Annotated in this window: 103 protein-coding genes (2 of these 103 cut by a window edge); 56 read left to right on the top strand and 47 right to left on the bottom strand. The window is 56.1% G+C overall.

Annotated elements, in window-relative coordinates; translation table 11 throughout:
- The 5 genes from H7849_RS03080 to H7849_RS03060 all read left to right on the top strand — a co-directional run.
- A protein-coding gene (locus H7849_RS03080) for an SRPBCC family protein (RefSeq protein WP_186744055.1) crosses the window boundary here: on the top strand, positions 1-144 show its final stretch. The gene continues 318 nt to the left of window position 1, outside the view; only the last 144 of its 462 coding nucleotides appear in the window; the start codon falls outside the window, past its left edge; it ends in the stop codon at positions 142-144.
- Positions 145-168: 24 nt separating this feature from the next.
- Positions 169-645: an SRPBCC family protein gene (locus H7849_RS03075; protein WP_186744053.1), complete on the top strand. Its 477-nt coding sequence runs from the start codon at positions 169-171 to the stop codon at positions 643-645.
- A gap of 132 nt (positions 646-777) precedes the next feature.
- A complete protein-coding gene (locus H7849_RS03070) occupies positions 778-1,527 on the top strand; it encodes a DUF899 domain-containing protein (RefSeq protein WP_186744052.1) in 750 nt (249 codons plus the stop codon).
- A gap of 37 nt (positions 1,528-1,564) precedes the next feature.
- Positions 1,565-2,365, top strand: a complete 801-nt coding sequence (locus H7849_RS03065) for a DUF899 domain-containing protein (protein ID WP_222439758.1) — start codon at positions 1,565-1,567, stop codon at positions 2,363-2,365.
- The gene (locus H7849_RS03060; RefSeq protein WP_186744050.1) at positions 2,362-2,628 is read left to right on the top strand and encodes a hypothetical protein; all 267 of its coding nucleotides are present in this window, start codon (positions 2,362-2,364) and stop codon (positions 2,626-2,628) included. Before H7849_RS03065 ends, H7849_RS03060 begins: the two co-directional genes overlap by 4 nt.
- A gap of 105 nt (positions 2,629-2,733) precedes the next feature.
- Here H7849_RS03060 and H7849_RS03055 read toward each other — a convergent pair whose 3' ends face one another.
- Complete coding sequence (locus H7849_RS03055; RefSeq protein ID WP_186744048.1) at positions 2,734-5,385, bottom strand: ABC transporter permease; 2,652 nt, start codon at positions 5,383-5,385, stop codon at positions 2,734-2,736.
- Positions 5,386-5,667: 282 nt separating this feature from the next.
- On the opposite strand from H7849_RS03055, the gene H7849_RS03050 reads away from it, so the two are divergent.
- Positions 5,668-6,138: a hypothetical protein gene (locus H7849_RS03050; RefSeq protein ID WP_186744046.1), complete on the top strand. Its 471-nt coding sequence runs from the start codon at positions 5,668-5,670 to the stop codon at positions 6,136-6,138.
- A gap of 12 nt (positions 6,139-6,150) precedes the next feature.
- Here the strand turns inward: H7849_RS03050 and H7849_RS03045 are convergent, their stop codons facing one another.
- The 6 genes from H7849_RS03045 to H7849_RS03020 all read right to left on the bottom strand — a co-directional run bounded on the left by H7849_RS03045 (position 6,151) and on the right by H7849_RS03020 (position 13,207).
- Complete coding sequence (locus tag H7849_RS03045) at positions 6,151-6,573, bottom strand: hypothetical protein (RefSeq protein ID WP_186744044.1); 423 nt, start codon at positions 6,571-6,573, stop codon at positions 6,151-6,153.
- Positions 6,570-7,703, bottom strand: coding sequence for an adenosyl-hopene transferase HpnH (hpnH, locus tag H7849_RS03040; protein WP_186744042.1), 1,134 nt, complete (start codon positions 7,701-7,703; stop codon positions 6,570-6,572). Before hpnH ends, H7849_RS03045 begins: the two co-directional genes overlap by 4 nt.
- 191 nt (positions 7,704-7,894) lie before the next feature.
- On the bottom strand, positions 7,895-9,904 hold the full coding sequence (gene shc / locus H7849_RS03035) for a squalene--hopene cyclase (RefSeq protein ID WP_186744040.1): 2,010 nt from the start codon (positions 9,902-9,904) through the stop codon (positions 7,895-7,897).
- A 197-nt stretch (positions 9,905-10,101) separates the two neighbouring features.
- Positions 10,102-11,127 (bottom strand): 4-hydroxy-3-methylbut-2-enyl diphosphate reductase, encoded by a 1,026-nt coding sequence (locus H7849_RS03030; RefSeq protein WP_186747139.1) that lies wholly within the window; start codon positions 11,125-11,127, stop codon positions 10,102-10,104.
- Between the two features lie 84 nt (positions 11,128-11,211).
- Positions 11,212-12,771 carry an alpha/beta hydrolase gene (locus tag H7849_RS03025; protein WP_186744038.1) on the bottom strand — a complete coding sequence of 520 codons (1,560 nt, stop codon included), beginning with the start codon at positions 12,769-12,771 and terminating at the stop codon, positions 11,212-11,214.
- A gap of 97 nt (positions 12,772-12,868) precedes the next feature.
- On the bottom strand, positions 12,869-13,207 hold the full coding sequence (locus H7849_RS03020) for an ArsR/SmtB family transcription factor (protein WP_186744036.1): 339 nt from the start codon (positions 13,205-13,207) through the stop codon (positions 12,869-12,871).
- A 57-nt stretch (positions 13,208-13,264) separates the two neighbouring features.
- Here H7849_RS03020 and H7849_RS03015 point away from each other — a divergent pair, with 57 nt between their 5' ends.
- A complete protein-coding gene (locus H7849_RS03015) occupies positions 13,265-13,741 on the top strand; it encodes an SRPBCC family protein (protein WP_186744034.1) in 477 nt (158 codons plus the stop codon).
- Positions 13,742-13,746: 5 nt separating this feature from the next.
- Here H7849_RS03015 and recN read toward each other — a convergent pair whose 3' ends face one another.
- Both recN and H7849_RS03005 read right to left on the bottom strand, forming a co-directional pair.
- The gene (gene recN / locus H7849_RS03010) at positions 13,747-15,435 is read right to left on the bottom strand and encodes a DNA repair protein RecN (protein WP_186744032.1); all 1,689 of its coding nucleotides are present in this window, start codon (positions 15,433-15,435) and stop codon (positions 13,747-13,749) included.
- 64 nt (positions 15,436-15,499) lie between these two features.
- A complete protein-coding gene (locus tag H7849_RS03005; RefSeq protein ID WP_186744031.1) occupies positions 15,500-15,709 on the bottom strand; it encodes a hypothetical protein in 210 nt (69 codons plus the stop codon).
- Between the two features lie 284 nt (positions 15,710-15,993).
- Here H7849_RS03005 and H7849_RS03000 point away from each other — a divergent pair, with 284 nt between their 5' ends.
- From H7849_RS03000 to H7849_RS02970, 7 genes are all read left to right on the top strand, one after another.
- Positions 15,994-16,776 carry a MotA/TolQ/ExbB proton channel family protein gene (locus H7849_RS03000; protein ID WP_186744029.1) on the top strand — a complete coding sequence of 261 codons (783 nt, stop codon included), beginning with the start codon at positions 15,994-15,996 and terminating at the stop codon, positions 16,774-16,776.
- Entirely contained in the window at positions 16,760-17,188 is a 429-nt protein-coding gene (locus H7849_RS02995) for an ExbD/TolR family protein (protein WP_186744027.1), read from the top strand. The genes H7849_RS03000 and H7849_RS02995 overlap by 17 nt, the downstream gene beginning before the upstream one ends.
- A 4-nt stretch (positions 17,189-17,192) precedes the next feature.
- Positions 17,193-18,047, top strand: coding sequence for a TonB family protein (locus H7849_RS02990; RefSeq protein ID WP_186744025.1), 855 nt, complete (start codon positions 17,193-17,195; stop codon positions 18,045-18,047).
- Positions 18,044-19,447: a Tol-Pal system beta propeller repeat protein TolB gene (gene tolB, locus H7849_RS02985; RefSeq protein WP_251106579.1), complete on the top strand. Its 1,404-nt coding sequence runs from the start codon at positions 18,044-18,046 to the stop codon at positions 19,445-19,447. Before H7849_RS02990 ends, tolB begins: the two co-directional genes overlap by 4 nt.
- Before the next feature lie 113 nt (positions 19,448-19,560).
- Positions 19,561-20,304 (top strand): peptidoglycan-associated lipoprotein Pal, encoded by a 744-nt coding sequence (gene pal / locus H7849_RS02980; protein ID WP_251106578.1) that lies wholly within the window; start codon positions 19,561-19,563, stop codon positions 20,302-20,304.
- A gap of 98 nt (positions 20,305-20,402) precedes the next feature.
- Complete coding sequence (locus H7849_RS02975; protein ID WP_186744024.1) at positions 20,403-21,323, top strand: tetratricopeptide repeat protein; 921 nt, start codon at positions 20,403-20,405, stop codon at positions 21,321-21,323.
- A 49-nt stretch (positions 21,324-21,372) separates the two neighbouring features.
- Positions 21,373-21,585 carry a hypothetical protein gene (locus H7849_RS02970; protein ID WP_186744022.1) on the top strand — a complete coding sequence of 71 codons (213 nt, stop codon included), beginning with the start codon at positions 21,373-21,375 and terminating at the stop codon, positions 21,583-21,585.
- A gap of 73 nt (positions 21,586-21,658) precedes the next feature.
- On the opposite strand, the gene H7849_RS02965 is transcribed toward H7849_RS02970, so the two are convergent.
- From H7849_RS02965 to H7849_RS02940, 6 genes are all read right to left on the bottom strand, one after another.
- Positions 21,659-23,005: a nucleotide sugar dehydrogenase gene (locus H7849_RS02965; protein WP_186744020.1), complete on the bottom strand. Its 1,347-nt coding sequence runs from the start codon at positions 23,003-23,005 to the stop codon at positions 21,659-21,661.
- Between the two features lie 129 nt (positions 23,006-23,134).
- Positions 23,135-24,709 (bottom strand): S10 family peptidase, encoded by a 1,575-nt coding sequence (locus H7849_RS02960; protein WP_251106577.1) that lies wholly within the window; start codon positions 24,707-24,709, stop codon positions 23,135-23,137.
- Between the two features lie 79 nt (positions 24,710-24,788).
- A complete protein-coding gene (locus H7849_RS02955) occupies positions 24,789-25,766 on the bottom strand; it encodes a tetratricopeptide repeat protein (protein WP_186744018.1) in 978 nt (325 codons plus the stop codon).
- A 19-nt stretch (positions 25,767-25,785) separates the two neighbouring features.
- Positions 25,786-27,270 (bottom strand): tetratricopeptide repeat protein, encoded by a 1,485-nt coding sequence (locus H7849_RS02950; protein ID WP_186744016.1) that lies wholly within the window; start codon positions 27,268-27,270, stop codon positions 25,786-25,788.
- 161 nt (positions 27,271-27,431) lie between these two features.
- The gene (locus H7849_RS02945) at positions 27,432-29,195 is read right to left on the bottom strand and encodes a CRTAC1 family protein (RefSeq protein WP_251106576.1); all 1,764 of its coding nucleotides are present in this window, start codon (positions 29,193-29,195) and stop codon (positions 27,432-27,434) included.
- Positions 29,196-29,292: 97 nt separating this feature from the next.
- Positions 29,293-30,474 carry a tetratricopeptide repeat protein gene (locus H7849_RS02940; protein ID WP_186744012.1) on the bottom strand — a complete coding sequence of 394 codons (1,182 nt, stop codon included), beginning with the start codon at positions 30,472-30,474 and terminating at the stop codon, positions 29,293-29,295.
- Between the two features lie 43 nt (positions 30,475-30,517).
- On the opposite strand from H7849_RS02940, the gene H7849_RS27045 reads away from it, so the two are divergent.
- Complete coding sequence (locus tag H7849_RS27045) at positions 30,518-30,643, top strand: hypothetical protein (protein ID WP_285288928.1); 126 nt, start codon at positions 30,518-30,520, stop codon at positions 30,641-30,643.
- Here the strand turns inward: H7849_RS27045 and H7849_RS02935 are convergent.
- From H7849_RS02935 to H7849_RS02930, 3 genes are all read right to left on the bottom strand, one after another.
- On the bottom strand, positions 30,640-34,206 hold the full coding sequence (locus tag H7849_RS02935) for a TonB-dependent receptor (protein WP_186744010.1): 3,567 nt from the start codon (positions 34,204-34,206) through the stop codon (positions 30,640-30,642). The genes H7849_RS27045 and H7849_RS02935 overlap by 4 nt on opposite strands.
- A gap of 336 nt (positions 34,207-34,542) precedes the next feature.
- Entirely contained in the window at positions 34,543-34,950 is a 408-nt protein-coding gene (locus H7849_RS26645) for a molybdopterin cofactor-binding domain-containing protein (protein WP_251106575.1), read from the bottom strand.
- Entirely contained in the window at positions 34,947-36,767 is a 1,821-nt protein-coding gene (locus tag H7849_RS02930; RefSeq protein ID WP_251106574.1) for a xanthine dehydrogenase family protein molybdopterin-binding subunit, read from the bottom strand. Before H7849_RS02930 ends, H7849_RS26645 begins: the two co-directional genes overlap by 4 nt.
- Positions 36,768-36,922: 155 nt before the next feature.
- Here H7849_RS02930 and H7849_RS02925 point away from each other — a divergent pair, with 155 nt between their 5' ends.
- The 5 genes from H7849_RS02925 to H7849_RS02905 all read left to right on the top strand — a co-directional run bounded on the left by H7849_RS02925 (position 36,923) and on the right by H7849_RS02905 (position 42,886).
- Positions 36,923-37,960, top strand: a complete 1,038-nt coding sequence (locus H7849_RS02925; protein WP_251106573.1) for a YncE family protein — start codon at positions 36,923-36,925, stop codon at positions 37,958-37,960.
- Between the two features lie 161 nt (positions 37,961-38,121).
- Positions 38,122-38,754, top strand: a complete 633-nt coding sequence (locus tag H7849_RS02920) for an RNA polymerase sigma factor (protein ID WP_186744008.1) — start codon at positions 38,122-38,124, stop codon at positions 38,752-38,754.
- A 12-nt stretch (positions 38,755-38,766) separates the two neighbouring features.
- A complete protein-coding gene (locus tag H7849_RS02915) occupies positions 38,767-39,459 on the top strand; it encodes a zf-HC2 domain-containing protein (RefSeq protein ID WP_186744007.1) in 693 nt (230 codons plus the stop codon).
- A gap of 32 nt (positions 39,460-39,491) precedes the next feature.
- On the top strand, positions 39,492-40,391 hold the full coding sequence (locus tag H7849_RS02910; protein ID WP_186744005.1) for a hypothetical protein: 900 nt from the start codon (positions 39,492-39,494) through the stop codon (positions 40,389-40,391).
- An 83-nt stretch (positions 40,392-40,474) separates the two neighbouring features.
- Positions 40,475-42,886 carry a CHAT domain-containing protein gene (locus H7849_RS02905; protein ID WP_186744003.1) on the top strand — a complete coding sequence of 804 codons (2,412 nt, stop codon included), beginning with the start codon at positions 40,475-40,477 and terminating at the stop codon, positions 42,884-42,886.
- 453 nt (positions 42,887-43,339) lie between these two features.
- On the opposite strand, the gene H7849_RS02900 is transcribed toward H7849_RS02905, so the two are convergent.
- The 3 genes from H7849_RS02900 to H7849_RS02890 form a co-directional block, all read right to left on the bottom strand.
- Positions 43,340-43,507, bottom strand: a complete 168-nt coding sequence (locus H7849_RS02900) for a hypothetical protein (RefSeq protein ID WP_186744001.1) — start codon at positions 43,505-43,507, stop codon at positions 43,340-43,342.
- A 134-nt stretch (positions 43,508-43,641) separates the two neighbouring features.
- Positions 43,642-44,736: a substrate-binding domain-containing protein gene (locus tag H7849_RS02895; protein ID WP_186743999.1), complete on the bottom strand. Its 1,095-nt coding sequence runs from the start codon at positions 44,734-44,736 to the stop codon at positions 43,642-43,644.
- A gap of 50 nt (positions 44,737-44,786) precedes the next feature.
- The gene (locus H7849_RS02890) at positions 44,787-45,455 is read right to left on the bottom strand and encodes a phosphoribosyltransferase (RefSeq protein ID WP_186743997.1); all 669 of its coding nucleotides are present in this window, start codon (positions 45,453-45,455) and stop codon (positions 44,787-44,789) included.
- A 128-nt stretch (positions 45,456-45,583) separates the two neighbouring features.
- On the opposite strand from H7849_RS02890, the gene H7849_RS02885 reads away from it, so the two are divergent.
- Both H7849_RS02885 and H7849_RS02880 read left to right on the top strand, forming a co-directional pair.
- Entirely contained in the window at positions 45,584-46,273 is a 690-nt protein-coding gene (locus tag H7849_RS02885; protein WP_186743996.1) for a response regulator transcription factor, read from the top strand.
- Entirely contained in the window at positions 46,270-47,727 is a 1,458-nt protein-coding gene (locus H7849_RS02880) for a sensor histidine kinase (RefSeq protein WP_186743994.1), read from the top strand. The genes H7849_RS02885 and H7849_RS02880 overlap by 4 nt, the downstream gene beginning before the upstream one ends.
- A 9-nt stretch (positions 47,728-47,736) precedes the next feature.
- On the opposite strand, the gene H7849_RS02875 is transcribed toward H7849_RS02880, so the two are convergent.
- From H7849_RS02875 to H7849_RS02865, 3 genes are read right to left on the bottom strand one after another with little or no spacing between them, the layout of a single operon-like run.
- Complete coding sequence (locus H7849_RS02875) at positions 47,737-50,847, bottom strand: efflux RND transporter permease subunit (RefSeq protein WP_432756520.1); 3,111 nt, start codon at positions 50,845-50,847, stop codon at positions 47,737-47,739.
- The gene (locus tag H7849_RS02870; RefSeq protein ID WP_186743992.1) at positions 50,844-52,151 is read right to left on the bottom strand and encodes an efflux RND transporter periplasmic adaptor subunit; all 1,308 of its coding nucleotides are present in this window, start codon (positions 52,149-52,151) and stop codon (positions 50,844-50,846) included. Before H7849_RS02870 ends, H7849_RS02875 begins: the two co-directional genes overlap by 4 nt.
- Positions 52,152-52,156: 5 nt before the next feature.
- Positions 52,157-53,494 (bottom strand): TolC family protein, encoded by a 1,338-nt coding sequence (locus H7849_RS02865; RefSeq protein WP_186743990.1) that lies wholly within the window; start codon positions 53,492-53,494, stop codon positions 52,157-52,159.
- A 181-nt stretch (positions 53,495-53,675) separates the two neighbouring features.
- On the opposite strand from H7849_RS02865, the gene H7849_RS02860 reads away from it, so the two are divergent.
- From H7849_RS02860 to H7849_RS02850, 3 genes are read left to right on the top strand one after another with little or no spacing between them, the layout of a single operon-like run.
- The gene (locus H7849_RS02860; protein ID WP_186743988.1) at positions 53,676-54,884 is read left to right on the top strand and encodes a Re/Si-specific NAD(P)(+) transhydrogenase subunit alpha; all 1,209 of its coding nucleotides are present in this window, start codon (positions 53,676-53,678) and stop codon (positions 54,882-54,884) included.
- Positions 54,881-55,177 (top strand): NAD(P) transhydrogenase subunit alpha part 2, encoded by a 297-nt coding sequence (locus H7849_RS02855; RefSeq protein WP_186743986.1) that lies wholly within the window; start codon positions 54,881-54,883, stop codon positions 55,175-55,177. The genes H7849_RS02860 and H7849_RS02855 overlap by 4 nt, the downstream gene beginning before the upstream one ends.
- The gene (locus H7849_RS02850; RefSeq protein ID WP_222439757.1) at positions 55,174-56,553 is read left to right on the top strand and encodes an NAD(P)(+) transhydrogenase (Re/Si-specific) subunit beta; all 1,380 of its coding nucleotides are present in this window, start codon (positions 55,174-55,176) and stop codon (positions 56,551-56,553) included. Before H7849_RS02855 ends, H7849_RS02850 begins: the two co-directional genes overlap by 4 nt.
- Positions 56,554-56,576: 23 nt before the next feature.
- Here H7849_RS02850 and H7849_RS02845 read toward each other — a convergent pair whose 3' ends face one another.
- On the bottom strand, positions 56,577-57,536 hold the full coding sequence (locus H7849_RS02845) for a sugar phosphate isomerase/epimerase family protein (RefSeq protein ID WP_186743984.1): 960 nt from the start codon (positions 57,534-57,536) through the stop codon (positions 56,577-56,579).
- Positions 57,537-57,887: 351 nt separating this feature from the next.
- Between H7849_RS02845 and H7849_RS02840 the strand changes: the two genes are divergently transcribed.
- From H7849_RS02840 to H7849_RS02830, 3 genes are read left to right on the top strand one after another with little or no spacing between them, the layout of a single operon-like run.
- Entirely contained in the window at positions 57,888-59,834 is a 1,947-nt protein-coding gene (locus tag H7849_RS02840; protein ID WP_251106572.1) for a glycoside hydrolase family 88 protein, read from the top strand.
- A 39-nt stretch (positions 59,835-59,873) separates the two neighbouring features.
- Entirely contained in the window at positions 59,874-60,704 is an 831-nt protein-coding gene (gene kduI / locus H7849_RS02835) for a 5-dehydro-4-deoxy-D-glucuronate isomerase (protein ID WP_186743982.1), read from the top strand.
- 12 nt (positions 60,705-60,716) lie between these two features.
- Positions 60,717-61,190: a cupin domain-containing protein gene (locus H7849_RS02830; RefSeq protein ID WP_186743980.1), complete on the top strand. Its 474-nt coding sequence runs from the start codon at positions 60,717-60,719 to the stop codon at positions 61,188-61,190.
- A 26-nt stretch (positions 61,191-61,216) separates the two neighbouring features.
- Here the strand turns inward: H7849_RS02830 and H7849_RS02825 are convergent, their stop codons facing one another.
- The 7 genes from H7849_RS02825 to H7849_RS02795 all read right to left on the bottom strand — a co-directional run bounded on the left by H7849_RS02825 (position 61,217) and on the right by H7849_RS02795 (position 67,609).
- Positions 61,217-62,569, bottom strand: a complete 1,353-nt coding sequence (locus H7849_RS02825; protein ID WP_186743978.1) for an alpha-L-fucosidase — start codon at positions 62,567-62,569, stop codon at positions 61,217-61,219.
- Between the two features lie 24 nt (positions 62,570-62,593).
- Positions 62,594-63,451 carry an IclR family transcriptional regulator gene (locus tag H7849_RS02820; RefSeq protein ID WP_186743976.1) on the bottom strand — a complete coding sequence of 286 codons (858 nt, stop codon included), beginning with the start codon at positions 63,449-63,451 and terminating at the stop codon, positions 62,594-62,596.
- Positions 63,448-64,569 carry an alginate lyase family protein gene (locus H7849_RS02815; RefSeq protein WP_186743974.1) on the bottom strand — a complete coding sequence of 374 codons (1,122 nt, stop codon included), beginning with the start codon at positions 64,567-64,569 and terminating at the stop codon, positions 63,448-63,450. The genes H7849_RS02820 and H7849_RS02815 overlap by 4 nt, the downstream gene beginning before the upstream one ends.
- 7 nt (positions 64,570-64,576) lie before the next feature.
- A complete protein-coding gene (locus tag H7849_RS02810; RefSeq protein WP_186743972.1) occupies positions 64,577-64,927 on the bottom strand; it encodes a cupin domain-containing protein in 351 nt (116 codons plus the stop codon).
- An 8-nt stretch (positions 64,928-64,935) separates the two neighbouring features.
- Positions 64,936-65,724: a 2-dehydro-3-deoxy-D-gluconate 5-dehydrogenase KduD gene (gene kduD, locus H7849_RS02805; RefSeq protein ID WP_490337731.1), complete on the bottom strand. Its 789-nt coding sequence runs from the start codon at positions 65,722-65,724 to the stop codon at positions 64,936-64,938.
- A 130-nt stretch (positions 65,725-65,854) separates the two neighbouring features.
- Positions 65,855-66,499, bottom strand: a complete 645-nt coding sequence (locus H7849_RS02800; RefSeq protein WP_186743970.1) for a bifunctional 4-hydroxy-2-oxoglutarate aldolase/2-dehydro-3-deoxy-phosphogluconate aldolase — start codon at positions 66,497-66,499, stop codon at positions 65,855-65,857.
- Between the two features lie 12 nt (positions 66,500-66,511).
- On the bottom strand, positions 66,512-67,609 hold the full coding sequence (locus H7849_RS02795; protein ID WP_186743968.1) for a sugar kinase: 1,098 nt from the start codon (positions 67,607-67,609) through the stop codon (positions 66,512-66,514).
- Positions 67,610-67,866: 257 nt separating this feature from the next.
- On the opposite strand from H7849_RS02795, the gene H7849_RS02790 reads away from it, so the two are divergent.
- The 3 genes from H7849_RS02790 to H7849_RS02780 are packed head-to-tail and all read left to right on the top strand — an operon-like array spanning position 67,867 to position 70,725.
- A complete protein-coding gene (locus H7849_RS02790) occupies positions 67,867-70,143 on the top strand; it encodes a hypothetical protein (RefSeq protein ID WP_186743966.1) in 2,277 nt (758 codons plus the stop codon).
- A 7-nt stretch (positions 70,144-70,150) separates the two neighbouring features.
- A complete protein-coding gene (locus H7849_RS02785) occupies positions 70,151-70,465 on the top strand; it encodes a DUF1360 domain-containing protein (RefSeq protein ID WP_186743964.1) in 315 nt (104 codons plus the stop codon).
- 26 nt (positions 70,466-70,491) lie between these two features.
- Positions 70,492-70,725, top strand: a complete 234-nt coding sequence (locus H7849_RS02780; protein WP_186743962.1) for a hypothetical protein — start codon at positions 70,492-70,494, stop codon at positions 70,723-70,725.
- A gap of 10 nt (positions 70,726-70,735) precedes the next feature.
- Here the strand turns inward: H7849_RS02780 and H7849_RS02775 are convergent, their stop codons facing one another.
- Positions 70,736-72,943, bottom strand: a complete 2,208-nt coding sequence (locus H7849_RS02775; RefSeq protein WP_186743960.1) for a patatin-like phospholipase family protein — start codon at positions 72,941-72,943, stop codon at positions 70,736-70,738.
- Between the two features lie 202 nt (positions 72,944-73,145).
- On the opposite strand from H7849_RS02775, the gene rhaT reads away from it, so the two are divergent.
- Both rhaT and H7849_RS02765 read left to right on the top strand, forming a co-directional pair.
- The gene (gene rhaT, locus H7849_RS02770) at positions 73,146-74,345 is read left to right on the top strand and encodes an L-rhamnose/proton symporter RhaT (protein ID WP_186743958.1); all 1,200 of its coding nucleotides are present in this window, start codon (positions 73,146-73,148) and stop codon (positions 74,343-74,345) included.
- Positions 74,342-76,861 carry an alpha-L-rhamnosidase-related protein gene (locus H7849_RS02765; RefSeq protein WP_251106571.1) on the top strand — a complete coding sequence of 840 codons (2,520 nt, stop codon included), beginning with the start codon at positions 74,342-74,344 and terminating at the stop codon, positions 76,859-76,861. Before rhaT ends, H7849_RS02765 begins: the two co-directional genes overlap by 4 nt.
- Positions 76,862-76,865: 4 nt before the next feature.
- Here H7849_RS02765 and H7849_RS02760 read toward each other — a convergent pair whose 3' ends face one another.
- From H7849_RS02760 to H7849_RS02750, 3 genes are read right to left on the bottom strand one after another with little or no spacing between them, the layout of a single operon-like run.
- Positions 76,866-78,293, bottom strand: coding sequence for a rhamnulokinase (locus tag H7849_RS02760; RefSeq protein ID WP_186743956.1), 1,428 nt, complete (start codon positions 78,291-78,293; stop codon positions 76,866-76,868).
- 5 nt (positions 78,294-78,298) lie between these two features.
- On the bottom strand, positions 78,299-80,524 hold the full coding sequence (locus H7849_RS02755; RefSeq protein ID WP_186743954.1) for a bifunctional rhamnulose-1-phosphate aldolase/short-chain dehydrogenase: 2,226 nt from the start codon (positions 80,522-80,524) through the stop codon (positions 78,299-78,301).
- Between the two features lie 57 nt (positions 80,525-80,581).
- Positions 80,582-81,772, bottom strand: a complete 1,191-nt coding sequence (locus tag H7849_RS02750) for a sugar isomerase (protein ID WP_186743952.1) — start codon at positions 81,770-81,772, stop codon at positions 80,582-80,584.
- Between the two features lie 165 nt (positions 81,773-81,937).
- Here H7849_RS02750 and H7849_RS27040 point away from each other — a divergent pair, with 165 nt between their 5' ends.
- On the top strand, positions 81,938-82,063 hold the full coding sequence (locus H7849_RS27040; protein ID WP_285288927.1) for a hypothetical protein: 126 nt from the start codon (positions 81,938-81,940) through the stop codon (positions 82,061-82,063).
- 42 nt (positions 82,064-82,105) lie between these two features.
- Here H7849_RS27040 and H7849_RS02745 read toward each other — a convergent pair whose 3' ends face one another.
- The gene (locus H7849_RS02745) at positions 82,106-83,344 is read right to left on the bottom strand and encodes an acyltransferase family protein (protein WP_251106570.1); all 1,239 of its coding nucleotides are present in this window, start codon (positions 83,342-83,344) and stop codon (positions 82,106-82,108) included.
- Positions 83,345-83,566: 222 nt separating this feature from the next.
- Between H7849_RS02745 and H7849_RS02740 the strand changes: the two genes are divergently transcribed.
- From H7849_RS02740 to H7849_RS02690, 11 genes are all read left to right on the top strand, one after another.
- Complete coding sequence (locus H7849_RS02740) at positions 83,567-84,862, top strand: Gfo/Idh/MocA family protein (RefSeq protein WP_251106569.1); 1,296 nt, start codon at positions 83,567-83,569, stop codon at positions 84,860-84,862.
- Positions 84,863-85,066: 204 nt separating this feature from the next.
- Positions 85,067-86,413, top strand: a complete 1,347-nt coding sequence (locus tag H7849_RS02735; protein WP_186743948.1) for a serine hydrolase domain-containing protein — start codon at positions 85,067-85,069, stop codon at positions 86,411-86,413.
- 29 nt (positions 86,414-86,442) lie between these two features.
- Positions 86,443-87,621, top strand: a complete 1,179-nt coding sequence (locus H7849_RS02730; RefSeq protein WP_186743946.1) for a WD40/YVTN/BNR-like repeat-containing protein — start codon at positions 86,443-86,445, stop codon at positions 87,619-87,621.
- A complete protein-coding gene (locus H7849_RS02725; RefSeq protein ID WP_186743944.1) occupies positions 87,618-87,929 on the top strand; it encodes a MoaD/ThiS family protein in 312 nt (103 codons plus the stop codon). Before H7849_RS02730 ends, H7849_RS02725 begins: the two co-directional genes overlap by 4 nt.
- Before the next feature lie 104 nt (positions 87,930-88,033).
- Positions 88,034-88,834, top strand: coding sequence for a dolichyl-phosphate beta-glucosyltransferase (locus H7849_RS02720; RefSeq protein ID WP_251106568.1), 801 nt, complete (start codon positions 88,034-88,036; stop codon positions 88,832-88,834).
- A 597-nt stretch (positions 88,835-89,431) separates the two neighbouring features.
- A complete protein-coding gene (locus tag H7849_RS02715; RefSeq protein WP_186743942.1) occupies positions 89,432-90,361 on the top strand; it encodes a proline dehydrogenase family protein in 930 nt (309 codons plus the stop codon).
- A 51-nt stretch (positions 90,362-90,412) separates the two neighbouring features.
- Positions 90,413-90,739, top strand: a complete 327-nt coding sequence (locus H7849_RS02710) for a hypothetical protein (protein WP_186743941.1) — start codon at positions 90,413-90,415, stop codon at positions 90,737-90,739.
- The gene (locus tag H7849_RS02705; protein WP_186743939.1) at positions 90,739-91,869 is read left to right on the top strand and encodes a glutathionylspermidine synthase family protein; all 1,131 of its coding nucleotides are present in this window, start codon (positions 90,739-90,741) and stop codon (positions 91,867-91,869) included. Before H7849_RS02710 ends, H7849_RS02705 begins: the two co-directional genes overlap by 1 nt.
- 126 nt (positions 91,870-91,995) lie before the next feature.
- Positions 91,996-94,641 carry an ABC transporter permease gene (locus H7849_RS02700; RefSeq protein ID WP_186743937.1) on the top strand — a complete coding sequence of 882 codons (2,646 nt, stop codon included), beginning with the start codon at positions 91,996-91,998 and terminating at the stop codon, positions 94,639-94,641.
- 152 nt (positions 94,642-94,793) lie between these two features.
- Positions 94,794-95,585, top strand: coding sequence for a toll/interleukin-1 receptor domain-containing protein (locus tag H7849_RS02695; RefSeq protein ID WP_222439813.1), 792 nt, complete (start codon positions 94,794-94,796; stop codon positions 95,583-95,585).
- A 481-nt stretch (positions 95,586-96,066) separates the two neighbouring features.
- A complete protein-coding gene (locus tag H7849_RS02690; protein WP_186743935.1) occupies positions 96,067-96,843 on the top strand; it encodes a GvpL/GvpF family gas vesicle protein in 777 nt (258 codons plus the stop codon).
- Positions 96,844-96,969: 126 nt separating this feature from the next.
- Here the strand turns inward: H7849_RS02690 and H7849_RS02685 are convergent, their stop codons facing one another.
- From H7849_RS02685 to H7849_RS02675, 3 genes are all read right to left on the bottom strand, one after another.
- Positions 96,970-97,272: a hypothetical protein gene (locus H7849_RS02685; protein WP_186743933.1), complete on the bottom strand. Its 303-nt coding sequence runs from the start codon at positions 97,270-97,272 to the stop codon at positions 96,970-96,972.
- A 269-nt stretch (positions 97,273-97,541) separates the two neighbouring features.
- Entirely contained in the window at positions 97,542-98,192 is a 651-nt protein-coding gene (gene pgsA / locus H7849_RS02680; RefSeq protein ID WP_186743931.1) for a CDP-diacylglycerol--glycerol-3-phosphate 3-phosphatidyltransferase, read from the bottom strand.
- 87 nt (positions 98,193-98,279) lie between these two features.
- Positions 98,280-99,035: a hypothetical protein gene (locus tag H7849_RS02675; protein ID WP_186743929.1), complete on the bottom strand. Its 756-nt coding sequence runs from the start codon at positions 99,033-99,035 to the stop codon at positions 98,280-98,282.
- Positions 99,036-99,232: 197 nt separating this feature from the next.
- Here H7849_RS02675 and H7849_RS02670 point away from each other — a divergent pair, with 197 nt between their 5' ends.
- Genes H7849_RS02670 through H7849_RS02665 form a run of 3 tightly spaced genes read left to right on the top strand, consistent with a single transcriptional unit; the run spans position 99,233 to position 101,483 of the window.
- Positions 99,233-99,583 carry a PadR family transcriptional regulator gene (locus H7849_RS02670; RefSeq protein ID WP_251106566.1) on the top strand — a complete coding sequence of 117 codons (351 nt, stop codon included), beginning with the start codon at positions 99,233-99,235 and terminating at the stop codon, positions 99,581-99,583.
- Positions 99,584-99,595: 12 nt separating this feature from the next.
- Entirely contained in the window at positions 99,596-99,874 is a 279-nt protein-coding gene (locus H7849_RS26640; RefSeq protein ID WP_251106565.1) for a permease prefix domain 1-containing protein, read from the top strand.
- Positions 99,819-101,483 (top strand): FtsX-like permease family protein, encoded by a 1,665-nt coding sequence (locus H7849_RS02665; protein WP_251106564.1) that lies wholly within the window; start codon positions 99,819-99,821, stop codon positions 101,481-101,483. The genes H7849_RS26640 and H7849_RS02665 overlap by 56 nt, the downstream gene beginning before the upstream one ends.
- A gap of 126 nt (positions 101,484-101,609) precedes the next feature.
- Here H7849_RS02665 and H7849_RS02660 read toward each other — a convergent pair whose 3' ends face one another.
- The 3 genes from H7849_RS02660 to H7849_RS02650 all read right to left on the bottom strand — a co-directional run bounded on the left by H7849_RS02660 (position 101,610) and on the right by H7849_RS02650 (position 104,242).
- Positions 101,610-102,875, bottom strand: coding sequence for a Glu/Leu/Phe/Val family dehydrogenase (locus H7849_RS02660; RefSeq protein WP_186743925.1), 1,266 nt, complete (start codon positions 102,873-102,875; stop codon positions 101,610-101,612).
- Between the two features lie 416 nt (positions 102,876-103,291).
- Entirely contained in the window at positions 103,292-103,927 is a 636-nt protein-coding gene (locus H7849_RS02655) for a hypothetical protein (RefSeq protein WP_186743924.1), read from the bottom strand.
- A 3-nt stretch (positions 103,928-103,930) separates the two neighbouring features.
- Entirely contained in the window at positions 103,931-104,242 is a 312-nt protein-coding gene (locus H7849_RS02650) for a PadR family transcriptional regulator (RefSeq protein WP_186743922.1), read from the bottom strand.
- A gap of 110 nt (positions 104,243-104,352) precedes the next feature.
- On the opposite strand from H7849_RS02650, the gene trpE reads away from it, so the two are divergent.
- On the top strand, positions 104,353-105,846 hold the full coding sequence (gene trpE / locus H7849_RS02645) for an anthranilate synthase component I (RefSeq protein ID WP_186743920.1): 1,494 nt from the start codon (positions 104,353-104,355) through the stop codon (positions 105,844-105,846).
- A 168-nt stretch (positions 105,847-106,014) separates the two neighbouring features.
- Here trpE and H7849_RS02640 read toward each other — a convergent pair whose 3' ends face one another.
- Positions 106,015-106,359, bottom strand: a complete 345-nt coding sequence (locus tag H7849_RS02640; protein ID WP_186743918.1) for a hypothetical protein — start codon at positions 106,357-106,359, stop codon at positions 106,015-106,017.
- Positions 106,360-106,501: 142 nt separating this feature from the next.
- Complete coding sequence (locus H7849_RS26635; RefSeq protein WP_251106563.1) at positions 106,502-106,663, bottom strand: hypothetical protein; 162 nt, start codon at positions 106,661-106,663, stop codon at positions 106,502-106,504.
- Between the two features lie 272 nt (positions 106,664-106,935).
- Here H7849_RS26635 and H7849_RS02630 point away from each other — a divergent pair, with 272 nt between their 5' ends.
- The 5 genes from H7849_RS02630 (at position 106,936) to H7849_RS02610 (ending at position 111,817) form a co-directional block, all read left to right on the top strand.
- On the top strand, positions 106,936-107,823 hold the full coding sequence (locus tag H7849_RS02630; RefSeq protein ID WP_186743917.1) for an acyl-CoA desaturase: 888 nt from the start codon (positions 106,936-106,938) through the stop codon (positions 107,821-107,823).
- Between the two features lie 123 nt (positions 107,824-107,946).
- On the top strand, positions 107,947-109,458 hold the full coding sequence (locus H7849_RS02625; protein WP_186743916.1) for a cytochrome-c peroxidase: 1,512 nt from the start codon (positions 107,947-107,949) through the stop codon (positions 109,456-109,458).
- Between the two features lie 306 nt (positions 109,459-109,764).
- Positions 109,765-110,010 carry a PadR family transcriptional regulator gene (locus tag H7849_RS26630; RefSeq protein WP_285288955.1) on the top strand — a complete coding sequence of 82 codons (246 nt, stop codon included), beginning with the start codon at positions 109,765-109,767 and terminating at the stop codon, positions 110,008-110,010.
- A complete protein-coding gene (locus H7849_RS02615; RefSeq protein WP_186743915.1) occupies positions 110,007-110,732 on the top strand; it encodes a hypothetical protein in 726 nt (241 codons plus the stop codon). The genes H7849_RS26630 and H7849_RS02615 overlap by 4 nt, the downstream gene beginning before the upstream one ends.
- Positions 110,729-111,817 carry an alpha/beta hydrolase-fold protein gene (locus H7849_RS02610; RefSeq protein ID WP_186743914.1) on the top strand — a complete coding sequence of 363 codons (1,089 nt, stop codon included), beginning with the start codon at positions 110,729-110,731 and terminating at the stop codon, positions 111,815-111,817. The genes H7849_RS02615 and H7849_RS02610 overlap by 4 nt, the downstream gene beginning before the upstream one ends.
- Positions 111,818-112,035: 218 nt before the next feature.
- Here the strand turns inward: H7849_RS02610 and H7849_RS02605 are convergent, their stop codons facing one another.
- Positions 112,036-113,196 carry a glycoside hydrolase family 172 protein gene (locus H7849_RS02605; protein WP_186743913.1) on the bottom strand — a complete coding sequence of 387 codons (1,161 nt, stop codon included), beginning with the start codon at positions 113,194-113,196 and terminating at the stop codon, positions 112,036-112,038.
- A 131-nt stretch (positions 113,197-113,327) separates the two neighbouring features.
- Here H7849_RS02605 and trxA point away from each other — a divergent pair, with 131 nt between their 5' ends.
- Positions 113,328-113,774 (top strand): thioredoxin, encoded by a 447-nt coding sequence (gene trxA / locus H7849_RS02600; RefSeq protein ID WP_186743912.1) that lies wholly within the window; start codon positions 113,328-113,330, stop codon positions 113,772-113,774.
- A 190-nt stretch (positions 113,775-113,964) separates the two neighbouring features.
- On the top strand, positions 113,965-114,690 hold the full coding sequence (locus H7849_RS02595; protein WP_251106561.1) for a lipid-binding SYLF domain-containing protein: 726 nt from the start codon (positions 113,965-113,967) through the stop codon (positions 114,688-114,690).
- Between the two features lie 113 nt (positions 114,691-114,803).
- Here H7849_RS02595 and H7849_RS02590 read toward each other — a convergent pair whose 3' ends face one another.
- Positions 114,804-115,343 carry the 3' portion of a TMEM175 family protein gene (locus H7849_RS02590; RefSeq protein ID WP_251106560.1) on the bottom strand. The gene runs 93 nt beyond the window's last position, so the window shows 540 of its 633 coding nt (coding positions 94-633); its start codon lies beyond the right edge, outside the window; the stop codon is at positions 114,804-114,806.

Here is a 115,343-nt window from a genome sequence, read left to right as displayed (position 1 = left end):
AACGGGCTGACGCGCATCGACTTTGCACACCGCGCGGTGGGGCTGATTCCGCATCACCTGATGGATGGAGTGGATGTGAATAACGGCTGGGACAACTTTTTTGTGAATGTTCGTGCGGGCGTGGACGAACGCGCAAAACGTTAGACGAACTATCCAGGGAGATGAGTGATGGGGACAGCGACAGCGCCGAAGGCACAACAGAATCTGCAGGTGCTCGAAGTGGTGCGCGAGGTAGAGATTGCGGCCTCGATTGACATTGTTTTTGAGACGGTTCTGGAACAGCTTGGCCCGATGCTGAGCTGTGGCGAGGATGCACCACTGCTCGATATGAAGCTGGAGGCATGGCCGGGCGGACGCTGGTTCCGTGATCTGGGTAACGGCGCCGGACATTTGTGGGGTCATGTGCAGGCGATTCGGCCGCCAGAGTTGCTTGAGCTTCATGGGCCGATGTTCATGTCGGCTGCGGCGACCTCGCATGTGCAGTTTCGGTTGCAGGAAGTCGATGGTTTGACGCGCCTTGACTTTTCGCATCGGGCGATGGGGCTGATACCGCTGGAACTTCAGGATGGCGTCGACGTGAACCAAGGCTGGACAAACTATTTCGCGAAGCTCCGGGGCTGCGTGGACAAGCGCCTGAAGCCGTAACCTTCTTGACCGGGAATGCCCGGCGAGCGCGATAAACGACGACGGATATGCAGGACGGGTGGGATGCAACGAGCGGCGCGGCGCTGCTTGATTTGAAACCGTAGCAGTTACGATATCCAATGGAGAAATGGTATGAGCGCAGTTGTGCAGGATCACCCGGTTGTTTCACAGGAAGAATGGCTTGAGGCGAGGAAGGAATTGCTGACCGAGGAGAAAAAGCTTACACGGTTGCGGGATGAGTTGAGCCGCAAGCGTCGTGAGCTGCCGTGGGTGAAGATCGAGAAGAGCTATGTGTTTGATGGGCCAAACGGCAAGGAAACGCTGGCGGATCTGTTTGATGGGCGCAGCCAGTTGGTTGTATATCACTTCATGTTCGGACCGGCTTGGGAAGCAGGATGCCCGCGATGCTCGATGGGGGCGGATCATTTCGATCGAAGCGTGATTCATCTGGCGCAGCGCGATGTGACGCTGATCGCGATTTCCCGGGCTCCGTTCGCGAAGATTGACGCATTCAAGAAACGCATGGGATGGGGCTTCAAGTGGGTGTCGTCGTACGGCAGAGACTTCAACTATGACTATCGCGTGTCGTTCACCCCGGAGGAGATGGCGAGCCACAAGTTTGATTACAACTATGGTTTGAGCGGATTTCCGAGCGAGGAAGCAACGGGCACGAGCGTCTTCTACAAGGATAGCGATGGCAATGTCTTCCATACATATTCGTCGTACGCGCGAGGAGGCGAAGGGATGCTGCTTCCCTATCACTTCCTTGACATGGTGCCGAAGGGGCGGGATGAAGAGGAGTTGTTGCCAGACGGGATGGCGTGGGTTCGTCATCACGACCGCTACGACAATCAACAGTCGAAGGCACAGTGCCACGGGTGAGAACGAGCCTACGCTCGACATAAAAGGAGAATGAGAAATGGCAACAATGAGTGTGAGCCACAAGATCGTATCGCGGGCGGAGTGGCTGGCAGCGCGAAAGGCGCTGCTGGCGCGGGAGAAAGAATTAACGCGGCTGCGCGATGTTTTAAACCAGCAGCGGCGCGAATTGCCGTGGGTGCGGGTTGAGAAGAATTACGTTTTCGATGGACCCGATGGAAAAGTAACGCTGGCAAACCTCTTTGACGGGCGCAGCCAGCTGATTGTTCAGCACTTTATGTTCGGGCCAGGATGGAAGGAGGGTTGTGTCGGGTGTTCTTTCAAGTCCGATCACATTGATGGAACGCTGGCGCATCTGGAGCACCATGATGTTTCGTTCGTCTCAGTCTCGCGGGCGCCGCTCGAAGAGATTGAAACGTTCAAAGAGCGCATGGGATGGAAGTTCAAGTGGGTGTCTTCGTATGGCAGCGACTTCAACTACGACTTCCATGTGTCGTTCACGCTGGAAGAGATTGCGAGCGGCAAGGTTTTCTATAACTATGCCATGATCGATGCTTCGATCGAGGAGCTTTCCGGGGACAGCGTCTTCTATAAGGATTCAAGCGGCGACATTTACCACACCTATTCGACGCACGGGCGTGGCGATGAGCAGTTTGTCTCGACGTACATGTATCTCGACATTGCGCCTAAGGGCCGCAATGAGAATGGGCCTCGTTACAACCTGACGGACTGGGTTCGGCACCATGACCGCTACGAAGCTGACGGCTCGGTGAACGAGCATGGGCGATATGTTGCGGCCAAGAATGTCTCAGCGTGTGGTTGCGCGGAGAGTGAGTCGTGAGCGGGCATGTGTGCTGCGGTCGTAAGACCGCAGCGCTACGGCGCGGTTTCTGGAAGCGTACTTCGGGTGGCGTGGTTTCTGGTGCACTGTTGGTGTTGATGCCGAAGTGTCCGATGTGCATAGCTGCTTATGTCGCCCTTGCGACTGGCGTCGGAGTTTCTGTTTCGACTGCTGCATATTTGCGTGAAGGGATGGTGACCTTGTGTGTCGCTGCGCTCCTGTATCCTGCGCGGTCGGTGATATTGAACAAAGTGCGCTTCTAGCTCCGACAACGCGAAGAGTGCGTCATGGCGGCGAATCTCATCCTCGCTTTCGTCGCTGAGATTCTTCCTCCCTTCGGTCGTCAGAATGACGACTATCAGAATGCCCTATTCCGTCCGCAGGGCGTTGATGGGATCGATGGAGGCTGCTCGTCTTGCTGGTAGATAGGAAGCCAGAACGGCAACTGCTATCAGCACTGCGGCTGCCGACGAAAAGATCAGCGGATTCAATGGAGTTGTCTCGAAGAGCAGGCTCGTGAGCAGCCTAGTGGTTGCGAGCGCGCCCGCCAGTCCGATGATTACACCGGCGAGGATCAAACGGAAGCCAAAACCAAGGATCAGACGCAGCACGTCAGAGCGGCCTGCTCCTAACGCCATGCGCACGCCAATCTCCTGCGTGCGCTGTGTGACAGCATAGGCCATCACTCCGTAGATGCCGATGCAGGCGAGCACTAATGCCAGGATGGCAAAGCCTGAGATCAGCACAGAGCTTGCGCGTCGCAGGGCGAGCGATTGGTTGGCGAGTGAGTCCATGGGGATGGCTTTGAAGACGGGCAGGTCAGGATCGAGGCTCCACAAGGCTTGTTCAGCGGGCTTGATCATCGACGCGGGATCAGTGTCGGTGTGCAGCACGAATGCGACGAGTGGAAATGGGTCTTGATCAAACGGGCGGTAGATATCGGCGTGGGTGGGCTGGTCCTGGCCGAAGGATTTGACGTCGCCGCTGATGCCGACGATGCGCCACCAGTCAGGCTTGTCGACGGTACCGAGGTTCAATTCTTCGCCGATGGGATCTTTGTCCTTGAAGTATTGCCGCGCGAAAGTCTGGTTGATCATCGCTACGTGAGCGCTGTCGGAACGGTCGGCGTCGGTGAAGGCTCGTCCGCGAAGCAGCGGGATGCCCATGGTCTGCATGTAGCCCGGAGTCATGAGGCGGTTGTCGGCTTCGGGGAGCTGGCCGTCTTTGGGCGGGACCTGTCCATGAAACAGAAAATTGGTTGTGCCCCAGAAACCGATGAGCGGCAGGAAGTTTGTCGCTCCGGCTGATTTCACTCCGGGCACGGCGCTCATCCTGCTGATGGCTTCATTGACGAGTGCTCGTCTTTTTTCCTGATCGTTGCTTGGATAGCGGTCGAGCGGTAGAAAGACCTGGAGCGCGAGGACGTGATCGGACTGAAAGCCGAGATCGGAGTTCATGACCCGCTGAAAGCTTGCCACGACGAGTCCGGCGGCGGTGAGCAGGATGAGCGAGATCGCAACTTCCGAGACGACGATGGCGCTGCGGGAGCGATTCGAGCGGCGGCTGGCTGTTGCGCTGCGCGCTGATTCCTTCATCGCGTCACTGGCTTCAGCGCGTGTGGCTTTGAGCACCGGCAGCACTCCGAAAAGAAATGTCGAGAGCATCGTGATGACTAATGCGAAGAGGAGGACGCCGCCGTCGATGGGGATCTCTGTCACTTTCGGGATTTGCAGGTTCGCTACGTCGTTGGGGAAAAGCGGAAGCAGGAGGCGTGTTCCGGCGAGCGCGAGCAGTATGCCCGCGGCTCCGCCCATGATGGCGAGGAGCAGGTTTTCGGTAACGAACTGTCGCAGCAGGCGCAAGCGAGTTGCGCCTAGGGCGAGGCGCACGGAGATTTCCTTTTGCCGCTCGGCATTGCGCGCGAGCGCGAGGCCTGCGGTGTTGGCGCAGGCGATCAGCAGCACTAGACCGACAGCACCGAGGAGAATCAGCAGCGGCTTGCGGATGTCACCCACAAGCTGCTGGCGAATGGGGGCGAGGACGACGCGGTTGCCATTGTCAGTGGATGGATGTGCGAGAGCAGTCTGGGCTTCGAGCGCGTTGATTTCTTTTTGCGCTGCTTCAAGAGTGATTCCGGAGCGGAGGCGTCCGAGAATGCGGACGTAGGTGCGGTTGAAGTCGTCGAAGTCGGACGGGGCCATAGCGGCCGGGTTCCAGAGATCGACGGTTGGCGGGTAGTCGAATGTCGGCGGCATGACACCAAGAACGGTACAGGGCTTGCCGTCTAGAGTGATGGCTTTGCCGACGATGTTGGGGTCAGAATGAAAGGTTGCGCGCCAGAGATGATTGCTGAGCAGCGCTACTTTTGGGCCGCCGGGCTTGTCTTCTTCGTCGGTGTAGAGGCGGCCTAACTGCGGCTGGACGCCGAGGATGCGGAGGTAGTTTGCCGAGACAGCGTAGCCGATGAGGAATTGCGGCGAACCCTGCCCGGTCAGCGTTTTTTCGTCGTCATAGGAGGGTGCGAGATCTTCGAAGATGCCGCTCTTTTTCCAAATGGCGAAGTCGCCTGGAGAGTTGGGAAGAGGCTGATTTCCGCGTGCAGGGCTCGCTGTCCATACGGCGACGATGCGGCTCGGGTCCTTGTACGGAAGCGGGGCCATCAGGACGGCTTTGACTACGGAGAAGATGGCAGTGTTTGCGCCGATGCCGAGGGCGAGCGTTAAAACGGCTGTGACAGTGAAGCCGGGACTTTTCCAGAGCATGCGCAGGCCGAAGCGGATGTCCTGCCACAGGCTTTCGATCGGGGGCAGGCTTTGGCGCTCTCGGTAAGCCTGTCTTGTCTGCTCTATGCCTCCGAGTTTGATCAGAGCTTCGCGGCGGGCTTGTTCGGGCGTCATGCCTCGGCGGAGATTGTCCTCAATGTGGAGTTGGAGGTGGCTTTCGAGTTCGGCATTGAAATCCTCTGATTTGCGGCCGATGAGTCCGCGGAGCCGAATCCATAGTGCTCGCAACTTTGGCATGCTGCCCTCCTCTGGTTTAGCCATAGGAATGGTGGCATATCGCTCTATGGGAAGGCAATAGGAAAGGGTTGGTTGGCGAGCTGATCGTGTTACTTTGGCTGATTTAGAGCCACGTTATCCTATCCTTTGCTTTGCAAAGAATGGGTACCCCACCCCGATGACCTACTTCGCTATGCTTACCCGTTACGAAAGGACGGCACTTGGTGCAGATTACTCAGGTACACTGAACCTTCGTAACCTTGAACCCTATATTGCTTTGCGGGAAAATTTGACGCTTGCGAAATGGACTCTACTCTGGAAGGAAAAGAAAAGTATATGGAAGGTGGAGTTTGGGGAAAGATGCCGGCTGCTGTTAAGAAAAAAACAGAACCAGCCCCGACACTCGCGAAAAAGCCGGGAGTAAATCTATCAAATCTGCCCGACCACGTAACGATCAGAGACCGTGTATGGTGGCGAACCAGTAAGCTTTCGGAACATCGAACCTATTCATATGTCCTATGCCCGAAAAAGGAAATGGCCGACGACAATGTTTCAGGCTTTGATCACATCACGGTTTCGGGGGAGGACTGGGATCAGAATTCGCAACAAATTTTGAATGTCCATTTCACTCAGATTCATGACGGCTCGCACTTCACCTATTACCCCGATAGTGGCAAGTACGATATTGCCGATCCGCCCAGAGCTCTCGTGGATTTCGTCACTGCAATCTTTTTTCACGCAGTGGTCGTCAACATTTACAAGATTGACAAGTAGACCGCAAAGGAATTAATCGAGCTTTTCCGGTTCGATGGCGATGCCTTTTTCGCCGGCCGCTTTCTTTTCCCAGTATTTTTTGACCCAGGCTTCGAAGCTCTTCCCGGCTGCGGTGTCACGTCCAGTGAAGGCCAATGCGGCGATCTCTGAGTACGGGATGGTGAGCTTGGTGCGCTCTGTTGCCGGGATGATCCGAACGGCGGAGTCGGCTAGGGTTTTGCCGCTGCGGCGGTCGAAGACGTAGCCGCTGATCTGGCGGCCGTCTTTGAGGGTGAGGGTGACGTCGCCGCGGTAATCGAAAGCTTTCTCGAAGGCCTGATGAATCTCTTCATCGGTCGCGAGGGACGGGATCCAGCCTTCGAGCTGTTCGCGCTTAGCGCCTTCGGCTACTTCGAGCTCGTCGGGATTGGCGGTGTGTGCAGGCTGTGCTGTCATGCTGTGGTTCCCTGCTGCTCGACGACGTTGACCTTGGTTTCGATCTGGATGAGCGGGTTGAAGCTGTGCACGGGCTTGACCGGCTCGTTGAGCAGGTCGAGCGCACCGCGATCCTCGTATTTGTCGAAGAAGACGGCCATGGCAGTGTCGATGAGGCCGTGCAGCGAGCCGAAGGTGTAGTAGACGCCGGAGGCTTCGTAGCCGGAGTGGACCATGCAGTTGGCGCACTTCGGATTGCCGGATTCGGTGCCATAGTTGGACCAGTCGGTGGTGTCGATCAGTTCCTGGAAGGTGTCAGCGTAGCCGTCCTGCAGCAGGTAGCAGGGTTTTTGCCAGCCGAAGACGCTGTAGGCGGGCATGCCCCATGGGGTGCAGGCGAACTCACGCTTGCCCATGAGGAATTCCATGTACATGGGCGAGGCGTTGAACTTCCAGGTCTTCTTGCGGTTCGAGAGGATCGAACGAAAGAGTCGGCGCGAACGGGCGCGGCCGAGGAAGTGCTTCTGGTCGGGCGCCTTCTCGTAGGTGTAGCCCGGGGCAACCATCATGCCTTCGACACCGACTTCCATCAGCTCGTCGAAGAACGCGCGGACTGAATTCGGGTCGGCTCCGTCGAAGAGGGTCGTGTTGGTGGTGACGCGGAAGCCTGCGGCGATAGCTGCCTTGATGCCTTCAAGTGCGATGTCGTATCCGCCTTCGCGGCAGACAGAGAAGTCGTGGTGCTCGCGCTGGCCGTCGAGATGGACCGAAAACGACAGGTACTTGCTCGGCTTGAAAAGGTGAAGCTTCTCTTTAAGAAGCAGCGCGTTTGTGCACATGTAGACGTACTTCTTACGCGCAACGAGGCCTTCGACAATCTTATCGATCTGCGGGTGCAGTAGCGGTTCGCCTCCGGGGATCGAGACCATCGGCGTGCCGGATTCTTCGACGGCGCGGAAGCACTCTTCCGGCGACAGCTCCTGCTTGAGGATGTGCGCCGGGTATTGGATCTTGCCGCATCCGGCGCAGGCCAGATTGCAGCGGAAGAGCGGCTCGAGCATGGTGACGAGCGGAAAGCGCTTGCGTCCCTTGATCTTTTGCTTGAGGACGTAGGTTGCTACGGTCCATGCCTGGGAAACTGGTACAGCCATTTTCCTCCTTGAGGGGCTCGGCGAATGCCCGGGCCTGAAGGCCCTTCTTCTTGATCTTTGTTTCTCCGGGCTAAAGCCCGGAGCTTTTACCTAATTCTGTGCTGCGCTGCCGCGCCTGTCTTCAAACCAAAAAAGCAGATCCTTCCGTTTCACTTCGTTCAACGTCAGGATGACAGCATAAAACTAAGAGACTATGCGGCGCGTTCCATCGCGCGCTTGTAATTTGTGAGGGCCAGCAGCGGGAAATAATTCCGGTACTCGTGATAGGCGAGGTAAAAGACTCGCGGGAAGCCAGTGCCGGTGTAGATCGCCTGACGGGCACCCCCCTTGCCCACGCTCTCGTCCCAGTTCCCGTCTTTCTGCTGGTGCTCTATCAGCCAGCGCACGCCCTTGGCTACGCTATCGCTGCGGATGTCGCCGGCTGCGAGCAAACCAAGGATGGCCCATGCTGTCTGCGAGGGGGTGCTGACGCCTACGCCGCGCGTCGTCGGATCGTCGTAGCTGCCACAGCTTTCGCCCCAGCCTCCGTCGGAGTTCTGCACCATGCGAATCCACTCGGCTGCCTGCTGAATCTGCGGCTCGTGGTTCCACACGCCGATGGCTTCCAGGCCGCGCAAAACGAGGAAGGTTCCGTAGAGGTAGTTGACGCCCCAGCGGCCGAACCAGCTGCCGTCAGGCTCCTGCTCCTCGTAAATAAACTTGATAGCTTTTTCGACGCGCTTGTCTTTGCGCGTGTAGCCGTAGATCGCCAGCATCTCCAGGATGCGACCTGTGATGTCGACAGTCGGCGGGTCGAGCATCGCATTGTGGTCAGCAAAGGGGATGTGCTGGAAGATCATCTTCGTGTTGTCTTTGTCGAAGCTGGCCCAGCCGCCGTTCCTGCACTGCATGGCGAAGACCCAGTCGATGGCGCGGAGACAGACATCGTGCTGATATCGCTCGCGGGGATTATCGACCTTATTCAGTGCGAGCAGAACTTGTGCCGTATCATCAACATCCGGGTAAAACTCATTGTTGAACTCAAAGTACCAGCCACCTGGCTGAGTGTTGCGGACCTTTACTGCCCAGTCGCCTTTGTGACGGACTTCCTTTGAGAGCATCCAGTCGGCGGCCTTGAGCATGCGCGGATCATTACGATCCACTCCGGCCTCGCCAAGTGCATAGACGGCCTGTGCGGTATCCCACACCGGGGACATGCAGGGCTGCATGCGGAAGGTCGGCTCGGAGCAAGCAGCGGAGCCGTTAGGCTCGTCGATGCCCAGCTTTTCGAATTCGTCGATGGCGCGGATGACTTGCGGATCGTCGAGCGAATAACCGAGGCAGCGCAGAGCGACGATGGCGTTGAGCATGGCTGGATAGATGGCGCCCAGGCCATCGGACATCTCAAAGCGCTCAAGAAGCCACTTTTCCGCCTTCTTAAGCGCTATCGAGCGCAGCGGACGAATGTGGATGCGCTCGGCCCAGTGCGCAACGCGATCCCACATGAGGAAGAAATTACGCCAGCTGATCTTGTTCTTGCTATCCCATTTCAGGTGCAGATTGGCATTCTCGCGGCCGCCTACGAAAAGCTCGTCAATTCCCTGCTCATGCGGAATTTTCCTAAATGGCTTTTTCGCGTACGCGATCGACAGCGGCACCAGGATGGCGCGCGACCACGATGAAATTTCGTAAATATTGAAGTAGAACCACTTGGGAAAGAGCACGATCTCCGGCGGGACGGCCGGGACTGCGTCGTACTCGTACTGGCCAAGCGCGCAGAGGTAGATCTTTGTGAAGGTATTGCACCGAACAACGCCACCGTGCGCGAGGATCCATTCGCGGGCTTTTGCCAGGATCGGCTCGTCGGCACTCCAGCCCATCAGCTTGCAGGCGAAGTAGCACTTGACGGTGAGGCTGATATTACCGGGGCCGCCGGGATAGATGCTCCAGCTGCCATCGTCATTTTGGAAGCGCAGCATCTCGGTGAGGGCGCGCCGCAGCTTGGCTTCCTCGCCGGTACCGAGGAAACGGTGGACGAAGATGTAATCGGCTTCAAGCATGGCGTCGGCTTCGAGTTCGCCACACCAGTAGCCCTCTGAATCCTGGATGGAAAAGATGTAGTCGCGGGAACGCTTGATCGCGGCTTCTACGGACTCCAAGGCAGCATCGATTCTGCCGAATCTGGGTGTGCCGCGTTTTGCTGTTCCTGTACTTGTACTCATTCTGTGCTAAAAACTCTGGGGCATTTATGCAGCTGTTTTTACCTCTGCAACAAAACGATCATTCTGCCCTGCGAAAAAGTCTCAATCCGGGACCAAGCCCGTCTTTGTAATATTCACGTTCTGCGAGGGATTGAAATCCTCGCTCGCCGAACCCACTCTTACCCTGTACGAGTCGAACACTTAGACCCGCGCCCTACTTAAACAGATGCAGGTGCTGACACTGGAGCGGATGCGATTGCCTGAACGATCTCCGGTGGTAAACCAAATCTGACGTTTTCCGGCATGACTTCTACTTCTTCGACGCTACCAAAACCTTTTTGACGCAAATAATTTACGACGTCTTCGACGAGGATTTCGGGAGCAGATGCCCCCGCAGTAATTGCAACGGTCGAAACGGTTTCGAGCCACGCGGGGTCGATAGCTTCAGAGTTATCGATGAGGTAGCCGTTCGTTCCCAGATTGCGCGAAACCTCGACCAGACGATTCGAGTTGGAGCTGTTGTTCGAGCCTACGACGAGGACGAGGTCGGCGTTATGCGCCACGTTCTTGACCGCAGTCTGGCGGTTTTCTGTGGCGTAGCAGATGTCCTGCGAGTGCGGGCCGATGATGTTGGGAAATTTCTCCTTGAGCGCGTGGATAATGTCACGCGCCTCGTCGAGAGAAAGCGTGGTCTGCGTGAGGTAAGCGACCCGATTTGGATCGGGCACCTTGAGGTTCTCTACTTCTTTAGCGCTGGAGACAATCTGGGTCACGTCGGGTGCTTCGCCGAATGTGCCCTCGATCTCATCGTGGTCGCGATGACCGACGAGGACCAGCGAGTAGCCCTGCTTGGCAAACTTGACGGCTTCGACGTGGACCTTCGTGACGAGCGGGCAGGTGGCGTCAATGACCTTGAGGTTGAGGTCTTTGCTGTGCTGGCGGACGGCGGGCGAAACGCCATGGGCGCTATAGATAACGCGCATGCCTTCGGGGACCTGGTCAATCTCGTCGACGAAAATCGCGCCCTTTTCCGCTAATTCATTCACGACAAAGCGGTTGTGAACGATTTCTTTGCGCACGTAGATCGGTGCGCCGAAGGTTTCTAAGGCGATTTTTACGATATCGATGGCGCGAACGACACCTGCACAGAAGCCGCGGGGCTTGAGGAGGAGAACGCGCTTTTCAGAAGATTCGGAGCCATCGCGAGGCTCAACCGTAAGGGGGTCAATTGTCGTTGCTGTCACATCTACCAGTATACCGTGCCGGGGGGTATGGGGATAGGCCTGAACGAACCCGGGAGTGACCGGCTGGGTTCGCTCAGGCAGCACTCATTTCTTCTCCGGTCTGGCGACTGCGTACATTTCGGCGGCTATTTTGTCGAATAACGCCATACGGTCATCGCCCTCTTTGTAGAGGTCGAAGTGCGTGCGGTTGTCGAGGTAGGTGAAGTGCGGGTCGGCATCAAAACCTTTGAGCACGGCCTCGAATTTGTGGGCAGCTCCGTCGAGGTAGAAGGTGTCCGCGGTTCCGACGATGAGGTGTATTTTTCCCTTCAGGTCTTTGCCGCGTGCGGCCCAGTCGGTCGAGACGATGTTGGCGAGGTCGTAGTGATCGTGCCAGTAGGCAATGACGGATGGGTCAACGTCGCCAGTATCGCGATTGAACATTTTGAGTGGACGACCATCGGCCCCACGAGGCGAGAAGACCCACTCGAACGAAGCCAGTTGGCCGCCGTAAACGCCTAAGACACGCTCCTGCTTTGCCAGCTCTTCCATGGTTGCCATGATTTTTTCGTGGTCGCGAATGATGGGGAACGCGCTGCCGTCAGACCGATGATAGAGATTGGCGTGCGACGCGTAGAGATCGATCTGACTGAAGTTGTGGAAGTCGCTGGGATCGGGTGATGTGGACCAGGTGCCACCGAAGATCTTCGGATAGTTCACCTGGAGTTGAAGACTCGCCCAGCCGCCGGAAGAGTGTCCCTGCAGGAAGCGTCCGCTAGGCTTCGCATCCATGCGGTATTTCGATTCAATCCACGGGATGAATTCCGTTGTGAGCGCGGCGCCCCATGGACCGTTGTTAACCGAGTCGGCGAATTCGTGAGTGCCGGTGGCGAGCGACTCATCGAGCATGACCCAGATCATGGGTGGCATTTTGCCTTGCGCCATGCGCGCGTAGATCATCTGGCCCTGGGCCTTCGCGGAAATGAGATTGCCACCAAAACCGTGCGTCCAGTAAACGGTGGGAAATTTCTCCTCGGCTTTGTCGCTGTAGCCGGGCGGCAGAATAATCCAGGCGCGGATGCGAGTTTCGCGACCGGAAAACTTTGTTAGCGATGGACTGATGAAGTCGGCGGGCTGCGTGTGGTCGTCTGCAGCTTTCTGGACTTCCGGCGGTAACGGCAGCTTAGGGGTTTGCCGGGCTGGGGCTTTGCTGTTGAGGACCAGGGATGGTTGGCTTCCCTCACCCGGCGTCCACGATTGCAAGGCGATGACATCGCTGATGAGATCACCTTCACCACGGCCTCCGTAGGTATAGGTGTGATTCACGTCAAGCACGGCCTGCGCCTGGTAGTCGCCGGGCTTGAGGCTGGAGAAGGCTGCAGGAAAGGCTAGGTCGTCAGTGTCGATGTCTACTGCCTCACCCGGCTTGAGATACAGTATTTCCTTTGCCGCAACGTAGACTTCGCTTGGCTGGAACTGATTCATGTCTACTTCTTTCGTGCCGGTTCCAGGCGCGAGAAAGACGAGCAGGCGGCCGGATGCGGGCGCGCTGATTTCCGGGCCTATAGTGACGCGGAAGAAAAGATGCTGCGATTGCTGGGCGAGTGCGGTTGCGGCGAATAGGAGAGTGGCAAGGAAGTGAAGAGAAGGCTTGCGGACGCGCATTGCGTCGCAGTGTAACAGGTGCGGTCGTGAGGGGTCCTCATGCTTTTGGTGGAGGTGAACAAACCCAGGTTAGCTTCGCGAACCTGGGGCACCCCCGTTAGTGTGTTTCCAGGTCATGTTTCATGCGGGCGAGGATGTCGATGGCATAGGTGGCGTAGCGGCTGATCCAGCGGTCGTAGATTTCTTTGATCGGCAACGGGTTGATGTAGTTCCAGCGATGGCGGCCTTCGCGCTTTACGATGATCAGCTCTGCTTTCTCGAGTACTCCGAGGTGTTGCATTACGGTGCAGCGGTCGAGGTCTTTGAAGGTGTTGCAGATGTCTCCTGTGGTCTGCGGTTTGTCCCGGAGAAGGTCGAGCATTTCACGGCGGCGGTAGTCGGCTAATGCCTTGAAGATGGCCTCCTGCCGTTCGCGCTCCTTCTTTGTGGTTGACATGTTATAAAAACATAACATATATTCTGGCTGTCTTGGAAAACGAGATCAGGAGGAACCATGGATCTAAAGTTTCAGATTCAGACAAAGATTCAGAAACCGGTCGCGGAGGTCTTTGACGCGGTTTATAACCCGAAGAAGATCACACAGTACTTTGCTACCGAATCGGCGAGCGGGCCGCTGGATGATGGGGCGAAGGTGATCTGGCGGTTTGCGGATTATCCGGGCGATGTTCCATTGTCTGTGAAGAAGGTTGTTCCCAATGCGTTGATTGTTTTTGAATGGACGGCGATGGAAGGCGGCTATGACACGCATGTCGAAATGAAGTTTGAGCCGCTCGGCCCGGAAGAGACGCTGGTCAGCATTTCAGAAGGCAACTGGAAGGAAAATCAAAAGGGGCTGGATAGCTCGTACGGGAATTGCTACGGCTGGATGCAGATGAGCTGTTGCCTGAAGGCCTATCTAGAGTATGGGATCAATCTGCGAAAAGGCTTCTTTTACAACCCGAAGTTGGAGAACCATCCTAAAGGGAAATGATGCTATTACCTGCTGGTCTTAATCATTTGCTCGGCGTGTTTGAGCGACGTGTCAGTTACAGTGGCGCCGCTCAACATGCGAGCAACCTCTTCGGTGCGATCTGAAGCTTCGAGCAGGCGGACTGAGGTTTTGGTGCGTCCGCTGTGTTCCTTTTTCTCGATGAGGAAATGCTGGTCGGCAAAGGCAGCGATTTGCGGCAGATGCGTTACGCACAAAACCTGCTGCGCACGGGAGAGCGCTTTGAGTTTTTGACCGACGGCTTCGGCAGCACGGCCTCCGATGCCGATATCGATTTCGTCGAAGACAAGAGTGCGCGGGACCTGTGTTTTCTTTTTGCTTTGCGCTTTGCTTGCGCCTTCTTCCACGCTGACTTTGAGCGCAAGCAGGACGCGCGACATTTCGCCGCCGGAGGCGATTTCATCGAGCGGCTTTAGCGGTTCGCCCGCATTTGTGGCGATGCGGTATTCGACCGTGTCCCAGCCGTGGGTGGTCCAATGCGCGGGGTCTTCATTCGGAGCGACAGTCACAGCGAAACGGACTTTCATGGCGAGGTCATTGATCTGCGTCTCGGCTAATTTTTCGAGCTTCTTTGCTGCCGCTGCGCGATCGGCGGTAAGGGCCTGTGCGGCTTTGCGATAGGCGTCGGCTGCAATCTTCAGGTCACCACGCAGGGTTTTCAGAATTTCGTCGCGATTCTCGATTTCGTTGAGCTTTCCTGCTACTTCTTTGCCGTAGGCGATGACTTCGGCCAGAGTCTGCCCGTATTTGCGCTTCAGGCGGCTGAGAGCGGCGAGACGGTCTTCAATTTCGGCAAGCCGCTCTGGCGAAGCCTGAATGTTCTCGGCATAATCGCGGACGGTGGCGCTTACGTCCTCGACCGATGCGCGGGCAGACGCGATCTGCTGCGCGGCTTCCTGGAATTTTGGATCGTAGTGCGCCAGTTCCTCGATCTGTTTTTGCGCTGCGCGTAGAGCCGTCTCCGCGGAACTGGCTCCTTCGTAGAGCAGCTCATGGGTGTTCATCGCGGCGGCGTATAGTTTTTCGGCGTTGGATAAGACGCGGCGCTCGATTTCGAGAGACTCGTCTTCGCCTTCGGCAGGCTTGACGCTGTCGATCTCGTTGCGCTGGAAGCTCCAGAGGTCGACCATGCGGAGACGGTCCTGCTCGTCGCGTTCGAGGTCGTTGAGCTTCTGCTGAATGGCTCGCCAGCGCTCGTGAGCGGCGGTGGTGAATTCTTCGGAGATGTTGCCGAAGCGGTCGAGGAGGCTGCGCTGCTGTGGCTGATCGAAGGCTCCCAGCGTTTCACTCTGTGCGTGGACGAGGGCGAGTTCGGGCGCAAGCTGGCGGAGAACGGCTACCGTTGCCGGCTGATTGTTAATGAAAACGCGACCTTTTCCATTCGACAGGATTTCGCGTCGCAAGATGATTTCATGGCCTTCGCTATCGATGCCGTTGGTCTCGAGGATGGCCTCGGCTCCTTGCGTAGCTTCAAAGACGCAAGCGACGACAGCCTTGTCTGCTCCGTGGCGCACCACTTCAGACGAGGCTTTATCGCCCATCAGCAGGGCGAGCGCATCGACGAGAATCGACTTGCCTGCTCCGGTTTCTCCGGTAAGGAGATTGAGGCCGGCGCCGAAGACTGCGATGGCGTGATCAATGACCGCGTAATTTTCTGCGCGCAGCTCGAGCAGCATCTCGAACGCAGCATATCAAGGAAGAGCGTTCGGCGATACGTAACAGAGGAACCTGAATGTTTCGTTATGCGGAAGCAGCAGGCGTGAAGCCGTCGCAGCCGCTCATTGCGCTCACTTTCAAGTGAAGCGGAGCGTGCTTAGGATGGCCGCAGTCGTCCAAAAACGTCTCCGAGGCATCCTTGGAGCTGTGGATCCGGATGAGCGTGGGGGTGGCCGGGTGCGGCTCACCGAAGTGGGCACACAGTCCACATTGGCCTGAATGCAGTGCGATCATAGAAGGCTCCTTTCCAGGTTGGATGCCATGATACTCCATCGTCCTTGTACTCGGACACGAATCTGCCGCTGAGTGTTGTTTTAAAAGTCTTGTTACAGCAAACAGTTCGTCGGATGATCACGCTTGGCAGCAAGTGTGCGCCCAAACTCCTTGTGGAGAGTGGCGGCTGAGAGAATAAAGAGAGAACCCTTCTTACGAGAGGTTCTTCAGACAAAGATTTTCCTTCGTCACCTTCTGGCAACTTGGTTGCTCTAATTTGCGTCTGCTAACGTTAATACAAGGCGATGACACACATTTTTCTTGCAATTGCTTTAGTTTTATTTCAGGCGGAGCCCGACGCAGCCGCGCCGCCTGCTCCTCCGAGCGGTAGCGCGATTGTGGAGATGCTGCAAAACAGCGGACCGATTGCGCTGGCTGTTCTCGGGCTGCTGCTGATTGCCAGTCTTTATTCGTGGGCGATCATTCTCGGCAAGTGGGGCACGTTCAAGCGTGCGCGCGCGCAGAGCAATCGCTTCCTGCGTGCTTTTCGCAAGGCGAACCGTCTGCAGGAGATTGCCGCCGTCAGTGAGCAATTCAAGCCCAGTCCGCTGGTGAATGTATTTGACGAGGTTTACGAGACGTATCGGAGACAGACAGGTGGATATGGACCTCCGAAGAACATTACAGCTCTTGAACGGGCAGCACAGACGGCTTCGAGTGAAGCACTGACAGTTCTGGAGCAGCGGCTCACCTGGCTGGCAACCATTGGCGCGATTTCGCCTTTTATTGGCTTGTTCGGCACGATCATGGGTATTGTCGATGCCTTCCATGGATTGGGAACTGCGGGCGCGGCGACGCTGCGCGCAGTGGCGCCGGGTGTTTCTGAGGCGCTGATCACGACTGCGGCTGGCCTTGTCGTCGCGGTACCGGCTGTGATCGCTTACAACCAGTTCACGGCGCGCTGCCGCGAATTTGGGGCGCGCATGGATGACTTCTCGCGCGAACTGCTGAACAGCATGGAAGAGTTTACGGTAGGAGCGAACGAGGATCCGCTGGAAAGGCAAGCCGCGCGTGGCGTTCACAAGTAGATCCGGTCATACGCAGACCGCTCTGGCGGAAATCAACATCACTCCTCTGGTGGACGTGGTGCTGGTGCTGCTGGTGATCTTTATGTTGACGGCTCCGGTTCTGCAGTCAGGCATTGACGTAGCCGTGCCGAAGACGAAGACGGTAAAGGAAATTACCGAGCAGCGCACGGTGTTGACGATCGATAAAGATCAGCGCGTATTTCTTGGCGATCAGCCGATCAATCTTGCCGATCTCGCTTCGCGCCTGCACGAATCGAATACTGATCCTGCGCACCGGATTATTTATCTGCGCGCCGATGAGCGTGTGCCGTTTGGCGCGTTCGCTTCGGTAATGGATGCCGTGAAGCAGGCCGGAATTACCAATATCAGCATTGTGACGCAGCCACTGAATAACGGCTCTGCGGTGAAGTAGCAGGATGAGGACCAGCGCAAGAATCGAAGTTGAAGGGAACCGTCTTGGTGGCCCGGCTGTGGGTTCGCTCATGCTCCACGCTGGAGTGGTGGCGCTGGTTGTGGTGTATATCTTTCTCGTCGGGCGGTTTCATGGCGGCATCTGGGGTAACAGCGAGTCTGCGCCGGGTGCGATTCAGGCCACGCTGGTGAGTTCGGCTCCGACGATTCCGCTGCCGAGTGAAAACAAGCCGACGGAGAATGTTCTGGCAACGCAGACACCCAGTCCGGCACCTGCGCCGCCTGCTCCGGAAAAGACAGTGCAGGCGCCTCCGCCGGATGCAATTCCGATTCCTGAAAAGCAGAAGATTCCTCCCAAGGTAAAGCAGGCTCCGCAGAAGGCTGAAGCTCCGGTGAAGCCGAAGCCACAGAAGAATGTCACGCCCACTTCGACGAAGCATGCGCAGCCGGTTCCGAACCAGCAGAACCGCGCGAATTACGGCGAAGCTACCCAAAGTAATATTCCGCGATCGATGGCAAGCAACCCAAATGGGAATAATCCCGTCGCAGTCAATGGGGGAGACTTTGGTTCGCGCTTCCCCTGGTACGTGGAATTGATTCGCAGACGAACGGCGCAAAACTGGCTGACACAGGAAGTCTCTCCGAGCACCCCGGCGGGAGCCAGGGTGTATTTGTCTTTTGTGGTCTCCCGGGATGGTTCTCCAAGCCAGATACGGATTGCGCAGTCGAGCGGCTCGCCTAGTCTGGACACTTCGTGCCTCAGAGCGGTCCAGAGGGTTGATTCCTATGGTCCATTGCCTGGAGGATACAACGGAAGCTCGCTTTCGGTGTCGTACTATTGTGAAGAGCCCGGGCGATGATGTTGATCCAGTTTCCGCAAATTTCTCTGCCGGACGGAAGAATGATTATTGGTAAGAAATCAGGAATTTTGCTCTCACGTTATTCCCTTCTATTTGCAGCAATTTTTATCCTGAGCGGCCTAGAGATCGCGCATGCACAGGACTGGGTGCGCACTGGCACGAATCTCGGCGCACAGAAGATTCGCCTGGCGGCTGCAAATTTCAAGCAAACATCGAATGATCCTCAGTCTGGCTCGCTGAAGGGCGCGTTCGACACGACGCTCTTTAACGATCTGCAAAATGCGGGCATCTTCGACATGGTGTCGAAGAGCATGGCTCCGCCGCTGATGCCGGGTTCGCCGCAGGAGATCAATCTGCCTGACTGGGCGGCTGCTCCTTCCAATGCCGACATGGTGGTTTTTGGGTCCCTTGGAGTCGCGGATGGAAAAGTGTCCGTTTACGGTTACTTATTCGACGCGAAGAACCAGCAGACGCCGCAGATTCTGGGCAAGCAGTATTCGGACAATGCCAGCGTCGACAATGCGCGCGCGATTGCTCACCGCTTTGCCGATGAGATTATTACGCGGCTGGGCGGCGTTGCCGGTATCTGCGAGACGAAGATTTATTTCGTCTCTTTCAGGTCGGGCAACAAAGAAATCTGGGTGATGGATTACGACGGCGAGAACGAACACCAGATTACGCATCTGGGCTCGATCTCGCTCTCGCCGCGCGTGGCTCCGGATAATTCGCGGGTTGCGTTTTCGAGTCTCGGCAAGAACGGCTGGTCTATCCGCATGTACTCACTGTTGCTGAACCGTGCCGTGAATTTCAATTCACCGGGCGGGACGACGATCTCTCCGGCGTGGTCGAGTGACGGATCGAAGCTGGCATTCTCCTCGTCGCATGATGGCGATTCGGAAATCTTTACGTCGGACGCGAGTGGTGGCGGTCTGCATCGCGTGACTGCCTTCCGCGGACCGGATGTTTCGCCGGTGTGGAATCCCAAGACGAATGCGCAGATTGCGTGGGTGAGCGGGCGCACGGGACTGCCGCAGATCTACATCATGGATTCGGATGGCGCAAATGTGCAGCGCATGACCGACGGCGGCTATGCCACTTCGCCTTCGTGGTCGCCCAACGGGCAATTCCTGGCCTTTGCGTGGAACCGCAAGTACGGCCCGGGCGCGCCAGGCGGACAGGATATCTACATCATGGACGTTGCCAGCAAGCGCTGGACGCAGCTGACCCATGATTCCGGGCATAACGATTTTCCCTCATGGTCTCCAGACTCGCGCCACATTGTCTTTCAACGGGAAGACGGCGGCGCTACGCAGATCTGGACCATGCTGGCTGACGGTTCTGAACAACACGCATTGACACATGGCAGCGCCAACACCATGCCGAATTGGAGTTGGAAGTAAGTTTGCAGTTTTTTCATTTGCCTGGCAGACGGAGTTCGATGCGCCTGCCCTGTCCTGGCTAGCAATAACGCTCGTTCGAGAGCCTTTACAATTCGCTCCCAAAGGAGGAGATCGTGCAACACCTTCACCGCAAGTATCTTGCTTCTGTAGTCAGTCTCGCAGCGCTGGTAATCATGGCAGGCTGCCACAAGAAAGCGGCCCCGCCGCCCCCGCCGCCCCCGCCAACGGTTACCGCGCCCGCTCCGACCGCTGATATCACCGTGACACCGCAGGCGATCAACCCTGGTGACAGCGCCGTGCTGACATGGAAAACAACGAATGCTACGGATACTTCGATTGAAGGCGTGGGTCAGGTTGCGACAGCAGGCACGATGAATGTGAAGCCGACCGCATCGACCAACTATCACCTGATCGCGCGCGGAGATGGCGGCTCGACGGATGCGACAGCACGCCTGACGGTGAATGCGCCGCAGGCTCCTGCGAGCAACCTGAATGAGAGCGACATGGATGACACCCTCTTCCACCAGAACGTGCAGGACATTTTCTACGACTATGACGCGTATGAGATCCGTCCCGATGCGCAGCCGATTATTTCCAAAGATGCCGCGTTCCTGAATCAGCATCAGGGGATCAAGGTCGTGATTGGCGGCTACTGCGACGAGCGTGGATCGACGGAATACAACCTGAGCCTCGGCGAAAACCGCGCCAATGCGGCCAAGCAGGCGCTGGTAAATGCCGGCGTAAGTCCGGACCGTCTGCGCACCGTGAGCTACGGTAAGGAAAAGCAGTTCTGCACCGAGCACACGGAAGAGTGCTGGCAGCAGAACCGCCGAGCCCAGTTCGGCGTGGACCGCTAAATCCTACCCGTGCGACGGCAGCATTGCAGCACGCAGTGCTGCCGTTTGCTTTTGGACTACACTCAATGTAAGGACATGCACAACGCCGGGGAATTTCTATGCGAAAGATTTTAGTTCAGCTCACAGCGATTGCGTCGCTTGCACTTCTCTGCCCTGCCCCCAGGGCGCATGCCGCTTCAAAGGAAATGATTCAGCTGCAGCAGCAGGTGCAAACATTGCAGGATACGCTGCAACGGCTGCAGCAATCGAACGATGAGCGCATGGGAGTACTGCAGCACCTGGTGGAGCAGACAGCGGACAGCGTGAACCGCATGTCACAGGCGATGAATACTCTGCAGCAGCAAGTTCAAGCACAAAATGAAGGTAGCGGCGGCAAGGTGGACCAGCTCTCAGGCCAGATGCAGAGCCTGAACGATTCCGTCGACGAGCTGAAATCGCGCATTGCCCGGCTGGATAAGACCCTGCACGATATTCAGGGACAGCTGCAAAATGTGAACACCCAGCAGGCAGCCGGTGGACAGATGGGCGGAGTGCCCGGTGGGCAACAGGCACCCGGAGGAGCAGACGGCAATGCCACACCGGCACAGCCCCCTGCGCCTCCGGTAGACCAGCTCTACCAGGGAGGCCTGCGCGACTACAACAGCGCAAAATATGACGTGGCCGCCGGTGAATTCGGCGATGTTTTGAAGTATTATCCTCAGGACAACCTTGCTGGTAATGCGCAGTTCTATCTTGGCGAGATTGCTTATCGCCAGGGCGACTATAAGACGGCAATCCAAAGCTATGACGCGGTGCTGGAGCAGTTTTCGGGCAATCCCAAGGTTCCGGCAGCGCAATTGCGCAAGGGCGAAGCCGAGCTGGCCACGAACCAGCGCGATGCGGGCATTCGCGACCTGCGCAATCTGATTCAACGATATCCACAATCCCCGGAGGCAGCGCAGGCACGCAGCCGATTGAACGGCATGGGAGTTAGAGTTATGGCACCCAAGCCATCCCCTTCGGCATATAAGCCGCAGTAAACAGGCTCATTGGCAACTAGCTTCGCAGAACGGCCATCGAAGAGGACTTATGCCAACTCGTCACGATAGCGACTCCTGCAAGGGTGCGGTGGAAAGCCAATCCCCTACCGACTCTACACCGCGACCTGACCTGCGAAGCAATCTTGCGGATCAGCTGCCGCATAGGCTCGCGGACCCGATGATCAAAGACCTGGACCATGACAACGATACCGACTTTCCCGAGCCGGGACGGGTAGGGGAACACAGCGGTCAGCACGAATAAACGCCGGTTAGCGGTCATGCGGGCAGACGCCTGCTGACGGCGACTGATCATTGCCCCCAGCAGCCCACGGCCGTCAGCATCGTACGATTTTTTCCGACCGAATGCCCTTGGTTGCATTCCTTGTATCGACTACCAGCTTTGATTCCTTAACGATGCGGGCGTAGTCGTAATCGGAGTGATCGGTCACGATAAGGACGCAATCGTATTGGTCGAGATTGTCGAGAGGCACTCCGTGCATGTCGAGATCGTAGTGGCGGCCGCGTCCTACATACGGGAAAAATGGGTCGTTGTAGGAGACGACGGCGCCGCGCTGTTTGAGAAGCTCAATGATGGTGAGCGAAGGCGACTCGCGGAGATCGTCTATGTCTCTTTTGTAAGCAAGCCCGAGCACAAGCACCTTCGCACCTTTGAGCGCTTTCGATTGCTCGTTGAGGCCGGCGATTGTTTGATCCACAACGTAATACGGCATCGCCACGTTCACTTCGCCGGCTAGCTCAATGAATTTTGTCCGGAAGTCGTATTGCTTTGCCTTCCATGAAAGATAGAAGGGATCGATGGGAATGCAGTGGCCTCCGAGGCCGGGGCCCGGATAGAAGGCCTGAAAGCCAAAGGGTTTGGTTTTGGCCGCATCGATAACTTCGAAAATGTCGATGTTCATGCGATCGCAGAGTTGCTTCAGCTCGTTCACCAACGCGATGTTTACACAACGGTAGATATTTTCGAGAAGCTTGGTCATCTCGGCGGCAGCCGGGGTTGAGACGGGGACCGTGCGATTGAATATGCTTCCGTATACAGCAGATGCCAGCTCCAAGGCGACAGGACCGACTCCGCCAATAACCTTCGGGATATCGCGACGTGCAACAGTGTCGTTGCCGGGGTCTTCACGCTCGGGCGAAAAAGCCACATAGAACCCCTTAGTCGACGCATCGCGGCTGACGCGAAGCTGTTGGCTGTTTCCCTCTTCGAGAATTGGGATCAGCACTTCTTCGGTCGTGCCGGGATAGGTTGTGCTTTCAAGAATGATCAGCTGACCCTCTCGCAGATGCGGGGCGATAGCCTTCGCTGTGTCGCGGATATAGCTCAGGTCCGGCTCGTGATTCTCGTTGAGCGGCGTGGGAACGCAGATGATGACCGCGTCAATATTCGCAATTTCTGAGTAGTCGAAGGTGGCGCGAAAACCGTGCTTCTGGGCGGCTTGAATCTCCGTGCCGGGAATGCGGACGATGTAGGAGCCTCCCTCGTTGAGCGTGGAGACTTTCCTGGTATCGATATCGAAGCCGGTGACGGCGAAGCGCTCCTCACTTAAGAGAAGCGACAGCGGCAAGCCGACATAACCCATTCCAATAATGCCGATGCGTGCGGAGCGGTTTTCGACCTTCTGAGTGAATTGTGCTGCTTCGCGTGCGACAACATTTGCCATGTATAGAATCCCTTCAGGCGTTCAGCCTTTAAGAACTATCATCGCATTTATCTCTGGTTAAGCGCGAACATGGGAGGGTGCTAGAAGGAGCTGATCACAGCTCCTTCTTTGTGTTATCTAGTTTTTGTGCTATCTGGTGAGGTTCGAGTAAAAGGTGTCGAGGTCGCGCTTGAAATCTTTCAAGGCATCCACGTTCAGATACACCATATGACCGGACGGGTAGTAGGTGAACTCCACATTCTTGGCCAGGTCGGGCGTGAGCATCATGTGCGAAAGATCGTACTCGGTAGCAAAGAATGGTGTCGCCAAGTCAAAATAGCCGTTGGCTGACAGCACTTTCAGCTTTGGATTCTTGCGGATTGTGTCGGCCAGATCGCCTGCCACGTAGGGCATGGCCTGCTGGCCGCCAAAGGCTCGCCCTGCGCCCGCTCCCCGATGCTTCCAGTCCCAATCACCGATGTTCCCGTAGACGGTGGGGCGATATTCGTCGGTAGTGTCATATTTCAACTCGCGCGAGAGATAGTCGTGTTCGGCGGCGACAAAGGCTCCAGAGATGCCTGTATCGGATGGATCATAGCCGGGATTCTCACCGGCGCTGTCGACGTCTGTGCCTTCAAAGCGCGCGTCGTAGCGACCGAGAATGTCGCCTTCGTCGCGCAGCAGTTCTTTGCGAAAACGCGTGGGAGAAACACGCAACTTCGCTTCTTTGACAAACTGCACACTGAGGCCGGTGTACTGGCTGACCTTCGCAGCAGCGGCATCGAGCCTTGCGGAAGAGATCTGGTCTCCTTCGGCCAAGGCCGCAGAATAGTCGCCGCGAGCGAAGCCGCGGACTTCATCCAGAAAAACCTTCAGGTCGGCTGGCTTGTTCTGCAGCTTGCTGTGATACCAGGCGATGGCAGCGTAGCTCGGCAAGTTGACGACATACTGCGTGTCGGTTCCGGGCGCGAGCTCGCCATAATTCAGGATCGAGGAAAGAAGAACGATCCCGTTGAGCGCGATGCCATTTTCCTGCAGCACAGCAGAAAGACCGGCGGAACGCGTAGTTCCATAGGATTCACCGAACAGGACTTTGGGTGAGTTCCAGCGCTCGTTCACGGTAACGTAGCGCGCGATGAATTTGTTGAATGCCTTGAGGTCCTGATCAACTCCGGCAAAGTCTTTGGCTGTAGCCTTGCCAACGGCGCGTGAATAGCCAGTGAGCGGTGCGTCGATGAAGACGAGGTCGGTTTTGTCGAGAAGGCTGTACTGATTCGGAACGATCTGATACGGCGCGGAGCCCGTGGCAGCAGGGCTCGATGTAGCAACACGCACGGGACCAACGGAGCCCATATGCAGCCACAGCGTTGCCGACCCGGGTCCGCCATTGTAGAGAAACGTTACTGGACGCGTTTTGGAATCGACCCCATCCTGCGTATAGGCAATATAGAAGATGCTGCCATAAGGCTTCTCTTCATCGTCGCGAATCAGCAGCGTTCCAGCGGTTGCGGTGTAATGGATGGTTTTGCCGTCCAGCGCCAGGTCGTGATGCGTCACCGAACTTTTTTCAGGTGGAATGCTCTGCTGATCTTTATCGCCGTCGTGCTTGGTTTCGCCCTTTGCTGCTTCATCCGGCTTCTTGTCCTGTGCGAATGCAATGGCTTGCGTGCCGAGCAGCAACGCCGCAAACGACAGCATCGCAAGCTTTCGTGGGAGCCTGTTCAATGCTCTTTCCTCCTCGTATGTGCAACAGGTGACGGATACAATTCCGAATTTGTTTCACTATACAATGCTGTTCTGCGAATCAATTTTGTTCGGCGGGATTTGGGGTCTCAGTGGACGAGTGTGCGCTGTTTAGCTTGGCGCAGATGTCGAATTGCTGCTGCGCGAGTTGTTGCTTGCCCTGCCGCCGGTAGATTTGCCCGAGCTTGAAGTGCAGCGCTGAAACGTCCGGCGCAAGCGCGACTGCTTGTTCCAGTTGCTGTTCGGCTTTGTCGGGCATCTTTAGCAGGTCATAGACGCGGCCCAGCTGCTCGCGCACCTTGGGATTGTGCGGGGCCAGATCCACAGCCTGTTGCAGATAAGGTTGCGCCTGGGCGGCCTGGTCCTGATCCATAAGGAGAATGCCCATGTTGAGATAGGGCTGCGCATCTTTCATAGGGAAATCCTTCTGCCACAGAATGGCACTCTCGAAGGACTTCTTCGCTTCGTCGAGGCGATTGAGGCCCTGATATGACAAGCCAAGGTTGTCTTCGGCTTTGATGTCATTGGGACGCAGCGTGAGAACTCGCTGAAAGGCCTGAATGGCTTCTTCGAAGCGATTCTCGTTGTACTTGGTGCGGCCCAGCAAGTACCATGCGTCAGCATCGCCGGGCGCTTCTTCCGTGACAACGGTCAGCCATTTGTCTGCGTCTGTGAAGTCTCCAAGAACCACATAGTCGGCGGCAACAATCTTCAGATCTGATGCCTGTGGGTGCTCGAATTTAGAGCCCTCGGTGAACTCCGCGAGCGAATCTTTGGGGCGTTTCTCTCGGAACAGCGCGTAGCCCAACAGGAAGTGACCGTCTGCCGATGACGGATTCTTCTCAAGGTATGCGCGCAGTGCGCTCTCTGCCTGAGCAAATTGAGCGGTATCGAGAAGATGATGCACGGATTGGAGGGTGTCCGATGTGTCCAGTGTGTGCTGCTGCTGCAATGCGAAAAGCGGTGACGAAGTGATTGCGCAGAGGATGAGCACGGAAATGCGCCGCTGAACTTTGTCGCGATGGAACCGCTTCGTCATCTCGCCGTATGTTCCTATTTTATTGTTTAACGCTGCTGCAAGATGCCATCTGGGTCAGCATCTGCTGCACGTCTTCGAGACCGGGGCTGAATTGAAGTGTCTTTTCAAGCGTCATCCGCGCAGATACTGCATCGCCCAACATGCATTGCACTTGCGCCAGATTCTTCGCCAGGCCGATGACATCCTGATTCCGTTCAAAAGCTGGACGCAGGAGAGCGATGGCTTCCTGCAGGTCTCCGGATTTCGCTCGAAGTATGCCGAGGTCTGACAGCGCCGTCAGATTTTGCGGATCGACTTTCAGCACTTGTTCGAACAACTCTGTTGCTTGTTTGTGATCTCCGTGTTTTTCGCTGCTGATCGCTAGTGCGTTCAGCGCTTCCGTGTCGGTGGAAATCTCCGGCCGGAGCTCATCCAGTGCTTGAAAAACTTTTGGCTGCAACGCGAGGTTTCCTTCGAGGAGGCCCTTGTAATAGGCAAGGGCCAAGTCGCGCCTGGTTGCATGTGGCGAAAAGATCGGGGTAAGCGTGTCGCCTTCGCCAAGGTCTTTGATCGCTTCCGCGGCGTTATCTGTAATTTTTCGGATACGGTGATCCGTCCATGCGACATGCGGAATGTTTTCTGCACCACTGCGTGGCATGTGGCAGCTCGTGCAGTCGGGGTTCTCAGGATGATGCGAAGCGGCAAATGTGGCATCCGTGTGGCAGGCCAGGCACTTGCTTCGATAGAAGGCCGCGCGTTGCTGCGATGCCGGCGTGTAATGCGGATCGTGGCAACTGGTGCAGGACATCTTGTCGCCACTCGTGCGCTTACATTTACTCATGCTCAGTTGTTCCACTTCGCTGACGCCGCGCCTCGTTGCATCCTTTCCTTCATAGACATAGAAGGAGAGATAGTCGGAGATGGATTCGCCCGGCTTGTAATCAATAGCGGAGCGACCTGGACGCTCGACCGAGACGTCGCCTTCGAGATGACAACTGATGCAGATGGAGTCGCGACGGTCCGCGTCAAGCTTTGCCGGATTGATGACGGCTGCCTTGCCTCCGGTGGCAAGGTGGCGCTGGGTGTCTCCGTGGCAGGCTTCGCATGTGATGCCTGCGTGCAGAAAAGGTAGCCCATTGTAATGATTGATGGTGCCCGGATCGCTCTGCTGTACGGCGCTCATGTGGCAGCGCATGCAGCTTGCCTGCATGTGTAGCGCCGGCGGCATTTCGGTTATCGACTCGAGGCCGGGCTTCATGTCGTAGGAATGCGACGCGGAGTAGTAGGCGACCGGCGACTCGAAGAGATAGCCATGGATGGAATACAGATAGGTGATGCCGAGATGTCCGGAGCCGAGAAAGTAGTCGAGTTGCCGCTCGCCGCTCACCTGAGGCTCGCGATCACTCTGAAAGCTGAGTATCGCCTGCTTGTCGCGAAAGAACAACCGGTAGGTGGTACCCGATGATTTATGGTCCAGCGTTCCCGGCTCAAATTTGTCAAGAGCCTCACCGCTGGCGTTCGCCATGGGTGTATCCAGGTATTTCTCGAAGATTTCGCGATGGCAGTTGGCGCAAGGAGCATCAGCATTTCGAACGGGTGACGCAGTCGCAGGTTGCGCCTCTGCCACTGTGAAGCAAAGTGCTAACCATGCGAAAATCAGAACTGGGGAACAGGAGATTGCTCGCATCATTTCGCTTCTGGGCCTTTTCGCAGATTAAGCGACCCGACAATGCCCTTGCCTTCTTCAATCGTGTAGATGCAATCGACCGCGGGAATGCTGATTTTCTGTTGGACGCCGCTAGGCCAGCGAATTTCCACGGCATCGACCGCGTCGGCGTCGCCAAGACCAAAGTGGACGCGGGGATCGCTGGATGAAGCGAAGCTGCCTCCACTGAGAACATCTCCGCGCTGTTTTAGGTTTCCCGCGGTGAGAAAGGTGGCAGCGCCTACGGCGTCGCGAGGACTCTTCGGGCCCCCGATTAGCCTGAATTCGATCCAGTGATGGAGGTCGTTGTTCACGTTGCGTAACAGGGTGGGGGGCGCATCGAGATTGTTCATGACAACGTCGATCTTGCCGTCGTTGAAGAGATCGCCAAAAGCTGCGCCGCGCGCTGAGATGACGTCCGCAAGGCCAGTTCCCTTCACTGGCGGCACCAACTCAAATTTCTCGCCGTGAACATTTCTGAAAAGCAGTGGGCGCTCGGCCATGCTTGTGCCCCAATCATTCTTGTCTACCTGCGGGTAAACGTGGCCACTGGCGATGAAGATGTCCTTCCAGCCATCGTTGTCGTAATCGATGAAGGCGTCACCCCAACTCAGAAACGGGATGGTGGCCGTGGCTATGCCCGCGTCGTAGCTTATGTCGGTGAAATCGAGATCACCGTTGTTGCGATAGAGGACTTTGTAATCGTCGGAAAAGGTTGTGTTGAGAATGTCAAGGCGGCCTTTGTTTTGAGAATCGCCCACAGCAATGCCCATGCTCGCGGTTTCGCGGCCATCGTGATTGACGGCATAACCTGATTCGAAGCTTAAATCTTCGAAGGTGCCGTCACCCTTATTTCGATAGAGGTAGTTCGGCGTTGAGTCGTTGGCTACGAGCAGTTCCGGCTTACCGTCGTCGTTGAGATCGACAAAGAGCGAGACAAGACCGTAATAGCCTGGTGGGTCGGAGACACCTGCTTTGGCGCTGACGTCAGCAAAGGTGCCGTCGCCATTGTTGTGGAAGAGATGATCGTGCTCGCCTTTCAAGCCACGCGGGCCGCAGAATACGCTGACGCCGCGATACAGGCAGGTATTCGAGACGACTGATTTTGAACCCACGGTAGGCGGATCGTTGAAGTCGTATTGCGTATATCCGGGAACGAAGAGATCAAGTTTGCCGTCTCCGTCGTAATCGCCAAAGGTTGCGCCTGTGGACCATGTGCCGAGTGCAACGCCGGCCTTCTCGGCTACATCGGTGAATGTCCCATCATGGTTGTTGTGATAGAGGCGATTCTTGCCGACGTTCGTGACGTACAGATCGGGCCAGCCATCGTTATCGTAGTCGCCGACAGCCACTCCAACACCCCAGCGGTCGTTGGTCACGCCGGCTTTTTCTGCGACGTTGGTGAAGGTTCCATCGTGATTGTTGTGAAAGAGCGCTGCATGCGGCGCAGGAGCCTTGCCGCTCATCGCATCGTAGGTCATGCCGTTGACGAGGTAGATATCGAGCCAGCCGTCATTGTCGTAATCGAACAGAGCCACGCCGCTTCCAAGTGACTCGACGATGTAGGCTTTAGCTGGAGTTCCACCGGCGTAGCGCCAGCTAGCGAGGCCGGATGATTGTGAGATGTCTTTGAAGACGACCGGACCCTGATCGACAAACCCACCGGCGGTGATGGGGCGATGCTCCGCATCGTGCACAGGGGCGTGCGCGCCGCCAGTGCTCACGCCACCTTGCTGGGACGACATCTGCTCCTGCGAGTGTGCAAGCGTTGGTAAGGCTGCCGCAAGAAACAGGAGCGCCAGAGGCAAGGCCGATGTCCGAAGAATGAAACAGCCTGTAGTTTTAATGAGAATTGCTCTTGATGTTGATGGCATCGCTCGCTTGCCCTGCGACGGCTTCACTCGCTTCGCGCTGCAGCTTTCCGTAAGTGCGCATTTCCTGCTGCGCGTCGGAGGTCTTACCCTGAGCGCGATAAACATTGGACAACAGGAAATGAATGGATGGCTCGTCCGGACTGTCTTTTTCCGCCAGGAGAAGATCGGGCAGTGCGTCGTCCTGCTTGCCCAACTTTACGAGGGCTCGAGCACGGTCGACACGAGCCTGCATCAACGTCGGACACTGCTCGACCACGCGGTTCAGTTCTGCGAGTGCGTCTTGAGCCGGAGCATTGGCTTCGAGCATGGCGTTGGCGAGTTTCCAGCGGGCTCCGCAATTGCTCGGATCATTCGCTAGTTCGGCTTTGAATTCGGTTTGCGCTGAATCCCATTTACCGGTGACCCAGAATGCATTTCCCATATGTTCGTGTGTGCCGGGTTGCTGCGGAGCGGCGTCTATGGCCTTCTTGTATTCGACGAGCGCACCATCGTAATTGTGCATGCTCTCGTCGATCTCGCCAGCGATGATGTGTGCTGTCACCGAGTTCGGATCAATCTGATTGATTTTCCCCAGGGCATCCTGGGAGAGCTGCAGGTATGTCTTGCCAAGCAGGTACCACGCCTGCTGATCTTTTGGATTGCGATCGAGATAAGTTTTTAGATAGGGCGTTGCTTCGTCGTATCGCTTCAAATTGATGAGAGTGTGCGCCAGCGCCATCTGTGCGTTGTCATCGTTTGGATTCGCGCGTACTGCGGCTTCGAGAAGCGGTTCCGCCTTCTCATTTTCGCCGAGCTGTGAATAGCTGAGGCCAAGCATCGCCGATGCGGTTGGCATGTCCGGATTCAGCTTCAACCCTTGTTCCAATACCTGGGCCGCCTGAGTGTAATCATGCTGACCGAAGTAGAGCATTCCCAGATTGTTGTATGCGGGCGCCAGGTGAGGAGCGAGCTTCAGCATGGCTCGATATTTCTGGATCGCAGTGGCGTTGTCGCCGTGCTGTTGAGCAGCCTTTGCCTGTGCGTAAAGTTCCTGCACCTGTGGCGTGACTTCATCGTCAGCTGATTGCGCTGAGACACCTAGCGTCAAAGCCATCGAAAGCAAGACGAGGGCGAAGGGAAACCTGTTTCTGCGCGGGGGAAAAATCGGCATACCTGCAATCACAACAAACTCATTATTTCGGAGCGAATAAAAGATGGCAATCAAGAAAAAGGCCGGACCGTATGAGCGATCCGGCTGGGAGGCATTTGTTCATTTGAGTCAATATCTGAAGCCTGCCGTAAATGTTCGTTTGCGACAGGCCCCCACGGCTTTGGCCTAGAACTCGAATCGGGCGCTGATCTGTCCTTGTCGATTTGAAGGACCGTTCTGCGCACCCTGCTTGATGACCTGTCCGAATGTACCGTTGCTGATATTCGGATCAGGAGTCTGGAACTGAGTGCGGTTGAAGAAGTTGAAATAGTCCATTCGAAGGACAGCGGAGAAGCGTTCCCCGAAAAAGAACCTCTTGCTGATATTGGCATCTTCGTTGTACAGCGCGGGCCCTTTGAGTTCGCCGTAGTTCCGGATGGCGTTACCCAGGACATACTGCGAAGATGTTGAGGAGAACGCGGCAGGATTAAACATCTGGGCAGCATTTCCCTTGCCCACAAAGTAATCCTTGGCGCGGTTGTACGACGCAGTGCTGAGGCCGACACCCGGATTGCGGTTCGGACGCAGGGTTACGTTTGGTCCGGATATGGACTTTCCTGGATAAGGATTGCCATTTTCCTGAATTCCGCCGTTATTGCATCCGCACAACGGCTGGCCAGCTTCATAGTCCAGAATCCAGGCTACCTGCCAACCACCAAGAAGCTGACCGGTCCAGCCACGATTGTTGAAATGAGCCTTGCCCGGCCCGATCGGCAATTCATAGGTGCCATTCATCTTGAACGTGTTCGTTTCGTTGGCGCCAGAGACTGCCCACTCAGGTTTCTGGTTGTATTTGTTGAGAGCGGCAGCGGTAAAGCTGCTAAATCCGCTGCTGGTGTTATCCATCAACTTTGAGAGGGTATAACCGGCGAGAAATGCAAGACCGTTGGTAAAGCGCTTCTCCACCTGGAGTTGCAGGCCTTCATAGTAGGTAGTTCCGAAAGCTTCAAAGTTGTTGAAGATGTAGGAGTACTGCGGGTAAGGGGTTAGCGATTGGCCGACGGTGGCCGCTCCCGCGAAATCGTTGACAAAGTTAGGATAGGGCAACTGATAACCCTTCGCTTGAGCCGAGCCGTTGGCAAAGCTCAATTGAAGATCGTTCCCCAGGGCGAAGTATTTTGGATCAAGCTGGTTAGGGGTATTCAGCTGGCTGGGGAGGTGGATCACACGGTTCCCAACCCAGGCAGCCGTCACAAAGATGTCATACGGAATCTGGCGTTGCACGTTCACGTTCCACTGCTGGCTGTAAGGAGCGTAACCGTCATTCTTGCTGAAATCGTTGATCTGCGTGCCCACGCCAAGGCCGGGATTGAAGGCTGTTGCCCCCGGGTTGGGCATGATGTTCGTGTCCCAGCTTCCATATGAGGAATTGACACCATTCGAAGTGCCACGGTTGAATGAGCCGACGAGCAGGTTGCCATAATTCACGGCGACCTTACTTGTGCCGTACTCATAGGCGCCCCCGTTCAGGAAGGCAATGGAAAATCCACCCTGAACAACGGTTTTATTGTTCACCTGGTAGGCAAAGCCAAGGCGCGGCCCAATGTGACCCCAGTGAATGTCCGCTCGCTCATACCCGGCGCAACCGGTGCAGCTGCCGAACTTGGTCGCCGCGCCAGGAAGTCCCGAGTCCGGATTCGTCGCGTTGGGAGTGAAGAAAACGATGTTGTTGTGGTTCTCGGTGAACGGCACCGTGATGTCCCAGCGCATGCCTAAATTGACGGTGAGCTTGGGGGTGAGCTTGATGTCGTCCTGGATATAGGGCGAGAGGGCAAAGTTACGCAACTGCAGCTCCTGCGAGTTCTGGCGAGCTGCAGAATCCGGGGTGCCCAAGAGGTAGCTGGCAAACGAGCTGCCTGTGGTGGCCAAGGCACTCGCGCTTGCAGTTGACCTCTGGCTGAAAGCGAACTGGCCACCTGCAGTCTGCTCTTCGTTGTCATCCTGGTAAGAGCGACGGAAATCACCACCAATATTGAAAGTGTGGCGCCCCTTCGTCCAAAGCCAGTTGTTCACGATCGCAATGCCAAGCTTGCGGTTGATGGATTGCAGCCATGCACCATCAGTTCCAAAGTTGGTCGGAGCATGGGTTCCGTCGAACGTAATGTTGGCGGGAATCACGCCTTGCGCCACGGCGGGGAAGCTGTATTTCGTCTGGTTGAACTGGTTGTTGATTTCACCGATCCAGCCAAAACCGGCGGTCATCACCAGATTCGGCGTGATCGTATTGTCATAGGTGAGGATGATGCCGAGACCCTTCGCCGGCTCAAACTTCTGACTGTTTAACGGATTTGGCGCAATTACAAAATCTCTGTTCGGGCTGCCGTCAAAACTATAGTTGCTGAAAGTGTTACGCCACATGCTGTAATGGACGCCCTGTTTCGGGGTCAGGACCTGATCAACGGTGAATCCCCAGACGTGCTGAATATGAGGATTGATGAAAGGCGCGAAGCTCTTGTTGCTATCCAGGCCGCCGATACCGCTGCCCGGGCGATCCGGATTAGGCAGGTACTGAAGCAGGCTGGCCGAAGTCGGGCTGATCATGTTCGGCGGAATGACGTTGAGTTTGCCGTTGTATGAGAACTGCTGCCCGTATTCCGGAGTGCCTGGAATGTTGTCATAGATCGGAATCAGCTTGCCGGTGCTGCCGTCGACGAAGTCGCTGAAATCGCCCGTCTTCTGCAGCGCGGTCGGTACAGTATTTGGGTCTGTGCTTTCGCTGTTCTCCTTGTACCACTCCTGGCTATAGTGGCCAAAAGTACGGTTACGGCCATCGTAAAGCTTCGGTATTGAAATGGGACCGCCGACCGAGAAACCATAGTTGTTTTCACGATCGGTTGGAGGAGTATTGGTGCCACCCCAGGCAGGTCCGTTGAAGAAGCCGACCGAATCAAAGAAGCTGTTGCGGTTAATTTCAAACAAATCGCCGTGGTATTTGTTCGTGCCGGAGGCCATCTGGTAGGTCAGAGCACCCTGGCCAAGCCCGAACTGCGCAGAAAAGGTAGTGCGCTCGACGTGGAATTCGTTGACCATCTCGAAAGGTGGATTGAAATTGGTTGTGTAGCCTTCCGTTTCCGGCTGAGGCGCTGGGACGCCGTTATAGAGAATCTCCTGCTCGAAGTCGACGCCACCGCTGATGCGGTGCGAGAACGCGCTGCCAGTGGTGCCGGGAGCGAGAAGCTGCAGTGAATCGACCTGACGTCCGCGGCCTGAGACTTCGGTTGGCAATGCGGCAACGACGGTGGGTTCAATGGTGCTGCCAAGTTGCGGAGCCGTAGTGTTCAGAGCGATCGAGCTCGCGGTGACTTCCACGGTCTCAGCGGTCGAGCCGGTGGAAAGGGTGATGTTGATCGTCGCGGTGACCGTGACTTCGACGTTCACGGAGTTCTGGACGTTCTTCTTGAACCCGCTAGCTTCTACGGCAACCGAATAGACGCCTGGCGTAAGGCCAGTAACTGCGTAGGTACCCGCGCTACCTGTCGTTGCATGATTTTCGACGCCTGTACCCTGATTGGTGATGGTGACGGACGCACCAGCTACAACAGCGCCGCTAGGGTCCGTAACGGTTCCGGTGATACCAGCGTTCGCTTGTGCGTAAAGATATCCGGATGACAAAAGCGCGAGAGACAACACAAAGACGATAAGTGCGGCCTGCGCTGTGAATAGACGCCTGCCCCATTCTGTGAATCGTCGCATCACAACTCCTCCTGAAAAAAGTTCGTACAACCGCTGAATAAGACAGGGCGGCGGCTTCAATATGTGCCCGGTCCATTGGCTCTTGATCTGGAAACGATACCATCGTTACGTGGTATCGTTTCCAAATAATCGCAAACTATAGGGAGTCGGTAGGAGAACTGTCAAGCGGAATTTTGTGTGAGCCGTAACTCGTTACGTTGCTGATAACAGGGCGGTGGTATCGATGCCATCAGCCGGTGACTCTGGGGCCACTGAGTCGGCGAGGGCTCCTGGTATCGATGTCCTAAATCCTTCAGAACCATGACCTTTTATTCAATTTCCCGCTTAGCTGCAATCTCAGGCGCGCAGAAGGGTCTCGATCTTCACCGGTAGCTCGCGCACGCGGATCCCCGTAGCGTGATAGACCGCGGCGGTGATGGCTGGGGCGACACCCGCAAGTCCGATCTCGCCTACGCCACGTGCTCCATATTCATTCAGCGTCAGGTCAGGATAGTTGAGGAAGGTCACGTCGATCTCGGGCGAGTCAGCGCATGTAGATACCACGTGGTCAGCAAGGTTGTTGTTGATAGGATTGCCGTTTCGCGGGTCATAGTGGGTCTCTTCGAAGATTCCCATTCCGACGCCCATCACAATCGCTCCCTGCACCTGATTTCGCGCCGGGCCGAGGTTCAGGACACGTCCAACGTCAATGACAGAAACAACACGGCTCACGCGCAGACGGGCTATGCCCGGATCCCACGTCACTTCAACGAACTGCGCGCCGTAGGAGTGCTGCGAATATTTCTGGGCGGTAGGATCTTCAAACGAGGAGGATGATTTTCCGCTTCCCATTGCGCTGCGAATATTCGCCTGCCGAGAATTTCTTCAAAGGATACCCCCTGCCCCGGCTGGTCTTTGGCATGGATACAAGCCGATGTGAGGACCAGGTCTTCTGCTTTCTTGCCGTGGAAAGGAGACTCGGGAGTATTGGCTGCAATGCCGAGCATTGATTTCACGGCAGCATTCGAGGCTGCGGCGATGGCCGGCACCACGGACGCCGTTACCCAAGAACCACCGGAGAGGGGGCCGGCAGGTAACGAAGTGTCTCCGAGCACCACTTGTACCTTGTCGACGGGAATACCTGTTTTATCGCTGACCACCTGCGCGAAGATCGTGTAGGTGCCGGTGCCGATATCTTGCGTGGCACAGCTGACGCGCGCGGTTCCGTCGTTGTTCAGTGAAACAGAGACCTCGGCGGACATGCGAAACGCTCCCCATGACGCGCAAGCCATGCCCCATCCTAGAATCAGGTCGCCCTTTCGCATCGAACCAATGGCAGGATTGCGCTTCGACCATCCGAATTTCTCTGCGCCTTTGGTGAGGCACTCTTTTAGATGGCGCGAAGAGAAGGGCTTGCCGTTACCCTCATCTTTCTCTGGTTCGTTGGAGAGGCGCAGCTCAACTGGATCCACCTTGAGCTTGATCGCGAGTTCGTCCATCGCCGATTCAAGCGCGTAGAGCCCTGGAACAGCACCCGGACCCCGCATCGCCGTGGGCGGTCCCACGTTACGCTGTACCTTCGAGCCCCTGAGCAGGAGGTTCGGACAACTATAGATATAAGGAGTGGCCTCGCCGCAGCCTTCGCTATAGTCGCTGATCATGGAAGTGTGGTTTGTATAGTCATGGTGCAGTGAGACGAGCTTGCCATCCGGGGTTGCGGCAAGGCGGATGCGCTGCTGCGTGCGCGGACGGTGCCCCACGTTGCTGAACATCATTCTGCGCGAGACGACCGCCTTCACCGGGCGGTTCAGTTCGCGGGCTGCTGCAGCGGCGAGCGGTGCATGTGTCCACGGCCACAGCTTTCCGCCGAAGCCGGAACCGAGATACTTCATCACGACCTGGACGTTTTCGTTGGGAACACCGAGAAACTGCGCCATGACGGCTTGATGGTTCAGCAGGGATTGTGTCGTTTCATAGAGAGTGAATTTCTTGCCATCCCATACGGCTACAGATGCGTGCAGTTCGATGGGATTATGCGTTTCGACGGGAGTGACATAGGTCTCGTCGACCTGCACCGGCGCGCCGGCGAATGCTTTTTCCGCATCGCCGCGGTGACTCTCTACATTCAGGTTCTTCCATCCGTCGCTTAGATCATTCGCGACGTTTGGCGTCTCGGCGGCATACTCAACATGGACGGCATCGGCTGCGGCTCTGGCCTGCTCCATCGTTTGCGCAACGACGGCGGCTACATATTGTCCGCTGTAATAGATGATTTCATCGTCAAACGGAGGACGGCTTTCATCGACAATGGCGCTTTCGTCTCCGGGAATCGGACAGTAGAGCCTGGGAGCGTTACCGTGGTACATGACCCGAAGTACTCCCGGCATCATCTCAGCTTCAGAGGCGTCGAGTTTCGTGATCTTTCCCTTGGCAATCGAAGCGCTGACCGGGACGAGATAGACCATCCCCGGAAAGTTGTAGTCGGAGGAATACATGGCTGCGCCGCTGGTCTTGAGGTGGCCATCAACACGGGGCACCGCTGTGCCGATAATGGATAGGGTCGCGACATCTTGGGTAGCCATAGACTGTCTTCTCGGGTGAAGCGGCCTCCTACTGTCTGCTGTATGGCTGATGATAGCGCATACAGACGCGCCTGCACCTTCAGACTAATTTCAGCATAGAGGATTACTATCTCTGCGTAGGTCGCGTGGTGAAAAAGCAGTGGAAAGGGATTTGAATGCGAAGCAATATGTGGCGCCGACTGGCTGGTTTTCTCTTTAGTGCAGCTTTGCCCTTGGCCTGTTGTCCGGGGCTTTTGGCTCAAGGCTCCTATCACGTTCAAGACAAGTGGAAACTGGGCGGCGACGGCGGATGGGATTATCTTGCGGTTGATCCGCAGTCGGGCTTGCTCTACATCACGCGCGGCAACCATGTCCTGGTCGTCGATACAACTTCGGGAAAAGCCGTGGCAGACATTACCGGCCTCAAAGGCACGCACGGTGTTGCCTTTGATACAGACGGCAAGACCGGATACATCAGCGATGGCGCGAGTAACGATGTCGCTGTCTTCGATCGCGCGAGCAACAAGATTACGCAGACGATTCCAGCCGGCACGAATCCCGATGGCATCCTGTTTGAGCCGACCACTCACACGGTGTGGGCCTTTAACGGGCGCAGCAAGAATGCCACAGTGATCGATTCAGCTTCCAAGCAGGTTGTCGCGACGGTGGCGCTTTCGGGTAAGCCTGAGTTTCCTGTCGCCGATGGCAAGGGTTCTGTCTTTGTAAACATTGAAGACAAGAACGAGATTGCTCACCTGGATGCGAAGTCGCATACGCTGCTTGCAGAATGGCCGATCGGCTGCGAATCTCCTTCCGGTCACGCAATTGACGTTGCCAACAACCGGCTCTTTGCTGTTTGCGATGGTAAGAAGATGGCTGTCATCGACGCAAGCACCGGCAAAGTTGTAGCCTCGCCAGCGATCGGCGAAGGTCCGGATGCAGCCGCCTTCGATCCGTCCACTCACAACGCGTTCAGCTCAAACGGGGAAGGCACGTTGACAGTCGTGCATCAGGACTCACCCAATTCCTACTCTGTGCTGCAGGATCTTCCCACGCAGCGGAGCGCCCGCACGATGGCGCTCGATCCCAAAACTGGAAAGATTTATCTGGTGGCAGCAGAGTTCGGACCACGACCCGCGGCTACTCCTGAGAATCCTCGCGCGCGCCCTCCAGTTTTGCCGGGCAGTTTTGCTGTAATCGTCGTAAGCAAATAGCCATTCCACATTGAGAGCGACCTTCGGGCCGCTCTCCCTCTATCCTCAAAACGACCGGATTTCCACTTAATTGACTGCGGTTATGCTGCAGCAATGTATAGTTTTGCCATTGGGCATTTGCTGTCACGGCCAGAAAAGCACTTTATTTTGAGGGTTATGGCTTGCAGTTCCAAAAGTTCGATGACGCTTACCTCGATAGTCTGCGCACGGGCGATCGCCGCACTGAGGAGCACTTTGTTCATTACTTCAGTGAGCTGATTCATCTGAAGCTACGTTCCCGGCTAAACTCCAGAGATGCGATAGAAGACGTCCGGCAGGAGACATTTGCCCGTATTTTTGTGCTCCTGCGCGGCAAGGAGGGTGTTCGCAACGCCTCTGCGCTGGGGGCGCTGGTTAATTCCATCTGCAACCACGTGTTGCTTGAATACTACCGCTCGCATTCGAAAAGCGAGGCAATGGAAGACGCCTCAGAGATGGATATCCAATCAGAAGACACGGACGTGCTGGATACCCTTGTTTCAAAGGACACGCAGAAGACTGTCCGTGAAATTCTGGGCAAGCTGAGCGACCGGGATCGGCAATTGCTGAAGAGCATTTTCCTCGAAGAGCGCGACAAGGATGAGGTCTGCGCCGAATTCGGAGTGGATCGCGAGTATCTAAGAGTGCTTCTACACCGCGCGAAACTCTCATTTAAATCGTTTTATGTCAAACACATGGCTTCATCGGGACCTTCGGGGGGTTCGGGCGGGAATTTCCCGCGATACGTTTGGCTTTTCTCTGCACTATTCTGTTGAGGCTCGAAATCCATGGACCACACTGAAGCTGTAGATCAGTACGCAGTAGAAAAGTATCTACTCGAGGAGTTGAGCCCGGAGGCACGCGCAGCATTCGAAGAGCACTACTTCGGCTGCGAAGAATGTGCAACCGACTTGCGTGCGGCTGCCGTCTTTATCGCTCAAGCTCGTAAGGAACTTGCTCGCCCAACATTCGTCACAGTTGCGGAGCCGAAGTCGAAAGGCAAGCTCTTCAGCTTCCCGTCGCTCTTACAACCCATGTTTGCCGTTCCGGCAATGGCAGCCATGCTGCTCATAATCGGATTCCAGAACATTGTTACGTTTCCACACCTGGAGCAGCAGGTCGCTCAGGTAGCGCAGCCGCGCATCCTGCCGTCGATCACGCTTGTTGACGGACAAAGCCGCGGCGCGGAAATACGCACAGTCGTCGCCAAAGCACACGAATCATTCCTGCTGTCTGTCGATGTGCCGGGAGATAATCGCTATTCGGGATATCTCTGCTCGCTGTATTCTCCATCTGGAAAGATGGTCTGGCAGCTGCAGATTCCCCCTTCGCAGGTTGCCGACAGCGTTCCGATTCAAGTACCTGCGGACACCACAGATGCGGGCCAGAATACGCTCCTGATCCAGGGCGTGACGTCAGACCCGCAGAAAAGCGCGCCAGTTGATATCGTGCGCTATCGCTTCCTTTTGCAGATTCATTAACTCACGAATTCAAACCGAGAAACGGAAAGGTTATGCCTGAAAACCCCACAGATGACCCGATCCAACGGAATTTTCTTTACCATGCCGATGCCAATCCGATCGGCGGCACAATCAATCGCCCATTCAACGGCTTCATCCCTTCACAAACGTCTATTTCCCTTCCGATCGTTGGAGGATTTTTAGAGAGACAACGGAAGGGCCGCAAGTGGAAAAACATTGTTAGCTATATATCCGAGAGCACGCATGTCTCCGGGGCCAAGAAGGATGGGGATGAGGGTCCGTTTACCACCCAAGTTACCGCCACGATCGAAGGACTGAACATCCTTGAAGTGATCACAGCGGATAAGGTAGTAGGGCAGCTGTCCGTCGCTCACCCAGTGGATGGGGGCGAACCCACAATCTCAGTGATCGGCTCGCAGTTCGATAACCTGCGCATCAGCGGTACAAAGATCACGCCAGTCATTCGTTACGATCTTTTTGCAGATCACGACAGCTCAGGCGAATCCGACCCGAAAAAGCAGTATCCCAAAAAGACCTGGCCCCGACAGGAGAAGTTCCTGGAAAAGGTGACGGCGCAAAAGAAACAGGCCAAGGACAAATACTCCGAGAAGTATGAAGGAGCCTCGCTCCCCGGCTGGATTCGGCATCATTTTCATTGGATTGACTCAGAACAGGGGCTGAATGGTAGAGACTATATTCAATGCTCCCTGATCGACCAACTCCCCGAGATGCCGGAAGGATTTCCCGGCGTGATCTGCGGGAATGCCATTTACATTCCGGGATTTGGCAAGGTCTTTTTCGGAGAGGTCATTGTTCATCAGAAGACCTTCACGGTGTCAATGGTTCGCGCACAGCTGGGATCGCCGGTCGGAGGCGCCATTTCTGCCGCTACAGTGCGCTCCAATGGATCGGGAGACGGTGGGCTTCCTTAGGAATAGCTTCCTTAATTGGGCTGAGCGGTCTCGTTGGCTGTAAACCCGCTGTTGTTTCACATCCTGAGACCGTCTACGCCAAAGTGGAAAAGCTCGCAATCCAAGGTGACCTTGACAAGGCGCACGAGGAAGCAATCCGAGCCACTGCCGGTCTGCAGGACCAGAATCCCGACTGGGCATGGAAGTTTCGGCTTCTTGACGCTGCGATCTTAGTGCGGGAGGGCAAGGGTAAGGAGGTTATCTCACTCCTCTCCGGAGACCTGCCCACCCACCTAGCCATATCCGACATCGCACTTGAGCGCATTCTGCTGCAGGCTAGAGTCTATGCATCACTCGGCCAAGACCATGAAGCCCGCGTCGCTCTGAATAAAGCAGACACCCTGCTCAATAGCCTTAAAGCTTCTTCTGATCTCAACCGCTCGCCACTCATCAGCAGAATACTTAACAGCTGGGGCTTTGTTGACATTCAGCGCGGCAACCTCGGTCACGCCGAAGAAATGTTTCGTCAAAGCCTTGATTTCGCCCGCAAACAGAACGATACGTATCAACAGACCGTAACTCTTCTGAACCTTGGTTGGCTTGCTCTCCAACGAGAGCGCTTCGATGAAGCGCTCGACTGGTCGGATGATGCGTCTAAAACCGCCCAAAGCATCAATGCGCGCAGCATCCTCGAAAAAGCCCAGGGGAATGTTGCCTGGGCTGACTACATGCTGGGAAATTTTGAACAGGCACTTGCCGGATTTGGCAAAGCAGAGCAAGAGGCAGTTTCCATTGGGGAAGCGCACGACAGAATGCTATGGCTAGAAAACATGGGACTGTCACTCTACCGCCTTGGACATTTAACGGACGCAGAAACCAATTACAGCAACTCTTTGCATATTGCAGATACGGTCCAGGATGCCGAAATACAAGCGGCAGCCCATATTGCTCTCGCAGAACTTTTCTTGCAATTGAATAACCTTGATTTATCCATAGAACACACGGAAAAGGCACTATCGATTGCACGTGCTTCAGGAAGAACCTCCGATGCTATGGATGCCACGTTCCTTAAGGGGCTCATTGCCGAACGCCAACAGAAACCCGCCGACTCAGTCTCAATTCTGATGAATTTAAACAAAGACCCAGCAATTAAGCCGTCTCTGCAATGGCAGGTCGAGGGTGCGCTGGCAAACCTCTACGCGGAAGCCAATAATTCCGCGATGGCTGATTCCTGGTATCGCAGTTCGATTACTACATTCGAGACGCAAAGGAAGACCATCACAAAAGAAGAATCAAAACTGCCCTTCTCCACTCACGCCGATCAACTGTATGACGACTACATACGCTTCCTGGTCAATCACAACAAAACCGACGAGGCGTTGCAGTGGCTTGACCTTGGCCGTGCGCGCACGTTGGAGGAAGGCTTGGGAGTAGCCTCTCCGGACTTCAACCTCGCGATCAAGAAATCTCTAGATGTACGAGGAACTGCCCGCAGACTCCACGGGACGATTCTGGTCTACACTTTGGCGGCACAGGAATCATATCTTTGGGCAGTGAATTCATCTGGAACACACTTCTTCAAGCTCCCACCACAAGAAGAGATCGATGCGCACGTGAAAAAGTATCAGAGAGCCATCCTCGGTTCGCGAGACCCACTCACGGATGCCTATGTCGACGGCATGGCTTTGTACAGAATCCTGGTCGAGCCTGCTGCTTCGCTGATTCCCAAAGGATCGCCAGTTTTCATCATCCCTGATGGAAGCATCTCAACCCTGAACTTTGAAACACTGCTCGCTCCGGGCGGCGGAATCCATTACTGGATCGAAGACGCAACCATTACCAACGTCAGTTCATTGAAACTGCTCGACTCATTTCACCCGGAGAGGCACGCGCACAACCAAAAAGAACTTCTCTTGATCGGCAACCCAGTCTCACCTGACCAGAAGTTTCCCGACCTGCCGAATGCTTCTGCTGAAGTTTCCAATGTAGCCCGGCATTTTCCATCAACCGAGGAAAGCGTCATTGTTCAAAAGCAGGCCCTCCCGTCCGCTTATGCTGACAGTTCTCCGGGCGAATACTCTCTGATTCACTTTGTCGCACACGGAACCAGCAGCAGCGCCAGCCCTCTAGACTCGGCGATTGTACTGACGCGCAATCCTGCGAATCCCGATTCGTTCAAGCTCTACGCGCGCGACGTGATCCAGCATCCGCTGCATGCCGATCTTGTTGCCATTTCCGCCTGCTATGGTTCTGGATCGCGCATCTATGGTGGAGAGGGGCTGGTCGGGCTCTCCTGGGCATTTCTTCGGGCGGGTTCGCACTACGTCATCGGGTCACTGTGGGAAGTGAGCGATTCGGCGGCGCCCGAGATCATGGACCACATGTATGGCGAGATCGCGGGCGGGCGCCGGCCGGACGCCGCTTTGCGAGACGCGAAACTCGCCATGCTCCACACGCAAAATGTCTTCCGCAAGCCGCTCTACTGGGCAACTTTTCAGCTCTATGGCGGAGCATAGGACCTCCAATACATATTTGATGTAACGTTCGCGTTACGATCGTCACAATTTCCATGTAAGCAGAAACCAAAACCTTGGTGAAAATACTGAGGCAGTGTGTTGCTTTTTGATACAGTACGAAGCTTTCTGCATGGTTCTCTTTGAACCCATCACTGTTTCGACGCAGTTTTAGTCTCTTATCGTTGGATTTGCAGGAGGAGAAATGTCGCCCAGTGCCGTACATCGCTGTCAAGAAAACAATCCCCGCCATACGAGCCAGCCTTCTTCCCGGGATTTGCTGAAGTCAACTGAGGATTGCAACACAACCAAAGAACACACTGGGGGAGCCAAAGACGACTCGCTGGTCGAACATATCCTCGACTATCTGGATAAATATCCAATAGGCTTTAAGCCACGGACATCTTTATCGCTGAGCATGTCGGCATATTGAGGACCGTGGCTTTGTGCATGTCTTCAAAGCTGATTGATATCGAGACTCTCCAGCACGCGCTTCGGTGCGCCTTCCCTGGCGGCTTTGATCATTGCGCGCCCTAATTGTTCTGTTGTTGTTACATATTTGGGAAAATGCCCCGAGAGCAAAGGCAGAACCGGCGCCGTGATGTCGTAAAGTAGATGATACATCTTTGTTCCGGACTTGATCTCTACTCAGGGGTCGAGCAGGCACTCCGGTAACATACCCTGCCCCACCATACCAGGGCCGCCGGAAAGAAAGACCCGCATGGATTGAGTGTATGCGCTCTGATGACAGAAAGAAGCTACTCGCTCTCCTGCATCATGCTCGCAGTGACGACGCGGTGCTGAACATAGTTGTATGGAGGCACGGTGTGTCCTCTGAGGATTGTGACCCCGAGTTGGATTAACCGTGGCCCATAAGTATGCGCCTCATGCGAGATGGAACCGACGATCGGGCTTTGAGGCTTTTTCATTTCTTCGAGCACCTCGGGAATACAATCCTGCCCAACGATGGCGATGGTCTTTTCGCGCTGTGCGTCCACGGTGGCCTGCAGGGCTCCCAACGCGCTGGTATCGGTGGCTGCGGCAATCAGGATGCGGTCACTGCGCGCATGTCTCCTGAGAAACTCCGAGACAACGCGAGCGCTGGTCTCGCGCATCCCGCGACCGTCAAGCCGGATAAGCAACTCTTCCGCGATTTCCGGCAACAGTGAGCGAAGGCCTTCAAATGCACCGGTAATGCGGCTTTGCACTAACGATCCAGCTTCGGCCACGTCGAGGCCGAGCACCCAGTCCACTTTCTTCTTCCACTTGGAAATAGCGTGCTGCGCCAGCAGTTCACCCGCCTCAAAGCCGACCTGGAAGTTATCGACACCGAAATAACTGGCGTGCGGGTGCGGAATGTCAATCGCTATCAACGGAATTCCCGCACGCGAAATGATGTGCGCAAGATAAGGCGCAACATGCTCCTCAATCTGGAATTCGATGACAAGATCGACGCCTTCGGTGACAAATTCCTTCGCGTTCTTAACAGCAGTATCGGCGTCGTAGCGATTGTCGCGGACCATCAACTCTACGCCTGAGGCCGCTGCAGCAGCACGGAGACTGCTGGTGACAGCTTCAGAAAAAGGCATTTCGGCACTCTGGCCCGCGAAACCGAATCGCATCTTCTTAGGCCGTGAAACCAGGCGATATGAGCCATCCGGCGATTGAGCAACGTAGCCACGATGCACAAAAGTCTTCAGGATGCGATAGACACTGGTTTTTGAAATGTGCGAGCGCTGGTAGATGGCCTCAAGCGTGATCGGGCGTCTTTCGCCTTCCAGCAATTCCAGGATGTCGAGCGCTTTGGAGAGGATTGGGATAAGGTAGAGCCGCTTGATCTTTTGCTGGGCCAATCAGGATGCTCCTCCGAAGTCGCCAGTATAGCAGCGGATCTCCGCAGACCCTACGATGATGGGCCAACAGTGCGATTTGCGAAGGACTGGGCCGAAGAAGCCAGGAGCCGACAGACCTCCTGATCATCGACCTGCGAGAAATCGCGGTAGAAGGAACCCACTGCCGGGAAATACTCCGACACTCGCAAACACACGAACTCTTGTGTCATCGCCTCGATCTCCGTGCGCGCGTGAGGCGGCGCCACAGGCACAGCGACGATGATTCCCGCAGGTTGCTGCGAGCGCAATACCTGGATGGCTGCAAGCATGCTGGAACCGGTCGCAATGCCGTCATCGACGACGATTACACTCAGGTCTTTCATCGCTAACCCGCCCCGATAGTTCTTGTAGATTTGCTCGCGGCGTTGCAGCTCCTCCTCTTCTTCCCGGATCGTGGACGTGACCTCGTTTTCGGTGATGCCTAGTTGCCGGATCATGACGTGATCCAGAATTCTTATTCCGCCTGTGCCGATCGCGCCCATTGCCAATTCGGATTGGCCTGGAACGCCCAGCTTGCGTACCAGCAAAATATCCAGCGGCAGATGAAACTCTCGAGCAATCTCAAAGGCAACGGGGACGCCGCCTCGCGGCAGTCCGAGGACGACTGCGTCACTCCGGTCCGCATAAGAAGCTAATTTCTTTGCCAGGAGCCGTCCAGCCTCACTTCTGTCCTGGAACATATAAATCCTCAGGCATAAAGATTGGACCTGAGCGGCCTCCTTGGCAAATCGAACCGAATTTCTGAGGGCTATCGACTTGGTCTTCAGGTGCTCTTAATCTAAAGGGTGGGACACTGAAGCCGGGTCAAATGCGTGTACTCCTGATTGAGGATGAAAGCCGGTTGGCAGAAAATGTGGCTGCCGCGCTGCGAGAAGGTCCTGGTTTTGCTGTCGATCTTGCAGAGGATGGCCAGATTGGACTGTATCTGGCAAAGGACAGCTGTTACGACCTGATCATTCTTGATCTGATGCTCCCCAAGCTCGATGGACTTAGTCTCCTTCAGAAAGTACGCGCAGCGGGCGATCGCACTCCTGTCCTTATTTTGACGGCGCAAGGCGAGACTCGATCCGTCATTGAATTGCTGAACGCCGGCGCCGACGACTACCTGAGTAAGCCATTCGATCTCGGAGAGCTTATTGCGCGGGTCAAAGCCCTGATTCGACGCGGAAAGGGTGCTGCACATCCGACGCTGCATTCCTCCGATATTGAAGTGAATACTCTGGAACAGTCGGTGCGCCGATCCGGCCTCATGATTGATCTGTCTCCGATGGAATATCGGATTCTCGAATACCTTATGCATCGTCCCAGGGTTGTAGTCTCGAAGCGGGAACTTCTCGAACACCTCTACGACTACAACTGGGAACATCATTCCAATGTGATTGAGGCGCACGTATCGAACCTGCGCAAAAAGTTGGATGCCGCATCCGACGAGCCAAGCATCGAAACGCTGCGCGGGCGCGGATACCGCCTGATCGGGCAACGCAAAGGTCTCGCATGAAGCCATATTCCATAGCGCGGCGGCTCATCACTACGGTCTTATTAGTTGAGCTGATTTCTGCTGTGTGCGTCACAGGACTCGCCTGGTTGTACGAGCGACACAGCCATTTCCGGTCCTTCGACATTCTGCTGCGCGGGCGCGCGGACTCGCTTCTTGGTTCTGTTCAGGATGCAGAAGATCCGGAGGACAACGTCATGCTCAGCAAGAGCGATGTCAACGTACCCTCCGAAGATATCTACGAAGTTTGGGATGAAAAGGGCAGGTTGCTGGGGCGCTCGCCGAACTGGGACGGCACAACCCGAGAGACCCTTTCTACCCACGTCGATGGCTACTCCAAGTTAAATATCAATGGAAGGCACTATCGCTCCCTGTTGCTTCACGGTTTGCGGGTCGTTGATCCGGGCGACAAAGGCGGCGGAGTCCCACACCATGTAACGATCGTCTACGGCGCTCCTGTCGAGCGAGTGTGGCACGCCATCTTTGGGGCGGTGAAATTTTACGCGATCGCGAGCCTCATTCTCATGCTGGTCACCGGCCTTGTCATGGCGTGGCTTTTGCACCGAAGCCTGGCTCCTCTGCGGGCGCTGGCTAACGAGGCGGCAGGAGTTTCGGTCAATGCATGGCACTTCACCCCGCCAGAAGACGCTCGCGCGACGAGAGAGCTTGCGCCGCTGGTAAAAGCGCTTGAGGCTACGCTGCAAAGGCTGCAGCACTCATTTTTCCAGCAGCGGCGATTTGTCAGTGATGCGGCTCATGAGTTGAAGACCGGCGTGGCAGTCGTCAAATCTTCACTGCAGCTTCTTGGTATTAAGCAACGAAGCGCCGCCGAATATCAGGCAGGGCTGGAACGATGCGAAGCAGACTGTGGTCGCATGGAGGAAATCGTTGCCAAAATGCTAGCCTTGGCCCGAGCTGAAAATACGGAGACTGGACCGAGTCGGATCGGCCTTTCGACCGATGTTTCTGAGGTCTTGCACAAGTCGGTAGACCAATTCAGCTCCATGGCTGATCTGCGCGGCGTAAGAGTAGAATTATCGGCTCCTCGAGCTTTTCATATCGCACTTACAACCGAGGAGTGCTCGCTACTGCTTTCCAACCTATTGTTGAATGCCCTTCAGCACAGCACCCGCGATACGCGGGTCAGGATATTGGCCGAAGAAAAGAACCACCTGGTTGAAGTTCGTTTGCAAGATCAGGGCGACGGCATTCCTTCCGAGGTGTTGCCACATGTCTTTGAGCGCTTCTATCGTGGCGACCCATCGCGCAACCGCAACACTGGTGGGACTGGTCTTGGCCTTTCCATCTGCAAGGCTATTGTGGACGCCGCAGGCGGTGAGATCACAATCGACAGCACGCCGGGCTTGGGAACAACCGTAAACCTTTTCCTTCCGTCGGCGAAGATGAAAGCTTCGGCTCCCGCTGAGAGCCAGTACGAATCCGTTCCCAGAAGTTAGCAGCCTGTTCTAAATCAGCTCCCGCGTACGGTTCCTCGTCAGCAGATAATAGACAACCGGCGTAACAATCAGGCTGAGCACCATGGAAATGCAAAGGCCGCCAATGACCGCGATGGCCAGCGGCTGAAGCATCTGCGATCCAGAGCCCAACGCAAACGCAAGCGGCAGCATTCCACAGACCGCCGCAATCGCCGTCATCAGGATGGGGCGGAATCGGCGCTGTGCGGCGTGCATCATCGCTTCTCTCGGGCTTGCTCCCTCGGCGCGGAATTTCTCGTCTGCATCGAGCAGCAGGATTCCGTTCTTGGCTACGATGCCAATAACCATGATCACTCCCATGAAGGATGCGACGCTGAAGGTGGTTCCAGTAATGAGCAGTGCGATGACAACACCTGAAATGGAGAGAATCGACGACGTGAGAATCGCGACCGGCGCAGAAAAATTACGGAACTCGGTGAGCAGCACACCGAAGACGAGAGCGAGAGCAAGGAGCAGAACACGCATCAGGTCGTGAAAGGACTTCTGCTGTTCTTCGTATGTCCCTCCGTACTCGACGCGCACGTTGGGTGGCAAATGTAAATTAGCGACGGTGCGACGAACCTCTGCCATTGCGCTTCCGAGGTCAGAACCCTCCAGCCGTCCTGTAACTACGATCTGCTGCTGCAGGTTTTCGCGACGAATCTCGTTTTGTGGTGGCAACTGTTCGATGTCTGCCAACGAGCCCAGAGTCGCAGTATGCCCTGTGCTGCTGTTGAAGACGGTATTTTGAATGGCATCCAGTGAGGAGCGCTTCTCATCGTCGAGGCGCACACGGATGGTGTAGGGACGGCCATTCGCGATGAGAGGCTCGGTAGGAGTGACTCCGTCGAGGATGCTCGTCGCGTCTTCAGACACTTCCGTCGGCGTGAAGCCAAGCCGCGCAGCAATCGTGGGATTTACCCGGAAATTTGTCGCGGGGCCACTGATGGTGTTCTCAATACCATCCTGAACATCGACGACGCCTTTGATTTTGCCGATGGCTTCGCCTACCCGCGGGCCCAACTGATTCAGTAGGGCCTGATCATTTGCGAATAACTTGATCTGAATCGGCTCGGGCGCGTTGGACAAGTCGCCAATCATGTCCTGCAACACCTGTGTGAACTCAATGTCGAGTTCAGGTTCGGTCTTTTTGATCTGATCGCGTACGTCTGCCATGACTTCATCAATGCCACGGTCGCGCTTGCTCTTCAGTTTTACGGTAATGTCGCCTGTGTTGGCCTCTGTCACTGCAGCAAAACCCATTTCCAGACCTGTGCGGCGGGAAGTGCTCTCGACCTCAGGCGTCGCGCGAAGGATTCGCTCGACATGCTCAAGCACGCGGTTTGTTTCCGTCAAGGAACTGCCGGCAGGCATAATGTAGTCGAGAACGAAGCCGCCTTCATCCATCTCAGGCAGCAGATCGGAGCCAAGTCCCTGATAGGCGAACCATGTCGCTAATACGAGGATGGCACATCCTGCGGCGAGAAGCAGCGGATTGGAGAGCGACCAGTTCAGTGCGCGACTATGCCAGGTAAGAATACGACCCAGGATGCGTCCCGGTTCCTCATGACGCGACGACGCTCTTGTGTCGTTCCGCTCGCGCAGCAAAGCAAGGCTGAGCCCAGGCGTCCAGGTCAGTGCAAGAAAAAGCGAGGTGAGCAGCGCTGCGGTCATCGTAACGGCCAACGCACGGAAGAAGCTGCCGGTTACTCCAGTCACAGAAATCAACGGCAGAAAAACAACTACAGGCGTGATCGTCGACCCGACGAGTGGCACGGTGATTTCCCGCAATGCCTTGCGCACGGCTTCAACACGACTCTCTCCAGAATCCCGATGGAGAACGATATTCTCAACGACGACGATCGCGTCGTCGATGACGAGGCCGATAGCTGCGGCCAAACCGCCGAGGGTCATCAAGTTGAAGCTCTCGCCAATCAGCCATAGAAAGAGAATTGTAACTGCTACGGTGACGGGAATCACGAGGCCCGCAACAACAGAGGATGTCCAATCGCGCAGGAAGAGGAAAAGGATCACGCAGGCGAGAATAAGCCCGATAAGAATCGCATCGCGCACGCTGGAAATGCTCTCTCGTACCAGCTGCGATTGATCGTAATAAGGCTCAAGCCTGACTCCTGCAGGCAAGGTTTTCCGCAGCTGCTGCACTTCGTCTGCAACAGCATTTGCAACGGCAACGGTGTTGCTCGCGGGCTGACGCGTGATGTTGAGCAACACAGCGGGTTTGCCGTTAGCCCTCACGACGGTATACACCGGCATCGTTGCTGGCTGCACCGTAGCGACATCTGTAACTCGTACGGGCGCGCCACCTGGAGTCGTTTTTATGACGAGCTGACCGAGACTCGCAACATCGTGTACCTGGGCACCAACCAGACCAAGAATCAGCTGATGGTTTTCCTCATAGAGACCGGGAGAATCGATGATGTTGGATGCTTGAATCGCACTCACCAAGTCGGAGATTGTGACTCCGGAAGATTGCAAGCGCGCAAGATCGGGAACAACGTGATACTCGGGCACCTTGCCACCCTGCACCGTAACGGTGCTGACCCCTGTAACCCGATTCAGCGGCGGCTTAAGCTCATACGTTGCCAGCTCCCAGAGCTGCGTCTGAGAAACGGTATCCGATGTGAGACTGTATCCGAGGATGGGAAATGTCGCAAAGGTTAGTCGCCTTGTAGTGATGCGCGCCGTTGAAGGCAGCGTCTGCTCGACCTTGGCCAATGCCGCGTCAACTAACTGCAGCGTCTGGAACATGTCCACATTCCAGTCGAAGAAAAGACTGATTTCTGCTGATCCTCGGCTTGTAGTGGAGCGGACGGTCGCCAGGCCGGGCACACTATTGATCGCGTCTTCGATCGGCTTGGTGATCGTGACCTGCATCTGCTCGACCGGCATTACCCCGTTATCGACGCCAATAACTACGCGCGGAAAATTTGTCTCGGGAAAGACAGAGATCGGAACCTTGAAAGCCAGGTAGATTCCCGCGACTGTCAGAATGACTACGAAGAAAAAGATCGTCCGAATCGCACGCTTCAACCAGAAGGTCTCTGCGACTTCAGTGCGTTGGATGGAAGCACCCGTGATCACTGGTCGTCTCCGCTTTTTGCCGCAGATGGCTTGTCTTCACCGGAGGCTGTGGCCAATTTCACTTTCGTCCCGTCATCGAGACCGTATGCGCCCTCGTTGATGACGAGATCGTTCGTCGATAGGCCGGTCGTGATTTGCACCTCACCCGCGTCCTGAACACCAACGTCTACGGTCTTCTTGTGAGCCGCTCCGTCTGCGCCGACAATCATTACAGATTTGCTGCCGTCCTGAGCCGTAAGGATGGCGGCGGTTGGGACCTTCAGTGCGTTCTGAATGGCCTTGCTTGCAATCGCTGCGTGAACGGGGGTTCCCACTTTGATCTTGCCGTCCTTGTTGTCTATCCGCAGCCATACTTCAACGGTTGTACTGCCGGGATCGAGCGCGGGGCTGATGAGCGAGACTTTCGCAGGCACGGGTTCATCGAATCCCGGAACGGTGATCGATGCGGAATCCCCTATCTGCAGGCGCTGCGCCAGTAGCTGGGAGATGTGAATCTTGGCCACCAATGCCGATGTGTCCATCACTGTCAGGAGCGGCGCGCCGGTAGTTGCTGTTTCACCGGCGAAGAGTGGACGATCGGTAACGACTCCGTTGATAGGACTGTGAATTTCCGAGTAGCTTACCTGCGCCTCGGCACCCATGTACTTGCCCTTGGCAGATGCCAATTGCCCTTGCGCCTCTTTGAGAGCTGCCTCGTGGCTGACGGTTGTCATCGATTCAAGATGCTTTTTCGTGGTGTCATATGCGGCCTGGGCCTGTACTAACGCGGCCACGGCTGTATCCAGATCGCGTCCGGGGATTGCGCCTTCGGCAAAGAGTTGTTTGCGACTATTCACGATGCTCTGGTTTAGCTCGAGATTCGCCTTTGCCTGTGTGAAGTCCAATTCTGCTTTTTGATAGTCCTCGGGAACCTGTGCCTTGGTGGACGCATCATATGCGGCCGTTGCCGCGGTGAAGCTTCCTTCATTATCAAGAGCTGCGGCCGTCAAATCGCGGTTTTCAAGAGTCGCCAGCAGTTGACCTTCTTTCACATGCGAGCCGCGCTGCACATAAAACTTGGTGACCGGGGCACTGATCTTTGGCGCAATGGCGGCTTGCGCCAGCGGTGCAAGCACAGCATCCGCTGTGACATGGGCGGAAATGGGGCCCTGCGTCGGGTGCGCTGCCTGCACGTCTACCTGAACTTCAGGTGCAGTCTCTTTCTTCGAGCATCCGGCACTTGCAAGTATCAGAGCGAGCAAAATACCAATCAACAACTCTCGCTCGTAGCGTAGTGCCCGTTTCTTGTCTATCAGTTCCCTCATGCGTCTCACAATGTTCCTGTCAATGTCTGAAGATTGGCCAGCGCGGCTCGATAGCGAACAACTCCATCCTCACGCGCATTCTCGGCAGTTGTGAGAGCATTTTGCGTATCCACAACTTCCAGCACCGTCGCTTCCCCGCCGGTGTATCTAAGCTTGGTAAGGCGCAGACTTTCGGCGGCCGTCTGCGCACTTTGATCGAGGGACGCCAGTTGATCGTGAGCGGCGGTCGCCTCACTGTAGGCTTCTTCCAGATTGGCAATCAGTCGCTTCTGCGTCGCGTTAAGAGCTACGCGAGTAGCATCGCGGCGGATTTCACTCTGCTTCACCTTGTGCTGTGTTGAGAGCCAGTCCCAGACGGGGATATCGAGCGTCACACTACCGGAATAACCAAGATTCCTCACCCCGTCCGGCCCATTCACGGCAAACTGTGGAGCATCAATTCCGTAAGTAAAGTTGAGCCCCAGGTCGGGAAGATAAGCAGCACGCGCCGCTTGCACCTCAGCGTCGCTTTGTTTCAGAGCGGCCAAGGCGCTCCTCAGGTCGGGATTATTGCTGGTCGCCGCGGCCTCGACCGCAGCACGGGTCGGAACTTCAGGTACGTTTTGATCCGTTGCTAACGTGTAAGGAGTACGCGGATCAGGGAAAAGGAGAACTGCCAGCTCCAGCTTTGCTCTTTCTGCGACGACGTTTGCATCTGCCAGATCCCGGTGCCGTTGCTGCTGCTCCAGTTGCGCCTTGACGACGTCGGCATGGGCTGCCTCGCGTGCGGCCTCCCTTTTTCCAGTCAGATCAGCAAACGAGTCCGCTTCGGCCGCGGCCCGTTTGGCAACTACGACTTTTTGATCGGCTGCAATCGAACTGTAGTAAAGATTCACCACTGTCTCGACCAGACCTCGACGCGCCACCTCAAATTGCGCATCAGCAAATGCCGCGGCTGCGCTGGCGCGCTTCACCTCTGCGAACTGGGCAAACCCGACTGTCTCATTCACGATGCCCTGGCTCGCGTATTCGCGCACTGCGTTGTTGGCGATAAAGCGGGGAGATGGCTGCGATCCGACCCCCTGACCTGCTTGATTCTGTTGTCCGTTGGGCTGAGTGTACAGAATCTGGTTGTGGTACGTGGCAGTGGGTAACAAGGCAGCTCGCGCAATCGAGCGATCAAGGCTTGCGGCCTTGCTTTCGGCCGCACTCGCCGCAAATGCGGGTTCGTTGGCCTGCGCGCGATGAATTGCCGCATCCAGAGTGATGGCAATCGGGCCAGCCGTCGGGGATGCATTCGCGTCCGCCTGTTGAGACCAGCATGTTGTAATACCGAAAGTTGACAGGGTCAACAACATTAACATGACGGCCTGTATCTTTTTGGTTCGAAAGCCCATTACAACCTCAGCGTATGGTTAAAACCTTAAGTTCGCATGAATGAGATGTAGTGCGCCACTCTTGAGCATGCCAGATACTGCGACTACAAACCTTTCCGCGAAGGTAACACGTCAAAGAGTAAGAAAGACTTGCCAATGGGCGTCGAAAATGACTACCTTGGCTCCGGAGGTTGGATTGCCCGGGACCCTAGGAACTCCACGAGAGACTTTTCCTCAGGAGCGGCGCGTTGCCCTCATCCCCCGCCATTGTGAGGTGCTGAAGAAAGCCGGACTTGAGGTCATTATTGAACAATCGGCAGGCGTAGCAGCCGGATTTCCCGACGAGATGTATGTCGCGCGAGGAGCCCGCATTGGCACTCGCGAAAACGTATTTGGCGAATCGGACATCGTCGCCCAGGTTCGCTGCCTCGGCGCAAATCCTGAGGGGGGGCGCGCGGATCTGGAACTGCTACGGCCTGGTCAAGTCTTAATCGGCTTTGGCGAGCCGCTTACGTCCTTCCAGGAATGTTCGCAACTGGCATCGGCTCGTGCATCTCTGATTGCGCTTGAACTTATCCCTCGCATCACCCGCGCACAGAGCATGGACGCCCTCTCGTCCATGGCGACAATCTCCGGCTATCGTGCCGTCCTGATGGCTGCAAGTCAGTTGCCAAAAATGTTCCCTCTATTGATGACGGCTGCGGGCACTCTTACTCCGGCAAAAGTCTTTGTGCTGGGAGCAGGCGTTGCCGGCCTTCAGGCGATTGCAACAGCGAGGCGACTGGGAGCAGTGGTTTGCGCATATGATGTCCGTCCTGCGGTAAAGGAGCAGGTGGAAAGCGTGGGCGCCAAGTTTGTCATGCTCGATGTAGACGCGAAGACCTCAGAAGACAAGGGCGGATACGCCAAGGCGATGGACGAAGATTTTTACCGTCGCCAGCGCGAATTGCTGACTGAGGTACTGCGCGAGCAGGATGTTGTGATTACGACCGCTGCCGTGCCGGGACGTAAGTCACCCATCCTGATCACGGCCGAAATGGTTTCGGCGATGCCCGCAGGTTCAGTGATTGTTGATATTGCAGCAGAACGCGGCGGCAATTGCGAACTCACTAGGCCCGGTGAAACTGTCGTGGACAATGATGTAACCATTCTCGGACCGCTCAATCTTCCCTCGCTGGTTCCGAATCATGCGAGCCAGATGCTTTCGGCAAACATCGCTGCGGTTGCCAAGCTGCTCGTACGCGATGGGAATATTTCGGTCAATCTCGATGACGAGATCATTCGTGAGTCACTGGTCACGCATCAGGGAAAGATCGTGCATCCCCGCGTTGCCGAATTGCTGGGCGCGGCTCAACTTACCGGCGAGGTCAAACCATGAGTTCATATGAAATCGCCCTCTGGGTGTTCATGCTGGCGGCGTTTCTCGGATTCGAATTGATCCGCCGGGTATCGCCTTTACTGCATACACCGCTTATGTCCCTGACAAATGCGATATCGGCGATCGCAGTGGTTGGAGCAATCCTCATCACGGGCGCAAAAGAGGCGACCTTGCTCACGCGCGTACTGGGATTCACCGCGGTCGTGCTCTCTACCATCAACGTGGTCAGCGGATACCTCATTACGGACCGCATGTTGAAAATGTTCAAGAAGCGGGGTGCTGAAAAGAAATGATGGAAAGCATCTTTCCCGCTTTATATATCCTCGCTGCGGCCAGTTTCATTCTTGCCATCAAGTGGATGAGTTCGCCATCTACCGCCCGCCGAGGCGTGATTATCGGTGAAATCGGAATGCTGCTCGCAGTTGTGGGAACTCTCTTGCGGGCAGAGGTAGTCTCCTACCAGTGGATATTTATCGCCTTCCTCATCGGCTCGGCAATCGGCGTTCCCATTGCCTATTACATGCCGATGACCGCTGTGCCACAGCGAACTGCCTTCTCGCACGCCTGCGGCGCTCTGGCTGCGGCACTCATCGGGGCCGCTGAATACTATCGGCAGATGCCGCACGGCGTCGTGATGATCGCGCTGATTGTCGAAATGCTGCTCGGCTTTCTCACATTCACGGCCAGCATGATGGCCTTCGGCAAGCTGCAGGAAGTGCTGCCCCAGCGCCCAATCACGTACCGTGGGCAGAATTTCGTCAACCTCGGCATCTTTATTCTGGCTGTCATAGTCGGTATTGCGCTGATTCTTTCGCCTGAGCGCACGTGGCTGTTTCCCATCTTTGCTGTTCTGTCTCTCGTCTTTGGTGTCCTGCTCATCATTCCCATTGGGGGCGCGGATATGCCAACAGTCATCGCCTTGCTCAATTCTTATGCAGGACTCTCCGCCAGTGCGATGGGCTTCGCCTTCGATAACAAATTGCTGATCGTTGCGGGTGCGCTCGATGGATCTTCCGGGTTCATCCTCGCTGTGATTATGTGCAAAGCGATGAACCGGTCTTTCAGCAACGTTCTATTTGGCGCGTTCGGTACGATTCAGACCACTACAAAACAGGCCGTGGCACGCCCAGTGCGCTCGGCTTCCGCTGAAGAGGCGGCGGAGATTCTTCATTCAGCTCGCAAGGTCGTCATCGTTCCCGGATACGGCATGGCTGTTGCGCAGGCGCAGCACAAACTGCGTGAATTGTCCGATATCCTCACGAAACGCGGTATCGAAGTGACTTTCGCAATCCATCCTGTCGCAGGACGCATGCCCGGTCATATGAATGTCCTGCTCGCGGAAGCCGATGTGCCCTACGACAGGCTCATCGAGATGGAGGACATCAATCCTGAGTTTCCGCGCACGGATGTCGCGCTAGTGATCGGCGCGAATGACGTTGTCAATCCTGCGGCGCGATTTGAGAAGAACAGCCCTATCGCCGGCATGCCGATTCTCAATGTCTTTGAGGCGCAGACTATCATGGTGATCAAGCGCAGCATGAACCCGGGCTTTGCGGGTATCGATAACGATCTTTACTATCTGGATAAAACGCTCATGCTCTTTGGCGATGCCAAGAGCTTTGTCTCCGGCATCGTCAAAGAACTGAATGCTGTTGCGGCTGGTTCTTAAACGAAGCTATTTTCGATCTTCGTTCAGCAGGATATATCGGCCTTCTTCAGAGAGTCTTTCAATCCCTGCATGCTGATGCGCGTCGACGCTTCCGGCGTACCTGCTCCGCGCCAATGCGTCTCCAGACTCACCGCATAGTGGTAGCCGTCATGCTGCAAGGCTCGGAACTGTCCAACCCAGTCCACGACACCTGAACCGACAGCGGCCCACTCATACTTTCCATCTGGCTTTCGCTTTACGTCTTTGCAATGGCAATGACCGATGCGTTCCATCGGCAGTAGATTGTAGCCATTCGGATACGGCGTGTTGTCCGGGAACGTTGCCGCATTGCCGGGATCCCAGTTCAACATGAAATTCTTGTTCGGAACCGCATTCAGAACGCCGACGGCCTCTTCCGCTGTTCCCGTGTTGCAGGCCATTTCGTTTTCAAGCAGAAGGATGAGATCGTGCTTCGCACACTTCTCCGCCGCTTCCCGCAGCTTGTCATTCATGGCTGCGCGATATGGTTTCGGATCGTCAAGGCGCCAAAAGTCAAAGCACCGGATCCGATCGGTATGAAAGGCCTTCGCCAGTTCGATGCAATGGTCGAGCAGCGTATCCTGCTGCTTGAAATCATAGTCAGCATGAAACTGATCGCGCTTGGGGCTGTTCTTCGAAAGCGGCGCTCCCGGCCAATCCACTTTAAACAGCGGGCTGGCGATGTCGGTAACGCGCAGTTTGTACTTTTCCAGAATCTGCTGCGCGTCGGCGATCTCTTTAGCGTTGAGTTCGGTGATGTTCTTCTTCCACATGCCGCGAAGTTCGATCCAACTAAGCCCAAAATCCTGAGAAGCGATCTGGCACGCGCGGTCGAAGTCTTCCGTCAGCTCATCGTTAATGACAGCCAGGCGAAATGGACAGCTCATACTTGCCCAGGCAGACGAATTTGCCAGCACACCGGTTGCGGCCAGGCCGAGAAGAAATTCACGACGCGATGCGGACATCGACCGCACCTCCAAAACGAGCTGAATCAACTTCAGTAAGGTTCATCAAAATGACTCCAGGCGAAAATGGATTACTTCAAAATCATAGTTGAACAGAAGTCAGGCTTCATACCGATCAACGGTATGAAGCCCAGACTAAATCCTTTTCCGTGATCTGCCCGTCACTTTTGGCGTCGCAGGTGCCTAGATTTCTACGTGTTTCTTGTGGTGTCTCCGTCAGCGAGACAGAATCGCAGAGCCTTGCAGACACAAGCTATTCGCATTTGATACATCATTCTTGTGACTACAGCGCTCTTTGCTGAATCGCCGCTGATGAACTCATCCATATTGATCTTCTTGTCTCAGAGAAATATGCCTCTTCGACGGGGCACTCGCGGCTGGGTTGTATTCTTCATTCTGTCTCTCTTGCTGTGGACAGGACTCCTACAGCAAGCAAGAGCGGACGAACTGCCGTGGTCACAGCGGATGGCTGACTCGACCATCAAGCGCTGGCCGAAAGGAAAGTTCGTTTCAGACGACAAGCCCTGGGTCTGGAATTACGAGTTAGGCGTTCTACTACAGGGCATGAATGACGCGTGGTATCACTCAGCAAACGGCGCCTACTATACCTACATCAAGGAATCCATCGATCCGTTTATCAATGAAGACGGCTCGATCTCGACTTACAAACCGGAGAACAATGCGCTCGACGATCTCGTGCTCGGCCGCGAGCTGCTCCTTCTCTACGAAGTAACGCAGGATGCGAAATACTACAAGGCTGCAATGCTCCTTCGGCAGCAGTTGAAGGAGCATCCGCGCACTTCGGATGGCGGATTCTGGCATAAACAGCGCTATCCGCAGCAGATGTGGCTCGACGGTCTCTACATGGCGGAGCCCTTCTATGCGGAATATGCTGCCACCTTTCATGAACCGCAGGACTTTGAAGATATTACGCAGCAGTTCGTCCTGATGGAGAAACATTCGCGCGACCCAAAGACCGGGCTTTTGCATCACGGATGGGACGAAACCAAGACGCAAATATGGGCAGATAAGACGACGGGAATTTCTCCGAACTTCTGGGCGCGCGGCATGGGGTGGTACATGATGGCCCTTGTCGACACACTTCCCTACTACCCTGACAACGACCCAGGCCGGGAACAACTGCTGGGCATATTGCAGCGGCTTGCCACCGCCGTTGCGAAATATCAAGACAAGAACAGTGGTCTTTGGTATGAGGTAGTCGATAAGGCGGGCTCGAAAGACAATTACTTCGAATCCTCCGCTGCCTGCATGTTCACCTATGCGTTCGCCAAAGGTGTCAGGCTCGGATATCTCTCTACAAACTACTCATCGACCGCAGCACGCGCCTATCAGGGAATACTGAAGCAATTCGCAAGAGTAGATTCGACGGGAGAAGTTACACTCACCGAAACGGTGAAAGCTATAGGTCTGGGCACTGACAAGGTTCATGATGGAAGTTACTCCTACTATGTAAGTCAGGAAGTTATCAGCAATGACCCAAAGGGCATCGGCGCCTTTCTGATGGCCAGTACTGAGATGGAGGCAGCACAGACGGCCGCGCTGGGCCACGGCAAAACGATTCTCCTCGACGCATGGTTCAACAGCCAGATGCGCAAAGATGCAACCGGGCAGATGGTCTCCTACCACTACAAATGGAATGACTTTAGCAACAGCGGCTATTCCCTCTTCGGTCATCTGCTGCGGGAGTACGGCTTAAAGACGGACACGCTCTACGAGGCTCCGACTGTACAGAACCTGAGTAAGGCTCAGATCTATCTCATCGTCTCTCCCGACAACCTGAACTGGAATAAAAACCCACATTACATGGACGCCGACTCAGCCGCGAGAATCGCCGAGTGGGTCAAACAGGGCGGCCTGCTGGTCATCATGGAGAACGATCCGAGTCATGCGGACATTGAGCATCTGAATACTCTTGCGGAACACTTCGGCATGCACTTTAACAGCGTGCTGCGCAATGCTGTCGACGGCGATCATTATGAAATGGGAAGAGTTGACGTTAATGGCGATGGTCCTATCTTCCGCGCTCCTCATATCCTTTTTATGAAGGAGATTTGCACGCTGACGCTCAACCAGCCTGCCACTGCAATCTGGCACAACAAAGGCGATGTGATGATGGCCGAAGCGCAGTTCGGCAAGGGCAAGGTGATTGCCTTCGTCGATCCCTGGCTTTACAACGAATACACCGACGGAAGAAAGCTGCCGCAACCTTATGACAATCTTGGAGGCGGCAAAGAATACGTTCGCTGGCTGCTGGAGCAACTTCCGGGAAAGCATTAATGCACCGTCTGCGGTACTTGAAGGGAAGCGAAAAACGTTATGAAGACGTACTTACTTGCCGATCCGGTTCGATATTTGCGCATGACAACATCGGAATTACGGGATGCCTTCCTGATTGGCTCTCTTTGTCAACCTGGATCTGTCCAATTGGCCTATGTTGACCTTGATCGCGCAATCGTCGGCATGGCTACCCCCACAGTCCAGCCACTCGTGCTCCCAACTGACGGCGCATTGAAGTCCGATTACTTCACAGAGCGCCGTGAACTAGGAGTTCTCAACATAGGTGGAAGAGGCCGCACAACTGTCGGAGACGACACCTACGCGCTGGATAATCTGGACTGCCTATACATCGGCCGCGGTAGTCCAAAGATCGTATTCACTTCGGAGAGCGCACACTCGCCCGCAATTTTCTATCTTCTAAGTTACCCAGCCCACACCACCTTTCAGACAACACTCGTCCAAAAGGGACGAGCGAACCCCACTGAGCTTGGCTCCGCTGAAACAAGCAATAAACGGACGATCTACAAGTATGTTTTTCTTGACGGGGCAAAAAGCTGCCAACTTGTGATGGGTGTCACCCATCTTCATCCCGGCAGCGTCTGGAATACGATGCCCCCGCATACCCACATGCGACGCTCCGAAATCTACATGTACTTCAACCTCGCTCCAGAAGCACGCGTCTTTCACCTGATGGGACCCGGTGAAGAGACGCGACATATCGTAATGCAAAACTATGATGTTGCCGTTTCGCCCGGCTGGTCGATTCATGCCGGTGCTGGAACGTGCGCCTATAGCTTTTGCTGGGGCATGGGCGGTGAGAACCAGGATTACGCCGACATGGATCCTGTTCCGATTGTTGGATTGCAGTAGTCAGGAGAGGCGATGAAGAGACAATTCGTGGTTTTATCTGTGCTGACGCTGCTGTGCATCGCTGCACACGCACAAAGCAACTCGAAAAAGGCCGACTATTTCTCAGCACAGGATATTCAAAAGCAACTTGCCGACCTGGCTCCGAAAGCGCAGCCCTCAGGCACCAGCGGATCAACCCTGGGAGACTACACGAGCCATCAGCTGAAGCTCTCCGTGCGAACAGCCAGTGGAGGCGCTGAGAGTCACGCGCACTATGATGATGTATTTGTCGTTACGCAGGGGCAAGCGACTTTACTCACCGGCGGCGTCATCGACGATCCAAAGACTGGTGACGATGGAGAAACGAAAGGAATCAGCATTCGTAACGGAAACTCCCAAACAATTTCCGTCGGCGATGTTGTAAACATCCCCGCCGGTACCCCTCATCAATTGAAAATTGTCCAGGGGACGCTATTCAGCACCATCGTTGTAAAAGTGCGGGAGTAGCGTTACACATTTTGCATCGACTTAGATCAAACGCTGGCTCTCGGTTTGTTCTTACGCACGAAGTCTGTGTCCTGCGTGGGCTCAGAATCGCATTCAACCGCGATTGTCGTAATCGGATAATCGGGCGCCTTCTCAGGCAGACCGGTAAACTTCGTCTGGAATTCATCCTGAGTGAACCGGATTTCCGCTCCAGTCTTCAGCAGGCGAGCCGAGTTCACTTTCGCTTTCAATCCGCTGATCGCAACATAATCGCCCGGCCAAAAATGAACGTGCATATACAGCGTGTCTCCCGTTCGCGTAAAGCTGGCGTAATTGGAACGCCGTACCTGGCATAGGTCAGATTTATAGATCGTGTCGCCGTTCACTTCCATCCAGCGGCCAACTTCGGTCAATACCCTCACCGATTCTTCAGGAACAGAGCCATCGGGCTTTGGGCCGATGTTCAACAGATAGTTACCACCGTCGCGCACGCATTGAATCAGGTTACGTACAATTGTGCGGGATGACTTCCAGTTATCGTCTGCACGCTGATATCCCCAGCTATCGTTCAAGGTCATGCAGGATTCCCAGGCACGGCCGTTTGTTTCAGCAACGATATGCTGCTCCGGCGTGGAGAAATCACCTTGCAGCTTATTGCGGTTGTTCACAATGATCTCAGGCTGAAGTTGAAAGACCATCTGATTCATCTTTTCGGATTCCCAGCCTGCCGCATCGAGCGGCCATGCCACGTCATACCAGAGCACGTCGATCTTTCCGTAATTGGTCAAGATCTCGCGGATGAGGCCATGCGTATAGTCGACGAACCTGCGCCGCGCTGCCTCATCGGTCGCGCATCGTGCGCCATCTGGATGGTGCCAGTCCATCAGCGAATAGTAGAAGCCTACATGCAGGCCTTCGCCACGCGCCGCTTCCACATATTCGCGCACGATATCGCGTCCGGGGCCTTGCTTCGGCGCGCAGTAGTCAGTGAGCTTCGTATCAAAGTTGCAGAAGCCTTCATGGTGCTTGGTCGTGAGCACCATGTACTTCATACCCGCCTGCATCGCGAGCTTCGCCCATGCGCGAGGGCAATTCAGCGCCGGCTTGAACTTGGCCGCATGCTCCGTGTAGGGACCAATGGGCCATGCCTCATCTTCCATAACCCATTCATGACGGCCGATAGTGCTGTACACGCCAAAGTGTATAAACATGCCGAATTTCGCAGCATGCCACCATTGCATGCGTTGCGCACGCGTGGCCTCCTGGCTCTTGTCCGTTGCTTCTGTGAAGGCTGCTTCCTGCGCGATAACTGGACGAACGAGCGTGCTGCCAACGCCAAGGGCGGCGAGCGACGCTCCGGTGCCCTTCAGCACGTCACGCCGCGAGATCGAATGGCCCATTTTTCAGATCCTCAGTTGTAGAGATTAGCTTCCGTAATGATGAAAGAGCGGCGAACTGTATCTGGAACGCCGTTTGTCGTGAATGCCCAACGTACGGGAAATCTCGTTGCAGCAGCGAATCAATTTTTCCGCAATCCCCGGCACACTCTGCACAGTAATGCGCGAGGCTGGCCCTGAGACGCTGACTGCCGCGATCGGATACCGGTTCTCATCGAATATCGGCGCGCCGACACAACGAACGCCAACCTCGATCTCCTCGTCGTCGATGGCAAAGCCGCGTTTCTTGACACGCTCCAGCGATTTCATCAGGGCCTCGCGCGTACAGAGAGTCTTCGGAGTGAATCGGTTGAACTTGATCTTGCTGATGACGTCTTCACGCAGTTCATCCGGCAGGAACGCCAGCATCGCTTTGCCCATCGATGTGCAATAGACGGGGTTGGAAGTGCCGGATTTGGAAGTCATGCATACCCTGCGATTAGGCTCTACTTTATCCAGATAGACAACCTTCGTTCTCTGCAGAACGCTCAGGTGCACCGTTTCGCCCACTTCCGTCGCAAGGCGCCGGAAGAATGGCTGCACTCGATCGCGCAAGTCGATCTGCTCGACAGCACGGTTGCCCAGTTCGTACAGCTTCAGTCCAAGACGAAAACGTCCCTCCGGCGTCCGTTCAATCATCGACGTGCGTTCAAGCACGATAAGAGACCGGTGCGCGGTGCTCTTATGCAGGCCCATCTGAGTGCAAATCTCTGCAAGGCTGAGTGGGACATCGCTCTCGCTCAACATATCCAACAGGGCAACAACACGGTCGATACTCTGCAATTGATATGGATCGGCATGTTTACCGGCTTCGATTTCAGATGGCGGCATCAACATGGTACTCATAACGTTCCTCCAGATGCTTTCGTTTCAGCCTGCGAGAGATGAGCGGGAGGCAGACCGCCCAGATACATATAGCTCATGGACTTCGCCTCATCCAGTAACTTTGCTAACTGCAGATCGGGAAATCGCCCAAGATAGATTCTTGCCCAGCTTATCTGCTCTGCAGCTGGAGGCCCATTCGGTGTGTCTTGCGGAATACCCGTTGCCTTTACGAAGAAGCTGTTGTCTCCAAGCCCATCGATACATAGCTTCGCCAATTTCTTAATCGCGTAATCGCGATCAGCATAGGAGCGGAACCCATTCTCTTCGCCGAATTCCGCAAGGTAAACCAACGGCGCCAGAGCGTATAGGTGATAGTGCAGCGCTCGCTGGCCACGGCGCATTTCCTGTGGCAACGAACCATCCGGCTGTATCTGAGATATGCCCGCTTGATACGTTTCCATGCCCCAGTCGAAGAGCTTGCGATCGTTTGCCGCTATGCCCGCTGCCGCGACTTCGACACCCGCCCAATAAAGATGATTGTTCTGCGCATCACCAGAAGACTTCTTCCGGTGGTCTTCAAAATAAGCCTCGCTTTGTGCCACTACGTTCTCAATCCAAGCCAGGATTGTCTTTTGCTCATCCACGCTGACGAGTCCGCTTTCACGCACCTTGAGATAAGCGATAGCTACCGCTCCAATCACCCAGCCCTGAACATAGTAGGCTTGATTCGACGACATCTTCCCGGTAAAGACGCCGTCTTTCGCAGCCGCATCCATGTGCTGCAATGCGCAGTCAACAGCGTTGCGGCTTCCTGTTGTTTGATACGCATCAGCAGCATCCACAATGCGATTCCCCAGATCCTTGTACGGCCCGGAAGTCGCAGCGTAGGCTTTCCACTTTTCCGGATCGATGACGGAAGACTTGCTGTCAGAGTAAAAACCGCTTGTCGTCAAATCTGCGGAGAGATGAACGATAGCAGGGCAGGCGTAAGGCAAATCGGTGAGCTTGATCGCGTGACCGTCCCAAGGAGAGCGCAGCTTGCTTTCAGCCTGAATCGGGAGAATCAGGAGGAGCGAAAGAACGCCGAGAACTAACCCCGCTCCACTTTGCTTCACCCGGCATTTGGCTGCGAATCTCATTGCAGAACTACTCCAGACCATGCACCGGCGCATATTCTTCGCGATACGGATTGAAAACGTCGAGTACCTCAGATTCCTCAAGGGCAGCTGCCTGGTGTCCTATGTTGCCCGGAACGACGAAACTATCTCCGGCTGCCGCTTCAAAAGAAGAAGCGCCTCCGGTGAAGCGGAGACGCCCTCGAATCACGTAGACCAATTGGTCGTGGGAATGACTGTGAAGAACGCCTTGCCATCCCTTTTCCATCAGGTGCCTTACCAGCATCAGGTTTGCATTGTAAGCCAGAACCTGCCGTTTCAAACCCGGCTCAGGGTCGCTCATCTTCACCGTCGCCTGATGGCACACTTCAATCTCACTCATGCTTGTCCTCAGCGCGCCATCCATCCGCCATCGACGACCAGGACTTCTCCATTCACATAGTCGCTGGCCGACGAAGCCAGAAAAACCGCAGCTCCGGCCAGATCTTCAGGCTCGCCCCACCGTTGTGCAGGTATGCGTTCCAGAATTTGTCGGTTACGCGTTTCGTCCTTCTGCAACGCGGTTGTGTTTTCAGTGCGAAAGTAGCCGGGAGCAATTGCATTCACCTGCACTCCACGGCGAGCCCACTCATTCGCCAGGGCTTTCGTAAGCTGCGCCACGCCACCTTTGGAAGCGGCATAGGCCGGAACGCGAATGCCTCCCTGAAACGACAGGAGCGAAGCGATGTTGATGATCTTTCCGCGGCCGCGCTTCAACATCTCAGTTCCCGCAAGCTGCGTCAGACGAAAGACACTTGTCAGGTTGACCTGCAGAACGATGCTCCATGCCTCAGGTTCAAACGCTTCGGCAGAATTGCGGTGAATCATTCCAGCGTTGTTCACCAGAATGTCAGGAGCGCCCATGGCCTCCACAACAGAGCCAAACAGCTTCTCGGCACCATCCGCTGCGCTCAGATCGGCCGAAAAACTCTCCGAACGCTTTCCAGCCTTCCGAATATGTTCCGTGATTGCATCTGCGGGCCGCCGGTTACCGTGACAAGCGACAGTCGCTCCTGCCTCAGCCAAAGCAATCGCAATTGCCGCGCCTAACCCGCTCGCCGACCCCGTTACCAGAGCTGTTTTTCCGTCCAGCCTAAACCGATCCAATATTCCCATGGAAAAATCGACAGTTCGAATCACGGTACGCTGTCCCGTTACGCGCACTCAACGTTACGCATTGTTTTTTATTGGAAAAACGGTTGTCAATTCTCCGAGCCGGTTGGCGACTCATTTTGGAAGATCTTGTACCGGCATCCGGTACAAGATCTCTCTATGCGCGCGTCTGACGAATGATTTCGAGGTAAGCCCGCGCAACGTTCGTCACCAACCCAGGCCGGCCATCCGTAATCGCTTTCGCATTGACCAGATCGGCTCCCACTCCCAAAGCACGCGCACCTGCTTTAAGAAATTCCGGCGCAGTCTGTTGCGTTACTCCGCCTGTAGGGATCAATTGCAATTCTGGAAACGGAGCGAGTAGCGCCTTAAGATAGCTGGCGCCACCCACGGCAGAACACGGAAAGACTTTGACATAGTCCGCACCCGCATTCCAGGCTGTGATGACTTCCGTAGGAGTCAATGCGCCGGGAATCGAGACTTTGCCGAGTTCTTTCGTCTTGGCAATCACCTCTGGATGCAAGCTTGGACTGACAACGAACTCAGCACCAGCCTCGATCGTCGCCGCCGCCTGCGCCGCTGTGGTAACGGTTCCCGACCCGAGCAGCAATTGACTGCCATATTTCGCTTTCAGCGCTCGCAGTAAATCGATCGCTCCGGGAACTGTCATGGTAACTTCAACAACAGTGACGCCACCGGCAATCATTGCCTCTACAAGTGCGTGTCCAATTTCTTCTGATTGCGCCCGCAAAACAGGCACAAGGCATAAACGTTCTATCTCTGCTTTGATTTCTGCTGACATTTTTCTCCTGTTTTATCGCGCTATGCGAGCGGAGCCGCCCTTCATCACACGCTCCACTTCGGCAAAAGTTGCCATGCTGGTGTCGCCCGGAGTCGTCATAGCGAGAGCGCCGTGAGCCACGCCACAACGCACTGCCCAGTCCGTCGGTTTTCCGGCGAGAATTCCGTAAATCAATCCCGACGCGAAAGAGTCGCCGCCTCCTACCCGATCCAGAATATCGACCTCACGCTGCGGAACGTGAACAATCTCGTCCTGATACAGCGCGATGGCTCCCCATGCGTTGCGGCTTGCCGTGTGCGCAGTGCGCAACGTAGTGGCAATCATTTTCAGGTTTGGATAAGCTGCTGCCACATCACGCAGCATCTTCTCGTAGCTGGCGATGGGCAACTCGTCGAAGTCCTCGGTAACACCCTCGAGGGCAATCCCCAGCATCGCCGAAAAATCCTCTTCGTTGCCGAGAAGAAGATCGACCTTGCGAACTAATTCGCGATTCACTTCCTGCGCCTTGGCCTTGCCGCCGATCGCTTTCCATAGCGAGTCGCGATAGTTCAAATCATAGGAAACGATCGTACCGAACTTCCTTGCCGCATCCATCGATTCGGAGGCGACGTCAGGCGTCGTCTCTGATAGCGCCGCAAAAATCCCGCCCGTGTGAAACCATCTCGATCCATTCTGCGCACCGAAGATGGCCTCCCAATCGAAGTCCCCATGCTTCACCTGCGAAATGGCTGTATGTCCACGATCGGAACAGCCAACGGCGGCGCGCACGCCGTAACCGCGCTCAGTAAAATTCAGACCATTGCGAACCGTACGACCCACTCCGTCGTACTTAGCCCAGCGAATGAGTGACGTGTCCACACCACCCTGGAGAATGAAATCCTCAACCAGACGGCCAACTGGATTGTCTGCGAACGCTGTGGCTACCGCCGTCTTCAGCCCGAAGCACCGCCGAAGCCCGCGCGCCACGTTGTATTCCCCGCCACCTTCCCATGCGGTGAACTGTCTTGCTGTGTGTATACGTCCTTCTCCCGGATCGAGCCGCAACATCACTTCGCCCAGGCTCACACTATCCCATCGAAATCCTTCAGTCTTCAAAACAATCGGCTGCATTCAACGTCCTCAACGTAAGGAATTGTTTAATTTTAGACGGCTACATTCATTGATCGATAAATCCAGTTATACCGCGATCCGGTACAACGTTTTACCAATCGGACCTTGTGAATCACTAATAGACCTCTCTCATCCCTGTCAAACGATCGCCTCTTGAGTTCGTAACTTTGTTGTAACGGGTGCAAGCAGCCGACCACCATCGATTGTTACGTAGCGGACGTTCTCCTCCAACGACGCGTACTCAAAGGAGAATTTCCATGGCTGATCTCAACGACCCCACTCTGACCCAGAACCAGGATTTCCAGGCAGTCCTCAATACCTTTCTTGCAGCTTATCGCCCGATCCTCGAGCACGAGTTAAGAGTTTCTGAATCGGCTGCGACGCTGATCAAGGAATCGCAGGCGCACCCGCCCACCTGCGACGACGAAATCGCGATTGCGGTTACGCTTTTCGAACGATTCTTCACCAAAGATGTCGCTCTCCGCGTGCTACCCGTGGAGGGCCGCCAGATCCTCGGTAATCCTGACCAGTGGGAGTGGTGTTATCGACGCATCCTCTGCTGCTTAATATTCGGCTGGCTGGTTTGCCGTGGACCGCGCACATTTCGTGGCTTTGCTTACTATCTGTATCAATACTGGCGCTGCGTTCGTCAGGCTCTGGGCGAGCCGGTGTCTGCGCCGCCGACAGTTGAAGAACAACGCGACTTCAGCACGCTGGTAAAGATTCTTGCGACTGCCTATGCGCCAACCATCAAGGACCAGATCAAGGACCTCGAATATCCCATCGATATTCCCAAGGAAATTATCGCGGGCGCGATCGACTGCAATGTAGACAACAACGCCGCAGCTTCACTTTTTCAGCGCCTATGCTCGCCTGAGGCATCTCGCGTACTCTTCGGCAAAAGCTTTGAACAAATCGGGGTTGGTCCTCTCGCTCGCAATTGTTGCTGCTATTGCGTAGCTGCACTTGAGTTCGGCTGCTGCCTCGGGCGAGCGAAAACGCTGGTCGAAGCGCTCCGCTGCCTCGAAGAATTCTTCCTGCAATTGCGCCGCTGCTTCCAACCTCTCATCGCCATCATCGATACGCCGCCTGCCTGCTCATCGCTCACGTTCGTTGCTGCATGCAGCAATCTTTCGGGTATTGAGATTGACGGCACAGCGGCAGGCGCAGCCTTCACGTCCTACACGCTCAGCTACAGCGTTGGCGGCCCCATCATCAACGATGCCGTAGTGTATCCGGATTGCTCAAGGCCACCCGTGAATCCATCGTCTGGAACGCCGGTCAATAACGGAGTCCTGGGATACCTCGATGTCGATCTGCTGCCGCCAGCCACGACAACCGTAACCGTCTATCTGGACGTGTACGGAAGCGGTGGTCTGCATCTTCAGGTGAGTGCCGTCTTCAACCTGGCGATCAATGCCATCCAAATCACCGCAGTGGCCACCGTCGCAGCCACGGTGGGGCAGGACCCATTCAACCCCAGCCCATCGATTATCAAGATGGTGCAGAATGTCTCCAACCCGGCTTTCGAGCAGTCCGTTGGCGGCCTCATCAGCGTAACCGGAAGCGCCTATGCGTTCGGTTGTGGCAACCAGATGACGCAGTATCAGCTATCCGAATTCGGTCCTGCGCCCGGAGCAATTCCCTTGCCTGCTCCCACTCCGAGCCCAACCGCCTTGGGCGGCAATCCCTTGATTGCACCGGTCATTTATGACAACACTCCATCGCATCCATGGTCCTCGGGCTGCCCGTTGAGTCCAACCACGCCGAACACCATTCTCAATGGCGATCTCGTTGCGTCATGGTCGACAGAACTTTGCCTCTTCCCGTCTCCGCACACCGTGCCGAAAATCAGTTCAATCAACAAATGGAGCAGCGGCACGAGCGGCCGGTATGTGATCTTCCTCGAAGTGGACGAAGCCCCCATTACGCCGCCGCACACTCCGGTTGTTCCGGCTGGCGAAGACCAGATCACGGTCTGGATCGATAACTATCCGGTCACAGGCTTGATCACGCAGGTTGGAAATGTGGTTGGCTGCGGCGATCTTCATTTGAAGGACTACGTTGGAACGACCGCGCCCGTCCTCGGCCTCGCCTGGGATTATCCCATCGACATCACTGCGGCGCAGAAGCTGCCGAACGATAACTTCGGGTCGTATTCCCTCAGCTATCAGAAGAACGGCGGCTCGATGCGCTCATTCCTTGCCTCGGATTACACGCCCAACGGCGCGCCGGCAGGAACGTCACCTACGGTGCGCGTTCCGAACCTGTGGCAGGCAACGCCGCCTACAACGGCACAGGCCGCACTACTCGCTTCGTGGGATATCGTTACAGCTCTCGATGGCGGGCCGCCGCCCGATCCCAACAATCCTTGCGTGCCCACGAACCCGTGGCAACTCCCACGCGGGTGCCGTTGCGCCTATGTACTCGAACTGGTAGTCGGCGACACCACCTGGGTTGGAGACGGCGGCAATAACAACAGCTCGGGACCGATATTGTTCGCAGTCAACATCATCAACGATATCGGGACATAGCCGCCGAATGGAGACCAATACGTGGTTCCGATTTGTGATAGCAGCACTCGCCGTGTGGCGTCTGTCGCACCTTCTGGCAGCAGAGGATGGCCCCTGGGACTTGATCGTACGTCTGCGCCGCAATCTCGGAACCACTATCTGGGGTAAGCTGATGGACTGTTTCTATTGCCTCAGCATCTGGATCAGCATTCCGTTTGCACTCTTTGTTGTGAGCGGAATGCTGGACAGAATCGTCGTATGGCTTGCGCTCTCAGGAGCAGCATCCCTTGCGAACAAGTTCATCAAAGAGCCTGTGATCTTTGAGCCTCCTGCGGATGTTTAAGATCGCAAAATATGAGGGGAAGACAAATGGCATGCTGTGGTCAGCAACGCGCCGCACTCACCCAAAATAAGCCAGCCATCGCCCAGACTCACACGGCGGGCTCATCCGTCAACGTGCGGTTCAAGCAGCCGTCACCTGTATTGGTACGTGGACCAATAACCGGACGACACTACCAATTCAACGGCTCGGTAAACACCCTGAGCGTCGACGCAAGAGACGCGGCGGCTCTTATCAAGACCGGCTACTTTCAGCTAGTCTAATCACGACAAATCAGAAATACGTGCGCCCGATCTCAAAGAAGACCTTCTTGTGCCCCTCATTCCCAAATGCGGTCCCGACAACAATCGGTCCGAGCAGAGTATTGATGATCAGTCCCACCGACCCATCCCCAGCAAGATTGAGCGTCTCCTTCAAATAGTAGGCCTTTCCGAGGTCGCCTCCAACAAAAAGAAGCACCTTGCCCCCCACCAGAGGCGTGAGTTGCCCCAACTGCCGCATGTACCCTCCCTGGAAGAGGAAATACTGGTTCGTGAGCAGTTCATTCGTGTTGAACGCAGGCAATTTGAACGATCCGCCCAGCGAAAACGGAGGCAAACCGCCGGGGTTCTTCCACAGCGTGCTTCCACCTGATGCTGCGAGATACATTGACGACTTCGGTGTGAACGGACGAAATCCGATCATTGACAGTTCAGCCAGAGGAAACGTTGTGCCCGCCGCGGGCTTTGCATCCCACCATTCCATCCTCGTTTGCAGCCGATAACCAGACATTGGCGTGATTGGATTATCGAGGTAATCAAGACTGAAACGCGCATGCGTATCGCCCAATCGACCGGTGACCCGAGGGTAGAGCGTGGGATTGCCAATATTCGGGTAGAGTCTCTGATCGGCGGCCTCATAGCCGACTCGGAATTCAGTCAGGCGCGGCGAAAGGTATCCGAAGTCCCCTCTGCCGCCCGTGACTCTGTTTCGATACTCTGCGATTAAGCCTTGCGAAGAGTAAATATTCAAGGGCGCATTGTCGACAAATATCTGAGGAGCCACAAACCATCGGCGTGAGCGCGTGAGCGGACGAAAATACTCGGAGCTGAACTCATATTCTGATCCTAAGAGAAGGTCGCTCCGCAATTCCGCGCCGAATTTACCCAGATCGAGCATCGTCAAGCGCGCGCCCACGCTCAGCGTCACATTCTGATAATCCCATCCATTCACCACAATCAGAGGTCGGATAATGTTCCGCCCAAATGTATCCGCCGACCCGTTAATCGTAAGGCCAGGTACTCCTGACAGATTGGTTGCCAATCCATAGTTCAAATTGGATACGCGCTGGTCGCCCACAATGGTTGTGAGCTGTTTGGAAAGTGAGTCAGGGTCAATCGGTTTTCCTAGATCCGGTGTCAGCTGCTGCTTGATCTGCTCCGCGTCATTCGGCGGAACGCCGGTGACTTCAACAAATTTAGGAATCGGCAGTGACCGTGTCCGGCTCGCGCGCTGGGCCAGATACTGCTGCCAGGTCGCATCGTCCACGGCCAGCTTTTCCAGAATGGTAGCCTTGCTCTGGGCGGCATCATATCCTTGCTGAATCAGGTCTTTGGACTTGCTGTACTCGAGCGCTGTGAATTTCTGCAATGGAACGCTGACCAGGACGTCCGCCTGCTCCATGCTTCTCAGTTCGTTGGCAGCGATCATCACGCTGATGCCGCGCCCCAGCACTCCTACGGAAGTAAAGCGCTCATCAGCTTTAATGGGAGCAGTCTGGAGATAGATCGCCAGCGTGACATCGGCGCCCATCTGCTTGGCCACATCTACCGGCAGATTATCAACCAGCCCTCCATCGGCGTAGATCGCGTCCGGGGTTCTCACCGGCGAAAAAATACCCGGTAGCGACATCGTAGACCGCATGGCGAGGCCAAGCGAGCCCGACCGAAAGACGTGGGCCCTACCGGAAACCAAGTCCGTAGCTACGCAGGCAAAGGGAATGGGGAGATCGTCAAAATTGTGAACATCGGAATAAGGCAGAGCAATCTTGTCGAGCAGGAGTTGTATCTGCTGCCCCGCCTTGTATCCCCCCTGAGTGACCAGCCCTTTCTTCCAGCCAAGCACAATCGGGATCGGATATCTCTCTGCGTCTTGCTTCCTTCGGACCGACAGATCGCGATACGGCACGCCATCGCTCAGCATCTGATCCCAGTCAATGCCGGCCACCAGGTCGCGCACTTGGTCGGGAGATTTGCCAGTCGCATAAACGCCGCCAACCAGCCCACCCATACTCGTGCCGGCAACCACATCGACAGGAATGTGATGTTCTTCCAGCCAGCGCAATACGCCGATATGCGCCAGCCCAAGCGCGCCGCCGCCATTCAGCACCAGCCCTATCCTCGGCCGTGTGGCTGGCGATCCGCCGTCCGCGCCCCGTATCGGGCTTGCGAGCAATGTGCTTATCAATACAGCGCTGACGAGCGACTTCAAGAGTCTGACCATGGCAGCCCCACCTCATCATGAAGTTACATACTCCCCCACGAGACGACACCTGCAAAAATGCTCAGTGTATCCCCAAAGACACACCCTACGTGACTTACCGGTTGTTTCAAATGGTGAATAGATTACAATGCAACAGATTCACCGAGACGCCTCGAAGCGGGCGCGAACCAGGGTGACGACCCTGGTAAGGGGAGTACGATTCGTGGGGGCAAACCCGTTATTGGGAGTCTTCTTGCACTGGCTGGGAGGGCTTGCATCTGCCAGCTTCTATGTTCCCTACCGCGGCGTAAAGCGATGGGCCTGGGAAACCTACTGGCTCGTAGGCGGCGTTTTCAGCTGGATCATCGTTCCCTGGTTCCTCGCTGGATTCATGACGCGCGACCTGATTGCCGTCCTGCATGAAGCGCCGACGAGCAGCCTCGCTTGGACCTACATCTTCGGCGTTCTGTGGGGACTAGGCGGCCTCACCTTCGGCCTCACCATGCGCTTCCTCGGCATGTCGCTGGGCATGGCCGTGGCATTGGGATACACCGCCGTCTTCGGGACACTCATGCCCCCGATTTTTCGCGGGCAATTCGTTTCGGAAGTCCTGAGCACGCGCTCCGGAATCATCATTCTCATCGGCGTGGCCGTATGTGTTGCCGGTATCATCTTCGCCGGGTCAGCAGGCATTTCCAAGGAACGCGAGATGTCTGAGGAGGAAAAGCGCGCCGCTATCAAGGAGTTCGACCTCAAGCGCGGCCTGCTCGTCGCCACCTTTTGCGGCATCATGAGCGCATGCTTCGCCTACGGACTGGCAGCGGGCGACCCCATCAAGCAAATCACGCTGCGCCATGGCACCTCAACCCTCTGGCAAGGTTTGCCGGTACTGGTCGTCCTTCTCGCAGGAGGATTCACGACCAATTTCATCTGGTGCCTGATCCTCAACATCCGTAACCGTACCGGTTACCAATATCTTTCGCTGATCACCCGTGGCCACATCCCAACCATTAGTGAAGAGCCCATCATCGAGACCGCAACTGATGCTCCCGCCGTCGAAATCGCCGTCGACCGCAAGGAGCACGGCGACGACAATGGACGCGTTCCCATCGTGGCCAATTACCTCTTCTCTGCCCTGGCGGGAACAACCTGGTACTTTCAGTTCTTCTTCTACACCATGGGCGAAACGCAGATGGGCCGCTTCAAATTTTCAAGCTGGACGCTGCACATGGCCAGCATCATCATCTTCAGCACGCTCTGGGGAATCGCCCTCAAAGAGTGGAAGGGAGCGAGCATGCGGACGCGCCTGCTGGTAGCCTGCACGCTGATCGTGCTCGTCGGCTCGACCATCATCGTAGGGTACGGTAACTACCTCGGAGCAACCACGACAACCAGCGCATCCAAGCAAGGAGGAGTCCGTTGAAAAAAAGAGTCTGCCTCGGAATCAGCATAGCTGCGACCTTTTCCACTCTGGCCATTGCGCAGGCTCTCAAGCCGGCTGAGATTCCTCTCGATCAACTCGACCCGACCCGCAGCATCACACAGCCTCAGTTGGAATCTGCAACCCACAAGCAGCTACCCGAAGAGTACATCTGGACCCAGCAGGACGCAGTCAAAAGCGACGCACTCCTTACCTACGAAGGCTTGAAGGAAAACGAGGAAACGGGACCGCACTTTTTCCGCCGCGAATTCGACCTCGGCGACGTGCCCGCCGCTGCCACGCTCTATCTCGCCGGCCCTCGCTCGGTTCGCGTCTTCGTCAACGGCCAGCAAGTCGGTCAGTTTCAATCCAACCTCGACTCGCCCATCGGTGTTCATGTCTTTCCCATGGACGTGACCCGCGCGCTTCATGCCGGAAAGAATGTGATCGCGATTGAAGCTGTGCGTGGCGGAGGCGTCAACGGATTCAACAACAGCCGCCTCACTGTGCAACTCACCATGGGCAAAATTCTTGCCGTAAAGTTGGTCTCCGCACCCCGAGGAGTGAACGGCCCCGCCCTGCTGATCAGCGACAAAAGCTGGAAGGCATCGATGAGCGCTGGCAACGGCTGGCAGAACGCCGGCTTTGACGACAAATCGTGGCCCTCTGCCGACAGTCTTGGCCCCATCGAAGGCCACATCGACTTGCTGCAATGGAATGCCGACGCCGGCATGTACGACTGGCCCGGATACGATGGTATCTCGTCCTTCCTTGCACAGGCACCCCTTTTGCCAGTAAGCGTTGAGCACGTCTATGGCGGTGTAGGAACCATCCAGAACGCCGACGCGCTCAAAAGCAACAGCTCAGGCTCAGAGTTTTCGGTAGATTTGCCCTCAGCCCAAGTCGACAACACCGACGCTCCGCAGATCATTCTCGACTTCGGCCGCAACACAAACGGCCGCCTGCATTTCGTTTCCGATTCAGACTCCGCCGCAACCGTCACCGTGCAATACGGCGAATCCGACGCAGAAGCCTTAAAGCAGCCCTACCTGGGCGAGAACGCGCTCTACATCCCGCCACACGGCTCAGCGTTTGCCCCTAAAAGCACATTCCGCTATGCCATCATCCGCTTCGTCGGCGGACAAAAGCTGCGCTTCAAATCCATCGACAACGACCTCATCTACTACCCGGTCAAGTACCAGGGATCCTTCGAGTCCTCCGATCCAAAGCTCAACCTCATGTGGACCATCGGCGCCTACACCGCGCATCTCTGCATGCAGGACGACATCTGGGACGCGCCCAAGCGCGACCGCGGCCGCTGGATGGGCGACCTTGACGTAAGCGGGCGCACCATCAACGACTCCTTCTACGATCATTTCCTCATGGAAGACACGCTCGACCGCCTCATGGGACCGGCGCCCATCCGCCAGCACGTCAACGGCATCGCCGGCTACTCGGCTTTCTGGATCACAGGCGAAGCCGAATACTACCGGCACATGGGCGACAAGAAGCAGCTGATGTCATTTCACGATCGGCTCGTCGATCTCATGCACTACATGGAAACGGAACTCGACAACCGCAACCTCTACGCAAACAATCACAAATCATGGCCCTTCGTGGACTGGTCGCAGGAACTGAATGGCGACACGCCGGAAGCCCGTCGCGGCACGCAGCTTGAATTCATCGCCGCCTTCGCGCAGGGCGTCTATCTGCTCAACGAAATGGGCGACAAGGTAAACGCGCCGCTCTTCGCGAAAAAGCTCGATGACCTGAAGGCAGCCGCAAAGAAGTACTTGCTCGACAAGCAGACCAACTCCTATGGCGACCGCTGGCAGGTGAACGCGATGGCCGTGCTCTCCGGCGCAGCCGATCCGTCACAATACGACGACATCTGGAAAGCATCACTCGGAAGCGTAGGCAAGATCAAGTACAACGCGCTCATCATCACGCCGTATTACAACTACTACGTCATCAGCGCTATGGCGAAGATGGGCCACCGCGCTGAAACGCTCGACTGGATTCGGCAATACTGGGGCGGCATGGTCGATGAAGGCGCCACCAGCTTCTGGGAGGGCTACGACCCCTCGTGGTACAAGGACGACGCGCACGGATCTCTGCAGGCCGACAACATGTCCGGATATCGCGTCAGCCTCGCACATGGCTGGTCCTCAGGCGTTACCCCCTGGCTCATGGAAGAAGTCCTCGGCATCCACGCGACTGGCCCCGGTTTCTCAACCGTCGACATCCGTCCTGACCTCATCGACCTCGCATGGGCTAAGGGCGGCGAGCCCACACCGCACGGCATGCTGAACGTCTCGCTCAAGAAAGAAGGCCAGGGCACCGCCATCAGCCTCGATCTGCCCTCACAGACAGAGGCTCGCATATCCGTACCGGTAACCAATGCAGGCGCGCAGATCACAGTCAACAGCAAGACGACGCAAAGCGAGTCCGCCGAAAACGGAACACGCGCCGTCGTCACCATCAAGGAGGCCGGACACTACGAAATCGCCGCACAGTAGCGCATCAACACTCGTGCATGCTGGCAAGGGCGCCGGCCCAGTGTGCAATTCGCTCCCGCGATCCGCCGGCGCTCTCCAGCACCGCAAGCTGAATTGCGAAATTCCCAACCGTCGAGCTTTCAGCAACGCCGCAGGTAAGCTCCAGACCTGTAGCCTCACTCGTGAGGCGATTCAGAAACTGATTCAGGCTACCCCCGCCAACAATCGAGAGCCGCTTCAGCTTCTTGCCCGTAATCGCCGCGGCGTTCTTCAACACTTCCGCATAACGCGCAGCCAGGCTGTGAAAAATCAGCGATGCAAACTGGGGCATTGCAGAAGCGCGCTCATCCAACGGAGCCAGCCCTCGCCGCTCAAGCTGCACATTGATGCGCGACGCCATATTGCCGTGCAGAAGCAGCTCAGGATCGTCGACGTCCAGAAGATGTTTTGGCGCAGGCAGCGATTCCGCCGCTGCGACAAGTTCTAGCATTGGCCACATCTTGTCATCCGGACAAAGTTGAGCAAGGCACTGCTTCAAAAGCCACATGCCATTCACATTCTTGTGAAAACAGATTTGGCCGCCCGCCGCGCCAAGATTCGTGAATCCAGCCTGAAACGCTTCCCGACTGCAAACCGAATGATCAAGAAGCGCACCAACCAGCGACCATGTTCCGGAACTGATGTATGCCCAGTCATCGCCAAGAATCGGAATGCCTGCAACCGCTGAAGCCGTATCGTGACAGCAAGGCGCAATCAGCCGCGCTCCCGCAAAAACCCTCTCTTGCGCAAGCTGGCCTCTCACCTCTCCAAGCGCCTCGCCGGTCGAAACATTTGAAGGAGCAGCGGACATATCCAGCCCAGAGCGCTCAAAGAGTTCTTTGTTCCAGGTTTTCGTCGTCGCATCGACTAATCCCGTATGCGTCGCATTGCTGAACTCGGCCACGCGCTCTCCGCCCAATCGCATCAGCACATATTCCGGCAGATTCACCCATGGCGCATCCTGCGCAACGCCCCCAAGCCGGTCAGCCACCAATTGGTTCAACGTATTGATGCGCAGAGGCTGCACGCCGCTGAGCGCAAACATCTCCTCCGGAGAGATACGCTGCCGCACATCTTCCTCAGCCGCTTCATTTCGAATGTCGCGATAGCAATGGGGCGCGCCAATCGGAGTTCCGTCAGCCTGCAGACGCACATAATCGACCGCCCATCCATCCACGCCAATCGAAGCGACTTGCCCATCGACCAACTGCGCGCAGCGGTCAAGACCTTCATCCAGACCCGCGCAGATGCGATCAAGATTCCAATACAACCCGCCATCGTGCTCAACCGGCGCATTGCTGAAGCGATGCACCAGTTCGATCCGCGGCTTTCGCGCGTCCCAACGTAAAAGCGAGACGCGGCAGCTCTCCGCGCCCAGATCGATCGCCACAATTGAAGGAAGGTCGTCCGGCATAGGAGCTAGCGAAGGAATGCGTCTGTCAAGCCGCCATCCACGGGAATCATATGTCCCGTCGTGCATGGAGCCTTGGGGCCGGCCAGAAAGAGAATCGATTCGGCGCAAATACGCGGATCAATCGGCTGATGTGTCAGCGTGCGCTTGGCATAGAACTTCGCCAAAATCATACGCAGCTCTTCGTCGCTCAGATTCGCATCAAAAGGAATTTCATACTTCTTGAGTGAAGCGATCACGCGGTCGCGTGGAAACATCGTCGAGCCCTTCACCACAGTCGCCGGACTGATGCCATTCACGCGCACCAACGGAGCCTGCGAAACAGCAAGCTCGCGCACAAGATGACTCAGTGCCGCCTTGCTTACGTCGTACGCCTCGCTCCCCTTCTTGGGCACAACCGCATTCGCCGAGCTGGTCAGCACAACACAGCTTGCCAAATTCTGGTCGCGCAGTAATTTGCCGATTTCTTCAACGAGCAGATAGTTTGCCGTGACATTCACTTCAAGTGTCAGCGCCCACTGCGCCTCACTGATCACACCATCCGGAGAAGTAGGAAACAGAGCAGCGGTATTCACAAGAATATCGATGCCGCCGAAGCTCGCCACCGTCTCCCGCATAGCAGCGCGAATCGAATCGCGGCTGCGAATGTCAACCGCTGCGGCAACAGCTGTCTCTTTGCCCGAGATCGCGTTCGTCTCTTCTGCCACTTTTTGCGCCGCAGCCTGATCGCGATCCGCAACCACGACATGAGCGCCCCGCTCCGCTGCGAGCAGCGCAACCTCTCTACCAATGCCGCTGCCGCCGCCAACCACAAGCACTACCTGTCGGCTCAACTCTTTTTCCGGAGGCTGCCGACGAATCTTCGCCTCTTCGAGCTTCCAGTACTCGATACGAAAAGCCTCGGATGCAGGCAAGGCCACATAATTATCTTCAACTTTGAAATCATTGGCCGAGCCCGAAGGTTTGCTCTGAGGAACAGGGCCGGCGATCTTCCCTTCTTCAAGCGCCGCAGCGCCCTTCATCACGTGAATCGCATTGACGTAAAACTCGCCCGTAATCCGCGATTCAGCCTTATTCTTGCCGAAGCTGAACATGCCTGCACCTGAAATCAGCACCATCGTCGGATTCGGATCGCGCATCGCAGGCGACTCCGCATCGCGGTGTGCATTATAGTAAGCAGCGTAGTCAGCACGATATTGAGTCAGCCCGCTCTCAATCTGCTGCTTCAATGAATCAATGCCGGTCGCAGCATCCCAGTCCACAAAGAGAGGCCGAATCTTAGTGCGAATGAAATGATCCGGGCAGCTCGTGCCCAGATAAGCAAGCTTCGCCGCATCGGCGGAATTCACAAACTCCAACACCTCCGGCAAATCGCTATAGCTGCCAATCAGCCTCTTCTGCTGCGAAACCCGACCGCGCAGGAATGGAAGGATCTCCATGGCGACGTCACGCCTTGAATCAAGCGACTGACGGCGCTGACCGCCAAAAATACTCTCGCCCTTCATCGCAATATGCTTCTCGATGAAGTCCGTCATCTGATCGATCACCGCAATAGTATTGGCATAGCATTCTCGCTGAGTGTTGCCCCATGTGAACAATCCGTGCCCGCCAAGAATCACGCCATCGCAACCCGGCTCGCTCGCAACTCCGTGCTTCAGCATCATGGCCAGCTCAAATCCTGGGCGCTGCCACGGAAGCCAGACCAGCTTATGCCCATAAGTCCGATTGAACTCCTCCATCTTCTCTTTGCCATTCGCCGACGCCGCCAACGCAATCGCGCAGTCGGGATGAAGGTGATCGACATGCGGAAACGGCAGATATCCATGCAGCGCCGTATCAATCGAAGACGCCACCGGATTCACGCCAAACGTGCACAGCGGATAGTAGTCCACCATCTCGTCTTCGAACTCAACACCCCTATAGAGCGCCTCCAATGCCAGCAGATTATCGAGATAAAGCGTGGCAAAGCCGCTCCGCTTAATGCTGCCAAGGTCGCCACCACTCCCCTTTACCCACAAAACCTGCCGAGCCTTCCCGTCCAACGGAACGCTCATCATGATCTTCGAGCTGGTGTTGCCGCCGCCAAAATTGGTAATACGCAGATCAGAGCCGAGCAGATTGGAGCGATAGCGCAGCAATTCCGGCTCGTCCATCTGCGCTGTCTCAGCCCCATTCCAGCCGTCCTCCAGATATTTGAGCTTGAGTTTCTGATCTACCGTTACCGTGGCTGACATGACTGCTTCCTCACTTCCGGTATTTAAGTTGTTCCTGTTTCGAATCGCAAACGACTCTCAGGCGTAGCTGGCGGAAAGCGACGAGTTGCGCGCCCTCCTCTCCCGTTCAATCTTCTCCACGTACCCGCTCTCGCGCAGCGCCTTGAGTGGATCCTTCGGCAATCCACGCCGCTCGCGCCAAGTCTTCAACACAGGCCGCACATCGCTCCAGAAAGCCTCGCGCATGCACTCTTCCGCCTCCACCGTCTTCGCTTCTGCCTGCAATTCCGCCAGCCTGTCACGATCCACCAGCAGCGCCTTGGCAAAAAGCTCCTGCGCAGAAACAACAGTCTGGACCATCGCTTCCATCTTGCCCTTGATGTTGTGGCTCTGGTCAATCATGTACGCAACATCGCGCGTGACATCGCTAGACGGCTCACTCAGAATCTCATGAAAGATGCGAAAAACCTGATAGGGATCAATTGAGCCAATCGTCAAATCATCGTCTGCGTAGCGGCGATCGTTTAAGTGAAAACCGCCCAGCAGCCGCAAATGCAGCAGCCACGCAACAATCTGCTCAATATTCTGCGACTGATAATGATGCCCCGTATCCACCAGCACCAGCGCCTTCGGACCAGCCACGCGGGCGAGGTTCGCCGCCATTCCCCAATCGGCGAAGTCCGTGAAATAGAATGCCGGCTCAAACGGCTTGTACTCGATCAGCATCCGCTGGCCATCTGCCAGGGCATCATGCGTCGCTTGCATCGCCTCTTCGGCCCACAGAATGCGCTTGCGAATACTCTGCGCGCCGGGATAATTCGATCCGTCAGACACCCACAGCGACACATCCTGCGAATCGAGTGCCATTGCAATTTCAACCGAGTCGAGCAGATGATCGATGGCTTTTCGCCGGATATTCCCATCCGGATTGCAGATGGACCCGAATTTGTATTCCTGGTCCTGAAACAGGTTCGGATTAATCGACCCCGCTCGAACTCCGTACTCGGTCACCAGGCGTTTCACTTTCGGCGCGTCGTCTACGCCGCCCGGCAGATCCCACAAAACATGCAACGCCATGCTCGGCGTAGCCCCGGTCAGAGCCCGCACCTGCGCAGCGTCCGCAAACTTTTCCTCCAGCGTTCCCGCCGCCCCTGCCTGTAGAAATTTGCCGAACCGGGTGCCGGTGTTTGCAAATCCCCAGGAAGGTATTTCTATTACGAACTCGTCCACCCGATTCAGGACCCGCTCAAAGCGATCATCGATATGCATTGCGCCCCCGCATAAAAGCCGAAGTGTAGATCTTCAATCGATCACTTTTCAATAGAAATTCTATTTCATATTTGTATTTTAGAGGGAGACGTGAATTTGCGGCCTCCGGCAGTAACTACCACAACTGTAGACGGGTAGAAGGAGCGGAAATTCCCCGCAGTAACCATGGGATGTTTTACAAAATTCGGGTGGCACAAACCGGCTGGCAAGCAGGTCGATCGATATGGGAACGAGACCTTCGCCTATCTCTTCGGAAAATATCCAAAAGATCTGCACATGCAGCAGACCTGATGAAAGCCCGACGTTCAGGAGAAAAGGTTCGGGAATTGCTTGTCAAATGCGCAGGAAAAGTTTTCTACGATACATCCAGTAGAGAGTGAGCCAGTAAATCAGCATCACCGTAACACCAAGCATGAAAGGCTCAAGGCCCGTGCCGAAGATCCTGAACGGCGCAGATCCGAGATTGATATGCAGGTTCTCGATAATGAAGTCTTCCCACAAATGAGCGATCAGGTATGCCGCAATCGAATTCATACCGACCACAACCAGCGGGAAGGCCCAGCGCCGATACCCTTTGACGTCAATCAACCACGAAAACGACGCAAGGAAAAGGAAGCAGACTCCGCCGCTGAAGAGCGTCCAGCTAGGCGTCCAGATGCGCTTCACAATCGGGCAAATCCCTGTCACATGCAGAAGCAAGGCCGCAGCCATAAGGGCCAATCCAACCAGCACAAAGCGTTTGATCGGAATCTTCGGAGCCACTTCACGAAACCATCGACCTGCGAAAAGGCCAAGCAGCATGGTCCCAAGCGTTGGAATAAAGCTCGACGTGAGGTAGCCGCCATCGTTATAGACAAACCTTGAAGCCCGCGGAAAGAGATTCAGGAACCAGACATCCACCGCCTGTCCCAGATTGCTATTCTTGTTCCAGTGAGAAGCAAACCCGGTAAAGTTGTGGTGCCAGTCCGCCGAAACGCCAACGGCAGCGTAATCGAAATTCGGTCCCGGCACCGGATACAGCGCCCAGGCCAGCCAATATGCAAACAAAATCGCACCCAGCGCAGCCCACTGCCATTTGGGCTTGCAGTATGCCAGCAGAAAAGCAAACGTATATCCTAGGCCAATTTGCGTCAGCGTATCTTCAAAGGTGAAATACGTCTGGGTGCTGTGTGTCGACCTCAGGAAAATACCCAGCGCGATGAGCAATAGACTCCGCCACAAGGTATGTGCCAGCATTTTCCCGAAGCTTTGACCTTTCACAATGCGGCTGTTTATCGAATAAGGAAGAGCCACACCCACCAGGAAAGTAAATCCCGGCTGAATCGTGTCGTGAAGACTCATGCCGGCCCATTCCACATGGTTTTGATTGAATGCCAGCACGCGCCAGAAAAGGCTGTCAGGAAAGGCTCGGGCCACCTTGGCAAAGCTCATCACTTCGCCCATCATCAGGAGCATCACCAGGCCGCGATACGCATCGACCGCAACATTGCGTATGGGCGGCGATATCGTAACTTTTCGAGTCACCGGCGGCCGGATTCCTTCAGCCTTCAGCGTGCTGACTGTGGCGTGCATCCAGCCCTCCTTGCTGGCCGCTCAGACCAGACTTAAACAGCAATTCGTAATGAGCCGTAAGGTAGCATAAAGTACTCAACCAATGCTATATGTAAAATCAAAACCAAACGAAGGCATATAGCTATCGAAAACAGGCCAATCGAAATCAGGAGAGAGATGAACGACAAATCGGCTATTTCACATGATGATCTGTCTCGCCGGAGCTTTCTTAGACTAGGAACCATGACCGCAATCGGCGCAACACTCCCGCAACTTGACGCTGAGTCTTCGAAGCCCAACACATCCAGCGTCATCGGCATGCCATTCACGCCAGTCAATCCGAAGATCGGCATCATCGGCACCGGAGGCCGAGGCACCAACCTTCTCGAAAACCTTCTGGGAGCCGATGCACAGATCCTCGCTTTGTGCGACATCGTGCAGGAAAAAGCCGAGCACGCGCAATCGCTCGTTGTGAAGTCCGGACAGAAATCGCCCGAGCTCTACACCAAAGGCGATCACGCATTCGAATCGCTGGTTGCAAGAGACGATCTTGATCTCGTCATCATTGCCACTCCTTGGAATTGGCATGTCGAAATGGCTGTTGCTTCTATGACGCACGGCAAGCACACATGCGTCGAAGTCCCCGCAGCCACAACCATCGAAGACTGCTGGAAGCTCGTCAACACATCCGAGCAGACTCGCCGCCATTGCATCATGCTCGAAAACTGCTGTTACGGGTACAACGAGACGCTCGTTCTCCGCATGGTACATGCCGGACTCTTCGGCGACATTCTCTATGGCGAAGGCGCGTACATCCATGATCTGCGCGACGAACTCTTCTCCAATAAAGGTGAAGGCCTGTGGCGTCGTACCGTGCACACCGAGCGCAACGGCAATCTCTACCCGACCCACGGATTGGGCCCGGTCGCAAACTACATGGGCATTCAGCGCGGCGACCGTTTCGATTACCTCGTCTCCATGAGTACGCCGCAACATGGGCTTGAACAATATCGCAAAGCCCACGTGCCCTCTTCCGATCCCAGATGGTCTGAGCGATACATAAACGGCGACATGAACACTTCGCTCATCAAGACCGCAAATGGGCTCACCCTTACGCTGAAACACGACACGGTAAATCCCCACCCCTACGACCGCATCAACATCATCGCTGGGACCAAGGGCGTGTTCGCCGACTATCCGCCTCGCATCTACTTCGACGAACAGGCCGGCGGCGAAGCGTGGGGCAGCATCGATAACTGGAAGCAGTACCAGCATCCCCTCTGGAAAGAAGAAGGCGCTATCGCACAAAAACTCGGCGGCCACGGCGGCATGGACTACATCATGCTCTATCGCCTGCTGCAGTGCATGCATCAGGGCCTCGTGCCAGATATGGATGTCTATGATGCAGCCGCATGGTCGGCGCCCGGTCCACTCAGCACCGCTTCAGTAGCCAATGGCAGCGCGCCAGCCAGGTTCCCCGATTTCACCCGCGGAAAATGGCAGGAACGGTCAGCATCACAGATCGCAACGCAAAGCTGATTCCGGAAACAATGAAACGAGCCTGAAACACTTTTCTCTCGCCGACGCGATACTCGCTCGCGTCGGCGCCGCCAATTGAATCGCCCGCTTGAACCCTCCCAGCTCAAACCAGTTGCATTTTTCCATCCGTGCCACTACGTTTTCCTCGTAGCAGAAAGCGCTCATGAACATGTAGGAGAAAACCTTGAGTGTTCGAGTGAGAGCATGACGACAGGCGTCGATCGTCGCACTTTCCTGAAGGGCGCGGCAGCCTCCGCTGCCGTCGTCGCGCCATCCAATATGTCTATGTCCGCCGCTACAAAAGCGCCACCGAAGGGGGTGAGCGCAGAATCGAAGGCAGCACCTGCTTCAGGTCTGTCTGCCAAGGGCCTGAACCGGATGCACGGCGTCATGTCCGGCTACGTCGACAGTGGCGAAGTACCCGGAATCGTCACGCTCGTGAGCCGCCGCGGCCAGATCGACGTCGATGCGGTCGGCATGAAGAAGATCGGCGAGACCAATCCCGTGCAGCGCGACACTATCTTTCGCATCGCCTCCATGACCAAGCCGATTACTGCCGCAGCGACCATGATCCTGGTTGAGGAATGCGTCCTACGTCTGGACGACCCCGTGGATCACCTCCTGCCCGAACTCGCCAATCGCCGCGTCCTCAAAAGAATCGACGCAAAGCTAGACGACACGGTACCGGCAAAGCGCCCCATCACCGTACGCGATCTGCTGACCTTCCGCATGGGCTTTGGCCAGATGGTCGCGGCCCCTGACGCTTACCCGATCCTGAAAGCCGCGAATGAACTCCAGATCGGCATGGGCGCGCCGAACCCCGCGACCAAGCCCGCTCCTGACGAATGGATTCACCGCCTGGGCACCCTCCCGCTCATGCACCAGCCCGGCGAGATGTGGATGTACGACACCCCCGCAGACGTTCTTGGCGTGCTCATCGCTCGCGCCTCTGGCCAGCCATTCGAGGCTTTCTTGCGCGAGCGCATCTTCGGGCCACTCGCCATGAAGGACTCTGACTTCAGCGTACCGGCAGCCAAGATCAACCGATTTGCAACCAGCTATTGGCTCAATCCACAAACAGGCAAGCTTGAAGTATTTGATGAAGCTGATGGCGGCCAATGGAGCCGCCCCCCTGCCTTTCCGTCCGGAGCCGGTGGCTTGGTTTCCACCGTCGATGACTACTTCGCCTTCAGTGAGTCGCTGCTGAATACCGGCAAGCGTGGTCCCGAGCGCATCCTTTCCCAGAAATCAATCGAGTTGATGAGAACCGATCAGCTGACTCCCGAGCAAAAGGCAATCTCTGGCCTTACTCCCGGCTATTTTGACAATCATGGCTGGGGCTTCTGCATGTCCATCGTCACCAAGCACACCGATATCGCGGGAAGCGTCGGGAGCTTCGGCTGGAATGGTGGCCTCGGCACATCGTGGTTCGCCGATCCGAGGGACGGCCTCTCAACCCTCCTTTTAACCCAGCGAGCGTGGACATCTCCCACTCCGCCGAATGTCTGCCTCGACTTCTGGACATCTGCGGCTCTCGCCATAGAGGATTGAAGGTCGAACAAATTCATCGAGGAGTCATCATGAGCAAAGTGCGTGTACTGGTAGGCACCAAAAAAGGGGCATTCATTCTCACTTCAGACGGCAAACGTGAGCAGTGGGACGTCAGCGGCCCCCATTTTGCCGGCTGGGAGGTCTACCACTTGAAGGGATCACCAGTGAATCCCGACCGTATTTACGCCTCGCAGACCAGCAGCTGGTCCGGACAGGTGTTGCAGTGCTCCGATGACGGCGGGAAGACATGGTACGCACCGGGCGGCGGCATCGGGAAATCGCCGGAAGGTTGGCCCATCGGCGAGAGCAACCGCTTTGTATATGACACCTCGACGGAAACTGGTGCGCCGCTGACCACGCACCAGTTCTATGACGGGACACAGCATCCATGGGAGTTCAAGCGCGTATGGCACTTGGAGCCATCGCTGACCGATGCGGAGACGGTCTATGCCGGCGTGGAGGATGCGGCACTGTTCCGCTCGACGGACGGGGCGCACTCGTGGCAAGAGGTGTCCGGCCTGCGCGGCCACGGCACCGGCCCGAAATGGCAGCCCGGAGCAGGCGGCATGTGCCTGCACACCATCATTCTCGATCCCAGCGATCCGAATCGCATCTATATTGCCATCTCCGCCGCAGGAGCCTTCCGTACCGACGACGGCGGCAAAACCTGGAAACCTATCAATCGCGGCCTGCGTTCGCAATTTCTTCCCGATCAGGACTGTGAGGTGGGCCATTGCGTCCACCACATCGCCATGAACCCCACGAAACCCAGCACACTCTTTATGCAGAAGCACTGGGACGTGATGCGCAGCGACAACGCCGGCGACTCCTGGCAGGAGATCAGCGGCAACCTGCCCACTGACTTCGGCTTCGCCATCGACGTGCATGCGCACGAACCGGACACAGTCTACGTCGTCCCCATCAAGAGCGACTCGGAACACTATCCCCTCGACGGCAAGCTGCGCGTCTATCGCAGCCGAAGCGGCGGCGACGAATGGGAGCCGCTTACCAACGGCCTGCCGCAGGAAAACTGCTACGTCAATGTGCTGCGCGATGCCATGGCTGTCGACAAGCTCGATGACTGTGGTATCTACTTCGGAACCACGGGCGGGCAGGTATATGCCTCCACAAATGACGGAGATACCTGGAAGCCCATCGTGCGCGACCTTCCCGCAGTGCTCTCGGTTGAGGTGCAGACGCTGCCATGACATCTCCGGTCAGGGTCGCACTGCCACAGCATCTGCGAACGCTTGCACACATCGAGGGGAGCGAGGTGCTGATCGAGGTCGAAGGCCCGGTCACGCAACGCTCTATCCTCGACGCGGTCGAAGCGCGCTATCCCATGCTCAAGGGAACGATCCGCGAACACGACACGCTCCAGCGCCGCCCATTCCTCCGTTTCTTCGCCTGCGAGGAGGATTTGTCGCACGAATCACCCGATGCTCCCCTGCCTGACTCCGTCGCCCGGGGCGTTGAGCCTTTTCTTATCATTGGCGCCATCGCGGGCGGCTGTTAAAACGTCACGAAAGGAAATTAAAGGCAGGAAAGCACTTCCGCGAGGCAGCGTATCATTTAAAGAGAGACTCTTAAAGAGAAACTCTCAAGGACATAGTGCTCAGGGTGAATCCGAATTACAGTATCGTTATTCCTGCCTACAACGAAAAAGCACGCATTGGACACACGCTGGAGCGGGTCCTCGAGTGCGTTCATGCCCGTGGCTGGAATGCCGAAGTGCTGGTTGTCAATGACGGTTCCAGCGACAATACCGCCTCAATCATAGAAAGCTTTGCAGCCAAAGATCCGTTCGTGCGCCTGATCAACAACCCCAAAAACTGCGGCAAAGGTTACAGCGTGCGCAACGGCATGTTGCAAGCAACAGGTGAGATTGTCATGTTTACCGATGCCGACCTTTCTTCGCCAATCGAAGAGGCGGAACAGCTCTTCGCCGCCATTCGCGCAGGCGCTGACATAGCCATCGGCTCGCGCTGGCTTGAAGTCAAACGGCAGACCCTCAGGCAACCGCTTTACCGGCGTTTTTTTGGGAGATGCTTCAATGCCGTTACGCGCATGGTCATGGCGTTGCCTTTCGCCGACACCCAATGCGGCTTCAAAGCCTTCACCCGTCAGGCCTCACAGACGGTATTTCAATTGCAAAGGATCGAGCGCTGGGGCTTTGACCCGGAAATTCTCTTCATCGCCATCAAGCGCGGCTATTCCATCCGTGAGGTTCCTGTCACCTGGGGACACGACGAACGATCTCGTATCAGTTACCTCAGAGACGGACTCAAAATGCTGGAAGAACTTGTCTTCGTGCGCTGGAACGCGCTGACCGGCGTCTACAGCAAGCCGGTAAAGGAACTGGACCCGGCAGCTGCCGGCTCCAAGCTGGCGGCAAATGCCCAAACAAAAGGCGCCCGATAAAGGGCGCCTTTCATTAGTAAAAAATCTCGCTTACGAAGCCAAGACTACAGGCCGCGACCGTTCTTCGACCGTATTTTTGACAACGAACTTATTGAGCGATTGCCTTGGCGCAAGCCGAACGCCGTTTTTTGCCTCATATTCAACAAGGAATCGCTGCGAGCAGTCGCCACACAACCAGTAATGTTCGAGGTGGTGACCCCGCTTATCCGACTTGTCCTGCAACTCAAATACGAAGACTCGCCCGTCCCTCAGGTAATGCAGGGGCTTGGCACATTGAGGATTCGCGCAGTTGCTCACCATTTGAATTCTCCACTGCGCCTGCAACGGTTCTGCCGTTCAGGTGCTGACATGACTTCCTGTGCTTTTTAAGCAAAGTACCGGAGAACGTCCCCAGCTCTCATATCATTTCTAAAAAATTGGCCTACAACGTTAAGATGCGCACAAGGGAGCGTCGGTTACTAATCTCGGTAATAGCTTCACGAGATTTTGTTCTTGGAAAACTCTAAAGACCTGGGGACGAATTTCAATCCGCATTACTATCCTACGCCTATATTTCGTATGCGAAAATGAAAAGTTCGCCCATTTTCATAGAAAAATATGCCGATTCTCCGCTCTGCCTTTATCGCCCTCTCCCGCAATGCCGCCCTCAGAACCTTCTCCGAACGGTCACAACTAGGCCGTCGCATGTCCTCGCGCTTCGTCGCCGGCATGACCCTGGATGAGGTAGTCCATGCTGCGGAAGCCCTCCAGCGGCTCGGCATCGCCTCCACCCTCGACAGTCTGGGCGAGAACGTCACCACCCCCAACGAGGCCCGCCACTCAGCCGACATCTATCACCGCCTACTCGACGCCATCCAGACCCGCCCGACCATGAACGCCAATGTCAGCGTAAAGCTCACCCAGATGGGTATGGATCTCGACCCCGGACTCGCCGAGGAGATCGTCTCTGGGCTGGTCGACCACGCCGTCGCCGCCAACACCTTCGTCCGCGTCGATATGGAAGGCAGCGAATACACCAAGGCGACCATAGATATGGTCCGCCGCCTCCACGCCAAACCCGGAAACCGGGGCCATGTCGGTATCGTGATTCAGGCCTATCTTCACCGCAGCCAAGAAGATATCCGCACGCTAACCGGCGATGGCATCCGCATTCGCCTCTGCAAAGGCGCTTACAAGGAGCCATCCAATCTCGCCTTCCCGGAAAAGAAAGACGTCGACGCCAACTTCGTCAAGCTGACGCACCAGCTTCTCACCAGTGGCATCTATCACGGCATCGCCACTCACGACGAGGACATGATCTCCGCCACCAGGAAGTTCGTTCGCGAAAACAACATCGACCCAAAGACCTTCGAATTTCAGATGCTCTACGGCATCCGCCGTGACCTCCAGAAGTCCCTCGTTCACGACGGCTACAACACCCGTGTTTACGTCCCCTTCGGCACCGAATGGTATCCCTATTTCATGCGCCGCCTTGCAGAACGTCCGGCCAACGCGCTCTTCATCGCCAAAAGCCTGCTGAAGCAGTGAGCATTTTTACCTTGCAAGCGGACATGCCTTTCGGCACCATAAATGCACCAGATGCGCCGCTCGAAAGACGTTCCACTCACGCTACTCACTGCCCTCGCCCTTTCCACCACAGCCTGTGACAATCGCCCCGTCGAGGTCCGCAACTGTGTCGATGCTCAGGGCCACATCGTGCCGGACTCCAACTGCGAACAGCGAACAGGCCATGGCTCTGGAGGAGCCCACTTTCTCTATGGGGGTTCGAGTGGAGGACGCGTCGGCGATACCGTCGTTGGAGGAAGCGCCGCCCCGGAAGCAGGAGCCCACGTCGTCTCTGGTGAAGAGGCGGTAGCCCGCGGCGGATTCGGTCATGCCGGCGGAGGCGAAGGCGGCGGCGAATAATGCAGCGTCACTCCATCCAGCCCCGCCAGGACTGGCAGAAGCGCGTCGAGCAGACCGGGCTCACATACCACTCGCTTGAAGGCAATCCCTATTGGGATGAATCCGCATACTGGGAACTCTCATCCGCTGAAGTAGACCGCATCGAAGCCGCGACCAGCGAAGTCCAACGTTTATGCCTTGCTGCGGGCGACCACATCATCGAAAAGAACCGCTTCGCGGAGATGGGGATTCCCGCCAAAGCCATTCCGCACATCGTGCAGGCATGGCAGCAGGAACCTCCCGCCCTCTATGGACGCATCGATCTCGCCTACGACGGAAACCATCTCAAACTCCTCGAATACAACGCCGACACGCCAACATCCCTCGTAGAAGCCGCCGTCACGCAATGGTACTGGCTCCAGGACGGCCATGCCCAGGCCGACCAGTTCAACTCCCTCCACGAAAAGCTCATCGCCAAATGGCTCGATCTGGTTCCCTACATCTCCCAGCCCGTTTACTTCGGTTCTGAGCCTGTAGAAGAGGACCGGATCACAGTCGAATACCTGCGCGACACGGCACACCAGGCCGGACTGCAGACGATTTCCATCACCATGCACGACATCGGCTGGCAGGCATCGACCTATAGTTTTGTCGATCTGGACCGTAAGCCCATCCGCACGATCTTCAAACTCTATCCATGGGAATCGCTGCTCAACGATTCCTTCGGCCCGCACGCGCTTTCCACGATGCGCCAGACTCAATGGATTGAGCCCATCTGGAAAATGCTCTGGTCGAACAAGGCCCTGCTCGCCATTCTCTGGGAACTCTTCCCAGGCCACGAACTGCTCCTGCCAACCTTCCTCGATGGCCCGCGCGATCTGCAGTCGTGGGTACGCAAGCCATTCTTCGGACGTGAAGGCGCGAACGTGACCGTGTCACTCAGCGGCATCACCATGGAATCCACCTCCGGCGCCCACACCAAGGACCCCTTCATCTATCAGCAATACGCCGAGTTGGCTTCATGCGGCAGCACACATGCCGCCATCGGAAGCTGGCTCATCGACGGCGAACCGGCGGGCATTGGCATCCGTGAATCAAGCGGTTACATCACCACGAATACTAGCCGATTCGTACCACATCTCTTTCGCTGAAGAGCTCTTGCCTCGAACCGCCGTTGACAATCTATCCATAGATAAACTATATCTACGAGCCAGATCGTAGATAGTGGGAACACAACCCAATCTCCGGACGTATCTCCTTCAAAACAGGCGGAAACCATGCAAGCTATCACGCTCTTCCTTCGCAAGCTCCTTATCCTTATAAGCCGTGACAACTACAACCGTGAGCTGGACGAAGAGATGGACTTCCACCGCGAACAGGTCCGGCAAGAGATGCAGTCTGATAGCTTGCCTGCGGCAGATGCACAACATGCAGTACGCCGCCAGTTCGGCAATGACGTGCGATTGAAGGAACAGAGCCACGAGATCGTCGGCTTTCGCATCGAGAGCGTTTGGCAGGACTTCCGCTTCGCCCTCCGCCAACTGCACAAGAACCCCGGCTTCGCCTGTGTCGCCATCATGGTGCTCACTATGGGAATCGCCGCCAGTGTGGCCATTTTCTCTTTCGTTGACGCCGCCCTGATCAAGCCGCTTCCCTATCAAAATCCATCTCGCCTCGTCGGGGTGTACGAAACCTCAGCGGCCTGCCCGCACTGCAATCTTTCCTATCAGGACTATCTCGACTGGAAAAAGGACAACAAGGTCTTCAGCTCCTTCGACGCCTGGGGCTGGGCAAGCTATCTCTGGAAAAGCCCTTCGGGAGTACAGACGATTCCCGCCGCGCGCGTCGCCGGCGGCTTCTTTCATACTCTCGGCGTATCTCCTGCAGTGGGACGCGTTTTCACCGAGGCCGATGACACTCCCGGCGCACCGCGCACCGCCCTGCTCGCCTACAGCACATGGCAGAAGCGCTTCGGAGGAAACCAGGACGTCGTAGGCAAATCCCTGATGCTCGACGATGCCGCATACACCATCATCGGCGTGCTGCCCCCGGAATTCCATTTCGCGCCGCGCGGTGAAGCCGAGTTCTGGACAACACTTCACGATCCAAATAACTGCGAAAAGCGGCGCAGTTGCCACAACCTCTTCGGTATCGCCCGCCTCAACGATGGCGTTTCGATCCAGACCGCGCTGGCCAACATGAAATCCATCGCTGCGCAGCTTGAGAAGCAATACCCTGACTCCAATCTCGGGCAGGGCGCGTTGGTCATGTCTTTGAGTGACGCCATCGTCGGCGATATCCGCCCGATCCTGCTGGTTCTCCTCAGCGGAGCAGGCCTGTTATTGCTCATCGCCTGCGTCAACGTGTCCAGCCTACTTCTCGTTCGCGCCGAAAACCGTAAGCGTGAAATGGCTGTTCGCGGAGCACTCGGCGCATCGCCTGCGCGCCTGATCCGTCAGTTCATCACCGAAGGAATCGTGCTGGTCGCCGCCTCTATGATCTGCGGCCTGGCTATGGCTTACGGTGCGATTCAACTGCTGCTCAAACTCATCCCTTCCGACATGCTGCTGCGCATGCCCTATCTCCAAAGCATCGGCCTCAACCCACGTGTACTCGCTTTCGCCGCCGCTCTCGGAATATTTTCAGCCGCAATCTTCTCCCTCACTCCAGCCTTGCGTCTCTCCATTGCAAATCTCCGCGAAGATCTCGCTGAAGGCGGCCGCAGCGCTGCTGGCACAACCTGGAAACGTCTCGGCTCAAACCTCGTCGCATTGGAACTGGCCATCGCGGTGGTGCTCCTTGCCGGAGCCGGTCTGCTCGGCAAAAGCTTCTACCGTCTACTCCACGTGAACCTCAATTTCAACCCAGACCACCTGGCCCTGTTCGAGATCTCCGCTCCCAACGCGAACTATGAAAAGCCGCCACAATCTATCGCGCTTTCAAAGCGTGTGCTCGACAGCATCGCCTCGATGCCAGGAGTCGTCATCGCAAGCCACACCAGCGATCCTCCAGTCACCTGCAACTGCGATACAACGTGGTTCCGGGTTCAGGGTCATCCCTTTCACGGAGAGCACAACGACGCGCCCGAGCGCTCTGTCAGCACCGACTACTTCAAGACCATCCAGGCGCGATTGATCCGCGGCCGCTTCTACACCGAGGCCGACGACGCTTCGTCGACACCCGCCATCATCATTAACCAGACACTCGCGAAACAATTCTTCCCCAATGAAGACCCCATCGGCAAAATGATCGGCGACACCGAACTCTCACCGAAGTCCCTGCGGCAAATTGTCGGCGTAGTCGACGACATCCGGGAAGGTGGCCTCGATCAAGAGATACGCCCAGCTGTTTATTATCCCTTCGTGCAATCCACCGATGACGACTTCGAAGTCGTCGTTCGTACGGCGCAGGACCCAAAGTCCATGCTCCCCGCCCTCGTCAAGGTCATCCACGAGATTGACCCGAACATCGGCGTTCGCAACGAACTCACCATGGAGCAGCAAATCAGCGATTCCGAAACCGCTTACCTTCACCGCTCGTCTGCGTGGCTCGTCGGAGGCTTCGCCATCCTGGCCCTCCTGCTCAGCGTCGTCGGCCTCTACGGAGTCATCGCCTATTCAGTAAGCCAGCGCACGCGCGAAATCGGAGTGCGCATGGCCCTCGGCGCGCAGCGCAGTTCCGTTTACCAACTCATCTTGAAAGAAGCCACCTGGCTCATCACCTTCGGCATCTTCGCCGGACTCGCAGGTTCCCTCGCCTTAACGGCTTTGATGGGCAAGCTCCTCTTTGGCGTCCACTCCTGGGATGTGCCCACGCTCACCGCCGTAGCGCTTCTGCTCGGACTATCGGCATTGCTTGCCAGCTACATCCCGGCCCGTCGCGCCGCCTCAGTGAATCCGGTGGAAGCGCTAAGAGCCGAATAAACCTGAGCGGTAGCGAAGCATCCGAGTGACGCCCACCCGTGCCTGTACCCAAGAGATACCTGGCCAAGTCTCCGATTGAATGACAACAAATTGCCGGAGTACACTCGATTTCAAGCATTTAAGGGAGTCGGAATTCGTCCGAACTCTCCGGCATTTGCGCTTGCTCTGATTCCTGCTGCTCCTCTGGGAGGTCTGCTCTGCGTTCCATCTTTATTAATTACCGGCGAGACGACTCCGAAGGCGAAGCTGGCCGGTTGTTCGATGACCTCACCTCTCACTTCAGCCGTGATTCGGTGTTTATGGACGTAGCAGCCATCGAGCCCGGCCGCGATTTTCGCAAGGCCATCGACCAGAGTGTAGCGAATTGCAATGTACTGCTCGCGCTGATTGGACGCGACTGGCTCGATTCAAAGGACAGTCAGGGAAGCCGCCGGCTTGAGAATGCGAATGACTTTGTCCGCATCGAACTGGCTTCGGCTCTGCGTCGCGATATTCCGGTGATTCCAGTCCTGGTACGCGGAGCGAAGATGCCGCACGCCGACCAACTTCCCGATGACCTCAAAGAACTGCATTACAGGAACGCCGTGGAATTAACCCACGCACGCTGGAAGTCGGATGTACAGGTGTTGATTCGCGCACTGCACCCGTATATGGACACGCCGGCTCCCCAGCCTGCGCGCGCTGAAGCTGCGCCTCAAGTTGTCTCTCCGTCTCCCTCTGGTCCTCACACTGTCAACACTGAAGTCGGAATCCAGAGAATCGGCACACAAGACATCGAACGCATCACGAAAGAACTCGCCACGTATATCGGTCCAATCTCCGACGTGATTGTGAAAAAGGCCGCGAAGCGCTGCACGTCTGTAGAAGAACTCTGCGGAAAAGTCTCCCAGGAAATCGAACGCGCCACCGACCGCGCAAAGTTCCTGCGCTCCTGCCGCTTCTAGACTCACCTTCAGAAGGCAGACGTTAGGCGGTCGCACGGGCCGGAGTGCTAGCCGGTGGTGTTCCCGCGCTTGGAGCCTGAGTGCTCAACCTTCCAGCCAACCCACTCAGAACAGCCAGAATGCGCAGCGCACGCAGCATTTCACGGATCGCAATTTGGCAGCGTCCGGTTCGATCGCCCATCTTCCCTCGGCGATTCTTGGACTAACGGAACCATCTGAAAGTCCTGTTCTTCGTTTGGTTAATGTCTTGTTCGTATTATGAATGCAATTTTGATATGGCGAATGCGAAATCACTTTCACGCGCTCACGTTTCCACCGGATCTAAACAAATATTTGCCAGCTGATACTTCGAGGGACTAGGATACGTGTCAGTTCGGAGTAGTTCGTGGCAAAACGGACACGCCAGAGCGAAACATGCAGTCGTTCCAAGAAGATACCGATGTAATCCAGTTAAAAGTGCCAGCATACGGAGAGATTCTCTATGGCATGGTATGCCTACTGCATTGCCGAGAAACAAGCCTTCCCTGAACTGCTTCGCCACCGCAAACCCATTCCTATGGAAACGGTGTCGGGCATAGCAGGAAACCAGGTTTTCCTCTACCCCGCCAGTGATTTAGCCGTTATCGTCAGCGAACATTCCCCCGAAGATAACTTGAACGATCGGGCAGCCGTCGAACACGCCCGAGTCATCGCAGACTGCTTCAAAAGCTCCACAGTTCTGCCGTTTCGTTTTGGAACCGTTTTCACGGACGACGAAAGCCTTCGCCGCTCGGTCCGCTCCAACCAGCGCCAATTCCTAACCAATATTGACCGCCTGCGCGGCAAGGCCGAGATGCACCTGAAGGTGCTGCTTGACGACTGCTGCCGGGAACAACTGCACGCTTATTCTCTTCACACTCATGGAAATCCCGGGACGGGCAAAGAATACCTCGCGCAGCTTCGGGAAAACGCTACTCGCCAACGCGAACGCCAGACGAAAGCCCGTGCCGTTTCTGTTCAGATGCACCGGATGTTTTCGCCGCTGGCGGAAGAAGTCAGCTGCCGCCGCACCGATTCCGGAAAGATGCTCCTCGATATCGCCCACCTGATCGACAACAAATGTGTGGAACGCTATCAAAATAAATATTCAAGCGCGAGCCAGATAATGAAGGACTGCCAGATGCAGCTTTCTGGTCCTTGGCCGCCCTACCACTTTGTTCACCGGCTCACCACGCGTCATGGGAATGCCCATCACGCAGCTCCGGTCGCACAGGCTTAAATCAGCAAATATCCGGCAGACCCACGTTTAATCTCGCCGGTCTTAAAAGAAGAGGCCAGCGGTCCAACCGCTGGCCTCTTCTTTTGTCCAAGGGGGTCGTCAGCTGGGCTGCGATATCGAAACGATTCAATATTGCACCGGACCCGAACAGACAAAGGTGTATTCGCCGGTCTTCAGGCTCATGGTTTTAAAAGTGACTCTGGCCTTCACCTGATCGCTCTCCAGCCTTAAAGGCGCTGTCTGCTCAATCATCACCAATGGCTCCCCGGAAAATGCCTCATCCACAACGCGGAGACGTCCTTCGGCCGTTTCAACCTCTGTCTCAGGCTCATGCTCGATCTTCAGATCGAACATGACGGAAACGGCCGGGTCGGCCGGTCCCGACCCAAGATAGAGCTTTCCCTTCTGCCAATCGAATGTCTTGACCATCGCAGAAGTATAGCTCTTAGACCAACGGCGCATTCTGCGCCGAGACAATAAGAGGCAAGCAAGAAGTAAAGCCCCGGCGGACCCACGAACCACCGGGGCTTCTCTCTTCTGGAGCAAGAGGATGCAGCGGAGCGATTCTATGGCAGAACATCCGCACAGCCTCTATTCACTAAAGACGAATGAGCCGCAAAATTGTTTACCGAAAAGCCCAAAGTCCAATTCAGTCGTTTAGCGATATCGCCTTGCATTTCGTTGGGCTAAATGCCGCCCTAAGCGGGAATATTCTTCTTTTTACGGCTAAGTACAAAATCATTGTCTCGCTTGCGCCGGCTGGCCGTGGCGCGATCGATCTTCCGCCAGAACGCCACGAAATAATCCACAGCCGAGATCGTCGAAACCAGCGCCATAAAATAGACCGCCGTTACCGCCACTGGGCGCACTGGCATGATGAACCAGCCAAAATGCCATGCATCCCAGCGATGCGCCAGAATCACCGCGACAACTGCGACGATCTGTATCACGGTCTTCAACTTGCCGATGTCGCTGGCCTCGATCGTGAACCCCTCGGTGCTGGCGATGCTCCGCAAGCCGGTCACCAGGAACTCGCGCCCGATGACCAGCACAGCAATCCACGGCTTCACAATGTCGGGACAATATTGAACTAAACAGATAAAGGCGGCCGTAATCAACAGCTTGTCGGCCAGTGGATCGAGCAGCATGCCAATCGTCGTAATCTGCCCGCGCCGCCGCGCCAGGTAGCCGTCTACTCCGTCAGAAATGGATACCAGAATGAAGAAGATGGAGGTAAACAGCTCCTGCTCGCCATTCGGCCCCCGCAATGGAAAATACGGCGAAAGCATCCAGATCAGGAGCGGAACGCTGAAGATACGGCACATCGTGATGGAGTTGGGAAGGTTCACAATGGACAGCCGGGCGAGAAAGGCTTTACCTAGCCATTATGCACCACCTCGCGTACTGCAAGCGAGGACCGCTCCCTCAGCAAAGTGTTATGGTTCCGGAGTCTCGTCCACGACACGATACCGCGATGGAACGGCAAAAAGCGACTCATCCGTCACTCCCCGGCTCACATCCTTTACGGCAACAATCTGTTCACCGGTTCGCGGATCGTCATGCTGGACAATCAGATATACCGAGAGTTCCGGCGAATACCAATATTGATCGACAATCTCGACCGCCTTTCCCGTGCCGCTCGCCGTGGCCGGAACCGTCCAGACCTTCTTGGTGCCGCGCAATAGCGTCGTTCCAATCGTCTGCTCGCCAAGATCCTGCTCTGTAGTCAGGGCAGCCCCCGCATGCGGCCCCAGAACTGGAATCCGCGCTGCCGTTGTTTGCGGCTGCCGCAGGACACTTTGTCTCGCCAGATGGCTGAATGGATCAAGATACGTACTCGTGCGCGTTGCCGGATCATAGATATGCGCTGACAGCAGGATTGGATCGCCCTTGAAAGACGTTGAAACCAGTTGCCTGCGCTCGTTGTAGATGCGTCCCGCTGCATCGCGGGCTACGTGGTTTGTCGTAGTTCGGATATTGAAGGAGCCAGCCTCCAGCTTCTGCTTGGAAACAATCTCGACGGTGGCAGAAAATGGCGCATCAGGAACCGGCGTGACAAAGACGCCGGGAATACGCACCGAAACACCGCGATAATCGGGCGGCATAGTAGCCGTCGCCTGCGCATAGCAGACAGAAACGGTTGAAACAACCAGCATGCAGAAGAATGCGATTCGCAACCCACCCTTAGGCATGATCTCCCTCGCTAAGAAAGCATACCGCAGGTGGTTTGTCTCAGAAATTCTTTCGAGAGACTTTTTGACCGAGATGCAAAGTCCCATGACCCCGGACCCCGTCTACGGCCCTGCCCCAAAACCCTTTCCCATAGAACTTCGAGTGGTGTATAGTCTTCTTCCATAGAAATTCGAGTGGAGAGGATGAACCGCGAATCATGGATGGAACAAAAAAGCCGACAGACGTCGACATGCTGAAGGGCACGCTCGACATGCTGATCCTGCGCACGCTGGTCATGGGGCCCGCCCACGGTCACACCATAGCCCACGTCATCGAGCACACATCGGAGAATGTGCTCGACGTGGAGCAAGGTTCACTCTATCCAGCCCTTCATCGCCTTGAAGATCGCCGCTGGGTTTCTTCCTACTGGGGTGCAAGCGAGAACAATCGCAAAGCGAAGTTCTACCAGCTGACGGCTGCAGGCCGGAAACAGCTGGTAGCTGAAGCGGGCCGCTGGCGTCAGATCGTCGAAGCGATCGGGCGCGTAATGGGCGAAAGCCTCGACTAGGGGAGAAAGACTGTGAACATCGGGAAATTTTTCACACGGCGCGGGCGCGACGCCGAATTCGCGCTGGAAATCGAAGCGCACATTGTCCTCGAAATCGATGAGAACATCGCTCGCGGTCTCTCCCGGAAGAAGCCCGCCGTCAAGCGTACCTCAAGTTCGGCAGCCCGCGACAAGTTCGGCAGCCCGCGACGAGTGCGAGAAGAAGAGTGGGAATTTAACACCTTGCATTTCTTCGATGACTTCTGGCGCGACTTCCGCTACTCCACCCGCACCTTATGGCGTGGTGCATGATGCGAAGACACAGCTCTACATCCTGCTCGCGGCAACGACGTGTGTGTTACTGATTGCCTGCCTCAACGTAGCCAATCTGTTGGTGGCCCGATCGGCCTCTCGCCGAAAGGAAATTTCCATACGTGCTTCGCTCGGTGGCAGCCGCATGCGGTTGTTGCGCGAGCAGATGACGGAAAGCCTGGTACTCGCCATCGCCGCTGGCGCTCTCGGTCTTCCCCTGGCATGGCTTGGGACACAATGGCTCATCCATACGCGTCCTGACCTGGCCCGCGTGGACACGGTCCATTTCGACGGCGCGATCCTTCTTTTTGGACTGGGCATGATAGCACTCGGCGGCATGCTTGCAGGTCTGGTTCCGGGCTTTTCGTTCCTGCGCGGGCCGCTGTTTGAATCGCTCCAGGAGTCATCCCGCACAAACAGTTCAGGCTCATCCACCGCTTTGCTGAGAAAGATTCTGCTCACGATCGAAGTAGGGTTCACGGTCGTGCTGCTCACAACCGCAGGCCTATTGCTGAAGAGCTACCAGAAATTGCGCTCGCTCGACATCGGCTGCGAAACACGCAATGTGCTTACCATGCGGTTCTCGCTGTCAGACGTGCAATACGACACCTATGCCAAGAAGAGCGCCTTCTTTTCAGAGCTTCTCGATCGGTTGCATGCGATACCCGGAGTGAAAGCCGCAGGGCTCGCCACTACACTGCCCGGTCAGGGCTATGGCGGCGACGCAAGCTTTTCCATCCTCGAATACCCAGCCGGAACTCAGGTTGGCCTGAATGCGATGCTCCGCGCTGTCGATCCGGGCTATTTTCAGGCGATCAGGATTCCGGTATTGAGCGGGCGCGCTTTTGAAGACCGCGAAAGGCTGAAGGCAGGTCAATCAAGTGTGATCATCAACCAGTCCCTGGCACGCCAGTATTTCCCGAACGAAAATCCACTGGGCAAACATATCCGCGCCAACATTTGGGGAGATGCCGACTTTGAAGTCGTCGGCGTTGTCGGTGACACGCTTTGGAGCCTTACGGAGCCAACAGGCCCGACGGTGTACTTCCCCATTCTTTCCGGCCCATGGTGGTGGTCGTCGATCGCTGTCCGCTCCGATCAGGATGTCACAGGACTGGCGCTCCCTATTCAAAAGGTGTTGGCGCAGCTCGACCCGAATCTTCCCGTCTCCGATGTGCTGACCATGGAGCAATCCATTGGCAAATCCACACTCGACGCCAACTTCACCTCGACGCTCGTGCTGGCGTTCGCCATCATCGCATTGCTGCTTGCTGCGGTTGGCTTGTATGGGGTGCTCTCGTATCTGGCTACCCAGCGCACCAGCGAGATTGGAATCCGCATCGCACTCGGCGCGCAACGCAGCTCAGTCGTGCGCTTGTTGTTATTCGACGGCCTGACGCCAGCATGGATCGGCCTTGTTCTCGGATTGACCGGCAGTGGCTTCACCGTGCAACTCATCCGCAACATGCTCTATGGAGCTCAGCCTCTCGACTGGACGATCTTCACAGCAGTCGCCATGCTGCTCCTGCTCGTAGCCGCAACTGCCTGTGCGATTCCCGCCTGGCGCGCTTCACGCCTCGATCCATTACAGGCACTGCGCATGGAATAGACATCGCCAAGGCATTGTCATCCTGACGCTGAGGAACGAAGCGGAAGGATCTGCTTTCACTTTCTTCGCTCAACAAAAAGAAGGACGGGCAAAAACTCGTCCTTCTTTCATTGGGCAAAGACCTGCTTATGCGTAAATTCCACGCTGCTTGATCGTGAACGCCACGCGATCAATCGCCAGCATGTATGCGGCAATGCGATTGTTCACTCCATGCGCATCCGAGTAGCGAACCACATCGTCAAAGCTCTCCGCCAGAATGCTCTCCAGTTGCTCGTTCACAACCGATTCTTTCCAGAAGTAGCCCTGACGGTCTTGTACCCACTCGAAATATGAAGCGGTAACACCACCGGAGTTCGCCAGGATGTCCGGAATGATAAATACCTTTTTGTCCGCCAGAATCTCGTCGGCGACAGCCGTCGTCGGACCATTCGCGCCTTCGCAGATGATGCGAGCCTTGATGCGTTCCGCATTGCGGCTGGTAATGACGTTCTCCGTCGCGGCCGGAATCAGGATCTCGCAGTCAGTCGTCAGCAGATCGAGCGAGTCCGCTGGCTCTGCGCCCTTGAATCCAAGCACCGTACCATTGCGCTGGCGATGCTCTAGCAGAGAGCAGATGTCGATGCCATTTGGGTTGTAGAGCCCGCCGTCGTACTCTGCGATGCCGATAATCTTGTAGCCCCTCTCGCGCATCAGGTTAGCGGCGTTGGAGCCCACGTTGCCGAAGCCCTGAATAATCACGCGGCAGCCGTTCACCGGCATCTGCAGATACTTCAGTGCTTCATCGCACATCACCCGTACACCGCGTCCCGTGGCTTCGCGCCGCCCGCGCGACCCGCCGATGTTCACCGGCTTGCCCGTCACCACGCTCGTCACAGTCTGGCGCTGATGCATAGAGTAGGTATCCATGATCCAGGCCATCGTCTGCTCGTTGGTGCCCATGTCGGGCGCGGGAACGTCCTTTTCCGGACCAATGAACTCGATAATCTCCGCAGTGTAGCGGCGTGTCATGCGTTCCACTTCGCCAATTGACATCCGCTTCGGGTCGCAGATCACACCGCCCTTCGCGCCGCCGAACGGAATATTCACCACCGCGCACTTCCACGTCATCCAGCTGGCCAGCGCGCGCACTTCATCGAGCGTCACATCGGGCGAATAGCGAATACCGCCCTTGCCGGGCCCACGCGCCTGCGAGTGCAGCACACGAAAGCCGGTAAACATCTCAATTCGTCCGTCATCCATCGTTACGGGAAAATGCACGATAATTTCGCGCGAGGGGTGCCGCAGCACGCGCCATAGACCCTCATCGAGGTTCAGCTTGCGGGCAGCAAAATCAAATCGAGCAGCCTGTGCTTCCCATGGATTAATCTCCTGCTCGAGCGTAATGGTAGCCATACGAAATCTATCTCTCCCTTGGAACGCCTTACCGTCCCGACCGGATTCTCCAACTTGCCCGGTAGCATTGTGTCAACGCCGCACGAACCATTTCAGACACGCCGAAGCCGGTTATCTCCGGCTGTCTTCCCTAAATGTTTGACCCGCAATGACAGTGAAAGACGCACATCCGGCCAAACTCACCGAGTATAGGCCTCCGCTCAAACACCTCGCAAGCATTACGGAGGTCACGAATAGTTATCTATTTGGATTCCAAAGACCTATTCGGGCGACGCTATGCCACCGCTAACGAACAAAACAGGGGCAGCAGCGCAGACTCAAAGCTGCGAATTTTGACCGGAATAACACGAAGAGAGGCTGAGATGAGTCAGTACGCCGGCCTCAGGACAAAGCCGGGATGCCTGAATAGATAAGGATTAGAAATACAACTGCTTCGGCCAACGGGCGACAGGCAATTTTCGCCGAATGGAAACCCGCTGCCATTCCACCCAGACCACAGGAAACAAGGAGGGGATCAGCAACCAGGACAGTTTGAGCGTATCCGCGCCGAGAATCAGCCCAAGCGCGCCGGCAAACACCGCCCATTTCACGCAGCGGAAAACGCGTCCGCGCGCAGGAGTATAGATCGGCATAAAGCGCGCTGCGAACAGGGTGCCGGTGATCAATGCAAAAGCAAGCGCCACTCGCGCCATTCCATGCGAACCGCTCAGGAAAAGCACCCCAGTTGCAACCAATGCAAGCGGAGGCACGACAAAAAGGAGGTATTTCAGCAAGGGGCTCGAGCAAACTACCCGCCCTTCCCAATTTCCCTCGCGCAGAACCCGCGCTTCTTCCCTCGTCAGCAGAACGCGGCGGTACTCGCAATTCGCGCTCTTCGCGTCACCCAGCGCAGTCATCGCCGACACCTCTGCTTGCTCAGCAGTTGCGCCTCGGGCCATGGCAGCCTCGCGCGCCGATTCATAGTGCTCCCGAATCTCAACGCAGACCTGAGCTGCCGACTCCTTCGATAAACGCCGAGTAGCCTGTTGCAACCAGTTTTCCAGTGCGGTCATCGCCTACGCCTCCCCCAGAATCGCAGTCACCGCTCGCGAAAGTTCGTGCCATTCCGCGCGATCCTTTGCCAGCGTCTTGCGTCCGGTTTTTGTGATGCGGTAATAGCGCCGCTGTCTCCCGCTTTCCACCGCATCATAGGACTCCACCTGACCTTCATTCTCGAGTTTGTGCAGCGCAGGATAGAGCGTGCCTTCCTTGAAATCGAGCACCCCCTGCGAGCGCTCTTTGATCTGCTGCGCAATACGGTATCCGTGGCTCGGCTCCTGCTGTAGAGCTTCCAGAATCAAGGTGGGCAGTGTTCCTTTGAAATTCAAGTATACCTCGTAATCCTATGCATAGGATACACTCGCTTTGCAGCTTGTCAATAGGATTCAAACTGGCGCCGATTGCGGTTCACCTGCGTACGGTACGATAGCCAAAAGCCATGCCTTCGCCCGAGACCACGCTCCCCAATCGCGCCGACTTCCTGAAGCTAGCCAAGTCGCATACGCTCGTGCCGCTCTACCGCACGCTCACTGCCGATCTCGAAACCCCGGTAACCGCCTTCCTGCGCCTCGCTGCCGACGAGCCCGAAGCCTTCCTCCTTGAATCCGTCGAGCAGGGCGAAAAAATCGGCCGCTACACCTTCATCGGCATCCGCCCGTTCCGCAAGATCGTCTCGCGCGGCAAAAATATTGAGATCACAGAAAACGGCAAGCTGCACCGCATGGAAGACGACATCTTCAACCTTTGCAAGGGATTGCTGAGCAGCCACAAGCCCGCGCGCATCCCGGGCCTGCCGCCCTTCACTGCCGGAGCCGTAGGCTTCTTCGCCTACGATGTCGTCCGCCAGATCGAGCGCCTGCCCGAAACCACCAAAGACGACCTCGGCCTGCCCGACGCCTGCCTCATGTTCTTCCACGAGGTGCTGGCCTTCGACCACATCCGCAAGGAAATGCTGCTCATCGTCACCGCTGACGTCACACAGCAGAAGCCCGACCGCGCCTACGCCAATGCCCTAAAGCGCCTCGACAGACTAGAGAAGCGCCTCGCAAGACCATTCCAGAAACCAAAACAGAAAAAAGTCCGCGGCAAGCTCAAGCTCGAGTCGCAGACGCGGAAAAAAGACTTCCTCAAAGCCGTCGAAACCGCGAAAGAATACATCGCCGCCGGAGACGTCTTTCAGGTCGTCCTCTCGCAGCGCTTCGATGTAGAGCCGGGCGTCGATCCCTTCTCGATTTACCGCGCGCTGCGCACTGTCAACCCATCGCCGTATCTATATTTCCTGCGCCTCAGCCTCAAAAAGAACGCCGACACGCACATCGCAGGGTCGTCACCGGAATTGCTGGTGAAGGTAAACCAGGACCGCATCCAGTACCGCCCCATCGCCGGAACGCGCCCGCGCGGATCCAGCGACGAAGACGACCGCCGCATCGCCGACGAGATGATCCACGATGAAAAAGAACGCGCCGAACACGTCATGCTCGTCGATCTCGGCCGCAACGACGTAGGCCGCGTCAGCGAGTACGGCTCCGTCGAAGTGAAGGAGCTGATGTCCGTCGAACGCTACTCGCATGTCATGCACATCGTCAGCGGAATCGAAGGCAAGCTCCGCCCCGAGTTACACGCAGTCGACGCCTTCCGCGCCTGCTTCCCCGCCGGAACCCTCAGCGGCGCCCCGAAAGTTCGCGCCATGGAAATCATCGAGGAACTGGAACCGACACGCCGCGGCATCTATGGCGGCAGCGTCCTCTACGCCGACTACTCCGGCAATCTCGACTCCTGCATCGCCATCCGCACGTTGTTGCAACAAGGCAAGAAGGGCCACATCCAGGCCGGTGCCGGAATCGTAGCCGACTCCGTCCCGGAGAAGGAATTCGAGGAATCGATAAACAAATCCCGCGCCGTTGTAAGGGCGATCGAACGCGCAAGAAACTGACAATGTGTTGAAATAGATAAATCTGAACAAACTGAACCGAGCAGAAACAGTCACACTCTCAGGACTATTCGTACTAAGATTCGTGCCCCAGGGTAAGTGGGGCACGAAGAACTGAGGGCAATGTGCCTGCAGCTTCTGCTGCCAGATCACTATGCGATGGAGATGACCTTAGTTACTACTAATCTTTATGTGACACTCACAAGAGATATCCGGTCCGATTTCACCAGGCGGTGCAGGACCGGGTTCATAGGTGATGCCCTTAAAGTTGCCAGACCTTAATCGATGAATAAGCAGCGTGGCTCGGCTTCGCAAGACCTCATCGCTGGTATTCGCGATTGCAGCGGTTTGGCTAGGCGAAAGGCGGAATAGTTTGATGAGGGTTGCTCGCGGATTTGCCTCAAGTTCATCAGCGGCTTCTTTTGCAAGAGCGGGATTTTCCTGAGCTAGCTTAAGTAGTTTCTGAAATCCTGCATCGTCAAGTGATGCAGTTCGGGTAGGTAGGTTTTCAGCCATACTCTGAGCACTCCTTTCTGATAAAGGGGCCCAACTTGCCACGTTTGAGTCTAACCCTGACGCAGCGGCAAGATGTTATCACACCACAATCTCCGCTTCAATCTTCTTCGAAAATGCAATTACTCACAAACGCGCGAGTATTTCACGCGCGCGCCAACCCAGATCCAAGCGGCCCTGCATCCGCACGCTGCAACAAGGCAAGAAAGGCCACACCCAGGCCGGAGTCGGAATCGTAGCCGACTCCGGCCCGGAAAAAGAATTCGAAGAAATCGGTAAACAAATCCCGCGCAATAGTAAGAGCCATAGAAAAAGCTAGAGGCTAGATCCCCCAAATCCTGTCATCCTGAGCGAAGCGTGGCGAAGTCGAAGGCTTCGCGCGAACAAAGTTCGTGCGAAGCCTTGCGCTAGCAAGGCTCGTTTCAGAAAGGCAGACCGGTGCCCCATCCTTCGCAAAGCGAAGGGTGGGAAGGCAATATCCCAACCAGCCATCCGAAGTGCTCACATATCCCATCACATTAAAGAAAATTCACCCAACAAACCCGCAATCCCTGCTCGTATGAGAGCAGAGGATCAAGCATGGCCACAGCCACCACCGTTGAAGAAAAGCAAGCCCACCCGCTAAGCCGCAGAGCACAAGGCAATTCCTTCAACACGATCACGCTCCTCTTTCTGATCCTCTTTCACGCCGGAGCCATCGCCGCGCTCTTCTTCTTCAACTGGAAGGCAGTCATCATCACAGCCGTTTTGTACTTCATCGGCATCAACCTGGGAATCTGCGTCGGCTACCACCGCCTGCTGACGCACCGCGGATACAAGGTCCCTCGCTTCTTGAAATATCTTCTCGTCACGTGCGGAACCCTCACACTTGAAGGCGGACCGCTCTACTGGGTGGTCAATCATCGCGTCCACCATCAGCTCACCGACCGCCACGGAGATCCCCACACGCCCCGCGAAGGCGGCTGGTGGTCGCACGCCGGATGGGTGATCTACGGCAAGGGGCTAAGCATAGAATCCGAGCTGATCCGCAAATACGCGCCCGACATTCTCGCCGACCGCTACCTCATGCTGCTCAGCGAATACCACTGGATGCCGCTCGTCATCCTCGCCATCGTCCTCTATCTCACCGGCAGCTGGCCCTTCCTGCTTTGGGGAATCTTCTTCCGTGTCACCTTGAGCCTGCACGTAACCTGGCTGGTCAATTCAGCCACGCACATATGGGGCTCGCGCCGCTTCTCGACACATGACGATTCGCGCAACCTCTGGTGGGTCGCCCTCCTGACCGGCGGCGAAGGATGGCACAACAACCACCACGCCTATCCCGCCTCCGCGCGCCACGGCCTCACCTGGTACGAATACGACCTCAACTACTACTGCATCTGGGTATTGGGGAAACTAGGCCTCGCCCGACAGATCCACACCGCATCCCTTCCCGCTCATCAAGACGTCAAACTCCCTGGCGAATAATCCGCTTTGAATTTCCCGGCCCAGAGCCAACCGGCTGTCAGCAGAGTCACCCTCAGCGGCGATTGCGGGCGTTTTTTAACGCCCCAATACAATACTCGGCGCGTTTTCCTGAGAAAATAAGCCATGGGCACCCGTCTCGTATCAGGTGTTCTGACCGCGCTCGCCCTCAGCACGCCTTTGACATCTGCGAGCGATCAACCACAGTCAACCACTGCGGCCGGCCCGAGCAATCTTGCCGGCAAAATGCCTCCCTCCTTTGATCAGGAGGTCGCAAGAGTCGTGGCCGCCCTCGACAAGATTGAGGCCGACACCTTAAGCCAGGTAGAACACACTCAACTTGACCGTCAGGCACAGGTCCGCACGCTGGGAAAGCTCCTGCTCTTCGATAAGCACCTTTCGGTCAACCAGAACGAAGCATGCAGTTTTTGCCATACGCCGGAGACCGGCTTCACCGGGCCGATTCAAGCACTGAACCAGACGACAGTCTCCTACCCCGGATCGGTGAGAACCCGGTTCAGCAACCGGAAACCGCAAAGCTACATGTATGCGCCCTTCGCTCCGGTACTCCACTACAACGCGCTTCAGGGCGATTTTGTCGGTGGAAACTTCTGGGATATGCGCGCCAGCGGATACCGCCTCCAGAATCCGAGCGCGGAACAGGCACAGGGGCCACCCACCAATCCCGTAGAAATGGGATTGCCCGATTCGGCTTGTCTCGCCTACCGCATTTCCCAGGCTCCCTATCGCAAGCTCTTTGAAACAGTCTGGGGCGAGGATTCCTTCACCATTCAATGGCCGCCCAACGTGGAAAAGATCTGCGCAACGCCGGGACCACCCCCAGCCACGGACGAATACCCCGTCCATCTCAGCGCCGCCGACCGTGCTCGATCCGACCGTGTATACGATAGCTTCGGCCTTGCCGTCTCCGCGTATGAGTTTTCGCCCGAAGTGAGCCCGTTCACGTCAAAGTACGACGCCGTTCAAGCCGGAAAGGATCAATTCACACCCCAGGAAAAGTTGGGTTATGAATTGTTCCGCGGCAAAGCGCGTTGCAATGAATGTCATCGTGATGGAGGCCCGGGCGAAGAGCCGCTTTTCACTGATTTCACCGCCAGTAATCTAGGCGTCCCGAGAAATCCTGGCCTGCAATACTACTATGAGGGCGCTCCCGATCAGCACGGCTATTCTGCGAACCCCAGCGGCAACGACTACGTCGATGCAGGCGTAGGACACTTCCTGCGCAAACTCAAAAGCCTGAGCGGGCAGCTAAATCCGGATTCGGGGTGGATCGAGCTTGCGCCGCACTTCGACGGCAAGTTTCAGGTGCCAACATTGCGCAACGTGGATATGCGCCCAACGCCTGATTTTGTGAAAGCGTACATGCACAACGGTTACTTCAAGAACCTGAAAGAAGTCGTGCATTTCTACAACACGCGCGACGTTCTGCCGAGATGTGCGCCCAATGACCCGGGCGAGAAGATCACCTGCTGGCCGGCGCCTGAAGACTCGACAAATCTCAACAAGCGCCAACTTGGCAACCTGAAACTGACGGACCAGGAGGAGGATGCACTCGTAGCTTTCCTGAAAACCCTCACCGACGATTACAAGATCCCGAACCAGACAGCCGCAAAGTAGAACCCATCTCCTAAATGTCCCTGAGAGACGCAGCAGGTTAGTCAGAGTTACTTCCGAAATGCCGACCACCCGGACATTACTCAACGCAGGCGCGTTTATGAGGACTAACGGCCTACGCCGTCCTCGATGAGTGCTTTGTCCTGTACGCGCCAATTGAAATCGCACTTCCTCTTCTTTTCTGTTGACAAGGCGGCCCATTAGTATCACATTGTAGTTATAACGATGCTGGGCGAATTCGAATATCTTCTGGTCACGGCGGCAGCGACTCTGGGCGAAAACGCCTATGGCGTCGCTATGCGTTAATCGATTGCAAAGGCGACAGGCCGGAGTTGCTCGATAGGCGCTTTGTATACAACGCTTGACCGGCTTGAGGCCAAAGGACTGGTGAAGACCTGGATGGGAGTGGGCACGCCTCAACGAGGAGGCCGCTCGAAGAGGATGGTCCGCGTAACGCCGGCCGGCACCGCCGCGGCAAGAAGCTTCTACGACACCATGATCCGCATGAGCAATCGTGCGCCCTGGGCGCGGCGGCGGACGGAAGGGGCCGAATGAGAGATATTGCATGGAAGCTCATCGAAGCCATGGCCCTGCAATTAACTCCCCAAGAGCGCGAGATCGTCCTCGGCGACCTGATCGAGACAAGTGAGACTGCGTGGCGAGGGATGCGAGAAGTATCGGGGCTGGTGGCGCGTCGTCAGTTGCAATTGTGGACCAGCTGGCGTCCCTGGTTAGCCGCTCCCTGCATGGCGCTCCCGTGCAGCTTTTTGCTGATGGGATTCTCATTTGCCATCAGCTCGGAGCTTCGAACTTACTTCGCATATGGGTTGCAGCTGAACCTCTTTTCTGCTCAGCCGGCAGAAGCTGTATCGCTTCTCTGCCAAGCTCTTGTGTTGATGATTTGCGCGTGGGCCGCCGGATTCACCGTTGATTCGGTTTCGCGCCGCACATTGGCGGCAAGTGCAATCTGCTGCTTTCTACCATGTTTGTTTTGTCTGCTGCGGTTTCGCCAGGAATCGTTGCCGCGGTTCTGTCTCCTGCTCTTTCTGTTTCCCGCGATCGCAGGGGTTTGCTTTAGCAGGCGCGGCGGGACAATCAACCGGCGCCGGGCTTTCACTCTGGCTCTGGCAGCAACAATCTGCATGGCTGTACTGGCACTTTCCGGCCACCTGTGGGTGCTCAATTGGGAGTTGATTGTGCCCGCGTGGTATCTGGCCATTCTGCGGTTCCGGCCTGATCGAATGGCGGTTCTCCGAAATGAGGGCATAGTGTCATGAAGAAGCGACAGATTCTCGGCGCAACCGCTCTGCTTGCCATGGCATTAAACGCTGTTTCCACCCTGGCGCAATCGGCGAAGGGTCAGATCATCGACCGGCAAGTCATCTCAATGAACTTTGCCGGTAATAGGATCGGTGTCAGCCCGGTACGGAAGATGGTGATTTATCTGCCTCCTGGTTACCTCACATCGACGCATCGATACCCGGTGATTTATTTTCTACCGAACCCTTTCGAGGAAAACTATCGCTTCGATTTTGATCACAGAGATGCTCAGGGCCTGTTTGATCTGGCCATTGCAGAGGGTGTGATCAAGGACTTTATCCTCGTAGCGGTCGACATGAACACGCCGCTTGGAACTTCGTGGTATGTGAACTCCCCGGTCACCGGCAACTGGGAAGATCTCATGATTCAGGAACTGATACCGTACATTGATGCAAATTTCAAGACCTTTCCTAACAGGGATTCCCGAGGCATTGCCGGAATCTTCATTGGAGGATATGGAGCTATCCGCTTAGGTATGAGGCATCCGGATGTCTTTGGCTCCGTGTATGCCATGCACCCGGTGGGAACGGGGACAGGTGTCGGCGTCAGTATGACTATACCCAAATGGGATATTCTGACAAACGCAAAATCGATGGATGACGTGAAACAAGATGGCGGCACACGCATCTTCACTACCATGTTTCAGGCTCATCTGCCTGATCCCGCCAAGCCGCCGCTGTTCGTCGACCTGCCTGGACGCCAGGAAAATGGCAAATTGATCATCGATGTGAAACTCATGGATCGTTTCCGCAATAACTTTTATCTGGAGACGATGATTCCGCAATACGCCAATAACCTCAAATCTCTGAGAGGATTCAAGTTTGACTGGACGCGGAACGATGCGAATTATGACCACGTGTATGCCAACCAGGCTTTTACTCGCAAGCTGAACGAATTCGGAGTTGCTCACGGCGCCGAAGAATACACCGGACCTTTTGACGAGTCGAATTGGGGCGCTGACGGCCGAATCTATACCGAAGTTCTGCCCTTTTTCGCCCGATATCTCGTCTTCGATATCGACCCTCAGATCCATCACCAGTGAACGCGGCCTATGGGTTCCAGCCGGCGCAATTGGTTGTCAAATGATGCAAAAATCGCGAACGCGCTCAGCGACATCGGATTAGTACCAAGAAGTCGGCTTATGAGGAGTAATGTTTGTGGACAGTTTACCGGCAATGCGGAAGTTACGTTTGGGGGCGAGTAAACCGGCCTCGTCAATTTACGAGATAGGTCTAATCCCTGCTCACCGCAATACTGAGATCACCGCGGATTCAGGTTATTCAAACTCCCCGGCGAATAGTTCCCCTTCGAATTTCCCGGCCCACCCACAAACTCCAGCACCGGAATCCGGTCACTCACATCCGGCAGTGGAGGAAAGGCCGCATGCGGCTCCGCCTGATACCAATACGCAACCGAAGAAAACGTGTCCGACCGATGATTCGCATGCCCATGCTCGATCGTCGCCTTAAATGACTTCGCAAACGGAATCGGCGAATCCAGATGGAAGCGATACACGCTCCACCGGCTCCCCGCAATTTCTTTCCCCACCAGCGGCGCGCCATTCATCGGCAAGCTGTAACCACCGCCGCCGAAATCCCACGCGCCGAGAAAATAATCCTCTGATCCCGTCCCAATAAACGTCGGCGTGGTCGCACCATCGACGAAGAACATGTCATCACCCTCGCCCCACCATCCATCCTGGTTCTCCAGAATCGACATGGTCACGCCCACAAACTGCCCATGACCCTGCGCCTCCACCCAAACGTAGTTGTCCTTGCCATCGGTATTACGCTTGTAGTTCACAATCGGATCGCCGTTCTCATACCACTCGCCTGTCCATCCACGGTTCGGCTGCGCCTGCCGGTACTGCGCGTGAAAATACAGCGTGTCCTTTGGCAGCGGCTTCGTGTCCGTCCGGTAATCAATGTTCCAGTACAGACTCCCCAGCGACTGCTTGCCGTCATTCGTAATCGTGATCTTCGCGTGTTTCGCAAACGGCATCGGGAACCAGCAATTCATCGCGCGATCATGCGACACCGTCAGCACCGGCGTCTCCCACGGAACAATTTCGCCCGTCCCCTGCCCGTAAAAATCGCCTATCGGAGCCTCAACGCTTGGCGACTCCTCGCCATCCCAATAAATCCGCAGTACGACTCGCTTCAGAAAGAATGGTTCGCTGTCCGCCAGCGTGAACCACATGTGCGAAATGAGCCCCGGACCGTCTTCATCCAGCAAGGTAAGAGTCTGCCCCGGCGTCACTGTGCGGTAATCCGCATTTCCGCCCGTCGATTCGCGGCTCGAAGAACGATGCAGCGTATAGGTCTGCTGTTGTGTCGGGTCCGGCATCCACGCCGGAATCTGCCCATAGCCAAGCGGCGCCACCATCGCCGCCAGAAAGAGAAGCACGATAGAACGCGCCAAACAATGCATCCGGAAAGCCTCCAGAAAAATCGGTTCCGATACTATCACCCCCGGCAGCGCGCTTCCTCACTCCCATGTCCCAGGAATCCGCAAGCAAGACACCATCATCTAATCCCCGAAAGAAGGAAACCATGCCCGTCATTCGAGTCTGCCCGCACTGTGGACAGAAAAACCGCATCCCCACGACCCACTTAGCCGACACAGGCCGCTGCGGCGCCTGTAAACACGCGCTGCCGCCCGTCAATGAACCCATCGCTGCCGACGCCGCACTCTTCGACGACATCCTCCAGAACGCCCGCGTCCCCGTGCTCGTCGATTTCTGGGCCGACTGGTGTGGCCCCTGCCGCATGGCTGCGCCCGAAGTCGCCAAGACTGCAGCCAACCTCTCCGGCCAGGCCATCGTCCTCAAAGTCGACTCCGATAAGCAACCGCAGCTCGCCGCGCGCTACAACGTCCGCGGCATCCCAAACTTCTTGGTCCTGAACAACGGAAAGCTCGTGCACCAGCAGGCTGGACTCGTAGGCCACGACCAGATGGAAGCCTGGCTCCGCTCCGCCGCGTCGGTGTCAATCGCTTAATGCCGTTGTCCGTATTGGCTTCGGCGGGAGCCAATTAGCGACAAACAGAGAACAATTGCTGCACAAAGGCCGAATCTGCATACAATGGTTGCCGGGTCATTTTCCTGCTGTTCGCTGCTACTGTTCGCGATAAACGCATACATCGCGAATGAGTTCTGTCCCCATCCAACAGAATTACGAGGAGGTCGCAGTGATCCAACGAAAAACTTGCTATCGTTTCACGAAAGCGGCATTTAGCATTTTCGCCGCTGCTCTCTGCTCCGTTCCATTGCTGGCGCGAGCGGACGATGTAAACGAAAGAATCACCGCCGCCGGTCAGGTGTTTCAGGAACTTGTCAACGCCGACAATGGCATACCCCGCGATCTGCTGAACAAGGCTGATTGCGTCATCGTGCTGCCCTCCGTGAAGAAGGGCGGATTAATCATTGGAGCTCAATATGGCAAGGGCTTGATGACCTGCCGAAGCGGTGCGAACTTCAATGGCAAGTGGAGCGCGCCGATCATGATGCAGTCCAGTGGTGGAAGTTTTGGCCTGCAGGCTGGCGGAGAGGCGACCGACTTCGTAATTCTTGTGATGAATGACGATGGTGCACGTACGGTCATGAAAGGGAGGGCCAAACTGGGTGCCGACGCTAGTGTTGCAGCTGGTCCAGTGGGCCGCGACGCGGAAGCTTCAACGAGCGGCACCGTGAGCGCCCAGATGCTTTCCTACTCGCGCACGAAAGGAGTGTTTGGCGGTCTCTCCCTAAACGGGACCTCTTTAAATCCTGACGGCGGCGATAACGAAAAGCTATACGGCAAGAAGATTTCGGGGCAGGAGATCTTTGCAGGAAGCGTACCGGCACCTGCATCTGCTCACGCCCTGCTAGCCGAGTTGACGAAGGCCTCGCCAAAGAATCTCTCTAAAGGAAAGTAAATTCCTGATTCACGATCCTCTTCCGTAATGCAGCGCTGACTAGCCCTATCGCCTTCATAAGCGATGGGGCTTTCTCTTTTGTGACAGCCGACTCAGAACAATCCGATAAGCGGTCACTCAATCGGCGCATTCTCCGCCGGAGGAGCCTTCCGATGCTCCTTTACCCCAGCCTCCGGCACCACCCAGACCAGCGTCACCAGCCCGGTAATCACCAGCGAAAGCCAGGGCTTATAAAACGCCATCGCAATCGCCAGCAGATAAATCCCCAGGCACACCCCATGCTTCCACAGCTCTGACGTATCCTGCTTCCGCAGCGACCCCGCGTACCACTGCCTCCGTATCACTGCCCAGCGCAGCAGAAAAAACGCCATGCCCGCCACCAGCATCGTCACGTCATACAGCAGCGTCGCGAAGGTGCTGAAATTCTTCTCATCCAGATAGTCCACGAAGTAAGGCACCAGCGACAGCACAAAGAGAAAAATCAGGTTCGCCCAGAGCACCCGGTAATCCACCGATTCCGTCCGCCGAATCAGCTCATGGTGATTGATCCAGTAAATCCCCACCATGAAAAAGCTCAGCAGATACACAGCCAGTCGCGGCGCTACCGACCACAACCCCGCCAACCCATCCTGTTTCGGAACATGTATCTCCAG

The sequence above is a fragment of the Alloacidobacterium dinghuense genome (assembly GCF_014274465.1).
Taxonomy (GTDB): Bacteria; Acidobacteriota; Terriglobia; order Terriglobales; family Acidobacteriaceae; genus Alloacidobacterium; species Alloacidobacterium dinghuense.
The sequence above is the reverse complement of the archived record's forward strand: the minus strand, read 5'-3'. Positions and strand labels throughout refer to the sequence as shown.

What these genes read in the sequence shown, in the direction of transcription:
- H7849_RS02815 (WP_186743974.1), bottom strand. Translation starts at nt 64,569, where the DNA reads ATGAGATTCGCAGCCAAATGCCGGGTGAAGCAAAGTGGAGCGGGGTTA.
- H7849_RS02810 (WP_186743972.1), bottom strand. Translation starts at nt 64,927, where the DNA reads ATGAGTGAGATTGAAGTGTGCCATCAGGCGACGGTGAAGATGAGCGAC.
- H7849_RS03020 (WP_186744036.1), bottom strand. Translation starts at nt 13,207, where the DNA reads ATGTCAACCACAAAGAAGGAGCGCGAACGGCAGGAGGCCATCTTCAAG.
- H7849_RS02730 (WP_186743946.1), top strand. Translation starts at nt 86,443, where the DNA reads ATGAGCAAAGTGCGTGTACTGGTAGGCACCAAAAAAGGGGCATTCATT.
- H7849_RS02800 (WP_186743970.1), bottom strand. Translation starts at nt 66,499, where the DNA reads ATGTCAGCAGAAATCAAAGCAGAGATAGAACGTTTATGCCTTGTGCCT.
- shc (WP_186744040.1), bottom strand. Translation starts at nt 9,904, where the DNA reads ATGAGTACAAGTACAGGAACAGCAAAACGCGGCACACCCAGATTCGGC.
- H7849_RS02925 (WP_251106573.1), top strand. Translation starts at nt 36,923, where the DNA reads ATGCGAAGCAATATGTGGCGCCGACTGGCTGGTTTTCTCTTTAGTGCA.
- H7849_RS02990 (WP_186744025.1), top strand. Translation starts at nt 17,193, where the DNA reads ATGAGGACCAGCGCAAGAATCGAAGTTGAAGGGAACCGTCTTGGTGGC.
- H7849_RS02640 (WP_186743918.1), bottom strand. Translation starts at nt 106,359, where the DNA reads ATGGCTGAAAACCTACCTACCCGAACTGCATCACTTGACGATGCAGGA.
- H7849_RS02625 (WP_186743916.1), top strand. Translation starts at nt 107,947, where the DNA reads ATGGGCACCCGTCTCGTATCAGGTGTTCTGACCGCGCTCGCCCTCAGC.
- H7849_RS02775 (WP_186743960.1), bottom strand. Translation starts at nt 72,943, where the DNA reads ATGGTCAGACTCTTGAAGTCGCTCGTCAGCGCTGTATTGATAAGCACA.
- H7849_RS02690 (WP_186743935.1), top strand. Translation starts at nt 96,067, where the DNA reads ATGGCATGGTATGCCTACTGCATTGCCGAGAAACAAGCCTTCCCTGAA.
- H7849_RS02975 (WP_186744024.1), top strand. Translation starts at nt 20,403, where the DNA reads ATGCGAAAGATTTTAGTTCAGCTCACAGCGATTGCGTCGCTTGCACTT.
- H7849_RS02930 (WP_251106574.1), bottom strand. Translation starts at nt 36,767, where the DNA reads ATGGCTACCCAAGATGTCGCGACCCTATCCATTATCGGCACAGCGGTG.
- H7849_RS02740 (WP_251106569.1), top strand. Translation starts at nt 83,567, where the DNA reads ATGACCGCAATCGGCGCAACACTCCCGCAACTTGACGCTGAGTCTTCG.
- H7849_RS03075 (WP_186744053.1), top strand. Translation starts at nt 169, where the DNA reads ATGGGGACAGCGACAGCGCCGAAGGCACAACAGAATCTGCAGGTGCTC.
- H7849_RS02955 (WP_186744018.1), bottom strand. Translation starts at nt 25,766, where the DNA reads ATGACGAAGCGGTTCCATCGCGACAAAGTTCAGCGGCGCATTTCCGTG.
- H7849_RS03025 (WP_186744038.1), bottom strand. Translation starts at nt 12,771, where the DNA reads ATGCGCGTCCGCAAGCCTTCTCTTCACTTCCTTGCCACTCTCCTATTC.
- H7849_RS03070 (WP_186744052.1), top strand. Translation starts at nt 778, where the DNA reads ATGAGCGCAGTTGTGCAGGATCACCCGGTTGTTTCACAGGAAGAATGG.
- H7849_RS02760 (WP_186743956.1), bottom strand. Translation starts at nt 78,293, where the DNA reads ATGCCGGACGACCTTCCTTCAATTGTGGCGATCGATCTGGGCGCGGAG.
- H7849_RS02950 (WP_186744016.1), bottom strand. Translation starts at nt 27,270, where the DNA reads ATGGCGAACGCCAGCGGTGAGGCTCTTGACAAATTTGAGCCGGGAACG.
- H7849_RS02820 (WP_186743976.1), bottom strand. Translation starts at nt 63,451, where the DNA reads ATGAGTACCATGTTGATGCCGCCATCTGAAATCGAAGCCGGTAAACAT.
- H7849_RS02665 (WP_251106564.1), top strand. Translation starts at nt 99,819, where the DNA reads ATGACTTCTGGCGCGACTTCCGCTACTCCACCCGCACCTTATGGCGTG.
- H7849_RS02655 (WP_186743924.1), bottom strand. Translation starts at nt 103,927, where the DNA reads ATGACCGCACTGGAAAACTGGTTGCAACAGGCTACTCGGCGTTTATCG.
- H7849_RS03005 (WP_186744031.1), bottom strand. Translation starts at nt 15,709, where the DNA reads ATGATCGCACTGCATTCAGGCCAATGTGGACTGTGTGCCCACTTCGGT.
- H7849_RS02870 (WP_186743992.1), bottom strand. Translation starts at nt 52,151, where the DNA reads ATGAGGGAACTGATAGACAAGAAACGGGCACTACGCTACGAGCGAGAG.
- H7849_RS02945 (WP_251106576.1), bottom strand. Translation starts at nt 29,195, where the DNA reads ATGTCGTCCCAGCAAGGTGGCGTGAGCACTGGCGGCGCGCACGCCCCT.
- H7849_RS27040 (WP_285288927.1), top strand. Translation starts at nt 81,938, where the DNA reads ATGGGATGTTTTACAAAATTCGGGTGGCACAAACCGGCTGGCAAGCAG.
- H7849_RS02715 (WP_186743942.1), top strand. Translation starts at nt 89,432, where the DNA reads ATGCCGATTCTCCGCTCTGCCTTTATCGCCCTCTCCCGCAATGCCGCC.
- trpE (WP_186743920.1), top strand. Translation starts at nt 104,353, where the DNA reads ATGCCTTCGCCCGAGACCACGCTCCCCAATCGCGCCGACTTCCTGAAG.
- H7849_RS02630 (WP_186743917.1), top strand. Translation starts at nt 106,936, where the DNA reads ATGGCCACAGCCACCACCGTTGAAGAAAAGCAAGCCCACCCGCTAAGC.
- H7849_RS02660 (WP_186743925.1), bottom strand. Translation starts at nt 102,875, where the DNA reads ATGGCTACCATTACGCTCGAGCAGGAGATTAATCCATGGGAAGCACAG.
- H7849_RS02610 (WP_186743914.1), top strand. Translation starts at nt 110,729, where the DNA reads ATGAAGAAGCGACAGATTCTCGGCGCAACCGCTCTGCTTGCCATGGCA.
- H7849_RS03015 (WP_186744034.1), top strand. Translation starts at nt 13,265, where the DNA reads ATGGATCTAAAGTTTCAGATTCAGACAAAGATTCAGAAACCGGTCGCG.
- H7849_RS03055 (WP_186744048.1), bottom strand. Translation starts at nt 5,385, where the DNA reads ATGCCAAAGTTGCGAGCACTATGGATTCGGCTCCGCGGACTCATCGGC.
- H7849_RS02825 (WP_186743978.1), bottom strand. Translation starts at nt 62,569, where the DNA reads ATGGGCCATTCGATCTCGCGGCGTGACGTGCTGAAGGGCACCGGAGCG.
- H7849_RS02755 (WP_186743954.1), bottom strand. Translation starts at nt 80,524, where the DNA reads ATGTCAGCCACGGTAACGGTAGATCAGAAACTCAAGCTCAAATATCTG.
- H7849_RS02845 (WP_186743984.1), bottom strand. Translation starts at nt 57,536, where the DNA reads ATGTCCGCATCGCGTCGTGAATTTCTTCTCGGCCTGGCCGCAACCGGT.
- H7849_RS02940 (WP_186744012.1), bottom strand. Translation starts at nt 30,474, where the DNA reads ATGCCGATTTTTCCCCCGCGCAGAAACAGGTTTCCCTTCGCCCTCGTC.
- H7849_RS03045 (WP_186744044.1), bottom strand. Translation starts at nt 6,573, where the DNA reads ATGACAGCACAGCCTGCACACACCGCCAATCCCGACGAGCTCGAAGTA.
- tolB (WP_251106579.1), top strand. Translation starts at nt 18,044, where the DNA reads ATGATGTTGATCCAGTTTCCGCAAATTTCTCTGCCGGACGGAAGAATG.
- H7849_RS02970 (WP_186744022.1), top strand. Translation starts at nt 21,373, where the DNA reads ATGCCAACTCGTCACGATAGCGACTCCTGCAAGGGTGCGGTGGAAAGC.
- H7849_RS02880 (WP_186743994.1), top strand. Translation starts at nt 46,270, where the DNA reads ATGAAGCCATATTCCATAGCGCGGCGGCTCATCACTACGGTCTTATTA.
- H7849_RS02850 (WP_222439757.1), top strand. Translation starts at nt 55,174, where the DNA reads ATGATGGAAAGCATCTTTCCCGCTTTATATATCCTCGCTGCGGCCAGT.
- H7849_RS02725 (WP_186743944.1), top strand. Translation starts at nt 87,618, where the DNA reads ATGACATCTCCGGTCAGGGTCGCACTGCCACAGCATCTGCGAACGCTT.
- H7849_RS02965 (WP_186744020.1), bottom strand. Translation starts at nt 23,005, where the DNA reads ATGGCAAATGTTGTCGCACGCGAAGCAGCACAATTCACTCAGAAGGTC.
- H7849_RS02785 (WP_186743964.1), top strand. Translation starts at nt 70,151, where the DNA reads ATGGAGACCAATACGTGGTTCCGATTTGTGATAGCAGCACTCGCCGTG.
- H7849_RS02780 (WP_186743962.1), top strand. Translation starts at nt 70,492, where the DNA reads ATGGCATGCTGTGGTCAGCAACGCGCCGCACTCACCCAAAATAAGCCA.
- H7849_RS27045 (WP_285288928.1), top strand. Translation starts at nt 30,518, where the DNA reads ATGGCAATCAAGAAAAAGGCCGGACCGTATGAGCGATCCGGCTGGGAG.
- H7849_RS03000 (WP_186744029.1), top strand. Translation starts at nt 15,994, where the DNA reads ATGACACACATTTTTCTTGCAATTGCTTTAGTTTTATTTCAGGCGGAG.
- H7849_RS03065 (WP_222439758.1), top strand. Translation starts at nt 1,565, where the DNA reads ATGGCAACAATGAGTGTGAGCCACAAGATCGTATCGCGGGCGGAGTGG.
- trxA (WP_186743912.1), top strand. Translation starts at nt 113,328, where the DNA reads ATGCCCGTCATTCGAGTCTGCCCGCACTGTGGACAGAAAAACCGCATC.
- H7849_RS02700 (WP_186743937.1), top strand. Translation starts at nt 91,996, where the DNA reads ATGCAAGCTATCACGCTCTTCCTTCGCAAGCTCCTTATCCTTATAAGC.
- H7849_RS02860 (WP_186743988.1), top strand. Translation starts at nt 53,676, where the DNA reads ATGACTACCTTGGCTCCGGAGGTTGGATTGCCCGGGACCCTAGGAACT.
- H7849_RS02670 (WP_251106566.1), top strand. Translation starts at nt 99,233, where the DNA reads ATGGATGGAACAAAAAAGCCGACAGACGTCGACATGCTGAAGGGCACG.
- kduI (WP_186743982.1), top strand. Translation starts at nt 59,874, where the DNA reads ATGAAGACGTACTTACTTGCCGATCCGGTTCGATATTTGCGCATGACA.
- H7849_RS02710 (WP_186743941.1), top strand. Translation starts at nt 90,413, where the DNA reads ATGCGCCGCTCGAAAGACGTTCCACTCACGCTACTCACTGCCCTCGCC.
- H7849_RS02745 (WP_251106570.1), bottom strand. Translation starts at nt 83,344, where the DNA reads ATGCACGCCACAGTCAGCACGCTGAAGGCTGAAGGAATCCGGCCGCCG.
- H7849_RS02865 (WP_186743990.1), bottom strand. Translation starts at nt 53,494, where the DNA reads ATGTTAATGTTGTTGACCCTGTCAACTTTCGGTATTACAACATGCTGG.
- H7849_RS02840 (WP_251106572.1), top strand. Translation starts at nt 57,888, where the DNA reads ATGCCTCTTCGACGGGGCACTCGCGGCTGGGTTGTATTCTTCATTCTG.
- H7849_RS02795 (WP_186743968.1), bottom strand. Translation starts at nt 67,609, where the DNA reads ATGCAGCCGATTGTTTTGAAGACTGAAGGATTTCGATGGGATAGTGTG.
- H7849_RS02790 (WP_186743966.1), top strand. Translation starts at nt 67,867, where the DNA reads ATGGCTGATCTCAACGACCCCACTCTGACCCAGAACCAGGATTTCCAG.
- H7849_RS02900 (WP_186744001.1), bottom strand. Translation starts at nt 43,507, where the DNA reads ATGTATCATCTACTTTACGACATCACGGCGCCGGTTCTGCCTTTGCTC.
- hpnH (WP_186744042.1), bottom strand. Translation starts at nt 7,703, where the DNA reads ATGGCTGTACCAGTTTCCCAGGCATGGACCGTAGCAACCTACGTCCTC.
- recN (WP_186744032.1), bottom strand. Translation starts at nt 15,435, where the DNA reads ATGCTGCTCGAGCTGCGCGCAGAAAATTACGCGGTCATTGATCACGCC.
- H7849_RS02885 (WP_186743996.1), top strand. Translation starts at nt 45,584, where the DNA reads ATGCGTGTACTCCTGATTGAGGATGAAAGCCGGTTGGCAGAAAATGTG.
- H7849_RS03050 (WP_186744046.1), top strand. Translation starts at nt 5,668, where the DNA reads ATGGACTCTACTCTGGAAGGAAAAGAAAAGTATATGGAAGGTGGAGTT.
- H7849_RS02675 (WP_186743929.1), bottom strand. Translation starts at nt 99,035, where the DNA reads ATGCCTAAGGGTGGGTTGCGAATCGCATTCTTCTGCATGCTGGTTGTT.
- H7849_RS02855 (WP_186743986.1), top strand. Translation starts at nt 54,881, where the DNA reads ATGAGTTCATATGAAATCGCCCTCTGGGTGTTCATGCTGGCGGCGTTT.
- H7849_RS02735 (WP_186743948.1), top strand. Translation starts at nt 85,067, where the DNA reads ATGACGACAGGCGTCGATCGTCGCACTTTCCTGAAGGGCGCGGCAGCC.
- H7849_RS02750 (WP_186743952.1), bottom strand. Translation starts at nt 81,772, where the DNA reads ATGCATATCGATGATCGCTTTGAGCGGGTCCTGAATCGGGTGGACGAG.
- H7849_RS02615 (WP_186743915.1), top strand. Translation starts at nt 110,007, where the DNA reads ATGAGAGATATTGCATGGAAGCTCATCGAAGCCATGGCCCTGCAATTA.
- H7849_RS02890 (WP_186743997.1), bottom strand. Translation starts at nt 45,455, where the DNA reads ATGTTCCAGGACAGAAGTGAGGCTGGACGGCTCCTGGCAAAGAAATTA.
- H7849_RS02935 (WP_186744010.1), bottom strand. Translation starts at nt 34,206, where the DNA reads ATGCGACGATTCACAGAATGGGGCAGGCGTCTATTCACAGCGCAGGCC.
- H7849_RS02705 (WP_186743939.1), top strand. Translation starts at nt 90,739, where the DNA reads ATGCAGCGTCACTCCATCCAGCCCCGCCAGGACTGGCAGAAGCGCGTC.
- H7849_RS02685 (WP_186743933.1), bottom strand. Translation starts at nt 97,272, where the DNA reads ATGGTCAAGACATTCGATTGGCAGAAGGGAAAGCTCTATCTTGGGTCG.
- H7849_RS02830 (WP_186743980.1), top strand. Translation starts at nt 60,717, where the DNA reads ATGAAGAGACAATTCGTGGTTTTATCTGTGCTGACGCTGCTGTGCATC.
- H7849_RS26635 (WP_251106563.1), bottom strand. Translation starts at nt 106,663, where the DNA reads ATGGCTCTTACTATTGCGCGGGATTTGTTTACCGATTTCTTCGAATTC.
- H7849_RS02910 (WP_186744005.1), top strand. Translation starts at nt 39,492, where the DNA reads ATGCCTGAAAACCCCACAGATGACCCGATCCAACGGAATTTTCTTTAC.
- H7849_RS02915 (WP_186744007.1), top strand. Translation starts at nt 38,767, where the DNA reads ATGGACCACACTGAAGCTGTAGATCAGTACGCAGTAGAAAAGTATCTA.